General features: G+C 65.7%; 100 protein-coding genes and 1 pseudogene (1 of these 101 only partly in view). 59 read left to right on the top strand and 42 right to left on the bottom strand.

Annotation, left to right across the window (positions count from 1 at the left end):
- A protein-coding gene (gene murJ / locus XH79_RS36570; protein ID WP_271584825.1) for a murein biosynthesis integral membrane protein MurJ crosses the window boundary here: on the top strand, positions 1-892 show its 3' portion. The gene continues 638 nt to the left of window position 1, outside the view; the window shows 892 of its 1,530 coding nt (coding positions 639-1,530); its start codon lies off the left edge, out of view; it ends in the stop codon at positions 890-892.
- A 310-nt stretch (positions 893-1,202) separates the two neighbouring features.
- On the opposite strand, the gene XH79_RS36565 is transcribed toward murJ, so the two are convergent.
- Complete coding sequence (locus XH79_RS36565) at positions 1,203-1,436, bottom strand: DUF3551 domain-containing protein (protein WP_271584824.1); 234 nt, start codon at positions 1,434-1,436, stop codon at positions 1,203-1,205.
- Between XH79_RS36565 and XH79_RS36560 the strand changes: the two genes are divergently transcribed.
- From XH79_RS36560 to XH79_RS36540, 5 genes are all read left to right on the top strand, one after another.
- Positions 1,387-1,644: a hypothetical protein gene (locus XH79_RS36560; RefSeq protein WP_271585192.1), complete on the top strand. Its 258-nt coding sequence runs from the start codon at positions 1,387-1,389 to the stop codon at positions 1,642-1,644. The genes XH79_RS36565 and XH79_RS36560 overlap by 50 nt on opposite strands.
- A gap of 296 nt (positions 1,645-1,940) precedes the next feature.
- On the top strand, positions 1,941-2,216 hold the full coding sequence (locus tag XH79_RS36555) for a DUF1127 domain-containing protein (RefSeq protein ID WP_271584823.1): 276 nt from the start codon (positions 1,941-1,943) through the stop codon (positions 2,214-2,216).
- 231 nt (positions 2,217-2,447) lie between these two features.
- On the top strand, positions 2,448-4,757 hold the full coding sequence (locus tag XH79_RS36550; RefSeq protein ID WP_271584822.1) for a xanthine dehydrogenase family protein molybdopterin-binding subunit: 2,310 nt from the start codon (positions 2,448-2,450) through the stop codon (positions 4,755-4,757).
- A gap of 228 nt (positions 4,758-4,985) precedes the next feature.
- Positions 4,986-5,435: a cytochrome c gene (locus XH79_RS36545; RefSeq protein WP_271584821.1), complete on the top strand. Its 450-nt coding sequence runs from the start codon at positions 4,986-4,988 to the stop codon at positions 5,433-5,435.
- A 241-nt stretch (positions 5,436-5,676) separates the two neighbouring features.
- Positions 5,677-6,960, top strand: coding sequence for a cystathionine gamma-synthase family protein (locus XH79_RS36540; RefSeq protein ID WP_212342861.1), 1,284 nt, complete (start codon positions 5,677-5,679; stop codon positions 6,958-6,960).
- Between the two features lie 9 nt (positions 6,961-6,969).
- Here the strand turns inward: XH79_RS36540 and XH79_RS36535 are convergent, their stop codons facing one another.
- Entirely contained in the window at positions 6,970-7,341 is a 372-nt protein-coding gene (locus tag XH79_RS36535; RefSeq protein ID WP_271584820.1) for a VF_A0006 family four-cysteine protein, read from the bottom strand.
- A gap of 202 nt (positions 7,342-7,543) precedes the next feature.
- Positions 7,544-7,963 (bottom strand): CHRD domain-containing protein, encoded by a 420-nt coding sequence (locus XH79_RS36530; RefSeq protein WP_271584819.1) that lies wholly within the window; start codon positions 7,961-7,963, stop codon positions 7,544-7,546.
- A gap of 154 nt (positions 7,964-8,117) precedes the next feature.
- Between XH79_RS36530 and XH79_RS36525 the strand changes: the two genes are divergently transcribed.
- Positions 8,118-9,041, top strand: a complete 924-nt coding sequence (locus tag XH79_RS36525; RefSeq protein WP_271584818.1) for a c-type cytochrome — start codon at positions 8,118-8,120, stop codon at positions 9,039-9,041.
- A gap of 10 nt (positions 9,042-9,051) precedes the next feature.
- On the opposite strand, the gene XH79_RS36520 is transcribed toward XH79_RS36525, so the two are convergent.
- A complete protein-coding gene (locus tag XH79_RS36520; RefSeq protein WP_018642903.1) occupies positions 9,052-9,297 on the bottom strand; it encodes an Lrp/AsnC ligand binding domain-containing protein in 246 nt (81 codons plus the stop codon).
- A 197-nt stretch (positions 9,298-9,494) separates the two neighbouring features.
- Entirely contained in the window at positions 9,495-11,471 is a 1,977-nt protein-coding gene (locus tag XH79_RS36515; protein WP_271584817.1) for an ATP-binding protein, read from the bottom strand.
- 283 nt (positions 11,472-11,754) lie between these two features.
- Between XH79_RS36515 and thiD the strand changes: the two genes are divergently transcribed.
- The 4 genes from thiD to XH79_RS36495 all read left to right on the top strand — a co-directional run bounded on the left by thiD (position 11,755) and on the right by XH79_RS36495 (position 15,882).
- Complete coding sequence (thiD, locus tag XH79_RS36510) at positions 11,755-12,552, top strand: bifunctional hydroxymethylpyrimidine kinase/phosphomethylpyrimidine kinase (protein WP_271585177.1); 798 nt, start codon at positions 11,755-11,757, stop codon at positions 12,550-12,552.
- Positions 12,553-12,949: 397 nt separating this feature from the next.
- Entirely contained in the window at positions 12,950-13,762 is an 813-nt protein-coding gene (locus XH79_RS36505; RefSeq protein ID WP_212342873.1) for a UDP-2,3-diacylglucosamine diphosphatase, read from the top strand.
- 13 nt (positions 13,763-13,775) lie between these two features.
- Positions 13,776-14,834 (top strand): glycosyltransferase family 4 protein, encoded by a 1,059-nt coding sequence (locus tag XH79_RS36500; protein WP_271584816.1) that lies wholly within the window; start codon positions 13,776-13,778, stop codon positions 14,832-14,834.
- A gap of 64 nt (positions 14,835-14,898) precedes the next feature.
- Positions 14,899-15,882, top strand: a complete 984-nt coding sequence (locus XH79_RS36495) for a threonine/serine dehydratase (RefSeq protein WP_271584815.1) — start codon at positions 14,899-14,901, stop codon at positions 15,880-15,882.
- 236 nt (positions 15,883-16,118) lie between these two features.
- On the opposite strand, the gene XH79_RS36490 is transcribed toward XH79_RS36495, so the two are convergent.
- Positions 16,119-17,915, bottom strand: a complete 1,797-nt coding sequence (locus tag XH79_RS36490) for a caspase family protein (protein ID WP_271584814.1) — start codon at positions 17,913-17,915, stop codon at positions 16,119-16,121.
- 187 nt (positions 17,916-18,102) lie between these two features.
- Between XH79_RS36490 and XH79_RS36485 the strand changes: the two genes are divergently transcribed.
- On the top strand, positions 18,103-18,543 hold the full coding sequence (locus XH79_RS36485) for an RbsD/FucU family protein (RefSeq protein WP_271584813.1): 441 nt from the start codon (positions 18,103-18,105) through the stop codon (positions 18,541-18,543).
- Positions 18,544-18,606: 63 nt separating this feature from the next.
- Here the strand turns inward: XH79_RS36485 and XH79_RS36480 are convergent, their stop codons facing one another.
- Entirely contained in the window at positions 18,607-20,295 is a 1,689-nt protein-coding gene (locus tag XH79_RS36480) for a Na/Pi cotransporter family protein (RefSeq protein WP_271584812.1), read from the bottom strand.
- A 292-nt stretch (positions 20,296-20,587) separates the two neighbouring features.
- Between XH79_RS36480 and XH79_RS36475 the strand changes: the two genes are divergently transcribed.
- Positions 20,588-20,947, top strand: coding sequence for a hypothetical protein (locus XH79_RS36475; RefSeq protein ID WP_026311971.1), 360 nt, complete (start codon positions 20,588-20,590; stop codon positions 20,945-20,947).
- A 273-nt stretch (positions 20,948-21,220) separates the two neighbouring features.
- Complete coding sequence (locus XH79_RS36470) at positions 21,221-22,093, top strand: SDR family NAD(P)-dependent oxidoreductase (protein WP_271584811.1); 873 nt, start codon at positions 21,221-21,223, stop codon at positions 22,091-22,093.
- A 23-nt stretch (positions 22,094-22,116) separates the two neighbouring features.
- Here XH79_RS36470 and XH79_RS36465 read toward each other — a convergent pair whose 3' ends face one another.
- Complete coding sequence (locus tag XH79_RS36465; RefSeq protein ID WP_271584810.1) at positions 22,117-23,535, bottom strand: hypothetical protein; 1,419 nt, start codon at positions 23,533-23,535, stop codon at positions 22,117-22,119.
- Between the two features lie 75 nt (positions 23,536-23,610).
- Between XH79_RS36465 and XH79_RS36460 the strand changes: the two genes are divergently transcribed.
- Positions 23,611-24,807: an MFS transporter gene (locus tag XH79_RS36460; protein WP_271584809.1), complete on the top strand. Its 1,197-nt coding sequence runs from the start codon at positions 23,611-23,613 to the stop codon at positions 24,805-24,807.
- On the opposite strand, the gene dgcA is transcribed toward XH79_RS36460, so the two are convergent.
- Positions 24,777-25,772 carry an N-acetyl-D-Glu racemase DgcA gene (dgcA, locus tag XH79_RS36455; protein WP_271584808.1) on the bottom strand — a complete coding sequence of 332 codons (996 nt, stop codon included), beginning with the start codon at positions 25,770-25,772 and terminating at the stop codon, positions 24,777-24,779. The genes XH79_RS36460 and dgcA overlap by 31 nt on opposite strands.
- Positions 25,773-25,915: 143 nt before the next feature.
- Here dgcA and XH79_RS36450 point away from each other — a divergent pair, with 143 nt between their 5' ends.
- The 7 genes from XH79_RS36450 (at position 25,916) to XH79_RS36420 (ending at position 34,986) form a co-directional block, all read left to right on the top strand.
- A complete protein-coding gene (locus XH79_RS36450) occupies positions 25,916-27,049 on the top strand; it encodes an MlaE family ABC transporter permease (RefSeq protein ID WP_212342890.1) in 1,134 nt (377 codons plus the stop codon).
- 2 nt (positions 27,050-27,051) lie between these two features.
- Positions 27,052-27,822, top strand: a complete 771-nt coding sequence (locus tag XH79_RS36445; RefSeq protein WP_212342891.1) for an ABC transporter ATP-binding protein — start codon at positions 27,052-27,054, stop codon at positions 27,820-27,822.
- Positions 27,823-27,838: 16 nt separating this feature from the next.
- Positions 27,839-28,714, top strand: coding sequence for an MlaD family protein (locus XH79_RS36440; protein ID WP_271584807.1), 876 nt, complete (start codon positions 27,839-27,841; stop codon positions 28,712-28,714).
- A gap of 224 nt (positions 28,715-28,938) precedes the next feature.
- Positions 28,939-29,115: a DUF3311 domain-containing protein gene (locus XH79_RS36435; RefSeq protein ID WP_212342893.1), complete on the top strand. Its 177-nt coding sequence runs from the start codon at positions 28,939-28,941 to the stop codon at positions 29,113-29,115.
- Positions 29,105-30,595 (top strand): monocarboxylate uptake permease MctP, encoded by a 1,491-nt coding sequence (gene mctP, locus XH79_RS36430; RefSeq protein ID WP_271584806.1) that lies wholly within the window; start codon positions 29,105-29,107, stop codon positions 30,593-30,595. Before XH79_RS36435 ends, mctP begins: the two co-directional genes overlap by 11 nt.
- Positions 30,596-30,790: 195 nt before the next feature.
- Positions 30,791-34,336, top strand: coding sequence for a hybrid sensor histidine kinase/response regulator (locus XH79_RS36425; RefSeq protein WP_271584805.1), 3,546 nt, complete (start codon positions 30,791-30,793; stop codon positions 34,334-34,336).
- The gene (locus XH79_RS36420) at positions 34,333-34,986 is read left to right on the top strand and encodes a response regulator (protein WP_212343300.1); all 654 of its coding nucleotides are present in this window, start codon (positions 34,333-34,335) and stop codon (positions 34,984-34,986) included. Before XH79_RS36425 ends, XH79_RS36420 begins: the two co-directional genes overlap by 4 nt.
- Before the next feature lie 72 nt (positions 34,987-35,058).
- On the opposite strand, the gene XH79_RS36415 is transcribed toward XH79_RS36420, so the two are convergent.
- Positions 35,059-40,842, bottom strand: a complete 5,784-nt coding sequence (locus XH79_RS36415; protein WP_212342895.1) for a negative regulator of septation ring formation — start codon at positions 40,840-40,842, stop codon at positions 35,059-35,061.
- Positions 40,843-41,239: 397 nt separating this feature from the next.
- Between XH79_RS36415 and XH79_RS36410 the strand changes: the two genes are divergently transcribed.
- Positions 41,240-41,614, top strand: a complete 375-nt coding sequence (locus tag XH79_RS36410; RefSeq protein ID WP_212342896.1) for an Hpt domain-containing protein — start codon at positions 41,240-41,242, stop codon at positions 41,612-41,614.
- 173 nt (positions 41,615-41,787) lie between these two features.
- Positions 41,788-42,108, top strand: coding sequence for a 2Fe-2S iron-sulfur cluster-binding protein (locus XH79_RS36405; protein ID WP_018642875.1), 321 nt, complete (start codon positions 41,788-41,790; stop codon positions 42,106-42,108).
- Positions 42,109-42,124: 16 nt separating this feature from the next.
- Here the strand turns inward: XH79_RS36405 and XH79_RS36400 are convergent, their stop codons facing one another.
- Complete coding sequence (locus XH79_RS36400; protein ID WP_271584804.1) at positions 42,125-42,592, bottom strand: acyl-CoA thioesterase; 468 nt, start codon at positions 42,590-42,592, stop codon at positions 42,125-42,127.
- 182 nt (positions 42,593-42,774) lie between these two features.
- Here XH79_RS36400 and XH79_RS36395 point away from each other — a divergent pair, with 182 nt between their 5' ends.
- Both XH79_RS36395 and XH79_RS36390 read left to right on the top strand, forming a co-directional pair.
- Positions 42,775-43,803, top strand: coding sequence for an NAD(P)/FAD-dependent oxidoreductase (locus XH79_RS36395; RefSeq protein ID WP_271584803.1), 1,029 nt, complete (start codon positions 42,775-42,777; stop codon positions 43,801-43,803).
- A gap of 156 nt (positions 43,804-43,959) precedes the next feature.
- A complete protein-coding gene (locus XH79_RS36390; RefSeq protein WP_212342899.1) occupies positions 43,960-44,559 on the top strand; it encodes a DUF2147 domain-containing protein in 600 nt (199 codons plus the stop codon).
- 200 nt (positions 44,560-44,759) lie between these two features.
- Here XH79_RS36390 and XH79_RS36385 read toward each other — a convergent pair whose 3' ends face one another.
- Positions 44,760-45,884, bottom strand: coding sequence for a hypothetical protein (locus XH79_RS36385; protein WP_271584802.1), 1,125 nt, complete (start codon positions 45,882-45,884; stop codon positions 44,760-44,762).
- A gap of 370 nt (positions 45,885-46,254) precedes the next feature.
- Here XH79_RS36385 and XH79_RS36380 point away from each other — a divergent pair, with 370 nt between their 5' ends.
- A complete protein-coding gene (locus XH79_RS36380; RefSeq protein WP_212342901.1) occupies positions 46,255-46,611 on the top strand; it encodes a hypothetical protein in 357 nt (118 codons plus the stop codon).
- Between the two features lie 9 nt (positions 46,612-46,620).
- Here XH79_RS36380 and XH79_RS36375 read toward each other — a convergent pair whose 3' ends face one another.
- The 4 genes from XH79_RS36375 to XH79_RS36360 all read right to left on the bottom strand — a co-directional run bounded on the left by XH79_RS36375 (position 46,621) and on the right by XH79_RS36360 (position 51,857).
- Complete coding sequence (locus tag XH79_RS36375) at positions 46,621-48,876, bottom strand: TonB-dependent siderophore receptor (protein ID WP_271584801.1); 2,256 nt, start codon at positions 48,874-48,876, stop codon at positions 46,621-46,623.
- Between the two features lie 191 nt (positions 48,877-49,067).
- Complete coding sequence (locus XH79_RS36370) at positions 49,068-49,337, bottom strand: hypothetical protein (RefSeq protein ID WP_271584800.1); 270 nt, start codon at positions 49,335-49,337, stop codon at positions 49,068-49,070.
- Positions 49,338-49,530: 193 nt separating this feature from the next.
- Positions 49,531-50,895: a sensor histidine kinase gene (locus tag XH79_RS36365; RefSeq protein ID WP_271584799.1), complete on the bottom strand. Its 1,365-nt coding sequence runs from the start codon at positions 50,893-50,895 to the stop codon at positions 49,531-49,533.
- Positions 50,892-51,857, bottom strand: coding sequence for a response regulator transcription factor (locus XH79_RS36360; protein WP_271584798.1), 966 nt, complete (start codon positions 51,855-51,857; stop codon positions 50,892-50,894). The genes XH79_RS36365 and XH79_RS36360 overlap by 4 nt, the downstream gene beginning before the upstream one ends.
- A 57-nt stretch (positions 51,858-51,914) precedes the next feature.
- Here XH79_RS36360 and XH79_RS36355 point away from each other — a divergent pair, with 57 nt between their 5' ends.
- Both XH79_RS36355 and XH79_RS36350 read left to right on the top strand, forming a co-directional pair.
- The gene (locus tag XH79_RS36355) at positions 51,915-52,802 is read left to right on the top strand and encodes a MipA/OmpV family protein (protein WP_271584797.1); all 888 of its coding nucleotides are present in this window, start codon (positions 51,915-51,917) and stop codon (positions 52,800-52,802) included.
- 6 nt (positions 52,803-52,808) lie between these two features.
- On the top strand, positions 52,809-53,549 hold the full coding sequence (locus XH79_RS36350; RefSeq protein ID WP_212342911.1) for a hypothetical protein: 741 nt from the start codon (positions 52,809-52,811) through the stop codon (positions 53,547-53,549).
- 4 nt (positions 53,550-53,553) lie between these two features.
- Here the strand turns inward: XH79_RS36350 and garD are convergent, their stop codons facing one another.
- The 8 genes from garD to XH79_RS36310 all read right to left on the bottom strand — a co-directional run bounded on the left by garD (position 53,554) and on the right by XH79_RS36310 (position 64,950).
- Positions 53,554-55,095 carry a galactarate dehydratase gene (gene garD / locus XH79_RS36345; RefSeq protein WP_271584796.1) on the bottom strand — a complete coding sequence of 514 codons (1,542 nt, stop codon included), beginning with the start codon at positions 55,093-55,095 and terminating at the stop codon, positions 53,554-53,556.
- A 120-nt stretch (positions 55,096-55,215) separates the two neighbouring features.
- Positions 55,216-56,664 (bottom strand): aldehyde dehydrogenase family protein, encoded by a 1,449-nt coding sequence (locus tag XH79_RS36340; protein ID WP_271584795.1) that lies wholly within the window; start codon positions 56,662-56,664, stop codon positions 55,216-55,218.
- 24 nt (positions 56,665-56,688) lie between these two features.
- Positions 56,689-58,032, bottom strand: coding sequence for a glucarate dehydratase (gene gudD / locus XH79_RS36335; RefSeq protein WP_271584794.1), 1,344 nt, complete (start codon positions 58,030-58,032; stop codon positions 56,689-56,691).
- Between the two features lie 26 nt (positions 58,033-58,058).
- Entirely contained in the window at positions 58,059-59,003 is a 945-nt protein-coding gene (gene kdgD / locus XH79_RS36330) for a 5-dehydro-4-deoxyglucarate dehydratase (protein WP_212342918.1), read from the bottom strand.
- A gap of 129 nt (positions 59,004-59,132) precedes the next feature.
- Positions 59,133-60,038 (bottom strand): LysR substrate-binding domain-containing protein, encoded by a 906-nt coding sequence (locus tag XH79_RS36325; RefSeq protein WP_212342919.1) that lies wholly within the window; start codon positions 60,036-60,038, stop codon positions 59,133-59,135.
- A gap of 122 nt (positions 60,039-60,160) precedes the next feature.
- Positions 60,161-61,513, bottom strand: coding sequence for an MFS transporter (locus XH79_RS36320; protein WP_212342920.1), 1,353 nt, complete (start codon positions 61,511-61,513; stop codon positions 60,161-60,163).
- A gap of 315 nt (positions 61,514-61,828) precedes the next feature.
- Positions 61,829-63,781 (bottom strand): hypothetical protein, encoded by a 1,953-nt coding sequence (locus XH79_RS36315; protein WP_271584793.1) that lies wholly within the window; start codon positions 63,779-63,781, stop codon positions 61,829-61,831.
- A gap of 86 nt (positions 63,782-63,867) precedes the next feature.
- Positions 63,868-64,950, bottom strand: coding sequence for a lysylphosphatidylglycerol synthase transmembrane domain-containing protein (locus XH79_RS36310; RefSeq protein WP_212342922.1), 1,083 nt, complete (start codon positions 64,948-64,950; stop codon positions 63,868-63,870).
- Between the two features lie 428 nt (positions 64,951-65,378).
- On the opposite strand from XH79_RS36310, the gene XH79_RS36305 reads away from it, so the two are divergent.
- From XH79_RS36305 to XH79_RS36295, 3 genes are all read left to right on the top strand, one after another.
- Positions 65,379-65,885: a YciE/YciF ferroxidase family protein gene (locus tag XH79_RS36305; protein ID WP_271584792.1), complete on the top strand. Its 507-nt coding sequence runs from the start codon at positions 65,379-65,381 to the stop codon at positions 65,883-65,885.
- A 289-nt stretch (positions 65,886-66,174) separates the two neighbouring features.
- Entirely contained in the window at positions 66,175-67,584 is a 1,410-nt protein-coding gene (locus XH79_RS36300; RefSeq protein ID WP_271584791.1) for an MFS transporter, read from the top strand.
- Positions 67,585-67,690: 106 nt separating this feature from the next.
- The gene (locus tag XH79_RS36295; RefSeq protein WP_271584790.1) at positions 67,691-70,090 is read left to right on the top strand and encodes a bifunctional diguanylate cyclase/phosphodiesterase; all 2,400 of its coding nucleotides are present in this window, start codon (positions 67,691-67,693) and stop codon (positions 70,088-70,090) included.
- A 4-nt stretch (positions 70,091-70,094) separates the two neighbouring features.
- On the opposite strand, the gene XH79_RS36290 is transcribed toward XH79_RS36295, so the two are convergent.
- Positions 70,095-70,529: a hypothetical protein gene (locus XH79_RS36290; RefSeq protein WP_018642849.1), complete on the bottom strand. Its 435-nt coding sequence runs from the start codon at positions 70,527-70,529 to the stop codon at positions 70,095-70,097.
- Positions 70,530-70,593: 64 nt separating this feature from the next.
- On the opposite strand from XH79_RS36290, the gene XH79_RS36285 reads away from it, so the two are divergent.
- The gene (locus XH79_RS36285; protein WP_271584789.1) at positions 70,594-71,175 is read left to right on the top strand and encodes a hypothetical protein; all 582 of its coding nucleotides are present in this window, start codon (positions 70,594-70,596) and stop codon (positions 71,173-71,175) included.
- Between the two features lie 13 nt (positions 71,176-71,188).
- Here the strand turns inward: XH79_RS36285 and XH79_RS36280 are convergent, their stop codons facing one another.
- Positions 71,189-72,532 carry an aminotransferase-like domain-containing protein gene (locus tag XH79_RS36280; protein WP_271584788.1) on the bottom strand — a complete coding sequence of 448 codons (1,344 nt, stop codon included), beginning with the start codon at positions 72,530-72,532 and terminating at the stop codon, positions 71,189-71,191.
- A gap of 186 nt (positions 72,533-72,718) precedes the next feature.
- Here XH79_RS36280 and XH79_RS36275 point away from each other — a divergent pair, with 186 nt between their 5' ends.
- Entirely contained in the window at positions 72,719-72,955 is a 237-nt protein-coding gene (locus XH79_RS36275) for a DUF1127 domain-containing protein (RefSeq protein WP_212342935.1), read from the top strand.
- A gap of 13 nt (positions 72,956-72,968) precedes the next feature.
- Here the strand turns inward: XH79_RS36275 and XH79_RS36270 are convergent, their stop codons facing one another.
- Genes XH79_RS36270 through XH79_RS36260 form a run of 3 tightly spaced genes read right to left on the bottom strand, consistent with a single transcriptional unit; the run spans position 72,969 to position 74,462 of the window.
- The gene (locus XH79_RS36270; protein WP_271584787.1) at positions 72,969-73,427 is read right to left on the bottom strand and encodes a hypothetical protein; all 459 of its coding nucleotides are present in this window, start codon (positions 73,425-73,427) and stop codon (positions 72,969-72,971) included.
- 15 nt (positions 73,428-73,442) lie between these two features.
- Complete coding sequence (locus XH79_RS36265; protein ID WP_018642845.1) at positions 73,443-73,868, bottom strand: universal stress protein; 426 nt, start codon at positions 73,866-73,868, stop codon at positions 73,443-73,445.
- Between the two features lie 57 nt (positions 73,869-73,925).
- Positions 73,926-74,462, bottom strand: a complete 537-nt coding sequence (locus XH79_RS36260) for a SixA phosphatase family protein (RefSeq protein WP_212342937.1) — start codon at positions 74,460-74,462, stop codon at positions 73,926-73,928.
- Between the two features lie 94 nt (positions 74,463-74,556).
- Between XH79_RS36260 and XH79_RS36255 the strand changes: the two genes are divergently transcribed.
- The 9 genes from XH79_RS36255 (at position 74,557) to XH79_RS36215 (ending at position 88,227) form a co-directional block, all read left to right on the top strand.
- Positions 74,557-76,026 (top strand): NAD(P)/FAD-dependent oxidoreductase, encoded by a 1,470-nt coding sequence (locus XH79_RS36255; protein WP_271584786.1) that lies wholly within the window; start codon positions 74,557-74,559, stop codon positions 76,024-76,026.
- 86 nt (positions 76,027-76,112) lie between these two features.
- Positions 76,113-76,625, top strand: a complete 513-nt coding sequence (gene msrB / locus XH79_RS36250) for a peptide-methionine (R)-S-oxide reductase MsrB (RefSeq protein WP_212342940.1) — start codon at positions 76,113-76,115, stop codon at positions 76,623-76,625.
- Positions 76,626-76,917: 292 nt separating this feature from the next.
- Positions 76,918-79,182, top strand: a complete 2,265-nt coding sequence (locus XH79_RS36245) for a flagellar hook-basal body complex protein (protein WP_212342942.1) — start codon at positions 76,918-76,920, stop codon at positions 79,180-79,182.
- 35 nt (positions 79,183-79,217) lie between these two features.
- Complete coding sequence (flgK, locus tag XH79_RS36240; protein WP_271584785.1) at positions 79,218-81,101, top strand: flagellar hook-associated protein FlgK; 1,884 nt, start codon at positions 79,218-79,220, stop codon at positions 81,099-81,101.
- Positions 81,102-81,122: 21 nt separating this feature from the next.
- Positions 81,123-82,997: a flagellar protein gene (locus XH79_RS36235; protein WP_271584784.1), complete on the top strand. Its 1,875-nt coding sequence runs from the start codon at positions 81,123-81,125 to the stop codon at positions 82,995-82,997.
- 72 nt (positions 82,998-83,069) lie between these two features.
- A complete protein-coding gene (locus XH79_RS36230; RefSeq protein WP_271584783.1) occupies positions 83,070-83,852 on the top strand; it encodes a hypothetical protein in 783 nt (260 codons plus the stop codon).
- Between the two features lie 10 nt (positions 83,853-83,862).
- A complete protein-coding gene (locus XH79_RS36225) occupies positions 83,863-85,488 on the top strand; it encodes a hypothetical protein (RefSeq protein ID WP_271584782.1) in 1,626 nt (541 codons plus the stop codon).
- Position 85,489: 1 nt separating this feature from the next.
- A complete protein-coding gene (locus tag XH79_RS36220; protein ID WP_271584781.1) occupies positions 85,490-86,734 on the top strand; it encodes an ATP-grasp domain-containing protein in 1,245 nt (414 codons plus the stop codon).
- The gene (locus XH79_RS36215; protein WP_271584780.1) at positions 86,731-88,227 is read left to right on the top strand and encodes a pyridoxal phosphate-dependent decarboxylase family protein; all 1,497 of its coding nucleotides are present in this window, start codon (positions 86,731-86,733) and stop codon (positions 88,225-88,227) included. Before XH79_RS36220 ends, XH79_RS36215 begins: the two co-directional genes overlap by 4 nt.
- 92 nt (positions 88,228-88,319) lie before the next feature.
- On the opposite strand, the gene flbT is transcribed toward XH79_RS36215, so the two are convergent.
- Complete coding sequence (gene flbT, locus XH79_RS36210; protein WP_212342958.1) at positions 88,320-88,760, bottom strand: flagellar biosynthesis repressor FlbT; 441 nt, start codon at positions 88,758-88,760, stop codon at positions 88,320-88,322.
- Between the two features lie 325 nt (positions 88,761-89,085).
- Here flbT and XH79_RS36205 point away from each other — a divergent pair, with 325 nt between their 5' ends.
- From XH79_RS36205 to XH79_RS36190, 4 genes are all read left to right on the top strand, one after another.
- On the top strand, positions 89,086-90,690 hold the full coding sequence (locus XH79_RS36205; RefSeq protein ID WP_212342959.1) for a flagellin N-terminal helical domain-containing protein: 1,605 nt from the start codon (positions 89,086-89,088) through the stop codon (positions 90,688-90,690).
- Between the two features lie 235 nt (positions 90,691-90,925).
- A complete protein-coding gene (locus XH79_RS36200; protein WP_271584779.1) occupies positions 90,926-92,536 on the top strand; it encodes a flagellin N-terminal helical domain-containing protein in 1,611 nt (536 codons plus the stop codon).
- 288 nt (positions 92,537-92,824) lie between these two features.
- Entirely contained in the window at positions 92,825-93,193 is a 369-nt protein-coding gene (gene flaF / locus XH79_RS36195) for a flagellar biosynthesis regulator FlaF (protein ID WP_183240137.1), read from the top strand.
- 13 nt (positions 93,194-93,206) lie between these two features.
- The gene (locus XH79_RS36190; RefSeq protein ID WP_271584778.1) at positions 93,207-93,572 is read left to right on the top strand and encodes a hypothetical protein; all 366 of its coding nucleotides are present in this window, start codon (positions 93,207-93,209) and stop codon (positions 93,570-93,572) included.
- Here the strand turns inward: XH79_RS36190 and XH79_RS36185 are convergent, their stop codons facing one another.
- The 4 genes from XH79_RS36185 to XH79_RS36170 form a co-directional block, all read right to left on the bottom strand.
- The gene (locus XH79_RS36185) at positions 93,573-93,932 is read right to left on the bottom strand and encodes a hypothetical protein (RefSeq protein WP_212342962.1); all 360 of its coding nucleotides are present in this window, start codon (positions 93,930-93,932) and stop codon (positions 93,573-93,575) included.
- Between the two features lie 159 nt (positions 93,933-94,091).
- The gene (locus tag XH79_RS36180) at positions 94,092-94,589 is read right to left on the bottom strand and encodes a hypothetical protein (RefSeq protein WP_212342964.1); all 498 of its coding nucleotides are present in this window, start codon (positions 94,587-94,589) and stop codon (positions 94,092-94,094) included.
- Positions 94,590-94,600: 11 nt separating this feature from the next.
- The gene (flgJ, locus tag XH79_RS36175; RefSeq protein ID WP_271584777.1) at positions 94,601-94,975 is read right to left on the bottom strand and encodes a flagellar assembly peptidoglycan hydrolase FlgJ; all 375 of its coding nucleotides are present in this window, start codon (positions 94,973-94,975) and stop codon (positions 94,601-94,603) included.
- Complete coding sequence (locus tag XH79_RS36170) at positions 94,975-96,099, bottom strand: flagellar basal body P-ring protein FlgI (protein ID WP_271584776.1); 1,125 nt, start codon at positions 96,097-96,099, stop codon at positions 94,975-94,977. The genes flgJ and XH79_RS36170 overlap by 1 nt, the downstream gene beginning before the upstream one ends.
- Positions 96,100-96,370: 271 nt before the next feature.
- Between XH79_RS36170 and XH79_RS36165 the strand changes: the two genes are divergently transcribed.
- Entirely contained in the window at positions 96,371-96,784 is a 414-nt protein-coding gene (locus tag XH79_RS36165; RefSeq protein WP_018642825.1) for a flagellar assembly protein FliX, read from the top strand.
- A 178-nt stretch (positions 96,785-96,962) separates the two neighbouring features.
- Here XH79_RS36165 and XH79_RS36160 read toward each other — a convergent pair whose 3' ends face one another.
- A complete protein-coding gene (locus XH79_RS36160; RefSeq protein ID WP_025037390.1) occupies positions 96,963-97,334 on the bottom strand; it encodes a winged helix-turn-helix transcriptional regulator in 372 nt (123 codons plus the stop codon).
- 157 nt (positions 97,335-97,491) lie between these two features.
- Between XH79_RS36160 and XH79_RS36155 the strand changes: the two genes are divergently transcribed.
- Both XH79_RS36155 and dksA read left to right on the top strand, forming a co-directional pair.
- On the top strand, positions 97,492-98,103 hold the full coding sequence (locus XH79_RS36155; RefSeq protein ID WP_271584775.1) for an NAD(P)-dependent oxidoreductase: 612 nt from the start codon (positions 97,492-97,494) through the stop codon (positions 98,101-98,103).
- A gap of 216 nt (positions 98,104-98,319) precedes the next feature.
- Entirely contained in the window at positions 98,320-98,685 is a 366-nt protein-coding gene (gene dksA, locus XH79_RS36150; protein ID WP_008554760.1) for an RNA polymerase-binding protein DksA, read from the top strand.
- A 282-nt stretch (positions 98,686-98,967) separates the two neighbouring features.
- Here the strand turns inward: dksA and XH79_RS36145 are convergent, their stop codons facing one another.
- A complete protein-coding gene (locus tag XH79_RS36145; protein WP_271584774.1) occupies positions 98,968-99,366 on the bottom strand; it encodes a winged helix-turn-helix transcriptional regulator in 399 nt (132 codons plus the stop codon).
- Between the two features lie 93 nt (positions 99,367-99,459).
- On the opposite strand from XH79_RS36145, the gene XH79_RS36140 reads away from it, so the two are divergent.
- From XH79_RS36140 to XH79_RS36130, 3 genes are all read left to right on the top strand, one after another.
- Positions 99,460-100,488: an SDR family oxidoreductase gene (locus XH79_RS36140; RefSeq protein ID WP_271584773.1), complete on the top strand. Its 1,029-nt coding sequence runs from the start codon at positions 99,460-99,462 to the stop codon at positions 100,486-100,488.
- A gap of 81 nt (positions 100,489-100,569) precedes the next feature.
- Positions 100,570-101,349 carry a 2-keto-4-pentenoate hydratase gene (locus XH79_RS36135; protein ID WP_212342977.1) on the top strand — a complete coding sequence of 260 codons (780 nt, stop codon included), beginning with the start codon at positions 100,570-100,572 and terminating at the stop codon, positions 101,347-101,349.
- Positions 101,350-101,725: 376 nt separating this feature from the next.
- Positions 101,726-102,886, top strand: a complete 1,161-nt coding sequence (locus XH79_RS36130; protein ID WP_271584772.1) for a PcfJ domain-containing protein — start codon at positions 101,726-101,728, stop codon at positions 102,884-102,886.
- A gap of 133 nt (positions 102,887-103,019) precedes the next feature.
- Here XH79_RS36130 and flgH read toward each other — a convergent pair whose 3' ends face one another.
- Genes flgH through flgF form a run of 4 tightly spaced genes read right to left on the bottom strand, consistent with a single transcriptional unit; the run spans position 103,020 to position 106,516 of the window.
- The gene (gene flgH / locus XH79_RS36125; protein WP_212342986.1) at positions 103,020-103,781 is read right to left on the bottom strand and encodes a flagellar basal body L-ring protein FlgH; all 762 of its coding nucleotides are present in this window, start codon (positions 103,779-103,781) and stop codon (positions 103,020-103,022) included.
- Positions 103,782-103,784: 3 nt separating this feature from the next.
- On the bottom strand, positions 103,785-104,939 hold the full coding sequence (gene flgA, locus XH79_RS36120; RefSeq protein ID WP_271584771.1) for a flagellar basal body P-ring formation chaperone FlgA: 1,155 nt from the start codon (positions 104,937-104,939) through the stop codon (positions 103,785-103,787).
- 10 nt (positions 104,940-104,949) lie between these two features.
- On the bottom strand, positions 104,950-105,738 hold the full coding sequence (gene flgG, locus XH79_RS36115; protein WP_212342989.1) for a flagellar basal-body rod protein FlgG: 789 nt from the start codon (positions 105,736-105,738) through the stop codon (positions 104,950-104,952).
- Positions 105,739-105,754: 16 nt separating this feature from the next.
- Positions 105,755-106,516 (bottom strand): flagellar basal-body rod protein FlgF, encoded by a 762-nt coding sequence (flgF, locus tag XH79_RS36110; RefSeq protein ID WP_271584770.1) that lies wholly within the window; start codon positions 106,514-106,516, stop codon positions 105,755-105,757.
- Positions 106,517-106,900: 384 nt separating this feature from the next.
- Between flgF and fliL the strand changes: the two genes are divergently transcribed.
- From fliL to XH79_RS36080, 6 genes are all read left to right on the top strand, one after another.
- Entirely contained in the window at positions 106,901-107,401 is a 501-nt protein-coding gene (gene fliL / locus XH79_RS36105; RefSeq protein ID WP_212342991.1) for a flagellar basal body-associated protein FliL, read from the top strand.
- A gap of 30 nt (positions 107,402-107,431) precedes the next feature.
- Entirely contained in the window at positions 107,432-108,634 is a 1,203-nt protein-coding gene (gene fliM, locus XH79_RS36100) for a flagellar motor switch protein FliM (protein ID WP_212342992.1), read from the top strand.
- Positions 108,631-109,077 (top strand): DUF6468 domain-containing protein, encoded by a 447-nt coding sequence (locus XH79_RS36095; RefSeq protein ID WP_212342993.1) that lies wholly within the window; start codon positions 108,631-108,633, stop codon positions 109,075-109,077. Before fliM ends, XH79_RS36095 begins: the two co-directional genes overlap by 4 nt.
- 9 nt (positions 109,078-109,086) lie before the next feature.
- Positions 109,087-109,848: a MotE family protein gene (locus XH79_RS36090; RefSeq protein ID WP_271584769.1), complete on the top strand. Its 762-nt coding sequence runs from the start codon at positions 109,087-109,089 to the stop codon at positions 109,846-109,848.
- 103 nt (positions 109,849-109,951) lie between these two features.
- Positions 109,952-113,614, top strand: coding sequence for a tetratricopeptide repeat protein (locus XH79_RS36085; RefSeq protein WP_271584768.1), 3,663 nt, complete (start codon positions 109,952-109,954; stop codon positions 113,612-113,614).
- A gap of 82 nt (positions 113,615-113,696) precedes the next feature.
- Complete coding sequence (locus tag XH79_RS36080) at positions 113,697-113,933, top strand: hypothetical protein (RefSeq protein ID WP_212342998.1); 237 nt, start codon at positions 113,697-113,699, stop codon at positions 113,931-113,933.
- Positions 113,934-113,955: 22 nt separating this feature from the next.
- Here the strand turns inward: XH79_RS36080 and fliP are convergent, their stop codons facing one another.
- The gene (fliP, locus tag XH79_RS36075) at positions 113,956-114,708 is read right to left on the bottom strand and encodes a flagellar type III secretion system pore protein FliP (RefSeq protein WP_271584767.1); all 753 of its coding nucleotides are present in this window, start codon (positions 114,706-114,708) and stop codon (positions 113,956-113,958) included.
- Positions 114,705-114,942: pseudogene (locus XH79_RS36070) on the bottom strand (flagellar biosynthetic protein FliO); the annotation flags it as partial. The pseudogene XH79_RS36070 and the gene fliP, both read right to left, overlap by 4 nt.

Below are 114,942 nucleotides of genomic sequence, written 5' to 3'. Positions count from 1 at the left end.
CTTTGCGCCGCTCAAGCTCGACGAGGATGTCCGCGGTTTCTTCAAGGCACTCGGGCCGGCGACGCTGGGTTCGATGGGCACGCAGGTCGCGCTGTTCGCCGACACGATCATCGCGACGTTTCTTCCGGCCGGTGCGCTGTCGGCGCTGTATTATGCCGACCGACTCAACCAGCTCCCGATCGGCGTCATCGGCATCGCCATCGGCACGGTGCTGCTGCCGGAGATGTCGCGGCGGATCACGGCCAACGACCATGACGGCGCAATGAGGGCGCAGCGCCGCGCCTTCGATTTCACGCTGCTGTTCTCGGTGCCGTTCGTCGCGGCCTTCCTCACCGTGCCCGATGCGATCATGCGCGCGCTGTTCGCCCGCGGCGCGTTCTCGAAGGCCGATGCCGCCGCGGCCGGCGCCACGCTCGCGGCCTACGCCATCGGCCTGATCCCCTTCGTGCTGATCCGCAGCGCGGTCGCGACCTTCTATGCCCGCAAGGACACCGCAACGCCGGTCCGGGCGTCGCTGACCGGCATCGCCGTCAACGTCGCGCTGAAGCTCGCCTTGATGGGATCGCTCGCCCAGATCGGCCTCGCGCTGGCAACCGCCGTCGGCGTCTGGACCAATCTCTTGCTGGTGCTGTTCTTCGCCGTGCGGCGCGGCTTTCTCGTGCCGGACCGCGCCTGGCTGATGTCGCTAGCCAAATTCCTGCTGACCGGAATCATCCTGGCCGCAGCCTTCTGGCTGATCGCGCGTTTCAGCCCGGCCGCTCTTGCCTCCGTGCACACCTTCCGGGACGAAGCGACGTTGGTCCTGCTCGCCGTTGGCGGCACGATCGTCTACGCGTTCGCGATCCTCGTGCTGTTCGGACGCAAGTGGCTGGTCTCGCTGGTGCGCGGCTAGGCGCGTATCAATGAGCTCGTCATGTCCGCTCGACCCGCGAAGAGCGGACTTGCAGCGGCCTCGCGGCGGCCCGAGCTAGGGTCAGCCACGGGCCAACAGACGACACCACGCCCTTCGTCGATCACAGGAGCAGCGCGTCGCGCATCAAGTTCGTTATGAGTCAGCCCAGGCTCATCCACCTCGCGCGTCGCGCACCGTCTGCGCGACTTTCGTGCAAGAGAAGTACCTCAGCCGAAACTGACGCAAGTCCATCAAGTACCACGAGCCGAACTCAAGCGAGAGCCTCGCCCGGTGCGCCCGCGGCGCTCAATTACTGTCTGCCCTGCCGCGAGCGTCCGAATGCATAGCGCGGATTGACCCCGCAGGACGCATGGGTGCCGGAGGCAGCCGCCCTGCATTGCTGGAGAGTCGAGAACTGGCAGTTGCCGGGATGGCCCCAGCGGCGGCCTTGCAGGCAGTAGCGATCTGCGAATGCGGGCGAGAGCGATCCGACCGTGACCAAGATCAAAATGGCGGAGACCGCAGCAAACAGAATACGGCACATCGGAGTCCTCCTGTACTACTCGTTGGGTGAGTGCTCACCCGTGCTCCAATTGGGTTGGAAAGGCACCGGGACGGAGGTCGACTATAACTTCAGCTTTCCGAATGATGATCCGATCATACCCTTAGGAGTTCGCAGTGAATTTCCCGAGATCTGCTATTTGATCATCTCGTCGGCGCTTGCACTCGACATCTGCGTCGCAGGAAAATGAAAGCAGCCGAGTCCGCATTGAGTCAAAAGCGAACGCGCCGGATTGGGGTTCGCCTCCAGGGTGCAACTGACGTCGGTACATCTCTTGATTTTGCGCAATTACCGTGGTACGGGTGCCCCATGATCAAATCCGTGCGCAACGTTAACCTCAAGCACATGACCCGCTTCGGCTGGGCCGTGGGAGGAGTCGCGCGCTAGGAATTCGACGACGACATCTTTTCCACCAGGCCCCGCCGGCATCGGACGGGGCCTTTTCATTGGCCACGCTCCCTGCCGGCACAACAGCAGGAGCGTGCGATGCCACCTCAACTGACGAACGACACATGCGAGCCGGAGGCCGACGCCGCGCGGCTTCGTCTCGACTTTTCCATCGCCTTGAGCCTGCTCGGGCGATACTGGCGCGCGTTCCAGGGCTGGCGCCAGCGCTCACGAGTCAGCTTGCACGACCTGAGCGACAGGGAGCTGATGGATATCGGCTTGACGCGTGGCGAGATCGGCTACTTCACGTCTGCAAGGGCTCTCGACAGGCTGAGAGATCGCGCGACGTATCTGTGGGGGCGCGGAGGGATGTAACTTGTCAAGAGGTTTGGTGAGCTGCGTCTTCGCGGCCGACCCTTCGAGACGCCCGCTTTTTGACGGGCTCCTCAGGATGAGGTCTTGTTTCGCGGTGCAATCTGGACGCCATGGTGACGAGTGCGCGGCGCTTTCACGGCCCGCGACCCTTGCGCCTGGCTAAAGCCGTTTGCCTTGCCACTTTTTCCACGGCAATATGCCGGCAAAACAACCATAGGACGGGTCAAGACAATGGCGGCTCCCATCAAGTTCGGCGTTGGCCAAAGCGTGCTGCGCAAGGAGGATGACGCGCTCATCCGCGGCAAGGGTCGCTATACCGACGATTATGCGCCGCAGGCCGCGCTCCGCTGCTTGATGCTGCGTTCGCCGCATGCGCATGCCAAATACACCATCGATGCGAGCCGCGCCCGCAGCCTGCCCGGCGTCGCGCTGATCCTGACCGCCGACGACGTCAAGGATCTCGGCAATCTGCCCTGCCTGTTCAATCTCGAGACCGATCCGTTCACCGGCCCGCCTTACCCGATCCTCGCCAAGGACGAGGTGCGCCATGTCGGCGATTCCATCGCCTTCGTGGTCGCCGAGACCATCGACCAGGCCCGCGACGCGATCGAGGCGATCGAGGTCAAATGGTCGCCGCTGCCGGCGGTGACCGGCGTCGTCAATGCCGTGAAGAAGGGCGCGCCGCAGGTCTGGCCGGACAAGGCCGGCAACGTGCTGTTCGACGTCTCGATCGGCGACAAGGCCGCGACGGAAGCCGCCTTTGCCAAGGCGCATGCGGTGGCCGAAATCTCCATCGTCAATCCGCGCGTGGTCGCAAGCTTCATGGAGACGCGGGCGGCGGTCTGCGAATACGACGCCAAGCGCGACCATCTGACGCTGACGGTCGGCAGCCAGGGCAGCCATCGCCTGCGCGACATCCTCTGCCAGAACGTGCTCAACATCCCCACCGACAAGATGCGGGTGATCTGCCCCGACGTCGGCGGCGGTTTTGGTACGAAGCTGTTTCCGTACCGCGAATACGCCCTGATGGCGGTCGCGGCGCGCAAGCTGAAGAAGGCGGTGAAATGGGCGGCCGACCGGTCCGAGCATTTCATGGGCGACGCGCAGGGCCGCGACAACGTCACCACCGCGAAGATGGCGCTGGCCGAGGACGGCAAATTCCTCGCGATGGATTGCGACCTGATGGGCGACATGGGCGCGTATCTCTCGACCTTCGGGCCCTACATCCCGCATGGCGGCGCCGGCATGCTGCCGGGTCTCTACGACATCCAGGCCTTCCACTGCCGGGTGCGCACCATCTTCACCCACAGCGTGCCGGTCGATGCCTATCGTGGTGCGGGCCGGCCCGAGGCGGCCTACGTGATCGAGCGCCTGGTCGATGCCTGCGCGCGAAAACTCGACATGACGCCGGACGCCATCCGCCGCAAGAATTTCATCCAGCCCAAGGCGCTGCCCTACAAGACCGCCACCGGCAAGGTCTACGATTCCGGCGACTTCGCCGCGCATCTCAAGCGCGCGATGGAGATCGCGGAATGGAAGGAATTTCCCAAGCGCGCCAAGGTGGCCAAGAAGGGCGGCCTGATCCGCGGCATCGGGCTCGCGAGCTATGTCGAGATCTGCGGCGTGATGGGTGAGGAGACGGCCAATGTCCGCCTCGATCCCAATGGCGACGTTACCGTCCTGATCGGCACGCAGTCGAGCGGGCAGGGCCACCAGACCGCCTATGCGCAAATCGTCGCAGAACAGTTCGGCCTGGCGCCGGAGCGCGTGCACGTCCGCCAGGGCGATACCGACGAGATCGCGACCGGCCTCGGCACCGGCGGCTCGGCCTCGATTCCCTCGGGCGGCGTCAGCGTCGAGCGCGCCACGCGCGAACTCGGGCAAAAGCTGAAGGAGATCGCGGCGCAGGCGCTGGAAGCCAGCGCCGGCGATATCGAGATCACCGATGGCATCGTGCGCATCGCCGGCACCGACCGCTCGATCTCCTTCGCCGATCTCGCCAAGCGGCCCGGCGCCGATCCATCGAAGCTGAATGGCAGCGCGACCTTCGCCAGTGCCGACGGCACCTATCCGAACGGCACGCATCTGGCGGAGGTCGAAATCGATCCGGCCACCGGCATCATCAAGATCGTCAATTACGTGATCGTCGACGATTTCGGCAAGACGCTCAATCCGCTGCTGCTGGCGGGCCAGGTCCATGGCGGCGCCATGCAGGGCATCGGCCAGGCGCTGATGGAGCAGGTGGTCTATGGGCCGACCGACGGCCAGCTCATCACCGCCACCTACATGGACTACGCGCTGCCGCGCGCGGCCGATGGTCCCGCCTTCGTGTTCGAGACCCACAACATCCCCTGCAAGACCAATCCGCTGGGGGTGAAGGGGGCGGGCGAGGCCGGCGCGATCGGTTCCTGTCCGGCGATCGTCAACGCCATCGTCGACGCCCTCTGGCGCGAATACAAGATCGACCACATCGACATGCCGGCAACCCCGGAGCGGGTGTGGATCGCCATCAGCGAGCACCATCGCCGCCACAGCCTCTAAAGCACGATGAGATTTGGACGAATCGTCATCGCGCTTTAGGTTGTTGTTTACGCATGATCTTTCCGGAAAACCGCTTCGCACTTTTCCGGATCATGCTTTAGACCCGATCTCCGCGCGCACGGGAATAAACGCGCCGCGCGGGGTTCTACCCTTGATGGGGCCCGGCTTCCCGTGAAGCCGGTGCAGTCTCATTTCCCTGAACGTCTCGAAAGCCGGAGAAACGGACCAATGAAACGGACGATGATTGTCGCGGGCGCGCTCCTGCTGGGCGCGGGCGCCGTGATGGCGCAACAGGAGATTGCCGTCCAGCAGGACAATCTGATGCGCGCGATCGCCAAGAACCAGTATGGCGTCATCCAGAAGATGACGAAGGGCGATATCCCCTTCGACAAGAAAGCCGCCGATCAGGCCATCGCCAACATCGAGGCCGATGTTGCCAAAATCGCCAAGACCTTCGAGGTCAATCCCAAGCAGGATGTCGTCGACGCGACCTATGGCGCCTCACCGAAGGTCTGGCAGAACAAGGCCGATTTCGACTCCAAGATCCCGCCGGTGCAGAAGGCGATCGCCGACGTCAAAGGCAAGATCACCGATCTCGCGAGCCTGAAGGCCGCCTATACCGCGATCAACGACCGCTGCAGCGATTGTCACGAAACCTATCGCGTGAAGTTGAAGTAACCGGGCGGAGAGGAATCAGTCGGGGGGGCGGTTGCGAAAGCAGCCGCCTTTTTTTGCGCGACCGCGAGTCGCAGCGCGGCAGAAATTCTGTCCGCAAGGCCTGACGGATCGCCGGCGAAGCGGCTATCTTTGCACCAACGGCCGTGGCGTTGATGCAAGTGACGCATCCTCCTCCCGACAGCCTCGTGACGTCGGGAGTTCCAACGCGCGGCGGGCAGCTGAAGCAACAGCGAGACAGGCCATGGTAAAACCGTTCCCGTCGAAGACCCATATCGGCAACCATATGCTGCATCCGGAAACCCTGATGCTGACCTATGGCTATGATCCGCAATTGTCGGAAGGCGCCATCAAGCCGCCGGTGTTCCTGACCTCGACCTTCGTGTTCAAGACCGCCGAAGACGGCCAGGACTTCTTCGATTATGTCGCCGGCCGGCGCGAGCCGCCGGAGGGCATGGGCGCGGGCCTCGTCTATTCGCGCTTCAACCACCCCAACAGCGAAATCGTCGAGGACAGGCTCGCGGTCTACGAACGCACCGAGAGCTGCGCGCTGTTCTCGTCGGGCATGGCGGCGATCGCGACCACGATTCTCGCCTTCGTCCGCCCCGGCGACGTCATCCTGCACTCCCAACCGCTCTATGGTGGGACGGAGACCCTGCTGACGAACACGCTGGCGCGCCTGTCGATCGGCGCGGTGGGCTTTGCCGACGGCATCGATGAAGCATCGGTCAGGCAGGCCTCGGAGCAGGCGATGGGCAAGGGCCGGGTGTCGATGATCCTGATCGAGACCCCGGCCAACCCGACCAATGGCCTCGTCGACATCGCGATGATCCGCCGCATCGCCGATTCCGTCGGCAAGGCCCAGGGGCACACGCCGATCATCGCCTGCGACAACACGCTGCTCGGTCCGGTGTTTCAGCGGCCGATCGAGCACGGCGCGGACCTGTCGCTGTATTCGCTGACGAAATATGTCGGCGGCCATTCCGACCTGATCGCGGGCGCCGCGCTCGGATCGAAGGCGATCATGAAGGGCATCAAGGCGCTGCGCGGTGCCATCGGCACCCAGCTCGATCCGCATTCCTGCTGGATGATCAACCGTTCGCTGGAGACGCTGAGCCTGCGCATGGAAAAGGCCGATGCGAATGCGCGCCTGGTGGCGAGCTATCTGCGCGATCATCCGAAGGTCGCCAAGGTCCACTATCTCGGCCATCACGAGCAGGACTCAGCCCTGGGGCGCGTGTTCGCACAGCAATGCCTGGGGGCGGGATCGACCTTCTCGTTCGACATCGTCGGCGGCAAGGAGGCGGCGGCGAAATTCCTCAACGCGCTGCAGATCCTCAAGCTGGCGGTGAGCCTTGGCGGTACCGAGTCGCTTGCGAGCCTGCCGGCGACGATGACCCATTCCGGCGTTCCCGCCGAGATCCGCCGGAAGATCGGCGTGCTGGATTCCACGATCCGATTGTCGATCGGGATCGAGAACCCGTCGGATCTGATCGCCGATCTCGCGCAGGCGCTGAACGCGGCTTGAGCGAGGAGCTCAAAGCGGATTGGACGCGCGGCACGCCGACATGATCGCCGCGGCAGCCTCGTTGCTCTGCGCGCCCGAGAGCTGCCGCACGAGGCAGACGTAATAGCCCTTGCTGGATGCGTTCAGCAGGGAATCGCCGTTGACGACGAGCCAGTTGCAGGCGGAGCGGATGTACTGCACGGCGAGGGGCGACCGCGTATCGCGGATGGCGGACAGCTCGCATTGCGCCTGCCTTTCCATGTCGCTCTGTGCGAGGACAGGTGCGGAGAACGAAAGCAGCGTTGCCGCAGCGACGAGGCCTGCCAGAACATGCGAGGACCCGCGCGCCCTTCCTGGACTGGCGTTGTCGGGCCGATCGAGAACGCTGGAAACAAGCCGCACGGTGCCACTTCCCGAGATGGATGGTGCCGAAGTTTACGGCGGAACGCGCGAGGCTGGCAAGGCACGAGCGCGGACGTTGCCGGATCGTCCTCCGCCACGAATCGAAAAGGCCGGACGCTCCCTCCTTGCGTCCGGCCTTTCCGCGACGAAGCCGCGTTGTCGCTTACTTCGTCAACCTATTTCGTCACTCTATTTCGTTACCCTATTTTGTCACTTGGCCGCGGATCTCGCCGCCCGGGTTCGCCGCCGTATGGATGTTGATGTAGTACTTGCCGGCGAGCAGGTCGGCGGCCTGCGCGTCGGTGAGCGTCGCCTCGCCCTTGACCGGGCTCGCGCCCGCATTGGCGATCGGGACCGCAACGCCGGCGTTCTTGCCGGCCTCGGCGGGGCCGTGGAAATGCGCGGCGGTGGCAGCACCGGAGAGACCGGAATAGGTGACGGTCCACGACAGCTTCTTGCTGGCGGCGTCATAGTCGAGCTCGGCCGTTCCGGTGCCGCTGCTGGTGTTGGCGGGCACTTCGGCTTTGCTGTCCAGCGTCGCCTTCAGTTTCTCCGCGCTTGCCGGGGCGGCGAACGCAACGGCAGCTCCGAGTGCCAGTGTGGCAAAAACGGCTTTGGTCATGGGTCTCTCCCTGTTGACGCCTGATTGCTGTCAATCTCCAAACAGTACGTCCTGCAGTTTATTCCCGTATTACAGCCGGACCATTTAAAATATTCGTGGCTGGATCGGGCCGGGCATGACCCTTAAGTTCGCGCGCTCACGATGGAATGATTGAATGCTGCGACGAACTATACTTGCCGCCCTGATCGCCGCCGTCGCGGCGTTCGGCCTCTATTGGTGGTTGACCGCCCCGGCGGCGCTGGCCGTGCCGGCGCCGACACGCGCCCCCGATCTCGCCAACGGGCAGGAGCTGTTCAACGCCGGCGGCTGCTCGTCCTGTCACGCCGTGCCCAACCAGCCCGATCGCCTGCGGCTCGGCGGCGGCCTCGCGCTCGGCTCGCCGTTCGGGACGTTCTACGCCCCCAATATTTCCCCCGATCCGACCGACGGGATCGGCCGGTGGAGCGAGGCTGATTTCGTCAACGCCGTGATGCGCGGCATCTCGCCCGCGGGCACGCACTACTTCCCGGCGTTTCCCTACACGTCCTATCATCTGGCTGACATCGACGACGTCCGCGATCTCTTCGCCTATCTGAAGACGCTGCCGCCGGTATCAGGCAGAGTGCGCGACCACGCGCTGCCGTTTCCGTTCAACATCCGCCGCAATGTCGGCATCTGGAAACGGCTGTTCATGGACACCGGGCCGTTCGTCGCGGACGCTTCACGCTCGCCGCAATGGAATCGCGGGGCCTATCTCGTGAACGGCTTCGGCCATTGCGCCGAATGCCACAGCCCGCGCAATCTGCTCGGCGGCGTCATCACGGCGCAGCGCTTCGCCGGCGGCCCCAATCCGGAAGGAAAGGGCTGGGTGCCGAACATCACGCAGCAGGGCATCGGTAGCTGGAGCGAGAAGGATATCGCCGATTTCCTCGAGACCGGCGACATGCCCGAGGGCGACAGCGCCTCGGGCGCGATGCGGCCGGTGATCAAGAATCTGGCGCAACTGACGGCGGAAGATCGCGCCGCGATGGCCGCTTATCTGAAGTCGCTGCCACCGGTGCAGGGACCGACGCCGCCCAAGCGCAAGGAGGGCGGCTAGCCAGCGAGCTCTAGCCCGTGCCGAACGCCTTGAAGGTGATGATGGTGAGGGTGTCCTGGATGCCCGGCAGCACCTGCACCTTCTCGTTGACGAAGTGGCCGATGTCGGTGTCCTTGTCGACGTAGAACTTGACCAGCAAATCATATTGACCGGCGGTCGAGTAGATTTCGGAGGCGATCTCGGCTTCGGCGAGCGCATTGGCGACAGTATAGGACTGGCCGAGCTTGCATTTGATCTGGACGAAAAAGGGAACCATTGCAGTCACTCCGAAAGCGCATCTGGCGGCTAATAGGCCAAAACCGGGGTGGCTTGGCAAGCGAACTTGCCGCCTGGCGGCTGCCCGGGACCGTCTCTAAAGCGCGATGAGATTTGGATAAATCGTCATCGCGCTTTAGGTTGTTGTTTACGCATGATCTTTTCGGAAAACCGCTTCGCACTTTTCCGGATCATGCTCTAGGACGGCAGCGGCGCGGCGGCGAACGCTTCCCTGAGCCGGCGGGCCAGCTCGGCATTGCGATAGGGCTTGGTCAGGACGATCGACTGGGCGTGCGCGCGGCCCTGCTCGACCAGGGTCTCCAGGGCGTAGCCGGACGAGAACAGGACCGGCAGGCCGGGGCGGATGCGCCGGGCTTGGTCGGCGAGCTCCCAGCCGCTCATTCCGCCGGGCATCACGATGTCGGTGAACAGGAGGTCGATGGCCGGGTTGGTGCGAAGCAGCTGCAGCGCCTCCTTGCCGTTGACGGCCGAGATCACGCGATATCCGAGCGCCTCCACGCGCAGCGTGACGGAGGAGCGGACGAACGGATCGTCCTCGGCGATCAGGATCGTCTCGTGGCCGCGGGGCGCGGCTTCCTTGCGCGCCGCGATGTCGGCGAGCGATTGCTCGCCGCCGGCATGCGGCAGGTAGATGCGGACGGTCGTGCCGAGGCCGGGCTCGCTGTAGATCGAGACATGTCCGCCCGACTGCTTGGCGAAGCCGTAGACCATGCTCAGCCCGAGGCCGGACCCCTTGCCGACCTCCTTGGTGGTGAAGAACGGCTCGAAGGCGCGCTCGATGACGTCAGGGGCCATGCCTTCGCCGTCATCGGTGACCGCGATCAGGGCGTAGCTGCCGGATGCCACTTCCGGATGCTGCATGCGATAGTGTTCGTCGATCGCCGTGAGCTCGGTGCTGAGGGTGAGATGCCCGCCCGACGGCATGGCATCCTGCGCGTTCAGCGCGAGATTGAGCACGGCGGATTCCAGCTGGGCGCGGTCGGCGAAGGCCAGGATGGAGCCGGCGCCGAACGCCGTGCTGATCTCGATGTTCTCGCGCAAGGTGCGCTTGAGCAGCTTGTGCATGGAGGTCAGGAGCTCGCGGCACTCGATCGCACGGGGCTGCAGCAATTGGCGCCGGCTGAACGCCAGCAGTCGCTGCGTCAGCTCAGCGCCGCGCTCGCCCGACTGGCAGATGTCGTCGGCGAAGCGACGGAGGTCGGGACGCTCGCGGAGCTGCTCGCTGAGATATTCCGCATTGCCGATGATGACGGTGAGCAAGTTGTTGAAGTCGTGGGCGATGCCGCCGGAGAGCTGGCCGACCGTCTCCATCTTCTGGGCCTGCTGCAGCTGCTGCTCGGTCAGCTTGCGCCTGGTCAGGTCGTGGACGATGGCGACATAGATCAGCTCGCCGTCCTGCCACGCCTGGCCGACCGACAGATTCATCGGAAAGCTCGATCCGTCCTTGCGCAGGCCGACCGCTTCCCCGGTTGCGAAACGCTGCGCGTGAGCGGGGGATGAGGGCCTCTCCTTGGACATCAGCACGCCGATGTCGCGATTCATGACTTCGTCGGCGCGATAGCCGAACAGGCGTTCGCAGGCGGGATTGAACAGGAGAATGCAGGCTTGCGCGTCGAACAGGATGACGCCGTCGACCGCGGTCTCGACCACGGCGGTGAGGCGCGTCATGCTCTCGCGCAGCGCGCGCTGGGTTTCACTGACCTGGCCGAGCAGCTGCGCCGCATCCCGGTTCTTGGTCTCCTGCTCCTCGAGCGCGGCCTGGACCTGCCGGAGCTCGAACGGCGAGGGGATGCTCAGGATTTTCGGCAGCAGCGGCCAGAGCGCGCCCGCGGTGACGACCGACGCCACGGCGGTGAGCGCCTTGACGATGCCCTCGATGCCGTAGACCGGCACCCAGAGCGTGTAGATCGACAGCACATGTGTCAGGCCGCAGGCCATGATGAAGACGGCGAACGCCCAGAACACCCATCCGAACTTGAGGTCGCGCCGTTTGGTGACGAGGATCGCAAGCGCGAACGGGATCGAGAAATACGCCAGCGCAATGCTGGCGTCCGAGACCACGTGCAGCCATATCAATTCGGGTTCCCAGAGCAGGCAGATGCCGTGCGGGGAGAACATCGAGGAGTCGAGGAGACGTTCGAAATAGGCCCACATGATTGGGTTCCCGAGAGGATTGCGCGCCGGGGCTGGCCCGCAACATGGCGTTGTGGACGAATCCACGGGCCAACCTCTCATTCATCGGAATCGATGCCAAGGCCGGACGATGCCGAGGTCCTATGTTGGCGGAATGTGCACGGTTGCGGGAAGACACGCGGTCCGGTCGAGGTCGCTCTGTGCTTGATTCGCTGGCCCATCCCACGGCCCGGCTTGCTGACCCATCGGTGGCGCGCTAGGACAGGGCATGGCGGTGTCCTTCTCAAACGAAAGTCATCCGGCGATGACGCCGGTCGCGCTCACCATTGCCGGCTCGGATTCCAGCGGCGGCGCCGGCATCCAGGCCGATCTGAAGACCTTTGCGGCGTTCGGCGTCTACGGCGCCTCCGTGATCGCGGCGCTGACGGCGCAGAATACGCGCGGCGTCACCGGCATTCACGCCGTGCCGGCCGAGTTCGTCACCGCGCAGATCGATGCGGTCTTCTCCGATCTCGACATCGGCGCAGTGAAGATCGGCATGGTCGGCCAGGCCGACAGCATCGATGCGATCGCGGCCGCGCTGTCGCGCTGGAAGCCGCGCCACATCGTGCTCGATCCCGTGATGGTGGCGACGTCGGGCGACCGCCTGCTGGCGTCCGAAGCCGTTGACGCCTTGCACACGAGACTGCTGCCGCTGGCCTCGGTGATCACGCCGAACCTGCCGGAGGCCGCGGCTCTGCTCGGCGAGCACATTGCGGCGAGCGAGGCCGAGATCGAAGCCCAGGGGCGCCGGCTGCTGGCGCTCGGCTGCAGCGCGGTCCTGATCAAGGGCGGGCACGGCGAGGGCGCCGAGAGCATCGACTATCTCGTCACCTCCGGACGCACGACCGCGCTCGCGGCGCCGCGCGTTGCAACCCGCAACACCCATGGCACCGGCTGCTCTCTGTCCTCGGCGGTCGCCGCGGGGCTCGCCAAGGGTGAGAACCTTGAAAACGCCGTGCGCAACGCCAAGGCCTGGATCAGCGCGGCGATCGCAGCCGCTGACCGCTTCAGCGTCGGCCACGGCCACGGGCCGATCCATCATTTCCACAAATTTTACTGACGGCGTCCCGCTCTTACCCTCCCCTGGAGGGGGAGGGTCGCTGCGCATGCAGCGAAGCGGAATGCGCAGCGGGGTGGGGTGACGGTCTCTCCACCTCGAACAGTGCCCGCGTGGAGAGATCACCCCACCCCGCTCGCGCTGCGCGCGATCGACCACGGGCGAGCTACGCTCGTCCCGGACCCCTCCAGGGGAGGTAAGAGCCGACCGAGCCAAATTTCATCATCCTCGCTGCGGTTCCGTGGTCTTGCGGGCACCGCTGCGGCGCCATGTCGCCTGATTGTCGCATGCGACTGATATTCGCGGGGGAGGGCGAGGCAAGGCGTGATTCGTATTTGAAGGTGCCTCAAGGGTTCAATCGGTCATCCCCCTGTCACGGGACATTGTTACAGGCTGGCGCATGGGAAGTTACGATGTGAGTGACGAGAGCCCGGAGCGGCGCTTTCGCACGTTGTTCATCTCCGACGTTCATCTCGGAGCCCGCGGTTCTCAAGCCGACCTTCTGCTCGACTTCCTGCGTTACCATGATGCCGACACGATCTACCTCGTCGGCGACATCGTCGACGGCTGGGCGCTGAAATCGAGCTGGCACTGGCCGCAATCGCATAACGACCTCGTCCAGAAGCTTTTGCGCAAGGCGCGCAAGGGCGCCAAGATCGTCTACATCCCCGGCAATCACGACGAGTTCCTGCGCAACTATTACGGCACGCATTTCGGCGGCATCGACGTGGTCGAGAACACCGTCCACACCGGCGTGGACGGCAAGCGCTACCTCGTCATCCACGGCGACATCTTCGACCTCGTGGTGCAGAACGCGCGCTGGCTCGCCCATCTCGGCGACAAGGCCTACGACTTCGCGATCCAGATGAATCGCTTCGTCAACTTCTTCCGCCGCATGTTCGGCGTGCCCTATTGGTCGCTGTCGCAATGGGCCAAGCAGAAGGTCAAGAACGCCGTCAACTATATCGGTGCGTTCGAGCAGGCGCTGGCCGCCGAGGCGCGGCGCCACGACGCCGACGGCGTGATCTGCGGCCACATCCACTATGCCGTGATCCGTGACGAGGCCGGCATCCGCTACATGAATTGCGGCGACTGGGTCGAGAGCTGCACGGCCCTCGTCGAGCATGACGACGGCCATTTCGAGATCATCACCTGGGCGGATCATTTGCAGAAGCCGGCGGAAGTCCCGCAGGTCGCAGCCAGAGCTGCATGACAAGGGCCACTTGATGCGCATCCTGGTCGCGACCGACGCCTGGCACCCGCAAGTCAACGGTGTGGTTCGGACGCTGACCAAGCTGGCTGATGCCGCCAAGGGGCTTAGCGTTGAAGGTCTTGGCGTCGAGTTCACGTTCCTGACGCCGCAATCGTTCCGCACCTTCGCGATGCCGAGCTATCGCGACGTGCGCCTCGCGATGCCGCGGCCGGCGCGGATCGCGAGACTGATCGAGGAGGCGCGCCCCGACAGCATCCACATCGCGACCGAAGGGCCGATCGGCCTGATGGTCCGCCGCTATTGCCGCCAGCGCAAGCTGCCGTTCACGACCAGCTTCCACACCCGCTTTCCCGAATATGTCCGCGCACGCGTGCCGGTCCCGGGCTCGCTGATCTGGCGGGCGCTGCGCCGTTTCCATGCGCCCAGCCGCGCCGTCATGGCGGCGACGCCGGCGCTCGCCCACGAACTGACCGAGCGCGGCTTCGACAATGTCGTGCTGTGGCCGCGCGGCGTCGACACCGGCCTGTTCCACCCTCGCGCTGTCGATCTCTGCCTGCCGGCGCCGGTGTTCCTGTCGGTCGGCCGCGTCGCGGTGGAGAAGAATCTCGAGGCCTTCCTTGCCCTCGATTTGCCCGGTACCAAGGTGGTTGTCGGCGACGGCCCGGCGCGCGCCGCGCTCGAAGAGGCCTATCCCGATGCGATCTTCCTCGGTGAGAAGCACGGCGAGGCGCTGGCGGAAATCTATGCCGCGGCCGACGTGTTCGTGTTCCCAAGCAAGACCGACACGTTCGGCCTGGTCCTGCTGGAGGCGCTGGCGAGCGGCCTGCCGGTCGCGGCCTTCCCCGTGAAGGGTCCCCGCGACGTCATCGGCGATGCACCGGTCGGCGCTCTCGACCACGATCTGCGCAGTGCCTGCTTCGCCGCGCTCGGTGTCTCCCGGCAGGATTGCGTCGAATTCGCCGCCAACTACACCTGGGAGGCCTCGGCGCGGGTCTTCATCGACAGCATCCAGGCGGTCGGGGCGGTGATATCGGGCAGGAATGGGGCGGAGCCGGTTAGTTTCGTAGCCTGAAAACCAGGACGCATCGCGCGGAGGTGTCTTGCCCGGGCCTCACTGGCCGCGATAACATTCCGCCATGACCGAACAGCTCCTTCCGGTCGGCCCCGCCGACATCGATGCCGCAGCGCGCGTGATCGCGCCCTACGCCATCCGCACCCCGCTGTTGTCCTTTCCCGTGCTCAACGAGCGTGTCGGTGCCAAAGTGTTCCTGAAGCCGGAGATGCTCCAGCGCACCGGCTCCTTCAAGTTCCGCGGCGCCTTCAACAAGGTGTTCTCGATCCCGCAGGACAAGCGCGCCGGCGGTGTCGTCGCGTTCTCCTCCGGCAACCATGCCCAGGGCGTGGCGGCCGCCGCAAAGATCCTCGACATGCAGGCGACCATCGTGATGCCCGCGGACGCGCCGCTGTCCAAGCGCGAGCGCACCAAGTCCTACGGTGCCGAAGTGGTGCTGTATGATCGCTACAACGACGACCGCGAGGCGATCTCGCGCGGCATCGCGGAGAAGCGCGGCGCGACGCTTGTCAAACCCTATGACGATCCCTTCGTGATCGCAGGGCAGGGCACCGCCGGCCGCGAGATCGCGGAGGACATGGCAACGCTCGGCCTCAGCCCCGACATCGTGGTGGCGCCGGCCTCCGGCGGCGGCCTGATCGCGGGTGTCGCGACGGCCGTGAAGGCGCGCTATCCGCAAGCCGAGATCGTGGTGGCCGAGCCCGAGGCGTTCGACGATCACGGCATTTCCCTGACCGCCGGCCATCGCGAGCCGCATCCGCCGGCAGGCCGGACCATCTGCGATGCGCTGATGGCGCTGATGCCTGGCGAGATGACCTTTGCGATCAACAGCAAGCTGCTCGCGCGCGGTGTCACCGCGTCGGACAAGGAAGTCGGCGCGGCCGTGGCGTTCGCCTATCGCGAGCTGAAGCTGGTGGTCGAGCCGGGCGGTGCGGTGGGCCTTGCCGCGCTGCTCGCCGGACGCCTTGATGTGGCCGACAAGAACGTGGTCATCGTGTTGTCAGGCGGCAATGTGGATGCGGACCTGTTCGCCGAGCTGGTGGCCTGAGAGCGGTTTCCCTGCCGCCATCCTTCGAGACGCCCGCTTTGCGGGCTCCTCAGGATGAGGACGGAGTGTGTGGCAACAGTTCAACCGGCACCGATGCTCATTAGCCTCATCCCGAGGAGACCGCGAAGCGGTCGTCTCGAAGGACGAGGCGTGCGCACAGGCCCATGTCTATTCCCAGACATGAAGAAGGGGCAGAGCGTTTCCGCTCTGCCCCTTTGTCGTTTCGCTCGCCGCGATCAGTGCATGAAGCCGCGGTGGTTGTTGCCGCCGCCCATGCTCGGGGCCTGGTTCATCGACTGGCGGAAGTTGTTGTTGCTGTTGACCATGCGGTTCGGCGTCGTGTTGAGCTGCGGACGGTTGGTCTGCGGGTTGTTCTGGACCTGCACCTTGTTCACCGGATTGTTGTTGAGCTTCACGATGCCGGTGTTGCCGTTGTTGACGCGGATCGGGTTGTTCTGCGTCTGAACAGGCTTCACGTCGACAGTCGTGCCACCCTTGCCGACATTCACCGGCATGCTCACGATCTTGCCCGGATTGCCGTTTGCGTTGCCGGCGTTCGGCTTGGTGTTGGTCACGGGCAGCGTCACGATCTTGCCGGTGCCGCCAGTGTTGGTCGTGTTGGTGGGCGCAGGCAGGGTGACGATCTTGCCCGGGGTCTGCGACGGCGTGCCGTTCGGCTGGTTGTTGCCGGCCGGCAGGCCCCCGACCTGGCCGCCGTTGCCGAGCTTGCCGATGACGTTGCCGTCGACCGGCTTCTGCACGACGGGCAGGTTGCCATTGAGCTGTGCACCACCATTGCCCTGCATCAGCGGCATGTATTTGGGCTGGCCGAGATTGCCCATCTTGAAGACCGGGGCAATGTTCTGCGGCGCCAGGAACTTGGTCGGCTGCATCAGGGGGATCACCTTGGGCTGGGCTGCGAGCTTCAGTGCGGACACGGCATAGGGGCTGGTGCCGTAGCTGTCGTAGAAGGTCTGGTAGCCGAGCGGCGAATTCGCGAGCACGGCCTTATGCCAGGCCTGCGAGATCAAGAGGTTCGAGAGCAGCCAGCGGATGTGGTCGCACAGCGGGTCGTGCGGATACATCCGGATGAACTCCTGATAGTACTCCGGCCGTCCCTCGGACACGACGTAGTCATAGGCCTGACGCGTCGAGCGGCTCGGCAAATTGGAAGCCATCTGCACCACGGGCGCATTCACCGGCGCGCGGTTGGCGGCCACCGCGGTGTCGCCGAAGAAGGTGAAGTCGGACGTGAGCGAGGAGCTCTCCCACGGAATCTGTGCGCCGCTGGTAGTCTGGTTCACCTGGAGACGCACGCGCTTGAACAGCTGCTCGATCGGCACGTTGGGCTCGCGCGCGACGTTCAGGAAGGCCTGCGTGTAGGGGCTGTGGCCGCCGGTGCCGTCCTGTGCCTCGGCGCCCGGCGCGGTCGAATAGCCGACGATCGAGCCGTTCGGCGCATCGACGATGGCAAGGCCGCGGCCGGCGTCGTTGACGGACGGGAAGGGGTTGTTGCGGCAGGCATCGAGGATGACGATGCGCATGCGGCTCGGGATCGTCTCCAGCGTCGACATCACGTCGACGAGGCGCACCGAATTGTTGACGAGCTCGGTCGGGCTGGACACCTTCGCGTCGACCGGAACGAGATAGTTCTCGCCGGCGAGCTGCACGCCGTGGCCGGCGTAGTAGACCATCGCGACCGTGTTCGGACCGCGCGCGGACACTTTTGCGGAGAAGTCCTGCACCACGCGGAGCATGTCGTTCTGGCCGAGGTCGGTTGCCGAGACCACCTCGAAGCCGGCGGAGTTCAGGAACTGCGCCATCGACTGGGCGTCATTGTCGGGATTAGCGAGCTGCGGCGCGTTCTGGTAGTTCGAGTTGCCGATCACCAGCGCCACGCGCTGCTCCGGCCCTTGCAATGCGGTTGGCGCTGGCTGGATCGGGGCGACTTGCGCGGACACAGGGCCGCAGGCAAAGCCGAACAGGCTTCCCACGAGGCTGGCCGTCATCAGGAAAGGTCTTAGGCGGAACATGGCGTGCTCCTCTGGCACTGATCTCGATGCGAGATTGGTTGCGAGGCAGACTGGCCGCGTTCGAGTTCGGGGTCCGTGATCCCTGTCACCATGGTAGGCTACGTGATCTGAATCACGCTTGGAACCTGCTATGGTGAATGGCCGGTTGCCGGCCAATGACATTGCTTGCCTGAGGAAATGCCGTCACATGCTGAAATCGATCGATCCGATCCTGACGCCCGACCTGCTTTGGCTGCTCGCCTCCATGGGCCATGGCGACGACCTCGTTTTCGTCGATGCCAATCATCCCGCGACCCGTATCGCGCAAGATACGACGTCGCAGCGCCTGATCCAGCTGCCGGGCATGAGCATGGAGACCGCCATCCGCGCCATCATGTCGGTCTATCCGCTCGACGATTTCGATCCGGATCCGGTGCGCGTGATGATGCCGGTCGACGATCCCGATCGCGTCCCCGACGTGCAGCGCGCCGTGCTCGCGGAGATCGAGCGCGCTGTTGGCCGCACTGTCACCCCCGGCAAGCTCTCGCGTCCGGATTTTTATCGCGCGGCGGCAGCGGGCTTCGGCGTGGTGCAGGTGGGGGACAGCAGGGGGTATGGGTGCTTCCTGATCCGCAAAGGCGTGATCTGAATCGCGATGAGATTGGGCGAACGGTCATCGTGCTTCAGGCTGCTGTTTGAACATATCTCCGCGCTAGCCCCGCCCCACCAGATGAGCTGCCGAGCGCCATGCGTGCTGCGACAGGGCTTCGAGGTTTCGCACCGCCTCGACGCGAAGCAGGGCGGCGTCGGCGGTCAGGGTTCCATTGGCGACCGCGCCTAGCGTCGCACTGCGATGGGTGCGCAGCATTTCGGCGAGCTGTGTCGTACAACGCTCGAGCTCGGCGATCGCCTCGTCGGGCGGGGCGGCGCGCGGACCGGCCATGGCGTCGCCGGCACGCGAGGCAGCTACGGAATGCGGCGATCCGTCGGCGCGGGGCGGCGCCGCCACGCCGCGCGCAATCGCAGCCGCGCTTCGCATGATTTCGGCACATAGCTCTCCGGCGCGGATGTCCTCCGGCCCGCCTGCCACCGAAGCGAAATTGTTTACTCCACTTGCGAGGTCCGTCAGCCGGGACGCGTGGTCGAGGGTGTGCAGCGTGCGCGTCAGACGCTGTTGCTCGTCGTCGGTCTCAGGCGGTCCAGCTACATCCGACAGGAATATTTGGGCCTGGCGCACGGCATCGGCCGCCTCCTCTACGGATACAGCGTCCTTCCCCAGGCGTATCGATCCAGCGCGGCCGGCCAGTTTCGCCTCGACCGAACTGCACACCGTCAAGAGCACGCGCGCGATCGTGCGCCGTACCGCTTCCACCGCCACGATCGGGGTCTCAAGCGCCGAAGGATCGAGACATCGCGTCAGCGGCGAGCCGCGCTCGGGCAGAATCCGTTCGACCAGTCGCGTGAACGGATGGATCAGGGGCAGCAGGACCGCGACGCCGACGACGTTGAAGGCCGTGTGGTAGCCGGCGAGCAGCGTGACGCCGTCGATCGTGTCAGAGGCGCGCAGCAGCATGGGCGTTACGATGGGAAAAGCCACCAAAGCGATGAGTGCGGCAATCAGCTTGAAAAGAACATAGGCGATGGCCAGCCGCTTCGCGGTCGGGCTCGCGCCGATCGCGGCCAGGGCGGAACTCGTCGCTGTTCCGATGTTCTGGCCGATGATCAGGGCGCAGGCCTGGTCCAGCCCGATCGCGCCCGCGAAATAGGCGGACAGGGTCACCGCGATCGCGGCCGTCGACGATTGCATCAGCGCGGTCATGACCAATCCGATCACGACCAGCGCCAGCACGCCGAAGAGGCCCGACCACCATGACACCCCGGAACTGCCGAGGACTGCGGGCAGGTCCGCCGGGTGCAATCGTTCAGCCAGGCCGCCCATGCCCTGCTGCAGGGTCGTCAAGCCGAACAGCACAAGTCCGAAGCCGGCGAGCGCGGCGCCGACCCCGGAGATTCGTCCTTTGCCGAGAAGCTTGGTCAACGCGCCGACGAAGATCATCGGCAGCGCCGCGGCTGTGAGCGAGACGCGGACGCCGATCAGCGCGACCAGCCAGCCGGTCCCGGTGGTGCCGATATTCGCGCCGAAGACGAGGCTCAACCCTTGCTGGAAGGTCAAGAGGCCGGCGCTGACGAGACCGATTGTCGTCATGGTCGTTGCGCTGGAGGACTGCACCAGCAGCGTGACCACGGCCCCCCAAAACGAGCCAAGCAGCGGCGTCGACGCAGCCATGCCGAGCACCGTGCGTAGCGCAGAGCCGGCCAGCGTCTTCAGGCCCTCCGTCATCACGGTCATGCCGAGCAGGAAGAGACCTACCCCGCCGAGCGTCGAGATCGCCGTGGACATGTGTGCTCCTTCCGACAGGGCACCACGAATAGTGAAGCAGACAGTACAGCAACGGAGTGCCGATAGGTCGGATCAATTATTGCACGATGGTCGGGCTTCCCGCGTTTCGGATGGGCGTGATCAGCCGGGGGACGTCATCAGATCGGTCAGCCACCCGATCGCCGCGAGCCAACGCACAACGATTCCGCGAAAGCCGGCATGGCTGCGTGTGCGGGATATTGACCGAGGCGGCGAAAAGCCTCGCACTCGAATTTGAGTGGCCTGCCTGCATTTGATTGTCTATGGTCGATCCATGTCTCGTCTTGTGTGTCTATTCGTTGCTGTCATCCTGTCGCTGCTGCCCGCTGTCGCGCCCGCTGAGCCCGTGCAAAAGCGTCCCAAGCCGGTCTGGAAGGGCTACGGCTTCCTGCCGGGCTATCGTCAGCCGCTGAGCAACAGCATTCCGCTCTACAAGCAAAAGGACGCGATGCGTCGCCTCGCGCGGAGTGAGCGCCGTCATTGGTACATCGACCCGGTGCCGCAGTATTACCGCTGGGATGGCGAGTGGCACTATTTCGGCCGGCCCGGCTTCGGCGGCGGCCGCTACAACGGCGGCAGCTTTGGGCCGTGCTGGACGCGCACGCCGATCGGTGCGGTGTGGAATTGCGGGTGATCGCGAGCGGCTAGGGGAAACGCCTGACCACCTCGATCAATCCGACGATTGCGGCATTGAACGGTTGATCCTTCGAGGCTCCCCGCACGATGCTGCGCATCGTGCGCCTCGCACCTCAGGATGCCGGAATTGGTACTGTCGTCATTGCGAGCGCAGCGAAGCGACGAGGCAATCCAGAGTCTGTCCGCGGAGGGATTCTGGATTGCTTCGCTGCGCTCGCAATGACGATGTGGAGGGAGCATCGCTTGACGCGGTCCACACGAAAAGCATCGCGTGGCGGTTTCAACCGTAACCAAATTGAGCCCAGCTGAAACGCAGCTGTCGTCTGCGTGCACTAACTCACCGGCACCTCGGGTTTCGGATGGAGTTGCCGGCATGCTGTCTCGGTTCAAGGACAAGATCGTCATCGTCACGGGGGCCGGCAGCGGCATTGGTGCGGCCACCGCGAGGCGCTTCCACGCTGAAGGGGCCGTCGTCGTGCTGAACGGGCGCCGGGAGTTCAAGCTCGCCGAAGTCGCCGCCGAGCTCGGTGCGGACCGTTGCTTGATCCGGCCCGGCGACGTCTCGGTCGCCGCCGATGTCGAGAGCCTGGTCGCCGACGTGGTGCGGCGCTTCGGCCGGATCGACATCCTCGTCAACAATGCGGGGAAGGGAGGAATCGGGGATTTCCTCGATATGCCGATCCAACATTGGCGCGATGTTTTCGCGGTCAATGTCGACGGCCTCCTCAACATGACGCGGGCCACGCTTGTGCATCTGATCGATAGCCGCGGCACGATCGTGAACGTATCGTCCCTGTGCGGGCTCGGTGGCGATCGGGGCCTGAGTTTCTATAATGCAGCGAAAGGCGCCGTCAGCAATCTCACGCGCAGCCTGGCCATCGAGTTCGCTGCAAAGGGGGTGCGCATCAATGCGGTCTGCCCGACGACCACGCTCACCGACATGACAACTCCGGCGTTCGAAAAGCATCCCGAACTGCTCACGCGGCTGGTCGAACGCATTCCGATGGGACGTGCAGCGCGGGCCGACGAAGTCGCAAGTGTGATCGCATTCCTCGCGAGCGAGGATGCAAGCTTTGTGAACGGGGTGAATCTGCCGGTTGACGGCGGCGTCGATGCCTCGACCGGCCAGGCTTTCTTCAAATAGGGCTAATGCGGGCGCCCGCCCGCTTACGAGAAGAACGCGATCTTCTCGGCCTGGGTCATGCGGCGGATCGGCGCGAGCGGGTCGTTGGCGGGCGCGCGGGGTTTTTGCAGGATGCCGCTGGCGAGGATGGTGGCGCCGAGCGAGGGCTCGGGCGAGGGAGAAGGTAAGGGCGAGGGCATCGGCAGCGTTGCGGCCGGTGCTGCGGCGAGTGATGCCGTGGCGGCCATGGCGGGGGCCTGCTGCTCCATCACCTCGGCCGCAGCTTCCGCGATGGCGTCGGTGAGGCGCGCGAGCGAGTCCATCGCGATCGGTGCATGGGCCGCGGGCTCTTCCGCGATCGCTGTGGCGACGGGCTGTGGTGCGACCGGCTCGGGAAGCTCGGCGGCGATCGGAGCTGCGGCCTCAGCAGCCATCGGCTCCGGACTCGCGACGGCCATCTCGACCGGCTCGATGATCTCGTCGAACTCCGGATCGGGCGCGGCCATCTCCAGCGCGATGGCCTCGAGGATGGCTTCGTCCTCGGCTTCCGCGGCGGCATCGAGCGAAAGCGCGTCGGTGACCTCGGCGGCCGCGCTGGGCTCTGTGGTCGGCTCTTCGAGAGCGACGTCTTCAACCGCGGCGTTTTCGAGCGCGGCGTTGTCGGGCGCGATCTCGCTGTCGGCAGCGGCCTCCGGCGCGACGGTCGCATCCATGGCTTGCTCGGCCATCGCGAATGCTTCAGCGCTGCCGGCTTCCTCAACCGCTGCTTCGGGTTCGGGAGCCGCGGTGATGTCCTGCGGCGTCTCCGTAAAAGCCACGGGAGCTTCGCTCGCCATCTCGGCGGGTGCGACCTGCGCAGCTTCCGCCACCGCGGAGGGCGCCTCCTGCACCGGAGCCGGCGAGGGATGCTCTGCCTGCGGCGTTGCGCCGCCTTCGGTCTGCTCGATCCGGTCCCTGAGCAGATCGAATGCGGCCTTGAGCTCGACGCGGGGGTCGATGGTCGAGATCTGTCCGCAGGCGGCCTCGATCGAGGCGAGCTGCGAATCAATGAGGTCGCAGATTCGCCCGTCGGCGCCGATCTCGCGCCAGCGCCAGGAGATCTCCTTGATGATGCGCACGCCGCGCGGGATCGGCGCGAGACTTGCCTCGATCGCGGCGGGATCGAACGCCGCGATCGCGATCGTCTCGGCCTCGCGGATGGCGCGGCGGATCTCGACCAGCGCCTCCGGCAGACGGTCCTCGACGACGGGTTGTCGCTGTGCCGCAAGGGTTTCTTCGATTTTCGCGACCGCATCCAGCACCATGCGGGTATCCGCATTGCGGTTGCGCTTGGCATATTCGCCGAGGAACCAGCGGCCGCGCGCGGTCTCCATGAAGGCTTCGCGGATCGCGTCGTAATCCTGCTCGTTCGGCTCGGCCGCGCGGGCAGACATGGGCGAAAGGGCGAATGCTTCGTTGGCCATGACAATCTCGTCGCGCAAATCAGTGCGCGTTACAGTAACGATCACCACGATATCGACCGAATCGCAATTGGTTTGATGCAGACCGAATCACAAATCCCCACGCCAGCGGCCGTAAAGCGGCGATTCGCCGTGAGCCTCGCCCTGTTCTATTCAGCGCTGTTCGCGGTGGCGGGCACGCAGCTGCCGTTCTTCCCGGTCTGGCTGAAGGCGATCGGCATCGACGCGGCCTGGATCGGCCTCATCAATGCGCTGCCGGCGATCACGCGCTTCACCACGCTGCCGCAGATCACCGCCTTTGCCGAAAAGCGGCATGCCATTCGCGCCGGCATGATGCTGTCGGTGCTGGCGACCGCGATCGGCTTTGCGGCCGTCGGCTTGCAACAGCAGCCGCTGGCGCTGTTCCTGATCTACGCGCTCACCTGCATGATGTGGACGCCGTCGACTCCGCTGACCGATGCCTACGCGCTGCGCGGCGTCGCCCGTTACGGTCTCGACTACGGACCCCTCAGGCTGTGGGGCTCGGCGGCGTTCGCCGCCAGCTCGCTCGCCTGCGGCTATCTCGTCGACATCATCGCGGCGCGCGATCTGATCTGGGTGATCGTGGCCTGGGCCGTCGTTGCGGTGCTCGCCAGCCTGCGGCTGCAGCCGCTCGACGACATCAGGCGCAAGAGCGCCGAGACGCGCCCCGACACGGCGCTGCTGCGCGATGTCGGCTTCTGGGCGCTGATCGCCTCGGCGGCGCTGATCCAGGGCAGCCACGTCGCCTATTACACGTTCTCCGCCATCAACTGGCAGCTCCATGGGATCAGTGGGCTGACGATCGCGGGGCTGTGGACGCTGGGCGTGATCGCCGAGATCGTGGTGTTCGCGTTGTCGCCGCGCTTCGTGCTGCATCCATCCTCGATGATGGCGATCGGCGGCTTGAGCGCCGTGGTGCGCTGGATCGTCACCGCCAACGAGCCGCCGCTGGCGCTGCTCGCGATCGTGCAGCTCGGCCATGGCCTGACCTTCGGCATGACCATCGTCGGCACCATGAGCTTGCTGGTGCAGCGCGTGCCGTCGCATCAGCTCGCGCGGGGGCAGGGCTATTACGCCGCATGCAGCGGGCTATTGGGCGCGATCACCTCGATCGCGTCAGGCGCGATCTACGCCCGCATCGGTGATGGCCTGTACTACGTCATGGCCGCGATGGCCGCGGCCGGCGCGCTCGTGATCTGGTCGGCGCGGCACCGGCTCAAGGCTCAGCCCCAGAGCGAGGAGTCCGGCGGATAGACCAGGCTGCCGTCATAACGCAGGCCGTGATCGCGGTCGCGCGCCAGCAGCAAGGGGCCGTCGAGATCGACGAAGCGCGCCTGCGGCGTCACCAGCATGGCGGGGGCCATCGACAGCGAGGTCGCGACCATGCAGCCGATCATGATCTCGAAGCCGAGCGCCTGCGCGGCGTCGGCCATCGCGAGCGCCTCGGTGAGGCCGCCGGACTTGTCGAGCTTGATGTTCACGGCGTCGTAGCGCTCGCGCAAGGAGGCGAGCGAGGCGCGGTCATGCACGCTCTCGTCGGCGCAGACCACGAGCGGCCGCCGGATCCGCGCCAGCGCCTCGTCCTTGCCTGATGGCAGCGGCTGCTCGACCAGGGTGACGCCGACAGCGGCGCAGGCGGCGAGGTTGGGCTCCAGATTGGCCTCGGTCCAGGACTCGTTGGCATCGACGATCAGCTCGGACTCCGGAGCCGCCTTGCGCACGGCCGCGATGCGCTCCGGGTCGCCGTCGCCGCCGAGCTTGATCTTGAGCAGCGGCCGGTGCGCCGCTTTGGCGGTGGCTGCCGCCATGGCCTCGGGCGTGCCTAACGAAATCGTGTAGGCCGTGGTGCGCTCACCGGGGATCGGGCGGTCGAGCAGGCTCCAGGCCCGCCGGCCGGCCGCCTTGGCCTCCAGGTCGATCAGGGCGCAATCCAGCGCGTTGCGGGCCGCACCAGGCGGCATGGCGGCCTGCAAGGCCTGCCGGGTCAGGCCGCCGGCTACGGCGTCCTGCATCGCCTGGATGGACGCAAGGGTCGCCTCGGGGGTCTCGCCATAACGGGGATAGGGCACGCATTCGCCGCGGCCGGTGAGGCCATTATGGCTTACTTCGGCCACAACGGTGACGGCCTCGGTCTTGGCGCCCCGGCTGATCGTGAAGCTGCCGGCGATGGGAAAGCGCTCGATTCGTGCCCGAAGTGCCGGAACTTTGCTGGAAGTCATTTTGAACTCTGGCGAAATCTGAACCTGCTAGTTACCTGTAGCAACTAACATTAACCACTTGGGGATACCTTCTCTGGGTAAGGGCGCGTGCGCAACTATCTGAATTCATCTGTTTCTTGCGCCCCGGCGCGGGAGCGGACATCTTGAATAGCGATCCGAAGCTGGAACGGATTGCGAAGGGCAACGCGCTGGCACTCTGCGCCACCGGAACCTGGACCGCGAGCTTCGCGCCGGTCCTGGAACGGATGGTGGCGGATGCCGAGAAGCTCGCCGGCGGTCCGCAAAGCATCTTCATCGACGTCTCCGAGGTCGCCAAGCTCGACACGTTCGGCGCCTGGCTGATCGAGCGGCTGCGCCGCAGCCTGACCCAAGGCGCGGTCGAGGCGCAGATCGCGGGGCTGTCCGCCAATTATTCGAGCCTCGTCGACGAGGTGCGGCGGGTCCGGGCGACGCCCGTGGTCGAGACCTCGACGATCACCATCACCGGCATGCTGGAGCAGATCGGCCGCACTGTCGCCGGTGTCGGCGGCACCGTGGCAGGCCTGATCGACATGCTCGGTGCGGTGCTGGCGGCGGGCTTTCGTGTGCTGATCCACCCGCGCTCGTTCCGCCTGACCTCGACCGTGCACCACATGGAGCAGGTCTGCTGGCGCGCGGTGCCGATCATCGTGCTGATCACCTTCCTGATCGGCTGCATCATCGCGCAACAAGGCATCTTCCACTTCCGCCGCTTCGGCGCCGACATCTTCGTCGTCGACATGCTCGGCGTTCTGGTCTTGCGCGAGATCGGCGTGCTCCTGGTCGCGATCATGGTCGCGGGCCGCTCGGGCAGCGCCTACACCGCCGAGCTCGGCTCGATGAAGATGCGGGAAGAAATCGACGCGCTGCGCACGATGGGGTTCGACCCGATCGAGGTGCTGGTGCTGCCGCGCATGCTGGCCCTGGTGCTGGCGCTGCCGATCCTCGCCTTCCTCGGCGCCATGGCCGCGCTCTATGGCGGCGGTCTCGTCGCCTGGCTCTATGGCGGGGTCGACCCCGAAGCTTTCCTGCTGCGCCTGCGCGACGCCATCTCGATCGACCATTTCATCGTCGGCATCGTGAAGGCACCTGTCATGGCCGCGGTGATCGGCATCGTCGCCTGCGTCGAGGGCCTCGCGGTGCAGGGCAGCGCGGAATCGCTGGGGCAGCACACCACGGCGTCGGTGGTGAAGGGCATCTTCTTCGTCATCGTCATGGACGGCGTGTTCGCCATCTTCTTCGCCTCGATCGGAATGTGACGATGGCTGGCGAGATTCAAGATCCCATCATCCGCGTCCGCGATATCACCGTGCAGTTCGGCACGACGCGCGTGCTCGACGGGCTCAACCTCGACGTCAAGCGCGGCGAGATTTTGGGCTTTGTCGGTCCTTCCGGCGCGGGCAAGTCGGTCTTGACGCGCACCATCATCGGTCTCGTGCCGAAGGTCGCCGGCAGCATTGAAGTGTTCGGCGTCGACCTCGATTCCTCCAGCACGTCGCAGCGGCGTAATGTCGAGCGGCGCTGGGGCGTGCTGTTCCAGCAGGGCGCGCTGTTCTCCTCGCTGACCGTGCGGCAGAACATCCAGTTTCCGATGCGCGAATATCTTCGCGTCTCTCAGCGGCTGATGGACGAGATCACCATGGCCAAGCTCGCCATGGTCGGGCTCAAGCCGGAAGTTGCCGAGCGTTTCCCGTCGGAACTCTCGGGCGGCATGATCAAGCGCGTCGCGCTCGCACGTGCGCTGTCGCTCGATCCGGACCTCGTGTTCCTGGACGAGCCGACCTCGGGTCTCGATCCGATTGGCGCCGGCGATTTCGACGAGCTGGTGCGGACGCTCCAGCGCACTTTGGGTCTGACCGTTTTCATGGTAACCCACGATCTCGACAGCCTTTACACCGCGTGTGACCGCATCGCCGTTTTAGGGAACGGTAAGATCATTGCGGCAGGGTCGATCGCCGACATGCAGGCCTCGCAGCATCCCTGGCTGAGGCAGTATTTCCATGGCAAGCGCGCCCGCGCGGTCATGAGTTGAGTAGCCGGAGTACTTCATGGAAACGCGGGCGAATTACGTCCTGATCGGATCGTTCACGCTGGCGGTGATCGCCGCGGCGATCGGCTTCGTGCTCTGGTTCCAGTCGCTGCACACCACCAAGCAGCGCAGCCCCTTACGCGTCGTGTTCGAGGGCCCGGCGGCGGGCCTGCGCAACGGCGGCAGCGTCAATTTCAACGGTATCAGGGTAGGTGAGGTGGTCTCGGTGAAGCTCGACAACCCGCGGCGGGTTGTCGCACTCGCCATGGTCGAGAACAACGCCCCGATCCGCAAGGACACCCTGGTCGGCCTCGAATTCCAGGGCCTCACGGGCGTTGCCGCGATCTCGCTCAAGGGCGGCGAGGAGGCGGCACCGCCGCCGCCGCTCGACGAGGACGGCATCCCGACGCTCACGGCCGACCCCAACAAGCTCCAGGACGTCACCGAGGCGATCCGCGGCACGCTGCAGAACATCAACAAGATCGTCGCCGACAATCAGGAATCGGTGAAGAACTCGCTGAAGAATCTGGAGACCTTCACCAACTCGCTGGCGCGCAATTCCGAGAAGATCGACGGCGTGATGGCCAAGGTCGACGGCGTCATGCTCAAGGCCGACAACCTCATGCTCGGCCTCAACACGCTGGCCGGCGGCAAGGACGGCGGCGAGCTGTTCCAGGCGGTGAAGTCGATCCGCGAACTCGCCGACGATTTCGACAAGCGCTCCGGTGCGTTGATCAGCGATGGCCGCCGTACGCTGGGCGACATCAGCCGCGCCGTGAACAATTTCGACCGCAATCCGACCCGCGTGCTGTTCGGGGCCAGCAACTCATCGCAAGCCGCCCCGCCGCCCGAGCCGCCGAAGCCGGCGCCGTCGAACGAGCGCAGACGGCAGTAGCGGTCCCTCCGTCCATCATTCGTCTCACGCGCGATACGCGGCATCGCGCGACGACCGCGGCATGCGCGCTGATCAGGGCGGCGAGAGTCCAATGACGATACGAAAGTATGGGGGTCTGGCCGAGCCAAGGTAGGGGAGGGGCTGGCCGTCGTTGTCAGCTATATCGCGCTCAAGTCGCGCCCACGAAAAGGCGCGTCGACTTCACTCACAGGGGAGGAGAGCGCGTGGTACGCCTGTTGCTGTTGTTGCCGTTCATCGGCCTGATGATCGTGCCGTTCTACAATACAAGGGAGCCGCAGCTGTTCGGCTTCCCGTTCTTCTACTGGTACCAGCTCGCCTGGGTGCCGCTGACCTCGCTGCTCACCTGGATCGTCTACAGGAGCGTGCGCCGTGCTGACTGATGTCGATAGCGCGGCGTTCGCCGTCTTCCTCGCATTGTTCATCCTCGTCACCGGCATGGGCTTCGTCGCCTCGCGCTGGCGCAAGCCGGAGACGCTCGCCCATCTCGACGAGTGGGGCCTCGGCGGCCGCAAGTTCGGGACCTGGATCACCTGGTTCCTGGTCGGCGGCGACTTCTACACCGCCTACACCGTGATCGCCGTTCCGGCGCTGGTCTATGCGGTCGGCGCCTACGGCTTCTTCGCGCTGCCCTACACCATCATTGTCTATCCCTTCGTGTTCGCGGTGATGCCGGTGCTGTGGAAGGTCGCCAAGGAGCGCGGCTACGTCACCGCGGGCGACGTGGTGCGCGGTGCCTACGGCTCGCGCGGGCTCGAGCTCGCCGTTGCGGCGACGGGCGTGCTTGCGACGATGCCCTACATCGCGCTCCAGCTCATCGGCATGGAGGTGGCGATCAAGGCGCTTGGCCTTCACGGCGAGGTGCCGCTCGTCCTCGCCTTCCTGGTGCTGGCGCTCTACACCTATTCGTCGGGCCTGCGCGCACCGGCGCTGATCGCCTTCGTCAAGGACATTATGATCTACATCGTGGTGATCGCCGCGATCGCGATCGTGCCGTCCAAGCTCGGCGGATACGGCGCGATCTTCACCGCGGCGGATGCGGCATTCGCGGCGAAGGGCTCGGGCGGCATCCTGCTGTCGCCGGCGCAGATTGTGCCCTACGCTTCGCTGGCGCTCGGCTCGGCGCTCGCCGCCTTCATGTACCCGCACACGCTGACCGGCATCTTCGCCTCGTCCGGCGGCAACACCATTCGCAAGAATGCGATGCTGCTGCCGGCCTATACGCTGCTGCTCGGTCTGCTTGCGCTGCTGGGTTACATGGGTCATGCGGCGGGGCTCAAGCTCGCCAGCAACAACGACGTCGTGCCCGAGCTGTTCAAGACGCTGTTCCCGAGCTGGTTCGCGGGCTTCGCCTTCGCGGCGATCGCCATCGGCGCGCTGGTGCCGGCGGCGGTGATGAGCATCGGCGCGGCCAACCTGTTCACCCGCAACTTCTGGAAGGTGTGGGTCGATCCGAAGGTGACGCCGGCCGGTGAAGCGAAGGTCGCCAAGATCACCTCCATGCTGGTGAAGGTCGGCGCGCTGGTTGCCATCCTGTTGATGCCGACGCAGTTCGCGCTCGACCTGCAGCTGCTCGGAGGCCTCTGGATCCTGCAGACGCTGCCGGCGCTTGTGTTCGGTCTCTATCTGAACTGGTTCTCGAGCACCGCGCTCCTGGCCGGCTGGGCCGTCGGCCTCGCAGGCGGATCGTGGCTGGCCTGGTCGGACGGGTTGAAGCCGCTGCACGGTATCGATTTCGGAGCCGGCAAGGTCGCGATCTACACCGGCGTGCTGGCACTGGCGCTCAACATCGTGGTCGCCGTCGTGGTCAACCTCGTGCTCAAGGGCCTGCCGCAGGCGCGGGTGTCGCGCGAGGCGGCCTGACGTCAAGCTTCGATCGGCGGCCGGGCTCCCGGCCGCCGATCCCGAAAGTGCCTTCCACGCGATTGAAAGCTCTAGATTCTTGTTTTGACGCGTTTTCTTTACGCGAACCGATGTCCACTTCGCTGGAAAACGCTCTAGTATCCGCCCGCGTCCCGCTTGTTGCGGGCGGATCGGACGGTCTCGGGTGAGGATCTCTTGCAGGCGTGGTTCGTTCTCACTGTCGCTGTCGGCTATGTGACCACGCTGTTCCTGGTTGCCTGGTGGGGCGACCGGCGGAGCGCCGGCGGGCCGCTGGTTTCGCCGAACTCCTGGGCGGCCGCGATCAGCTATTGCCTGACGCTTGCGGTCTACAACACCTCATGGAGCTTCTACGGATCGGTCGGGCGCGCCGCCACCAGCGGTCTGGACTTCGCCACGATCTATGTCGGTCCGACCCTGGTGCTGCTGTTCGGGCAGCGGCTGCTGTCCAAGGTGATCGCGATCGCGAAGGCGCAGAACGTCACCTCGATCGCGGACTTCATCGCCGCGCGCTACGGCAAGAGCCAGGTGCTGGCGGCCTTCGTGACGCTCGCCTCGCTGCTCGGGGTGCTTCCCTACATCGCGCTTCAGCTCAAGGCGGTCGGCAAGAGTTTTGACTATCTGATCCTGCAGCCCGAGCGGGCCGGCGGCGAGGCGCTGCGGTTCTGGCAGGACTCCGCGTTCGGCGTGGCGGCATCGATGGCGCTGTTCGCGATCGTGTTCGGCGTCCGGCATGTTCACGCCAGCGAGCATCATCGCGGACTGATGCTCGCGATCGCCTTCGAAAGCGTCGTCAAGCTGGTGGCATTCCTGATCGTGGCGCTGTTCGTGCTGTTCGGACTATCCGGCGGGCCGGCCGCACTGCTGTCGCAGTTCCAGTCGGATCCGCAATTGGCGGGAATCCTGAGCTTCGACCCGACACTGCCGGTCTGGCCTTCGACGATCATCATCTCCGCCATCGCCTTCCTGTGCCTGCCGCAGGCATTCCATGTCGCTGTCGTCGAGAATGAGAGCCCGAACCACACGCGCACCGCGGCCTGGCTCTACCCGACTTACCTTGCGCTGTTCAGCCTGCTGATCCTGCCGATCGCCGCGGCTGGGCTCACGAGGTTCGGCGCCATGATGGATCCCGACACCTACGTCATTTCACTGCCGATCGCGGCGGATGCCGGCGCCGTCAGTCTGGTGGCGTTCCTGGGCGGGCTGTCGGCCGCCACCGGCATGGTGATCATGACGTCCGTCGCGCTGAGCACGATGCTCTGCAACGACGTCATCATGCCGCTGCTGCTGCGCTCGCGCTTCTTCGGCCTGCGGGCGCAGAGCCGGCCGGTGACCTCGGTGCTGGTGGCGGTGCGCCGGTTCTCGATCCTCGGCATCCTGTTGCTCGCCTATCTGATGCACCGCTTGGTCAACCAGTCCTATCCGCTCACCGTGATCGGTCTGTTGTCGTTCGTTGCGGTCGCGCAGTTCGGGCCGGCCTTCGTCGGAGGCTTGTTCTGGCCGCGCGCCAACAAGGTCGGCGCGTCGGTCGGGATCGCGGCCGGATTCTGCATCTGGGCCTACACGCTGCTGCTTCCCTCGGCCGCGCCGCTCTGGCCTGGGGGCGAGGAGATCGTGCGCCATGGCCCCTGGCAGCTCGCCTGGCTCAAGCCGAACGCGCTGTTCGGACTGGAGGGGCTCGATCCGATTTCGCATGCCACGCTGTGGAGCCTTGCCGCCAACCTCGTCTGTTTCCTGGCATTCTCCGCGCTCGGACGACAATCGACCGTCGAGCGCAACCAGGCCGCCGCGTTTGCCGACGGCGTCGTCCGCGAGATGGTTCCAAAACTGTCATCGCGCGTGGTGGTCCGTCTCGACGATCTCCGCGCGCTGACGCTGCGCTTTGTCGGCGTGGAGCGGGGCGCGGCGGCATTCGACGGTTATCTGGCTGCCCGCACGACCGGTGCCGGGCCGCGTCTCGATCCATCGGGCCTCGTCGATCTCGACTCGATCCGCTTCACGGAGAACCTTCTCGCCGGTGCGATCGGCGCGGCGTCGGCGCGCGTGGTGATCGCGGCGTCGCTGGAAGGGCACTCGCTGTCGCGGCGGGAGGCGATGGCGATGTTGGACGAGGCCTCCGAGGCGTTGCGCTTCAACCGCACGCTTCTGCAGAGCACGCTTGAAAGCGTGCCGCAGGGCATCTGCGCGTTCGACGCCGATTTCAACATCACCGCCTGGAACGGCCGCTTCATCGCGCTTCTGGACCTGCCGCCGGACTTCGTGCGCGTCGGCCTTCCGCTGGCGGAGCTGATCGCCTTCAACGTCGAGCGGGGCGAATATGCCGCCTCCGAATTCGCAGCACTCCTGGTCAATCGCGATGTCGCGACGCAGAGCTGGCCCTACCGGTACGAGCGCAAGCGGCCCGACGGCACCGTGCTCGAGATCGTCTATGATCGCATTGCGGAGGGCGGCTACGTCTCGACCTATACCGACGTCACCGAGCGCCATCGCGCCGCGGAAGCGCTGCGGCGGGCCAATGAGGGTCTCGAGCTGCGCGTCCGCGAGCGCACCGAGGCGCTCGAGCAGGCCAAGGCGGAGGCCGAGCAGGCCAATCTCGGCAAGACCCGTTTCCTGGCGGCGGCCAGCCACGATCTGCTGCAACCCCTGAACGCGGCGCGGTTGTTCCTGTCCGCGCTCGACGAGAGCCTGCACGCCGCGACGCCATCCGGCGGAGCAGAGAAGGAGCGCAATCTGGCGAGCAGCGCGATCACGGCGCTGCGCTCGACCGAGCATGTGCTCGACCGGCTGCTCGACATCTCCTCCTATGATGCCGGCGCCGTTCGCGCCGAGCCGTTCGACTTCCCGATCGCCGATCTGCTCGTGCAGTTGAAGGTGGAGTTCTCGGCGATGGCGCGCGAGCGCGGGCTCGTCCTGCGCGTCGTCGATTGCGGGCTGGCGGTGCGCAGCGATCCGAATTTCCTGCGGCGGATCCTGCAGAACCTGCTGTCGAACGCGCTGCGCTATACGCCGAAGGGCCGTATCCTGCTCGGCTGCCGGCGGCGCGGCGGTGATCTGCGCATCGAGGTCTGGGATACCGGCGTCGGGATCGCGGCGGAGGATCAGAAGCGGATCTTCGAGGAGTTCCAGCGTCTGGCGCCAGGTTCGGAGAAAGGCCTGGGCCTCGGCCTTGCGATCGTGGATCGCGTCTCGTGGTTGCTGGGCCATCCCGTCGACGTCCGATCGCGGCCCGGACAGGGCTCGTGCTTTGCCGTCACCGTGCCGCTGGTGCGCGGAGCGGGAACGCCGCTTCAGCGCAAGCCGGCAAATGCGCCGCCCGCGGTCGCCGAGCGGGCGCTGGCGATCCTGTGCCTCGACAATGAGGCGGCCATTCTCGACGGCCTTGCGGCGTTGCTCGGCGGATGGGGGCACCATGTGCTGGTCGCCGCGGACGCCGACGCGGCGATGGCGGCCGCCGCAGCCGATCCGCCGGACCTCGTGCTGCTCGATTATCACCTCGACGGCGGTCGCAGCGGCTTGGACTTTCTCGACGATCTCAGGCAGAAGTCGGGGCGCGACGTCCGCGCGCTGATCGTCACGGCCGATCGCAGCGAGGCGGTGCGCCAGGAGGCGAGGGCGCGCGGCTGCGAGATCCTGTCGAAGCCGGTCAAGCCGGCGGCGCTGCGGCGCTTCCTCGGCAGCGAGGCCTTGAGCCGGCAGCTCGCGACGAAACAGGAGACCCCCTGACAATGCGCATCCTGATCGGCGACGATCATCCGCTGGTGCAGGCTGCGTTGCGCAGCGCGCTTTCGACCGTGCTGCCCGATCTCGACATCGTCGCCTGCCAGTCGCTCGACGAGGCGCTGGGCGTGCTGTCGGCCCAGTCCGACGAGATCGACCTGATCCTGTGGGACCTTACGATGCCGGGCATCCAGGGATTTGCCGCGCTGTTCATCCTGTCGGCGCAATTCCCGACCGTGCCGGTGGCGATCATCTCGGCACGGCAGGACGCCGCCACGATCCGCCGCGCCATTGCCTATGGCGCGTCCGGTTACATCCCGAAATCGCTCAGCCTGCCCGAGATGGCGGATGCGATCACGAAAATCCTCGCCGGTGAAATCTGGATGCCGCCCAACGTCGGCGGTCGCGGCTCGATCCAGAGCGCCGATGTCGAGCTGGCCGCGCGAATGGCGACGCTGTCGGCGCAGCAATTGCGCATTCTCGCGATGATCGTCGAGGGCAAGCTCAACAAGCAGATCGCGGGCGAGCTCGATATCGCCGAGCAGACCGTGAAGGGCCATGTCTCGACCATCCTGCGCAAGCTCGGCGTCGGCTCACGGACGCAGGCCGCCGTCCTGGCCGAGCGGCTGTCGTTCGCCCAGCCCGGGGGCAATTGAGCTTTCCACGCCCAAACGAAAACGGAGGCCGCGAGGCCTCCGTTTCCCTGTTCGTCAGTCGCTATTGCCGTCTCATCCCAGCCGGCCCGCCGCGTGGGCGAGCAGGGTGTACACCAGACCCGTCTCCGAGGTCAGGTGGCCGCGCAGCTCCTGCGGGCCGCGGCCGTCGCGGGCGACTTCGTCGAGCAGGCGCTCGAACTCGGCGACGTAGCGGTCGACCGTGCCCTTGAAGTTGCGGTCGGCGCGGTACTTGCGGGCGACCTCGTCAAAGGCCTTCTGGCCGGCGGGCGTGTAGAGGCGCTTGGTGAAGGCCTTGTTCTCGCCGCGCTGGTAGCGGTCCCACATCTCGGCGGCGAGGTTGCGATCCATCAGCCGGCCGATGTCGAGCGACAGCGATTCCAGCGGATTGCCGCTGCTCTGCGCGGCCTGCGGCTGCGGTGCAGGGGCAGCAGCACGGCCACGGGCAGCCTCACGGCCGTTCGGAGCGCCCTGATTGGCGTCCGTGCGGTTGAGCAGGTCCGACAGCCAGCCGTCACGGCCCTGGTCGTTGCTGGAAGGCGCGACCGGCGGCGCTTCGGTACGGCGCGAGGGAGCGGGCATGCCGAGGTCCGGCGGCGGCAGCGTCGAGGCGCTGCCGGTGTCGCGCATGCGGGTCTCGGTCGCCCGGACGCCGACGGTCGCCATGATCGGCTCTTCCTGACGCTGGACGGCGACAGAAGCGCGGCCCGCCGTCGATACGTCGAGGCCGCGGCCATGCTGGGCCACGATGCGGTTGAGCTCGGCGAGGGCCTCGATCTGGTCGACGATCACCTTGCGCATCTGCGCAGTGCTCTCGGCGGCCTCCTGCGGCATCTCGAGCACGCCGCGACGCAGCTCGTTGCGGGTGGCCTCCAGCTCGTTGTGCATCTCGAACGCCATCTGCTTCATGCTGGCGACGAGGTTGCCGAACTTCTCGGCCGACTGCTTGAACATCGTATCCGCCTCGTCGGTGGTCTGGCGGTAGATGTCGTGCATGGCGTCGATAGTCTGGCGGTGCTCCTCTTCGGAAGCCACACGCACCGCCTCGAACTGGCGGGTGATCGCGGCCGAGCCTGCGCCGGCGGTCTCGGCGACGACCCGGGCGATGTCGCGGGCACGCTCTTCGGCCGCGGCCAGCGATTCATCGAGCAGGCCGGTGAAGCGCGACAGCCGCTGGTCGAGATCGGCCGTGCGCAGGTCGATCGTGGTGACGAGCGATTCCAGCGCCTGCTTGCGCTCGGCGAGCGAGGCGGTGGTGTTCTTGTTGCTCTGCTCCACGACCTGCGCGGCATCGACCAGCGCCTTGCCGTGCTTGTCGAACTGAACCGACAGCTCGCCGAGATCCTGGAGCGCCTTCGTGGTCTTGCTGTTGAACACGTTGAGCTGGTCTTCCAGGTTCTGCGTCGCCGCGCCGTTGCGCGAGGTGACGTCGTTCATCGCCGAGACGAAATCGGCAACGCGCGTCACCAGCGCCCGCTCCAGCGAGTTGAGGTTGTCGTGCGCACCGGTCAGCACCTCCTGGAGCAGGATGTTGCCTTCGCGCAGACGCTCGAACAGGGCGACCGTATCGGTGCGCAGGATCTTGCTGGTCTCCTGCATCTCGGTGACGGCCGCGATCGAGACCTGGCGCGACTGGTCGATCGCGGAACGCGAGGCCTGCTCGAGGTCCTTGAGCGACTTGCCGACCGCGCTCGTGGCGATCTCGCTCGCCGCATTGATGGTGCGGGCGACTTCCGAGCCGTTGCCCATCATGGTCTGCGAGAACGCATGGCCGCGCGTCTCGATCGACTTCAGCGCGTCTGAGGTGACGCGGTCGATGTCGAGCGTGAGCTGGCTGGTCTTGGAGCCGATCGCATCGACCAGCGAGCCGCGCTTGGCGTCGATCATGTTCGACAGACGGTCGGCCTGCTGCTGCACGTAGGTGACGATCTCGTCGGTCTTGCCGGTCATGGCCTGGCCGAAGCTGGAGCTGGCGGCGAGCACCGAGCGCTCGACGTCGGCCGAGCTCGACTTGACCCGCGAGCTCGCCTCGTTGGAGGCGGAGATCAGCGCGTTCTGGGCGTTGAGCGCGCTGGCCTGGATGTCGCTGGTCGCATTGGCCGTCGCCGTGCTCAGGGCGCGCTCGATCTCGGTCGAGATCGTGCGGATCTGGCTCGCGGCATCCGCCGAGGTCGAGGTCAGCGAGGTCTGGGCCTCACGCGCGCTGTTGAGGATGGTCGAGGCGGTGTCGGCGCCGACCGAAGTCAGCGTGCGCTCGATATCCGTGGTCAGCGACTTGATCTGGCTGGCCGCATCGGTCGACGCGGAGATCAGAGTGCCCTGGGCTTCGCGCACGCCGCTGGTGAGCGCCTCGATGGTGGCGCCGCCGGCGGTCGCCAGCGCGCGCTGCATCTCGGCCGCGAGCGAACGGACCTGGCCGGTCTGTTCTGCGGAGACAGCAAGAAGGGTGCTCTGGGCGTCGCGGGCGCTGATCGTAATGGTCTCGGCGGTCGTTTGGCCAGCCTGCGAGAGCGAACGATGCACCTCGGCCGCGAGCGACTTGACCTGGCTTGCCGCATCCGAGGACGCCGTGACCAGCGTGCTCTGGGCTTCGCGGGCGCCGGTCATGATGGTCTCGGCCGTCGCGGTGCCCGCCATCGTGAGCGAGCGCTGCACGTCCGAGGACAGCGCCTTGATCTGGTTGGCGGTCTCGCTCGAGGCCGCGATCAGCGCGCTCTGCGCATCGCGGGCGCCGGCGGTGATCGATTCCGCCGTGGTGGCGCCGGCCATCGAGAGCGAACGCTGCACGTCGGCGGTGAGCGTCTTGACGTGGTTGGCCGCGTCCGAGGACGCCGTGACGAGCGAGGTCTGCACCTCGCGCGCGCCAGCCAGGATCGAGGCCGCGGTGGCAGAACCCGCCGCCGACAGCGTGCGCTCGACGTCGGCCGCGAGCCCCTTGATCTGGCTGGAGGCATCGCCCGAGGCCGCGACCAGGGTCGACTGCGCTTCGCGGGCGCTGGACAGGATCGAGTTGGCGGCGCCGGTGCCGACCGCGGTCAGCGCGCGCTCGACCTCGACGGAGGTCATCTTGAGCTGGGCGTTGACGTCGGAGGAGACCGTCATCAGCGACTGCTGGGCGGTACGCGCACCGGTCTGGATCGTCTCGCTGGTGTTGACGACGAGGTTGGTGAGCGAGCGCTCGGCGTCCTCGACGTGCGAACGGATCGCGGTCGAGATCATCTCCGCGCGGGACATCATGTCCTCGCTGGCCTGGCGGCCGCTGCTCTCGATGCGGCCGGCGACGGCCTCGACGCGCGAGCCGAGCAGGTCCTCGAACTGCGCCACGCGCACGTCGATGTCGTTGGCGACCGAGCCGACCTTGGTCTCGATGGCCTGGTGGATGTCCTGGAAGCGCGCCGTGACCGTGTCGGTCAGGTGCGTGCTGCGGCCGTCGATGATCTCGGTGACGCCGGTGATGCGGCGGTCGACCGCCTCGATCGCCTGCGCGGTGCCGTCGGTAAGCGTCGAGGTCAGCAGCGTGAGGCGCGTGTCGATCGACTGCACGGCCTGCGAGGCGCCGTTGGTCACGGCGGTGGTGAGGTAGGTGAGGCGGGAGTCGATGGATTCGAGCGCCTGCGTCGCGCCGCCCGTCAGCGTCGTCGTGAGGTGCGTCAGGCGGGTGTCGATCGACTGGATGGTCTGCGACGCGCCATCGGTCAGCGAACTCGTGAGGTGGTTGAGGCGCCCGTCGATCGTATCGATGGTCTGCGCTGCGCCGTCGGTGAGCGACGTCGTGAGGTGAGCGAGGCGGGACTCGATGGATTCGAGCGCCTGCGTCGCGCCACCCGTCAGCGTTGTCGTAAGGTGGGTCAGGCGGGTATCGATCGACTGGATCGCCTGCGCGGCACCGTCGGTGAGCGACGTCGACAGCGTGTTGAGGCGGCCGTCGATGGTCTCCGTCACCGACCTGGCGCGGGTGTCGAACGACTGCTCGAGCGCGGCGACGCGGCCGATGAGCTGGTCGTCGAAGGTCTTGATATGGCCTTCGATCGTGCCGTCGAGGCCGGCGATCTTGCCGTTCAGCGAGCTATCGAGGTGGTTGACGCGTTCGCCGATCGTGGTCTCGAACTGCACCAGGCGCTGGTCGAGCAGGGCCGTGATCTCGCCGCCGTTGGAGGTGAAGCGGGTGTCGAAATTGTCGACATAGGTCTTCAGCGACTCATGGATATCCTGGGTGCGCTGGCCCATGCGCTCGACGATCTCGCCGCCGAACGTCTTCACGGTACGGTCGAACTCGGAGATGTGGCGGGTGATCAGCGCGCCCAGCGTGCCGGAGTCGCGGGCGAACTTCTCGACCAGCTCGGTGCCCTGGTTCTTCACCAGCTCGTCGAAGGCGCTCATCTGCAGCGACAGCGAGTCGTGCGCGGTCTCGGTCTGGCTCACGACCTTGGCGACGAGGGTGTTGACGGTGGCGTCGAGCGCCTCGCTGGCCTTGTCGCCGCTCGTCATGATGTGGTTGGCGAGGCGGCTGCCGGCGTCGTCGATCTTGGCGGAGAGGTCGTTGGAGCGCAGCTCGAGCTCGAGCAGCAGCGAATCCGACGAGTTCTTCAAGGAGTCGTGCACCTGCTCGGTGCGCTCGGAGATGCCGTCGACGATCGCGGCGGAGCGCTGCTCGAACTCGCCGGTGATGCGGTCGATGCGCTCGTTCAGCATCTCGTGGACGCGGTCGGCGAGGTCGACGAACTCGTCGTGGACGTGGCCGGTCTTGAAGTTGAGGCTGGTGGTCAGCCGCTCGCTGGCGTCGAGCACGGCGCGCGTGGTCTCGTTGCTGGCTTCCTCGAGGCGGTCGAGCAGGTCGCCGCCGCGCTCGCCGAGCGCCAGGATCATGTTGTCGCCGGCATTGCTCAAGGCGCTGGTGATGTGGGCGCCGCGCTCTTCGAGCGCGCCGGTGATGGACTTGGCGACCTCGTCGACGCGCGAGGCGATCGCGTCCGAGATCAACGCGATGTCGTGGCGCAGATCGATCTGCACGCCGGAGATGGCGCTGCGGACCTGCTCGGCCTGGCCGACCAGGTTGTCGCGCTGATGGGCGATGTCCTGGAGCAGGGCGCGGATGCGCACCTCGTTGTCGCTATAGGCGCGCTCGAGCGCGGCGACCTCGTTGGCGACCAACGTCTCCAGCTCGCCGGCGCGTGCAATCGCGCGCTCGATGCCGTCGCCCATCGCCGCGACCTCGCGGCGGATGGCCTGGCCGACGGTGACCATGGAATCGGAGGCCGAGCCTTCGGGCTCGGAGAAGCGGATCGCGACCTGCGCCATCGCCTGCGCGATCATGCGCATTTCCTGGCCGCGCCAGACGAGGCTCGCCAGGAAGTAGAACAGCATGATCGGCGCGAAGAACATCGCGATCAGGCCGGCGATGACGAGCACGCCGCCGCTCTGGCCCATGGCGGCCTGGATCGAGGGCAGGAAGCCGACCGTCAGCGCGGCGCAGGCGGCGAGCCAGACGCCGGCGAAGATGGTGGCGAAGGTGTAGACGCTGCGGGCAGGGCGGCCCCTCTGAAGCGCCTGGAGCAGCTGGCCGATGGTCTCGCGGTCGTCATTGGCAGCGCGGCGTGTGGTGCGCGGCTCCTCGACCGGGTCGAACACGGTCGACCGTTCGTTGGCAGCGGGGCGCGGCTCGAAGCTCGGATCGTCGAAGACCGGGGGCGCCGGAGGCTCCACCGCAGGCGCCGTTTCGCTCCGCATCGAGGCGTTGCGGCTGGTGTCCGTAGCGGTGTCGCTGATGTTCAGGGCTTCCTGGATCGCAGAAAGCGCAACTTCTGTGGGGTCTTTGACCTTCTTGGGAGTGTTCGCCATGTTCAGTCCGAGCCCTCGTTACTTGTACACGCCCCCCGCGAGCCCTGCGCGCTACGCAAGCCCACAGACCGGATCATGCCGCTTATGCGGATCTCCGAGCCGTCCCCACCCGGACGGCTTGTCCGCCAATTTCCGCAACATCCTATTGGCAGAGCGTGGCGAATGAAATGCCCGCGATTAAGACAATCTTAATCATCGTTAACAGGATCGCGCCGTAACGCCTTAGCAATAAATGAAATTCTCCACGGAACTCGGCCAATTGCGGCGACTTTTCGTCAATAAACCGGCAGAATTACGTAAACCAGCCCAAACATTTCGTTAACCATTTTCGTGCTTGGCTGGGGCGAACCGTACCGCCGGACCGGCGGAACCATCGCGCGATGCCGGGGCCTTCGCCATGACGCCTGAACTGCAACGGATGGACTGGATGCCCTCGCCCCCGCTTGCGCCCATCGACAGCCCGCTCGATCTCGATCACCTCTCCCGGATGACGCTCGGCGACGCTGAACTGGAACAGGAAGTGCTCGCGATGTTCGCCGAGCAGGCTGTCCGCCTGCTCGCCGCGATGGCGGCCCTGCCGGCCGACACCGGCGCGCTCGCACACAAGCTCAAGGGCTCGGCCCGCGGGATCGGCGCCTTTGCGGTGGCCGACGCTGCCGCCAGCCTCGAGACGGCGGTCCGGACCGGCCACGACCGGCTCCATGCGCTTGCCGCGCTGAAAGAGGCGGTGGCCGAGGTCCGTGCCGCGATCGCGGCGATCCTGAAGCATTAGGCGGGCGCCCCACAAATATGGGGCCTGCGCACTAGCCGTTTGATTTGACGCGTTTTCTGCGCGCGAACCGGGATCCACGCCTCTCGAAAACGCTATGGCGCCGGGCTAACCGACCCGTTATAGGACAGCCCAGACCCTCCTTCATTCCCAACATCGCGGCAGCACGAGCACACATGGCCAAGATTCACTTTGTCGACCACAAGGGCGAAACCCGCACGGTGGAAATCGAGAACGGCGCGACCGTGATGGAAGCCGCCATCCGCAACAGCATTCCCGGCATCGAAGCCGAATGCGGCGGCGCCTGTGCCTGCGCGACCTGCCATGTCTATGTCGACGAAGCCTGGCGCGAGAAGGTCGGCAGCCCGACGCCGATGGAAGAGGACATGCTGGATTTCGGCTTCGACGTGCGCCCGAACTCGCGCCTGTCCTGCCAGATCAAGGTCTCCGACGACCTCGACGGGCTGGTCGTGGCGACGCCGGAACGCCAGGCCTGATCGTCCCTCGATATTACTAGGTGCTCGGCGGCGCGACCACGACGCCGCGCTTGTGCCAGGGTCTGAACTTCTCGATCACCTCTGCGGTCAGCGGTGTCGGCCGGCGCGTTGCCTCGTCGAGCAGGACGCCGACGGAGGTCGCTGACGCAATGCACGTCCCGTTCGAGAACACGACCTGCTCGAAGGTCACGGAGGTTCGTCCGAGCCTCACGACGCCGAGGCCGAGCTCGATCGTGTTCGGCCAGTGCAGCTCGGCGCGAAAATGCATGTCGAGCCGCACCATGATCCAGGCGAGGCCCGGCGGGGTCAGCCCGTATTCGGGAAGCTTCATCAGCGTGACACGGCCGGTCTCGAAATAGGTGGCGTAGACCGCGTTGTTGACGTGCTGGTTCGGATCAAGGTCGCCGAACCGGACATTGTCACTGAGGCGGAACGGAAAGTCCTCAAGGCGCGGCGTCGTGTCGAGGCGGGCTGGTGCGTTCACCGATTGATCTCCGTCATATCCGTCCTCGTTACAGCCCAGTTATTTTGGCCCGGCAAGTGGGTGCGGCTGCGGGGCGATCCCGCTTTTATGCCTTCCCTGTTCCATCCCCGTTGGCTAGACAGGCAGGGTCACCTCTGCCCAACGGGCGCCGTCCAACCGATAACGACCGATAAAGAGACGACATGAGCGACGTGATCAAAACCGATGTGCTGATTATTGGCGCCGGCCCCTGCGGTCTGTTCGCCGCCTTCGAGCTCGGCCTTCTCGACATGAAGGCGCATTTCGTCGACATCCTCGACAAGGTCGGCGGCCAGTGCGCCGAGCTCTATCCGGAAAAGCCGATCTACGACATTCCCGGCATCCCGCACGTTTCGGGGCAGGGGCTCACCGACGCGCTGATGGAGCAGATCAAGCCGTTCCACCCGACCTTCCATCTCGGCGAGATGATCGAGACCGTGGAGAAGATCGGCGATCCCGCGTTCCGCTGCACCACGGACGCCGGCAAGGTGTTCGAATGCAAGGTGGTGGTGATCGCCGCCGGCGGCGGCTCGTTCCAGCCCAAGCGCCCGCCGGTGCCGGGGATCGAGGCCTATGAAGGCACCTCGGTGCACTACGCCGTGCGCAAGATGGAGACATTCCGCGACAAGAACGTGCTGATCGTCGGCGGCGGCGATTCCGCGCTGGACTGGACGCTCAACCTGCATCCGCTCGCCAAGCGCATCACGCTGCTGCACCGGCGCGACGAGTTTCGCGCAGCCCCGCACAGCGTCGAGCAGATGCGCGCGCTGGTGGCCGGCGGCAAGATGGATCTGCGGCTCGGCCAGGTCACCGCGCTCTCCGGCGCCGACGGCAAGCTCACCGGTGCAACCGTGAAGGGCAACGACAACAGCATCACGGAGGTCGCCTGCGACACCATGCTGCCGTTCTTCGGGCTGACCATGAAGCTCGGCCCGGTCGCGAACTGGGGCATTGCGCTCGAGAACAACCTCGTGCCGGTCGAGACGTCGGCGTTCGAAACCAACGTGTCAGGCATCTTCGCCATCGGCGACATCAACACCTATCCCGGCAAGATCAAGCTGATCCTGTGCGGCTTCCACGAGGGCGCGCTGATGTCGCAAAAAGCCCATCGTTATGTCTATCCGGATAAGCGGCTCGTGTTCCAGTACACGACCTCGTCGTCCAGCCTGCAAAAGAAGCTCGGAGTCAACTGACGCCGAGGGGGCGGCAAGGCGATGCCCCATGTTTCTGGTGCTGGAACCGTTCGCGAAATCGCCGTAGTGTGCGGCCATTCCGGTCTTGGCTTAGGATAGTCTTGGCTTGACAAAGTCTTGGCACAGCAAGGCGATTGGCTCAGCAAGGTGATGATAATGCGGACTCTCATTTCCAGCTTTCGGCTGCTCCCCTTCCTCGCGCTTGCGCTGTTGCTCGGCGCATCGAACCCGTCCGCGGCGCAGACCGCGGAGCCGACGGCCGCGGGCCTCTGGCAGAAGGTCGAGGACGGCAAGACGGTGGGATGGTTCCTCTTCATCGATCGCAGCGGCATCTTCGAAGGCGTGATCGCAAAAACCTTCCCGCGGCCCGGCGACGATCCGAACGAGGTCTGCAGCAAGTGCACCGACGATCGCAAGAATGCGCCGGTGCTCGGCATCTCCTTCGTCCGCAACATGAAGCGCGAGGGATTGAAGTACGAAGGCGGCAACGTGCTCAATCCGCGCGACGGCCAGATCTGGAAGGCCAACATGAAGGTCAGTCCCGATGGACAGACGCTGACGCTGCGCGGCTATCTCGGCTTCTCGCTGCTCGGCAAGGACGAGACCTGGACGCGCCTGCCCGACACCAACATCGCCCAGGTCGATCCCGCCATCGTCGCGAAATATTTGCCGGCGCAGGCCGCCGCGACCAAGCCCGCACCCGCGCCTGCGGCCAAGAAGGGCGGCGCGATGATGGCGCCGGCGCCGAAGCAGTAGGGATTTTCGCGCGACCGTTGTCGTCGCAGCCGTCGCTCCACCCACCAGTGTCATTCCCCGCGAAAGCGGGGAATCCAGTACGCCGCGGCTTCTCCGTATCCTCGCACTGTCTCTGGAATACTGGATCGCCCGATCAAGTCGGGCGATGACAGCTGAGTGTGTGGCTCGCGCGTGCCTTGATCTCGCGGGCTACCAGACCGTCAATATGTCCGCGCCTTCTTGCACGGCGCGTAGAAGGTGCCGTTGCCGGCGACGACACGCTCGAGGCACTGCCGGGGATCGGTGATCTCGCCGTCGACCTGGAAATAATAGGCCTGCGATCCCAGGCTCAGGACGTAATGCCCCGGCGCCAGATCGAGCCCCGAATCTCCGGCGTGGAGTTCATGCATCTCGGCCTTCCCCGGAATCGGCGAGACCCGGAACGGATAGGAGAAGTTGCGGATCACCCCGACATCCTCTCCGCCACCGAGCGCCTTGCCGGCGGCGTCGCTGGAAAACTCCCTGGCGATCTTCGCCACCACCCGAACCTCGACGCGTTCGGGAATGGCGTTCGCGACATCGCGGCGGAAGACGATGAACTTGACGCGGCCGTTCGGCAGATGCGGCCGATCGGGCTTCCTGAACTCCGGTGAAATCGCAATCCGCATGTCCGGCGCCATCACGCCGGTCGCGGTCAACTCCGTCAGCGACTTGTCGTCGATCAGGGCGTAGATGCCGTAGTCGGTCGGAAGCACGCGCGTCGGGGCGGGGGCGGCGGGCGTCACCATCTCCGGCTTGGCGACCGCGATCGTCGTCTCCGGCTTGGGTGCGACCAGCGCGACCTCCGGGGGCTGGGAGGCGATCTGCCGGCGCAGCGCTGCGATATTGTCCCGCTGCGAAACGATCAGGATGACTGCGCTGACGGCAAGCAGGATGGCTGCCGTGCGCTTGATCACCGGCAGCAGCGGGCCCGAGATCGCAGGCAGCTTGCTGCGCGGCCTGCCGACGCCCGATGGCAAGACGGTCGCATCGCCGGACACGAGAAGACCGGCCGCCTCCTTTGACGAGGTGAGTTGCTGCGACGGCAGGCGCTCCAGCGGCGCCTCATCACGCGAGAATTTTTCGACCTCCTCGATGGCGATCTCGAGCGCCCGCTTCATCTGGTCGATGTTTCTGGCGTCGGCGTAGGTGAACTGCTCCTGGAGCTTGTAGCGGGCGAGGTCGTAGACCATCTGCCGCCTGGCGTCCGCGTCGTCCTTCACCGTCTCCAGCATGCGCGAAATCACCAGCGCAAACTGCACCTGGTTTGCGGGCAGATCGGTCGCGTCCTGTGGGCCAGGGAGCAACTCTCTCGAATTCATAGCGCTGCCGGTCCAATGCCAGTCACGCCGTCACCTGATTCTCTAATCGAAACAGCCGGTTAAACAAATGCGATAAGTTTCGCGGCCACGTTCGTACACGTTGAGGTGCAACAAGGAAAGCCTCGAAAATAGCCGCGTCAAATCGCCGGCGCGTCACGCCTGCAGGCATACGCAAGCGTGGGCAACTGTGTGCAGCAGTAGTTCTCCGGAATGCGCGCTGGCGCCGGATTTGCATAGCTTGTCGCAAAGCTGCTGGGGGAGCGAGTCGCCGTCTCACTGCCTGCCGCCAACGTGCGGGAGGCGGGCGGTGGCGCCTGTCCCTCGCGGCGCTGACTTCGATCCGCGGGAAGACGACATGACACTTGCAAGACCGTGTGCGGCCATGATGCTCGGCCTGACCGTGCTGCTGGCGACATCGGCGCTGGCGCGCGACGACGGGCGCTACGCCAATTCGCCGCTCAAACCCTGGTTCGAGAGCCTGCACAGCGCGTACGGGCAGTGCTGCTCGGATGCCGACGGCTATGTGGTCGCCGACGTCGACTGGGAATCCGACCAAGGGCGCTATCGCGTCCATCTCGACGGCGAATGGGTCGTGGTGCCGGAGGGAGCCGTGATCACCGAGCCCAACAAGATCGGCCGCACCATGGTGTGGAAGCACTATGTCGACGGCCACCCGCGCGTGCGCTGCTTCATGCCGGGCAGCATGACGTAGAGGTTGCAGCTAGAATCTGTAGGTCACGCTGCCGAGCACGGTGCGGCCGATACCGAGGAAGCAATCGCCGCGCGCCAGGCAGGTGGTGAGGTGGCGCTTGTCGAAGAGATTGCTGGCATTGACCTGCAGCCGCCAGGGACCGGTCTCGTAACGGACCAGGGCGTCGAACAGCGTGTAGTCGGGCGTGCGGATGGTGTCGGTGCCGTCCCAGGAGGCGCCGATATAGCGCACGCCGCCGCCGAGCGTGACGCCGGGCAGGCCGAGCTGGGACAGGCGGTACTTCGCCCAGAGCGAGGCCTGGTGATCCGGCACGGTCTCGACATGCTTGCCGGCATTGTCGCCGCTTTCCACGCGGGCATCGAGATAGGTGTAAGCGGCGATCAGGTCGAGGTCCGGCGTGATGCGCGCCAGCACCTCGAGCTCGGCACCGCGGATGCGCACCTTGCCGGTCTGGATCGAGAGCATCGGATTGTCGGGATCGCTGGCGAGCCGGTTTCGCTCGGTGGTGTCGAAAATCGCGCCGTTGATCGCATTGCCGGGCGCCGGATTGTACTTGAAGCCGAGCTCCACCATCTCGCCGCGCTGCGGCGCGCAGGCCCCCGTCGCGCAGACACCGCTGCCGAACACCGGATTGAACGACTGCGCATAGGTCACGTAAGGCGTGACGCCGAACGGCAGTTCGTACATCAGCGCGGCGCGGCCAGTGGTCGCCTGGTAATGCTCGACCGGAGAACCCTGCGTGTCGCTGGTGACGTAGTCGTGGCGCAGGCCCAGCACGGCCAGCCATGGTCCGAGCCGCAACTGGTCCTGAGCGTAGAGGCCGAGCTGGCTCTGGCGGAGATCGGGCTCGGCCGACATGTCCGGCGGCGTGACGCCGGTGTAGACCGGCGCGTAGAGATCGAACGGCGTCGCGTCGTAGCCTGCACCGGACGAAGCGCGCTCCTTGTAGCCGCGGTAGTCGACGCCGAACAGCGTCTTGTGCTGGACGGCGCCGGTTGCAAACTTCAACTCGGCATTGCTGTCCGAGGTGAAGTTGTCCTTGACGCTGTCACGAGCCCAGACATAGCGCGCCACCGTGCGCCGGCTCGCGTCGAGGAACGGATTGTCCGGCGTGGAGTACACGTCCGGATACAGGCCATGATAGATGCCCTCGACATGCGCATAGCGCATGTTCTGCCGGACCGTCAGCGCATCGCTGAAGCGATGCTCGAACAGGCTGGAGACCGCGCCGGTCTCGGTCTGGTAGCGATCCCAGCCCGGCTCGCTGGTGAAACGATTGACCGGAATGAAGCCGTTGGGACCGGGATAGAGCGTGCCTTCGTGGGGCAGAAAGGCCGTGGACGAGCCGGTGGTGTCCTTCTGGTAGGTGCCGAGCACCGTCCAGCTCGTGTTGTTGGTCGGCCGCCAGGTCAGCGACGGCGCCAGCACGATGCGGTCGTCCTTGACGTAGTCGGTCTGCATGTTGCTGTCGCGGAAGACTCCGACGAAACGGTAGAGCCACTCGTCGTCCTTGGTCAGCTTTCCCGTGGAGTCGAGCTGCACCTGCTTGCGGTTGAAGCTCCCGTACTGAACGCCGATTTCGCTGGCGGATTCGGCCTGCGGACGCTTCGAGATCAGGTTCAACAAGCCTGCAGTCGAGGTGTCGCCGTAAAGCACGGAGGAAGGACCGCGCAAGACCTCGATGCGCTCGAGCGTATAGGGCTCGGGCCGCCATTCGTTGAAGTTGAAGGTGTTCACCATACGGGTGCCGTCGAGATAGATGTTCGGGTCCTGGCCGCGAATGCGCGGATAGTCGCCGCGCGAATCCGCGCCGTAGGCGTCGGCGAATACGCCGGGGACGTAGCGCAGCGCCTCCTGCACGGTGGTCGCGCCCTGATCGGTGACGCGGTCCGCGGTCACCACGCTGATCGATTGCGGTGTCTCGCGCAGCGGGGTGTCGGTCTTGGTGCCGGTGCCGCTGCGGGTGGCGACGTAGCCGCGGACGGGCCCTGTCGCGGTCTCCGCGCCGGCGTTAATGCCGGCCGCCTGCGTATTGGCATTGGAGGGCGCCCGTTCGGCCTGACGACGCCGGCTCGCCGCCTGCGCGGCCTGACGGGAACGAGGCGAACGTGAACGCGCTGCCGGCCGCGACGACTGCTCGACCACGACGGCCGGCACCTCCTGCGGCGACGATTGCGCCTCGGCCGGCGCCGCGTCCATCAGGCTTGCCAGCAGCGGCAGCGCTCCTCCGATCAATCCCGCCGTCGTTCTCAGATATGTTGTCATTCGCGACCCCATCATTTGCGGGGCGGACGACTAGCAAGCGCACTCGCGGGCTTGAAGTGCAGGAGGGACGCAATGGTCCTTCAATCATCCGATTTGGAATTAGTATTCATATAAATCGAGCGCGCGCCGGTTGATGTCGGCGCGCGGATGCGTGAATGAGAGAATGGCACGGTGCGCCTGGATGCGACCGCTCAGCGCGCTTCGCTCTGCGCACTCGCGCTCGCAAGCTGCTTGACGCGCGGCGACAGCACCGACACCTGCGCGGGCGAGGCGGGCATGCCGGCGACGATCATCGCGGGCGCGGTCGACTGCTCTTCGACGCCGGCGCCGCCGAGCACCTGGACCTGTGTCGTCGAGATCGGAAACGATTTCACTTCGTAGGAGGGAAGCTCGCTGGCGAATGCAGCGGCCGAGCTGGCAATCATGGCACCGGCAATGGCAATCATCGAGAGAACGCGCATTGGAAAATCTCCGTGAAAGATGTCAATCGGAGGTTTGGTCGCGTTGATGCCGAGGCAGGTTCGCTCGCGTGCGAACATTCCTGTTGCCGTCGGCGCACATATTGGTTGCTTGGTGCGAAAGGATGAAACGAGGAAGAAGTTTTTCGCGCCAATGTTTCCGGACGGTTTCGCGCGCGAAGCCGATGCGCCTCGCTCAGCGCTCTTGCAGATCGAGCTGCGGAGATCTCGCTGCCGTGGTCGCCTCGGGAAAGCACAGGCGCATTGTCGTGCCGCAACCGGGTGCGGAAGAGATGACGAGCTCGCCGCCATGGGCGGCCATGATCTCGCGGACGATCGACAGGCCGAGACCGGCGCCGCCGCCTGCGCTGTTGCCGGTCTGAAACGGCTCCAGCAGCTTGTGCTCCGCGCCGTCGGGCAGGCCTGCGCCGTCATCTTCGACCGATATGCTGCCGCGGCCGAGCGTGGCGACAATGCGTCGCGCGCCACGGGCGTGGATGAGCGCGTTGCCGACGAGATTGGCGAGCGCGCTGCGGATGGCGGCGTCCACGCCCTGCACCAAGAACGGCCCTTCGTCGTCACGTTCCAGCGCAAGCTCGATGCCGGCGTCCAGCGCCGACGGCCCGAAATCGGCCAGCACGTCCAGCGTGATCTCGGCAAGATCGATCGGTCGTTTCTCGATCGCGTGATTTTGCAGGCGCGCGAGGTCGAGCATCGCGGATACCAGCGAGGTGAGGCGGCGAACGTCCCGCACCAGCTCGACCTTCAGGCCCGGATCGGGCACGTCGTCGATCTTCGCGCGCAGCAGCGTGAGCGGCGTGCGGAGCTGATGGGCGGCATTGCCGAGAAAACGGCGCTGCATCCGGATGTAGGCGTCGATCTCGCCGAAGGCGCGGTTGAGCGCCTCGACCAGCGGCTTCAGTTCGCGGGGGACCTCGGACAGCGATATCAGGCCTTGCGGTGCTGCAGGGTCGATCGCGAGCGCGCGATGCGCGACCCGTTCGATGCCGCGTGAGACGAAACGCGCGGCCAGCGCCGCGCCGACGGCAACGGTCGCGGCGAAGGCCAGCGCCAGCAGCATGATTGAGAAGACACTGCGGATGAGAAAATTTCTTGCGATCCGGCCGAACCGGACTTGAGGCTCGCCGACCATCATCGTGAGCTGCAACGAACCTCGTTGCACGACGGCGAGGCAGAAGGTGCTCTTCTGGTCGAGCGTGTTGAAGACCGAGGAGCCGATTGGTCCGTGATAGGGAAATGCGAAGGGGAGGGCGGGGCGGCGTTCGCTGCCGTACTCGCTGACCATGTCGCCTGCGGACACGACGTACCAGAGGTTCGGGCTGTCCGCCTTCAGCTCTTCGAGGGCGCGCGTCGGGCGCACCGTGAGGTTCTGCCCTCCGATATCGGTGGCGCGGTCGAGAACGGCAACCACGACCCGGCAAGCCCTGAACTCGCGCTCCTCCATCGGATAGCGCCACATGAAGAGGCCGAGCATGATCAGGAAAATCGTCGTCGCGGCGATGCCGAGCGACAGCGCAAAGGTCCGTGCGATCGAGGTCATCGCGGCGCTGCCAGCCGCAGGATATAACCGATGCCGCGCATGCTGCGGATCTCGACGTCGCCGCCGAAGGCCGCCAGCTTCTTCCTCAGGCGCGACACCTGCGCTTCGAGCGTGTTGGATTCGATCTCGTCGTCGAAACCGTAGATTTCCTCGATCAGGGCGGCGCGGGTGATGACGCGGTCGCGCCGCATCAGCAGCGCGCCCAGGATCAGCGCCTCGCGCCGCCGCAGCAGTATCTTCCTGTCGGCGACCACGACTTCATTGCTGCCGAGATGCAGCTCGACATTGCCGAGCGACAGCACGGCAGGCGCGAGCAGGCGGGGCCGCCGCAACACGGCGCGCACACGTGCAAGCAGCTCCTGTGGCTCGAACGGCTTGCCGAGATAGTCGTCGGCGCCGCCATTGAGGCCGTCGACGACGTCTTCTTTGGTGTCCTTGGACGTCAGCATGATGATCGCAGGGCGATCCGGTGACTGGCTCAGCGCGGTGACAACCTCGAGTGCATCGCCGTCGGGAAGCATCCGATCGACGATCGCGAGATCATATTTGAAATTGTCCAGCGCCTGACGGGCGTCGGCAACCGAGCCGACGAGATCGACGACGCCGTGCAATTGTCCGAGCAGGCGGCTGATATAGGCGCCGATCTGCGGTTCGTCTTCGATCACGAGCGAGCGCACGCGGGTCGTCCCTGACTCTCCTGGGGCCACAATGCCCCCAACGTTGACGCTCTCTGCCCGAAGTCCGGCGGTTCGGTTCGTGCGCGAGTTCCGTTTAAGGCAGCGAGCTTGGCGAATAAAAGGCAGGAACGAACGGGCTGAGCGGCAGGCGCGGTCAAAACTTGTGGGCGTGAACGCGTCCCGGGCAATGTTCGGGCAATGTTGATCCGGCGGCGCACCCCGCGCGCGGAATGTCGCGGGCACGGTTGCCCGTTGCAATCTTGGGGCAATTTTGCCGGACCACATGCTGGGCTCCTGATCACACAGTCGACTCGGCCTGGAAGGCCGGTCCGGGGCCCTGAAATGAAGCATATTGACGAAGCCGCTCTCCGCCTCACGGTGAAGGCGCGGCGGACGACCGCCTGTCTTGTCGCGCTCGCTGCGATCACGGCGACCGCGCAATCGGCATCGGCGCAGACCGCGTTCACGCTGCCGGCCCCGCCATTCGAGCTGCCGATGCTGCCGTCGCCGTCCGGAAACTGGACCGTCATGGTCGGTATCGGCGGCGAATACACACCTGACTTCGTCGGGTCGAAGAACAGCAAGTTTCTCCCGATTCCGATCTTCACCATTCGTCGCGCCGGATCGATCGACCAGTTTCGCGGTCCGCGCGACAGCGCCAGCATTGCGCTGCTCGACGTCGGCAATTTTCGCGCGGGCCCTGCGTTCAAATATGTCTCCTCGCGCAAGAGCGACAAATATGCCGAGCTGACCGGCCTCGGCGACGTCAAGGCCGCCTACGAGCTCGGCGGCTTCGTCGAATATTATCCGGTGGATTGGCTGCGCCTGCGCAGCGAGTTGCGCCAGGGTTTCGGCGGCCACACCGGCGCAGTGGCCGACGTCTCGGCCGACGTCATCGTGCCGCTAATTCAACGGCTGACGATCTCGGCCGGCCCGCGCTTCACCTGGAGGAGCACCAAGGCGACCGCGCCCTATTTCGGCGTCGACGCCGTGCAAGCGCTGGCATCGGGGTTGCCGATGTACAATGCCAGAGGCGGCGCGCACTCGGTCGGCTTCGGCAGCCAGATCTCCTATCGCATCAATCCGCAGTGGGAGGTCCATGCCTATGTCGAATACGAGAAGCTGCTGGGCGATGCCGCGGACAGCCCGCTGGTGAAGCAGCGGGGATCGTCGAACCAGACCACCGTCGGCCTGGGTGCGTCCTATTCGTTCGATTTCAGGATTCGATGAGCCGCCATGCGTCGCATTGCTGTTCTATGGATTGGCCTCGCGGTCGCGTCCGCCATCCTCGGTGCCGCCGCCGCGTTCGAGACGCGCGCGAGCCGGCTGCAGGCGATCAAGACCGTCGGTATCGTCTCGGCCATCGGCGAGGAGATGAGCCTGACGCGCGCCGGCCTGACCGGGCTCGGCAACACCGCGCAAAGCCTCTCGATCAGCGCATGGGGACTGGACGAGTTGATCGTCCAGCAGGCGACGAAGCTCTTGAGCGGACGCTTTCGCGTGCAGCCGGTGACTTACAGGCGCGCCGCGTTCGCAGCCATCAGGGATTCGGCGGTCGCGCCCGTCAATCTCCTGCGCAGCGATCCGTTCAAGGAATTGGTTCGCAGCGATGTCGCGCCGCAGGGGATGGATGCGTACATCGTCGTCACCCGGGCAAGATCGAAGCTTGGCAACGGCCGCAACGTCGAGGGCGTTGGGCTCGCCGAATACCGGACGCTGCTTGCGGATTACGGCCTCATCCACGCGCTCTACGAAGTCCGCGTCATCGACGGCAAGTCGTTCGACGTGATCGAGAAGCGGGTGGCTGCGCCGCTCGACAATACCGGGACCGTGCGGATTGCCGGCCCGAGCGGACCGGTCGACGAGACGTTTGGCGGTCCGGCTTCAGGGGAGCGGTTGCGTACCGCAATTGCCGATCTCATCACGCGCAGCCTGCCCGTCACGCTGGGCGATATGCACCTGATCGACAGCCAGTGACCCCTCAGGTCACCGGCGCCGGATTGAACAGCGTGAGATCATTGTGGATGCCCCAGCGGTCCGACCACGGCTTGGTGCGGCCGGAGGCGACGTCGAGGATCAGGCGGAACAGGTCCCAGCCGCACTCCTCGATGGTCTTCTCGCCGGTGGCGATGCTGCCGGAATCGAAATCGATCAGGTCCTTCCAGCGCCGTGCCAGCTCGCTGCGGGTCGCGACCTTGATCACGGGCGCGGCGGCAAGGCCGTAGGGCGTGCCGCGACCGGTGGTGAACACCTGCAACGTCATGCCGGAGGCGAGCTGCAGCGTGCCGCAGATGAAGTCGGACGCCGGCGTTGCCGCAAACAGCATGCCCTTCTGCGTCGCCTTCTCGCCGGGCGAGAGCACGCCGGTAATGGCTGATGATCCGGACTTCACGATCGAGCCGAGCGACTTCTCGACGATGTTGGCGAGGCCGCCCTTCTTGTTGCCGGGCGTGGTGTTCGCGCTGCGGTCGGCGCCGCCGCGGGCGAGATAGGAATCGTACCAGGCCATCTCCCGCACCAGCGCGCGGCCGACGTCTTCGTTGATGGCGCGGCGGGTGAGCAGCTGGATGGCGTCGCGCACTTCGGTCACTTCAGAGAACATCACGGTGGCGCCGGCGCGCACCAGGAGGTCCGCGGCAAAGCCGACGGCGGGGTTCGCGGTGACGCCGGAGAAGGCGTCGCTGCCGCCGCATTGCAGGCCGATGACGAGATCGGAAGCCGGGCAGGTCTCGCGCTTGCGCGTGTTGAGCACCTTCAGCCGCGCCTCGGCCTGGGTCATGATCGCATCGACGATGGCGCCAAAGCCGTCGAAGGCCTCGTCCTGCATGCGCACGATGGCATCGCTGACACCTTCCGGCACCAGGCGCTCGGGCGCGAGCTTCTCGCAGCCGAGGCCGACGACCAGAATCTCGCCGCCGAAATTCGGGTTGAGCGCGAGGTTCTGCAGGGTGCGGATCGGCACCACTGCGTCGGGCGCGGTGATGGCGACGCCGCAGCCATAGGCGTGCGTGAGCGGCACGACGTCGTCGACGTTCGGATATTTCGGCAGCAGCTCGGTGCGGATGCGCTTCACCGCATATTCCATCGTGCCCTTGACGCATTGCACGGAGGAGGAGATGCCGAGGATGTTCTTGGTGCCGACCGAGCCGTCAGGATTGCGGTAGCCCTCGAAGGTGAAACCTTCGAGCGGCGGCAGCGGAGCCGGGACGGCGGTGGAGATTTCCAGCTTGTCGAGGGCAGGAGCCTCCGGCATGCGGATGCGCGCCTCGTCCACCCATTCGCCGGCCAGGATCGGCGAGAGGGCGTAGCCGATGATCTCGCCATAGCGGATGATCGGCGCGTCTTGCGCGATGTCGACCAGCGCCGTCTTGTGTCCCTGCGGCACGAAGGCGCGCAGCGTCAGGCCGCTGGCGAAGCGGGAGCCGGCGGGAAGGCCGAAATCATTGACCACGATCGCGACGTTGTCGCGCTCGTTGAGCTTGATGTAGCGGGGCTGCTCTTTCGCTGCGACGTCCTGGTCCATCTGCTCTCGCCTCGAAAACTGAAGTCGTAGGGTGGGCAAAGGCGCAACGCGCCGTGCCCACCATTCTTCACGTCAGACGCAGGTGGTGGGCACGCTTCGCTTTGCCCACCCTACGATGTCTCAACCCGGATAGGTATAAGCCGTCTTCACCGTCGTATAGAACTCGCGGGCATAGGAGCCCTGCTCGCGGGCGCCGTAGCTCGAACCCTTCCGGCCGCCGAACGGCACGTGATAGTCGACGCCGGCGGTCGGCAAATTGACCATCACCATGCCGGACTCGCTGTTGCGCTTGTAGTGCGAGGCGTATTTCAGGCTGGTGGTGCAGATGCCGGAGGCGAGGCCGAACTCGGTGTCGTTGGAGATCGCCAGCGCCTCCTCGTAGTTCTTGGCGCGGATGACGGCGGCGACCGGGCCGAAGATTTCCTCACGCGCGATGCGCATGTTGTTGTTGGCCTCGGTGAACAGCGCCGGCGCGAGGTAGTGGCCGGGGTTCTCGCGCTTGAGCAGCTCGCCGCCGAAGGCGAGCTTGGCGCCTTCGTCCTGGCCGATCTTGATGTAGCGCAGGTCCTGGTCGAGCTGGCTCTGATCGACCACGGGGCCGATATGCACGCCGGCCTTGAGCGCGTCGTCCACCGACAGGCCCTTCAGGCGCTCGGCCACCGCCGCGACGAAGCGGTCATGGATGCCTTCGGTGACGATCAGGCGCGAGGACGCCGTGCAGCGCTGGCCGGTCGAGAAATAGGCGCCGTTGACGGCGACCTCGACGGCGGTCTTGAGGTCGGCGTCGTCAAGCACGACCAGTGGGTTCTTGCCGCCCATCTCGAGCTGGAACTTCTTCATCGGGTTCGAGAGCACGCAGGCCTGCGCGATCTTGCGACCGGTCTGCACCGAGCCGGTGAAGGAGATCGCGGCTACATCAGGATGATCGAGCAGGGTCTGGCCGACGACGGAGCCGGAGCCGACGACGAGGTTGAACACGCCGGCGGGAATGCCGGAGCGGGTGATGATCTCGGACAGCGCGTGCCCCGAGCCGGGCACCAGCTCGGCCGGCTTGAACACCACGGTGTTGCCGTAGCAGAGCGCCGGCGCGATCTTCCAGGCGGGGATCGCGATCGGGAAGTTCCAGGGCGTGATCATGCCGATGACGCCGACCGGCTCGCGGGTGAGCTCGACGTCGAGGCCGGGGCGGACCGAGGCGCCCTTCTCGCCGATCAGGCGCAGCGCTTCACCGGCGAAGAACGCAAAGATCTGGCCGGCGCGGGCGACCTCGCCGATGCCTTCCGGCAGCGTCTTGCCTTCCTCGCGGGCGAGCAGGCGGCCAAGCTCTTCCTTGCGGGCGAGGATTTCAGTCGAGATCTTGTTGAGCGCGTCGTAGCGCACCTGCGGGGTTGACTGCGCCCAGGCGGGGAAGGCGGCCTTGGCGGCTGCGATCGCCTTCTCGGTCTGCGCCTTGTCGGCCTTGGCGTATTCGCCGACGAGATCGTTGGTGTTGGAGGGGTTGATGTTCTTGGTGACGCCGGAGCCGTCGACCCATTCGCCGCCGATGAAGTTTTTAAGGATCGCAGTCATCTTTTTCCTCCAGGGGAACGCTTTTTAACGGACGAGGCAGGGACGCTTGTCGTCAAACGTCCAGCCGGGGATCAAGTCCTGCATGGCCATAGCGTCATCCCGGGCGCCAAGTCCATGCTTCTTGTAGAGCTCATGCGCGGCCTCGATGGCGGCACGGTCGATCTCGATGCCGAGCCCCGGGCGGTCCGGGACGGCGATCTTGCCGCCCTTGATCTGGAGCGGCTCTTTGGTCAGGGCCTGGCCGTCCTGCCAGATCCAGTGGGTGTCGATCGCGGTGACCTTGCCGGGGGCGGCGGCGCCGACATGGGTGAACATGGCGAGCGAAATGTCGAAATGGTTGTTGGAGTGCGAGCCCCAGGTCAGGCCGTTGTCACGGCAGGTCTGGGCCACGCGGACCGAGCCTTGCATTGTCCAGAAATGGGGGTCGGCCAGCGGAATGTCCACCGCGCCCAGGCGCAGCGCATGGGAGAGCTGCCGCCAGTCGGTGGCGATCATGTTGGTCGCGGTCGGCAGGCCCGTGGCGCGGCGGAACTCGGCCATGATCTCGCGGCCGGAGAAGCCGGCCTCGGCGCCGCAGGGGTCCTCGGCATAAGCGAGGATGCCGTGCATGTCCTTGCAGAGGTTGATCGCCTCATCCAGCGACCAGGCGCCGTTGGGGTCGAGCGTGACGCGCGCGTTCGGGAAGCGTTTCGCAATCGCGGTGACGGCCTCGATCTCCTGCTCGCCGCGCAGCACGCCACCCTTCAGCTTGAAGTCGGCGAAGCCGTAATGGTCGTGGGTGGCCTCGGCGAGCCGCACCACGGTCTCGGGCGTCATCGCCTCCTGGTGGCGGAGGTTGAACCATTCCGCCTTGCCGGTCTCGCCCGTGACGTAGTCGAGCTTGCTCTTGCTGATATCGCCGACGAAGAAGAGATAGCCGAGCGTCTCGACGCTCTTGCGCTGCTGGCCTTCGCCGAGCAGGGCGGCGACCGGCAGGTTGAGATGCTGGCCGAGCAGGTCGAGGAGGGCGGATTCGATCGCGGTGACCGCGTGGATCATCACCCGCAGGTCGAAGGTCTGCTTGCCGCGGCCGCCGGCGTCGCGGTCGGCGAAGGTGGTGCGGATGTCGGCGAGGATGTTGTTCATCGCGCCGACGGTCTTGCCGATCACGAGGTCGCGGGCGTCCTGCAGCGTCTGCCAGATCTTCTGCCCGCCCGGCACCTCGCCGACGCCGGTGTGGCCGGCATTGTCGGTGAGGATGACGATGTTGCGGGTGAAGAACGGCGCATGCGCGCCACTGAGGTTGAGGAGCATGCTGTCGCGCCCCGCAACCGGGATCACCTGCATCGCCGTGACGACCGGTGCGCCAGAAATCTTGGTCTCGGCCATCGCACGCTCCTCCCTGTTGTCGGCTGCTATTCTGCAGCCTGTTGTGACGATCGTGCGGCGGGCAGCTTCTTCACCAGCGCGGCCAATTCCGCGATCTCCTGCTCGGTGAGATCGGTCAGCGGCGGGCGGACCGGGCCGGAATCGCGGCCGATCACCTTCATGCCGGCCTTGATGATCGAGACCGCATAACCCTTCTTGCGGTTGCGGATCGCGATCAGCGGCAGGATGAAATCCTTCAGGCCGGCGTGGATCGCCGCATGGTCGCGCTTGCGCACGGCGGCATAGAAGTTGGTGGCGAATTCCGGCACGAAGTTGAACACGGCCGAGGAGTACGTCGTCACGCCCATGTCGAGATAGGGCAGCGCGAAGGTTTCCGCGGTCGGCAGGCCGCCGACATAGGTGAGGCGGTCGCCGAGCTTGGTGTAGACGCGGGTCATCAACTCGATGTCGCCGATGCCGTCCTTGTAGCCGACGAGGTTCGGGCAGCGCTCGGCGAGGCGCGCGAGCGTATCGGGCTGCAGGATGGCGTTGTCGCGGTTGTAGACGATGACGCCGATCTTCACGGAAGCGCAGACCGCCTCGACATGGGCGGCAAGGCCTTCCTGCTCGGAATGGGTGAGATAGGGCGGCAGCAGCAAGAGGCCGTCGGCACCGGCCTTTTCCGCTCCGATCGCGATCTCGCGGGCGATCGCGGTGCCATACCCGGTGCCGGCGAGCACGGGCACGCGGCCCTTGGTCTCGTCGACGGCGACCTTGACGACCTCAGGAACCTCGGTCGGGGTCAGTGAAAAGAACTCGCCGGTGCCGCCGGCGGCGAAGAGACCTGCGACATCATAGCCGCACAGCCAATCCATGTTGGCGCGGTAGGTGGCCTCGTCGAAGGAATAGTCAGCCTTGAACGGCGTGACGGGGAATGACAGGAGGCCCGATCCGATCTTCTGGGCCATTTCCTGCGGGGTCATCTTGCTCATGGGCGCGGCTCCCTTATTGCGTGTTGTGGAGGACGCAAGCAGAAGGCTGCGCGTCCATGCGCCGTGGTTTAGGCAACCGTTCGATGCGCGTCCAAGCCAAAGCCTATATCGATCGATGCGAATTCAGCATCAATCGTCCACGGCATCCGCGGAGGACAATTCACCGGCGATTTTGACCAGTGCCGACAGCAACGGGTTCTCGTCCTCGCGGCGCCAGACCATGAACAGCTCGACCGGGACGCGGGTGCGCAGCTTCAGGGGACGCAGCCGCACGTCGGAGATCTTCAGGCTCGCGGCCGCCGCCGGCACGATGGCAAGGCCGAGGCCGGCGCGGACCATGGCGAGGATGGAGTGGATCTGGCTGAGATGCTGCACGTAGCGCGGCAGCACGTCGGCGCGGGTGAAGAGGGCCACCAAGAGATCATGGAAGTAGCGGCTCTCATAGGGCGAATACATCACGAAGGGCTGGTCATCGAAGTCCTTGATGGTGATGCTCTCGGCATTGGCGAGCGGATGCTTCTTCGGGATCGCGGCGAGCAGGGGTTCGGCGACGACGCGGCGGCTGGTGAGCTCGGGGCGGGCGATCGGCGGCCGGAGCAGGCCGGCGTCGATCTGGCCTGATGTCAGCGCCTCGAACTGGTCGCCCGACACCATCTCCTTCAGCGAGAAGTCCACCTCGGGCAGCTTGGCGCGGCAGGCGGCGACGAGCTCGGGCAGGAAGCCGTAGGCGGCGGCCGCGGTGAAGCCGATCTTCAGCGAGCCGGTCTTGCCGAGCGCGATGCGCCGGGCGACCTGCGAGGCGCTTTCCGCCAGCTTGAGGATGCGCCGCGCCTCCGGCAGGAAGCTGCGCCCTGCCGGCGTCAGGCGCACCGAGCGGCTGGTGCGCTCCAGCAGCGGCGCATCGATGATGTGCTCGAGCACCTGGATCTGCCGGGACAGCGGCGGCTGGGTCATGTTGAGCCGTGCGGCGGCGCGGCCGAAATGCAATTCCTCCGCCACCGTGACGAAACAGCGGAGCTGGTTGAGGTCGAACATCGATACATGCCTTAGATGGATAAGGCGTTTCCCCGGCACTTCTAGCATCGATCATCCCCAAAACAAAGACGGCGGCCGTGAAGCCGCCGTTGAGTTGCCTGGTCAAGCTCCCATGGGAGCCCTCAGGAGGAACGTTTGAGCGTCACCCGCTCGATCTTGCCGACGATGACGAGATAGGCGAAGGCGGCCACCAGCGCGTTGGCCCCGACGAACACCAGCGCGCCGTTGAACGAGCCGGTCGCGGCCAGGATGTAGCCGATCACGATCGGGGTGGTGATCGAGGAGAGGTTGCCGAAGGTGTTGAACAGGCCGCCGGAGACGCCGCCGGCTTCCTTCGGCGAGGTATCGGAGACGACCGCCCAGCCGAGTGCGCCGATGCCCTTGCCGAAGAAGGCGAGCGCCATGAAGCCGACCACCATCGCCTGTCCGTCGACATAGTTGCAGGCGATGATCGACATCGACAGCAGCATGCCGCCGACGATCGGAATCTTGCGCGCCATGGTGAGCGAGCCGGTCCTGCGCAGGATGGCGTCGGAGATGATGCCGCCCAGCACGCCGCCGATGAAGCCGCACAGCGCGGGCAGGGTCGCCACGAAGCCGGCTTGCAGGATCGACAGGCCGCGCTCCTTGACGAGGTAGACCGGAAACCAGGTCAGGAAGAAATAGGTCAGCGTGTTGATGCAGTACTGGCCGAGATAGACGCCGAGCATCATGCGGTTGGAGAGCAGCTGGCGGATGTGATCCCAGCCGGAGCCGGCCTCGGGCGCGCGCTCGCGCAGCTGATCGTCCTTGGGCGCGTCGAGATCGACCAGCGCGCCGCCCTCCTTGATGTAGTCGAACTCCGCCTCGTTGATCGAGGGGTGCTCCTTCGGGCCGTAGATGGTCTTGAGCCAGACGAGGCCCATGACGACACCGAGCGCGCCCATCACGAAGAACACGAAGCGCCAGCCGTAAGAATGGGCGATCCAGCCCATCAGCGGCGCGAAGATCACGGTGGCGAAATACTGCCCGGAATTGAAGAAGGCCGACGCGGTGCCGCGCTCATTGCCCGGAAACCAGGCCGCGACGATGCGGGCATTGGCAGGGAAGGAGGGCGCTTCCGCGACGCCGACAAGGAGGCGGAGCGCGAACAGCACGATGATGGCAGCGCCGGCGCTGAGGAAACCGACCCAGCCCTGCATCAGCGTGAACAGCGACCAGATGATGATGCTGAAGGCATAAACGAGGCGCGAACCGTAGCGGTCGAGCAGCCAGCCGCCCGGCACCTGCGCCGCGACATAGGACCAGCCGAAAGCCGAAAAGATCCAGCCCATGGCGACGGGATCGAGATGCAGCTCCTTGGAGAGTGCGGGACCGGCGATCGACAGCGTGGCGCGGTCGGCATAATTCACGGTGGTGACCAGGAACAACATGGTCACGATGAACAGCCTGACGCGAGACCTCCTCACGTCCGCTGCGGACACCACTGCGCTCATTGCGCCTCCTTAGAACTCGAAATGTTTCCTCAAGGCGAGTCCTAGAGGCGCGTGCGGCAAGGTGTCCAAGTTCAAGGGAGTATCGATCGATGCCGTTTTTGGATTGATGGAACGGCAGGTTGGGGGGAACGATCGTGAAATCGTGAGAATGCGCAAGCGAGCTAGCGCCAACACTCAACTGTCATTCCCCGCGAAAGCGGGGAATCCAGTACGCCGCGGCGTCTCGATTCAATCACGTCTGCCGCGGAGTACTGGATCGCCCGCCTGCGCGGGCGATGACACCGAGGGTGTGGCGGGCTACGACGGCCGCGCGACCTACTGCTGCGCGCTCGGCAGCAATTGCGGCAGAAACCCGCGCGTCACGTTGGGCGGCACGGCATCGAGGCCGAGCACGGTGCTCGCGGCGGGCAGTGCCGCATCCGCCATTGCGGCGTGGCCTTCGGCGCTCGGATGCACGGCGCCGCCGTAGACGGCGGAGAGCACGCCCCAGGTGGCGTCGTGGATGTCGGTCGGCTGGCTCGCGGCCGGCAGGCCCTGCGGATAGGTCATCGCGGCGAAATAGCTGTCATTGGCGTCGCGGATCCAGCGCGCGCGCGGCAGGTAGGCGCGGTATTCCGAGGCGCCGCGCCCGCACATCATCGGCTGGCTCGCCGCGCTGACGATGTCGGGGTTGAAGCTCTGGCCGTTCTCGGCAAAGCAGCTGCGGTCGAATTCGGGATCGTTGCCGGAATGGGCGCAGAAGCCGTGGTCGGCGAAGGCGGCCTGATGCGTGTCGACGAAGGTCATGCGGTCGGATTCGGGATCGCGGCACAGCGCACCGCGGGTGCAGGTGGCGAGCCCCTTCAGCTGCGGCAGGAACTCGGTGTCGACGAAGGTCGAGACGCGCGCGAGGCGCTGCGGATCTGCGTTGAAGGAAGGATGGATGTCGAAGCCGGCGCGGCCGCCGCGGCAGGGCACGCCGCCGTCGGCGAGCGCGGGATTGGCGTAGGACACATAGACCACATGTGAGAGGTCGCCGCCGACCAGCGGCTTCAAGGCCTCGCGCAGCTTGACGAAATTCTGCGGCAGCTCGCGCGCCAGGGCGTCGCGGGAATCGTCGACGCTCGCCATCACGCCGGAGCGGCGGAACAGCGCGCCCTCGGTCGCGGTCTCGACGATGACGTCGGCGACGAGGCCGGAGAAATAAACGTCGTTGGCGCCGACCGACAGCAGCACGAGATCGAGCGTGCGGTCCGGCTGGCGTTTTTTGGCCGCGGTGAGCGCCTCGCGCAGCTCGGCGACCTGCGCGTTCACGCTGGTGTTGCAGACGCCGGTCTTGCCGGGTGGGCATTCGCGGGCGCGCTGCGAGCCCAGGAGACCGTCGCCGATGCTGGCGCCGGTGCAGGCGAGCGGCAGATAGGTCACGGCGATGTGAGTGTAGCGCACGGCGAGCGCCAGCGCGGTGCGGGCCTGATAGCTGTAGAGCGAGCGGTGGCAGGGTGCATTGAACCACAGCGCGCTGTAGTGCTGCCAGTTGGCGAGGGTGTCCGGCGCCTCGCAGGCGCGGCCGCCCTTGTAGCCGGCGCGGCTTGGCCGGTAGTACTGCGCACCGGCGGTGCCGAGATAGGAGCGGAAGCAGAAGCCTTCGTCCGACAGCGCCAGCGGCCGGTCCGGATTGCCTTCGCCGGAGGCGATGCTGTCGCCGAGTCCGGCGACGAAGATGTCTCGCACCTGGATCTCGGTCTGGACCCGCTGGGTCGGGTCGGAGCCGGCGGAGACGTCGACGGTCGCAACCGTCTGCTTGCCGTAGCGGACGCGCAAATTGACCGGCTCGGCGCAGTCGAAGGTCGAGGTCTGCGGTCCGTCGCCATCGTCGAACGACCAGGCGCAGGTGGCCCCGACCGGCACCGCGCCGACGAGGCGCACGGTCACCGGATGGTCGATCGGTGTGAGGTAGTTCTCTTTGACGTTGTCGCGGGTGCAGGGCTGGTTGACCCGGCCCTGCAGGTCGATGCAGAGCCGGTTGACCATGTTGCGGGCCCAGCCTCGCCCCTCGCTCTGGAGCTCCAGTGACTGCTCGGCGGCCAGAATGCTGCGGTTACGCGCGTTCTCGACATGGAGCAGGAAGTCGCGCTCCTCGCGGAACAGTCGGAAGCGGTTGCGCACCTCCCAGGAGATCTGCATGGCGCCGGCATCCTGCGCCGCTACGCGCGGAAGCGGCAAAGCGGTCAAAATTCCGGCAAGCAGCAGGAGGCTTGCGGAGAGGGTGCGAAGGGATACAGGGATCATGGCCCGCGTTTTCAACGGCAAAGTTGAGGCGGAAATAAGAGAGGATTGCATCCCTGCCGGCAACCCCTCCGGCCCCAGATCGCAGCCTACCGTTTATTCGCCTGCCGCAGCAGCCGTTCGCGCTCCATCGGCGTCACCTGCTTGGGCAGATTGGCCTGGGCGCAGGCTTCCGCCAGCCGCCGCCGCTCCTGCCAGGGCTCGACCACGTTCATCCAGAGCTCGCGCGCGCCCATGATGGAGATAGCGAGCCCGAACGGGATCACGAAATAGAGCAGGCGGAACACCAGCAGCGTTGCCAGAAGCTGCTCACGGCCGAATTCGGGCAGCGCCACCAGCATGGCGGCGTCGAACACGCCGATCGAGCCGGGCGCGTGGCTGGCGAAGCCGAGCAGGGTCGCCAGGATGAACACCACGGCGAGCGAGAGGAAATCGATCGGCGGATTGGCCGGCATCAAGAGGTACATCGCCGTGGCGCAGAAGCCGAGATCGACCACGCCGATCAGGATCTGCACGAGCGTCAGCGGCGCCGAGGGCAGCACCACCTTCCAGCCCTTCTGGCCGAGCTCGCGCCGTTTCTCGCCCATGCAGAGCCAGACCAGATAAGCGCCGATCGAGGCGAGGCCGCCCAGCGCGATCAACCGGTTGAGCGACGAGGGGAGCTGATCCATCGAGGAAGCAGCATCCGGATGGATGGCCATGCCGATCGAGAGCACGAAGATGTTACCGAGCCAGAAGGTCAGGCCCGACAGGAAACAGATTTTCGCGACGTCGATCGCGTTCAGCCCGTAGTCCGAATAGATCCGGAAGCGGATCGCACCGCCGGTAAACACCGTGGCGCCGATGTTGTGGCCGATCGAATAGGACGTGAAGCTGGAGAGCGCTGCGATGCGATAGGGAACATGCTTCTTGCCGATCGTTCGCAGTGCAAAAAAGTCATAGAACGTCAGCGTACAGAACGCGAAGAAGACGCAGATCGCCGCCAGCCCGATGCTGCCGCGGGGAATCTCGGTTAACGCGGTCAGGATGACGCCGGTATCGATGCCCTTGAGGGTCCGCACCAGCGTTGTGATCGCGAAGGCGATGATGAAGACGCTCGCGGCAATTCCGAGCCGTCGCCAGCCAATCCATCTCTTGAAGCCGCGTTTCAGCGCGGGCAGCAGTCCGTGCATTCATCCTCCCGGCGGGGGGCAAGACCGACCCGGCCGGGCATTGGCCAGTCGGGCGCGATCGTTGCCGAAGGCAAGTGTCGATCGCTAGATATGATCCAGCTCATTTAAGGCAAAAACGGTGACTTGTGCAGCCCTTGACAAGGATAGGTTCTGCGCCAGACCAGCTACTTTTGTCATATGCGGTTCACATCGGACCGCGCGTTAAGCATATGAGTCGGCAGATCGGCCCGGATCGTACGTTCACATACCGGCACGATTTCATATCGAGCTACCGCCTGCATTGTTCCAGCTCAAGCGATGCGGGCTTTTATGGAACGTCGATGCCGGGCGCTCGTTAGCGGCCCATCAGCAACCGAACATGGCGGAATAACGGGCTTTTCGTGCAAGCCGCCGCCTCCGTGTTCCCGAAACGCAAGAGGATTGGAACGATGGGACTGTTCACAAAGGACATCAAGACCATGAACGACCTGTTCGTGCACCAGCTCCAGGACATCTACTACGCCGAGCAGCAGCTCACCAAGGCGCTGCCGAAAATGGCCAGCAAGGCCACCGATCCGCAACTGAAACAGGGCTTTTTGACGCACCTCGAAGAAACCAAGCAACATGTCAAGCGGCTCGAGGAAGTGTTCAAGATGCACGGTGTCGCCGTGAAGGCAGTCGACTGCCCGGCGATCGACGGCATCATCGAGGAGGCTGATGAGACCGCCGGCGAAGTCGCCGACAAGGCGGTGCTCGACGCCGCGCTGATCAACGCGGCGCAGGCTGCAGAGCATTACGAGATCGTGCGTTACGGCAGCCTGATCGCCTGGGCCAAGCAGCTCGGCCGCAACGATTGTGCCACCGTGCTGGCCAAGACGCTGGAGGAAGAGAAGGCGACCGACAAGAAGCTGACGGCGCTTGCCGAGAGCAAGGTGAATCTGCGCGCGGCAAGTTAGGGCGAGGTCGCTTGCGGAGTGCGTCGCGGTGATCCGCGGCGCTGCCGCCACATAGACTCTGTCATCGCCCCCTTGTGCGCACTTGCGCGCTCGGGCGGGCAATCCAGTATTCCAGAGACAGCAGTGATTACGCAGAAGCCGCGGCGTACTGGATGCCCCGCCTTCGCGGGGCATGACAATGAATGTCAGGCAAGGGCGTTCGCCACACATCGATCCTTCGTCCATTGTCGAAACATGACAGCGGATCGGCGGCGTATGTTTCGCATGGGGCTGCAACCGAGGTGGCAGCATGCGCGTGAGCACCATCAAATATGAAGCCTTCGGCGACGAAGCCGGCGCACGGCGTGCCGGCTCGCGTCTTGCGACTTCGCTGACGCTTGCCGCAATGAGCCTCGGCTATGGCGTGGTGCAGCTCGACGTCACCATCGTCAACACCGCGCTCGATGCGATGGGCAAGACGCTCGGCGGCGGTGTCGCCGAGCTGCAATGGGTGGTCAGCGCCTACACCATCGCCTTTGCCGCGTTCATCCTGACGGCCGGCGCGCTCGGCGACCGGATCGGCGCCAAGCGCGTCTTCATGGCCGGATTCGCCATCTTCACGGCGGCCTCGCTCGCCTGCGCGCTGTCGCCCAATGCGATCGTGCTGATCGCGGCGCGACTGGTCCAGGGGCTGGCGGCGGCGATCCTGGTGCCGAATTCCCTGGCGCTGCTCAATCATGCCTATACGGACGATCGCGCGCGCGGCCGGGCCGTTGCAATCTGGGCTGCCGGCGCCAGCCTTGCGCTCACCGCGGGTCCCTTCGTCGGCGGCGCGCTGATCACGTTGGTCGGCTGGCGCGCGATCTTCCTCGTCAACCTCCCGATCGGCCTCATGGGCCTTTGGCTGACCTGGCGCCACGCAACCGAGACCACGCAAGCGCGCTCGCGCGAGATCGATCTGCCCGGCCAGCTCGCAGCGATCGGCGCGCTGGGGGCGCTCGCCGGCGCGATCATCGAGGGCGGCGCGCTTGGCTGGGATCATCCGGCCGTGCTCGCGGCCTTCGCTTCGGCCCTGGTCCTAGGCGTGCTGTTCGTCTGGCGGGAAAGCCGCGCGGCGCAGCCGATGCTGCCGCTGGCGCTGTTCGGTCACCGGCTGTTTACCCTGACCGCGCTGGTCGGACTGCTCGTCAACATCGCGATCTACGGACTGATCTTCGTGCTCAGCCTGTACTTCCAGCGGATCAACGGGCTGTCGGCGTGGTGGACCGGGCTCGCCTTCGTGCCGATGATGGCGGCGGTGCTTCCGGTCAATCTGCTGGCGCCGGTTCTCGCCGAGCGTATCGGCGCGTGCCCGACCATCGTGGTCGGCGCCTGCATCTCGGCGCTGGGCTGTCTCGGCCTGCTCTGGATCGCACCTGACACGCGCTATTGGATGATCTGCGCGCAGATGATCGCGATCAGCGGCGGACTCGGGCTGCTGGTGCCGCCGCTGACCTCGACCCTGCTGGGCAGCGTCGACAAGGCGCGCTCGGGCATCGCGGCGGGCGTCCTGAACGCGACGCGACAGACCGGCAGCGTGCTCGGCGTTGCGCTGTTCGGCTCGCTGGTGGCTTCGGAGGGGGGCTTCATGGCCGGGCTGCACGCATCACTGGCCGTATCGGCCTGCGTCCTGCTGCTCGCCGCCGCCGCGATCGGGATCGGCGCGCCCTCGCGAGGATGAACAATCCGAGCGAATGAACACCGTTCACCATCCGCGGAACCAGCACATAGCCGGTTACCGATCGTCCACCTCTGTCGGTTGAAGTGCGGGTCCATAGGGGCCGGCAATGTATCAAGTTCTTTACTGTCTCACCGACGAGCATGATTGGCGACTGGTCGCGCTGGGCGGAGCGGTGTGCCTGCTCGCGAGCGCCGCAGCCATCAGCCTGTTTCACCGGGCGCGCGCGACGCGGGGCCCGGGACGCCTCGCCTGGATCACCCTGGATGCCGCCGTCAGCGGATGCGGCGTCTGGGCGACGCATTTCATCGCGATGCTCGCCTATGGGCCGGGCGGCGCCGGCGCCTACAACATCCCGGTCACGATCCTTTCGCTGATCCTTGCGATCTCCGTGACCTTCGTGGGTCTGAGCATCGCGGTATCGTCCTCACGCGCGGCCTGGGTCGTCGTCGGCGGCGCCATCGTCGGCGGCGGTGTCGCGGCGATGCATTATACCGGCATGGCGGCGCTGGAGATGCCGGCCCGCGTGGACTGGGTCGGAAGCACTGTTGCCATTTCGGTGTTGCTCGGAATTGTCTTTGCTGCACTCGCGCTGTTCGTCGCCGCGCGACGCGACGATCTCTCCCATGCGCTGAGCGCGACCGCCTTGCTGACGCTCGCCATCGTTGCGCATCATTTCACCGCGATGGGCGCCGTGCTGCTGACGCCGGACCCGACGCTGGCGATCAGCGGGCTCGCGGTTCCGCCTGCCTCGATGTCCTTCCTCACCGCCACCGCCGCGGTTGCGATCATCGCGATTGCGCTCGCTTCCGCGCTGCTCGACCGCCGCGCCAAGGGCGAACTGGGACGCCAGCAGCTGGTGCTGGACTCCGCGCTCGAGAACATGTCGCAGGGGCTGTGCATGTTCGACGCGGACGGCAAGATCATCCTCTTCAACGAGCGATATGCGTCGATGCTCCGCCGTACCGACATCGCGCTCACCGGCCGCCTGCTGGTCGACGTGCTCAGGGAAGAGCAGGCCAAGGGCCAGTGGCTGGGCGATGCCGATGAATTCTTCGCGCGGCTCGTCGCCGATGCGCGCGAGGGCCGCACCACGACCGACGTCGTCAACCGGTTCGGCCGCTCCATCCGCGTCGTCAACCAGCCGATGCAGGGCGGCGGCTGGGTCGCGACCTTCGAGGACATCACCGAATGGCTGGAGGCCCAGGCCAAGATCACGCACATGGCACGCCATGACGCGCTGACCGGCCTGCCGAACCGCGTGCTGTTCCACGAGGAGCTCGAGCAGGGACTGCACCGGGCGAAATCGGACGATCAACTCGCGGTGCTCTGTCTCGATCTCGATCATTTCAAGGACATCAACGACTCGCTCGGCCATCCCATCGGCGATGCGCTGCTCAAGGAGGTCGGTCGTAGGCTGAAGGCCACGGTCGGCGAGCACGACACGGTGGCGCGGCTTGGCGGCGACGAATTCGCGGTGGTCCAGATCGGACGGTCGGAGGAAGCCGCTGCGCGGTCGCTCGCCGGCCGCCTCGTCGAGGTGATCTCGGCGCCTTACGAGATCGACGACCATCAGATCGTCATCGGTGTTTCGATCGGCATCTCGCTGTCGCCGCAGGACGGCGACAATCCGGACGAGCTGTTGAAGAACGCCGATCTCGCGCTGTACCGCGCCAAGGCGGACGGCCGCGGCACCTATCGCTTCTTCGAGACCGGCATGGATGCGCGCGCGCAGGCGCGGCGCCTGCTGGAAATGGATCTGCGCGCAGCGCTGCAGCGCGACGAGTTCCAGCCGTACTATCAGCCGATCCGCGACGTCGCCAGCGGCCGGGTCGTCGCCTTCGAGGCGCTGTTGCGCTGGAATCATCCGCAGCGCGGCCTGATCGCTCCCATCAGCTTCATTCCGCTCGCCGAGGAAACCGGACTCATCGTCCAGCTCGGCGAATTCGTGCTGCGCTCCGCCTGCACCGACGCGGCCACCTGGCCCGACGATATCGACGTTGCCGTCAACCTGTCGCCGGTGCAGTTCAAGAGCCCGAACCTGATCGCATCCGTGACCGCGGCACTGGCCGCCTCGGGACTTGAGGCGCACCGCCTCGAGCTCGAGATCACCGAGTCCGTGCTGCTGCAGAACAGCGAGGCGACGCTGACCACGCTGCACGAGCTGCGCGCCATGGGCGTGCGAATCTCGCTCGACGATTTCGGCACCGGCTATTCGTCGCTGAGCTATCTGCGCAGCTTCCCGTTCGACAAGATCAAGATCGACCGCTCCTTCGTGTCGGAGCTGGCGACGCGCGAGGATTCCATGGCGATCATCCGCGCCGTGACCGGCCTTGGCCGCAGTCTCGGGATCGTCACCACGGCGGAAGGCGTCGAGAACGATGCGCAGCTCGAGCTGCTTCGGCGCGAGGGCTGCACCCAGGCGCAGGGCTATCTGTTCAGCAAGCCGCGGCCTGCCTCGGAAGTGGCGATGATGCTGGATCGGCCGCGGCTGCGCGCCTCGGCCTGAAGGATCAGCCGCGGCGCAACGCGAAATGCGCGCCGCAGAACGCCATCACGGCGCCTAGGCACAATGCGGCAAGGCCAGCGAGCACGCCCGAGACGGTCGGGATCGGGCTCGGCGCCGAGGCGACCTGGCCGGCACCCGCAAGCAGGAGCACGCCGACCGCGATCAGGAACTGCCGCATCCGCTGCGGGATCTGGCCGGAGACGGCGCTCTGCATCAGGCTCGCGGTGAAATAGCCGCCGGAGAATCCGACCGTTGCGATCAGCCACCAGGCGATCGCCGCGCCGGCCGGAATGAACTCATGCGTGTCGGAGCGCCAGAGACCGCCGAGGTCGAGACCGTAGCGCGCGCCCAGCATGTGCACCGCGAGCGCGAGCAGCACGCCGGAGATCATTGCGGCGCCGAGAATCAGGCGACGCGGAAAAAAGGTCGTCTCAGCCATGCCTCGCTTGTAGGATGGGCGAGGGCGATCGCGCAAGCACATCGCGGACGGGATTGAATTCGAGATGCAGGTTTCGGGAGCCGAGGCGGCCACGAGCTACGCCTACAAGGCGTCACTGATCGGCTCGGCGCATCGTTTCGAGCTGACGGAGGAGGGATTGTCCTGGCACATCGCGGGACGTTCGGGCCTGTGGCGCTATGACGAGATCTCGGCGATCCGGCTGTCGTTCCGTCCGGTGTCGATGCAGCAGCATCGCTTTCGCGCCGATGTCCGCCGCGCCAAGGGCGGCCGCATCGCCATCCTGTCGACGAGCTGGCAGACCGCGGCCCTGATGGCGCCGCAGGACAACGGTTTTCGCGATTTTCTGATCGAGCTCCACGCGCGGATGGCGAAAGCGGGCAGCCGCGCGGAATTGACCGCAGGTCTCGGCCGCAAGACCTATGCGGCCGTGCTGGCATTCCTGGCGGTGCTCGCCGTGGCGATGACGGGGCTCCTGATCCGCGCCCTCATGATCGGCGAATTCGCCGGCGTGCTGTTCATCCTCGGCTTCGCCGCGCTGTTCGCCTGGCAGGTCGGCGGCTTCGTGCGGCGCAACCAGCCGCAGCGCTACAGTTTCGATCGCGTGCCGAAGGCCCTGCTGCCTTAGTCCCCACGGTGCGCTACTCCGTCGAGTCGAAATCCTCTTCCTTGGTGCCGAGCAGCGAGACGATCGTGCGCAGGCCGGAATCGAGTTGCTCCGGGGTGGGCGGGGCGAGCGCGAGCCGCACCGCGTTCGGTGCATGGCCATGCGCAATCGCGAAGGTCGAGGACGGCGTCAGCGCGATGCCGCGCCTCGCTGCGGCCGCGACGAAGGTCTGCGAGCGCCAGTGCGGCGGCAACGTCAACCACAGATGATATGCGCGTGTGTCGGCCGCAATCTGGTAGCCGGCGAGCAGCCTTGCCGCGGTCTGCTGGCGGCGTGCGGCGTCGATGCGCTTCAGCCGCGTCAGCTCGGCGACGGTGCCGTCGGCCATCAGCCGCTGGCCGGACGCGAGCGCGTGGCCGGAAGCGATCCAGCCGCCGGTGCGGACCGCGCTCATCACGCTCTCGCGCAAGTGAGGCGGGGTGACGAGGATGCCGAGTGCAAGGCCCGGCGCGACCTTCTTGGACAGGCTGTCGATCACGATGCAGCGGTCCGGCCCGAGTGCGGCCAGCGGCGTGTCGTCGGCGAGGAAGCCGTAGACGGCGTCCTCGATGATGGTGAGATCGAGCTTCTCGGCGACGCGCATGATGTCGGCGCGCCGCGTCGCGTTCATGGTGACGCCGAGCGGGTTCTGAATGATCGGCTGGAGGTACAGCGCCGACAGATGCGCCTCGCGATGCGCTTTCTGAATCGCATCGGGACGCGCGCCGAATTCGTCCATCGGAATCGGCACCAGCGTGATGCCGAGCCGCGCGGCGATGCTCTTGACGTAAGGGTAGGTCAGCGCCTCGACGCCGCAGCGCCCGCCGGTGGGGACGAGCGCGGCGAGCGCGGCCGCGAGCGACTGCTTGCCGTTGGCGGTGAAGACGATCTGCTCGGCCTGCGGCGTGAAATCCTTGCGCGCGAGATAGGCCGCGGCCGCATTGCGCGCGCTCTTGGTGCCGGTGCTGGTCGAGACCCGCAGCGCGGATTCGAGCGCGTCGACGCGCTCGAGCCCCGCGAGGCTCTTGGCGATCATGGCCCATTGCTGCGGCAATAACGGATAATTGACCTCGAAATCGATCCGAGCGTCGCGCGGCTCACTCAGCGCCTCGACCTCGCGCCTGATGTCGCCGGAGATGAAGGTGCCGCGGCCGACCTCGCCGACCACGAGGCCGCGGCGGAGCAACTCCGTATAAACCCGGCTCGCGGTCGAGACCGCAATGCCGCGATCATAGGCAAAATTGCGCTGCGGCGGCAGCCGGTCGCCGGGCCTTAACGTGCCGTTAGAGATATCCGCGGCAATGGCATCGGCAAGCTTCACGTACTCGAACTTGGACATTATTGCACCGAGAGCAATGTTTTACTTGCTCCGAGAAGTGTACTGGAGCATTTAAGTTCCATCAAGTTCCGCGATTGAGCCGAGGAGAGCGAGAGCAATCCGACGGCAAATGAGGTGCAGGCGCTGAGTGCGTCCGTGCCAACGGCACCTGCTTCGCCGCGCGGGACGATAGGCCGGAGAAGAAACATGACCACGATCTCGCAAACTGCCGGGCGGAGTTTACGCCCATCCTCCTCGAGCGGATTTTTTGGCACGCTCGTCACCGCCGCCTATGCGCTGTTCGACCGCCTGGAGCGCCGCTCCGCCGTCAAGACCCTGAACGAGCTCGACGACCGCGCCCTGCGCGACATCGGCATCAATCGCAGCCAGATCGAGGACGCCGTCTACGGGCAGTTCAAGGCCGAGCTGTCGCGGTATCTGTGAGCGACTGCGGGGATCAGGCGATCGCGACCTGATCCCACGCTCCGCCAAATGCTCGATCGTCTTCAGTTCTAGCGGGCTTGCGGTGAGGCCTCGAGGCGCTGCGTTGGCGCCGATGCCGGACATCCAGGCGCTGCAAGCGGGAGGCGACGTTGCTCGCGAATGCGGCAATCCCGGCCGCCGCCTGTTTGACGGCGAACAGGATCGTCGCGGCGCGGCTCAGAACGCCGAGCAGGATCAGCACCGAGAAGATGTCGATATAGGCGAGGAAGTCGCCGACCAGGATCAGTTCCGGCGGAATCGGGATCCTGTGGTAGTAGGCGAGTACGATGATCGCGACGGGGATGAAGGCGATCACCTTCCGCACCGTCAGCCTGTCCAGCAGTGCAGCCAGTTGTACGACCAGCACCTCCCATAGCGCACCGCCGATCGCGAGCGGGACCTCGTAAGTCCATCTCCGCCACCATTGCTTCACGACATTGCTCCGAGTTCAGTGCCTGACCACCAGCACGGAGCACTTGGCATAGCGCACGACGTGCCCGGCATTGGAGCCGAGGAAGTAGGTGCGCATCGCAGGCCTGTGCGAGGTCATCACGATCAAATCGGCCTTCATGTGCACGGCTTCTTCCAGGATCTCGTGGTAGATGCCGCCCTGGCGCACCACGCTGGAGATGCGAGCAGGCTCGATGCCGGATTCGCGCGCGACGATGGCGAGGGCTTCCTCGGAGGTCTGGCGCTGCTGTTCGTCGAAATCGGCCGGGACGTATTCGGCGAGCATCACCGGCGTCATCGGCAGGACGTTGAGCAGGCGCACCGTGCCGCTCCAGGTCTGCGACAGCGTTGCCGCGGTCGCGATCGCCGGCTTGGCGAGATCGGTGTCGGCGAGGTCGATGGGCACGAGGATGGACTTGAACATCTGCGCCTCCCTATTGACCAAGCTGATCAACCGGGTCGAGACGGCGTCCGCGCGTCTCTAGCCCGATCGAAGCAGCTTGGGGCTGACGAACAGCACCAGCTTGCCGTGGCGATAGGCCACGTCCCCCCAATCCTTGACGTCAAAGTCGAAGATCGCAAGCCCCGCCGTGGGCAGGTTGTGGGCGAGCGCCTTGGCGCCGGTCTGATCGCCGCCGCCGATCAGCATCAGGGCGATCTCGTGCATGCCGGGATTGTGCCCGACCAGCAGCAACCGCTTCGGATCGGCGGGAATCGTTGCAGTGCGAATGGATTCCAGGAGCTGCGCGGGATCGGCGCCGTAGAGTTCTGGCAGGACCTCGACCTGCGGCGCCGGGACGCGGTCCTTCATCGTATGCCAGGCGATGTCCCAGGTCTGCCGGGCGCGGACGGCATGCGACACCAGCACGGCATTGGGGAAGGGCGGGTGGCTGGCGATCCAGTCGCCCATCTGGGCGGCATCCTTGTGGCCGCGGTCGTCGAGGCGGCGATCCTGGTCACGGCCGCTTGGCGCGTCAGTCTCTGTCTTGGCATGACGCAGCAGCATCAAACGGCGCATTGGCATTCTCGAATCGTTCCACGTCCTGGATAATCTACAGGCGCCGGTTGAGGACAAGGTGACAGGCGCCCGGTTGGTATTTTAAGAAAACGACATGAGCGAGACTTTCACAAGCGTGTCCCAGGAAGAAGCCGGCTTTTGCGAGCGCGCACGGCTGTCGTTCGAACTCGACGCCGACATCTGCGTGATCGGGGCCGGGCTTGCGGGGCTCTCCATTGCGCTGGAGGCGGCCCGACTCGGGGCCAGCGTCGCGGTGCTCGAGGGCCGCCATGTTGGCTGGAATGCCTCAGGCAACCAGCTCGGTACCGTGATGCCGGGTTTTGCGCTGCCGCTCACCGAGCTGATCGAGCGCATCGGTTTCGAGGACGCGCGCGAATTGTGGGCGCTGTCGAAGGAGGGGGCCGAATTCGTCCGCGCCAACGCCACCGAGGAGAACATGCCGGGAATCGCCCCCAGCGACGGCGTGCTGGAGGTCTCCAACGTCGATGCCGGCGACCGGCTGATCAGCCGGTTGCAGATGCTGAACGAGGATTTCGACACCGAGGTCGAGGGCTGGCAGGTCGATCGCGTCCGCGAGGTGCTGAAGACCGATCGTTACTTCCACGGCGTGTACTATCCCCGGGCGTTCCAGGTCGACGGCCGCAAATACGTGCACGGCCTTGCGGCGCTGGCGCGGCGGGCAGGCGCCCGCATCTTCGAGGACACGCCGGTCGTCAGCATCGATCATTCCGGCATCCGCAAGCGCATCGTCACGCCCTCGGCGCGGCTGCGCGCCACCCACATCGTGCTCGCCGGCAACATCCATCTCGGCGCGCCCTTGCGGCGCCTGTCGGAGACGCTGCTGCCGGTCTGGCGTTATGCCGGCATCACTGCGCCGCTCGGCGAGCGCGTGCATGAGATCATCGCCTTCAAGGGATCGGTGATGGATTCCGACGGCGTCGATCATTTCCGCATCGTCGATGGCGACCGCCTGCTGTGGGAAAGCCCGGAGACCACCTGGGCCGCGCGGCCGCAGCGCTTTGCAGGCAGCGTCAGGCGGCGGATCCGGTCGATCTTCCCCGAACTCGGCAATGCCGAGATCGCCGAGACATTCGGCGGCGCCACCGGCCACACCGTGCACGGCATGCCGCAGATCGGCCAGCTGCGCAAAGGCCTGTGGGTGGCGAGCGGGTTCGGCCGCCAGGGCATGAACACATCGGCCATGGCCGGACAGTTGATCGCGCGCAGCATCCTGTGGGGCGATGACCGCTGGAAGCTGTTCTCGCCGTTCGAGCTGGTCTGGGCAGGCGGGGCGACCGGCCGCGTTGCCGGCCAATTGGTCGGCATCTGGGGCAGGGCGAGTTCGGCCGCAGCGGGCTCGCTCGCCCGCTACCGCGAGCGTGCCCGGGCCAAGGACAGGGAGCGCGAGGCCCGTCTGGCCGAGGCCAACCGCGCCGCCGGCACCGGTCCGCGCCGTCTGCCGCCGGGTCTGCGGCCGCAGCCGGCGCTTGCGCCGGAACATGCGGCCCAAGGCGTGAAACAGGCTGCGGAACCGGCTGTCCAGGACCAGAGCGTCTCGCAATAAGTTGAGAAATCCTCCGCCCGGAAGTGTAACGTCGGCCGTTAGAGCCCGTATCTCAGGGCGTGGACGTCCCGCGCACGGAGAATGAGATGTTTGACCGCCGCATCCTGCTAACGACTGTCGCCGGCCTGTTCGGTCTTTCGGCCTTCCGCTGGCTGAGAGGATCACCTGCCGAGGCTGGCGAGAAGGCCGCGGAAAAGTTCGAGATCACGAAGACGGAGGCCGAATGGCGTGCCCAGCTCACGCCGCAGCAATATGAGATCCTGCGCAATCACGGCACCGAGCGGCCGGGCTCCAGCCCGCTGTTGAAGGAGCATCGCAAGGGCATCTTCGCCTGCGCCGGCTGCGACCTGCCGCTGTTCTCGTCCGAGACCAAGTTCGAGAGCGGCACGGGTTGGCCGAGCTTCTACCAGCCGATCGAGGGCAATGTCGGCAAGACCGAGGACCGCACCTACGGCATGGTGCGCACCGAGGTGCACTGCCGGCGCTGCGGCGGCCATCTCGGCCACGTCTTCGATGACGGTCCGAAGCCGACCGGACTGCGCTACTGCATCGACGGTTTCGGGCTGGTTTTCCACCCGGCGGCGGCGTCGGCGACGTAGGCTCTCGCTGGAGTCATTCCGGAGCGATGCGTGAGCATCGAATCCGGAATCTCGAGGTTCTCAGGTGCGCAATCGCGCACCGGAGTTCGGTCCTTTGGACCGCCCCGGAACGACGATATGTCCCGGCAATTGTTGCCGGTCCCGGCAATTGTGCCCTGGTCATCAGACCGGGGCTTTTTCATTAAGCCATTGATTTCTCGAAGATGCCCGCATTGGCATAGCCCTTGCGACTGTCTCCTCCGACTGCGGCCATGGTCGACCGGCCGCCGGGATCGGATTTGGAGACAAAGTTATGGGTATCTTCGATGCAATGAACACCTCGGTGGGTGGCCTGCAGGCGCAGTCCTACGCGCTGCAGAACATCTCCGGGAACATCGCGAACTCATCCACCACCGGTTACAAGGGCATCGGGACCAGCTTCGTCGATCTCATTCCGGACGCCTCGGTGCCGAGCAAGCAGGTCGCGGGCGGCGTGACGGCCAACGCCAAGGCCACCATCACCACGCAGGGCACGATCTCGTCCTCCACCGTCGCCACCAACATGGCGATCACCGGCGACGGCTTCTTCTCGATCCAGAAGGCGACCGGCGTCGTCGACAACGTCCCGGTGTTCAGCGGCGTCACCTATTACACGAGGCGCGGCGACTTCCAGCTCAACGCCAACGGCAACCTGGTCAACGGCGCCGGCTATTATCTGATGGGCACCACGGTCGACCCCAAGACCGGCAACCCGACCGGCAACGTGGCGACGGTCCTGAAATTCCAGAACAACTTCATCCCGGCGCAGGCGACCACCTCGATCCAGTACGCGGCGAACCTGCCGTCCCAGCCGAACACGGCGGCCAGCTCGACCGCGGCGAGCAAGACGCTGCTGGCGGCCGGCGGCCTGAACCCGTCGGACTTCCAGGCCAACCCGCTGCCGGTGGGCACGCCGCCTGCACCCTATACCAACGCGACGGTCTCCGGCGCGGCCGCCACCGGCAACATTCGCTCGGCCTATTCCTCGACGACCGGGACGGGCACGGTTGCGCTCCAGAACAATTCGTCCGCGGTGGCCTCGACCACCACGTCTCTCGACAACACCGTGGGCACGCATCTCGCCTCCAGCATTCTCACCGCGCTGAGCGGCCAGACGCTGACCATCAACGGCAACACGATCACCTTCAACGCCGGCACCACGGTGACGATCGGCACCAACTCCACGATTGGTCTCGGCGCAGGTACCACCGCAACGGTTGCCGACATCCTGAACGCGATTCAGTCGGCGGGCGGTGCCGGTGTCACGGCCTCTCTCTCTGCCAGCGGCAACATCCAGATCTCGAGCGGCACCGGCACCGACGTGGCGGTCAACAGCGGCACGGCAGCGACGGCCCTCGGCATCAGCAGCGTGACGCGCGGCGGCAACGTGCTGTCCTCGCCCGCCATCTCGGGCTCCACGGTGCTGAGCGGCACCGCGACCGCCGGCGGCGCCCAGGTGCTGTCGTCGGGCTTTTCGGCAGGTCCGCCCGCGGACACGATCACCGTTAACGGTCAGACGCTGACTTTCGTGGCTTCGGGCGCGTTGTCGACCGATAACACCCAGATCAACATCACTGACAACATCTCGATGCTGCTCCAAAAGATCGACGCTCTTGCCGGCGCGTCAGGCTCGTCGGTCAGCAGCAGCGGCGTGATCACGCTCAACACCGGCACCGCTTCCAACCTGCAGGTGTCCAGCTCCAACAGCGCAGCGTTCGCCGCGCTCGGCTTCACGTCGACCGTCACCAAGAACCGCGACGGTGGCGGCACTGCGGGCACCGGCGGAGTGATCGGCAACGACATCGCCACGTTCACCAAGGAATCGATCAGCGGCGGTGCGGTCACGGCCTACAACGCCGCCGGCACGCCGGTGAACCTGCAATTGCGCTGGGCCAAGACCGACAGTGCCTCTCTGGGCACGGGTCATAGCGATAGCTGGAACCTGTTCTACCAGACCGACCCGAATGCGACCGGCACGACGGTGGGCTGGGTCAACACCGGACAGACCTTCACCTTTGCTGCCGACGGCTCGCTGACCTCGCCGAGCGGCTCGGGCATCACCATCAACAATGTCAGCGTCAGCGGCCAGTCGCTCGGCTCGGTCGCCTTCAACATCTCCTCGGGCGGGCTGACGCAATATGCCAGCACCAGCGGCGCGGTGACCATCAACACCATCACCCAGAACGGCTACGCCGCCGGTCAGCTCCGCTCGGTCTCCGTCAACAACAACGGCCTCGTGATCGGCACCTTCTCCAACGGCCAGAACCTCGATCTCGCGCAGGTCTCGCTGTCGCACTTCAACGGCACCAACTACCTGAAGGCCCTCGACGGCGGCGCTTACGCCGCGACCGAACAGTCGGGACCTGCGATCGACGGCGCGTCGGGTACCATCAGCGGCTCGTCGCTCGAAGGCTCCAACACCGACATCGCCGACGAGTTCACCAAGCTGATCGTGACCCAGCAGGCCTATTCGGCCAACACCAAGGTGATCACGACGGCCAATTCGATGGTGCAGGACCTCCTGAACGTGTTGCGCTGATCGCGCGTGACGTAACCAAAGGCGGGTAAGTACACATGGGTTTGAGTTCAGCCCTCGCCAGTGCGATGAGCGGTCTGCGTGCCAACCAGGCCGCGCTCTCGATCGTCTCTTCGAACGTCGCCAATTCGCAGACGCCGGGTTACGTCGTCCAGACCCCGAACCAGATCGAGGTCACCACCGGCGATTTCGGCTCGACGGCGATGACGACCGGCGTCAGCCGGGAGCTCGACACTTTTGTGCAGAACCAACTGCGCACCGAGACCGGCGGCAGCGGTTACGCCGACCAGATGGCCAACATCCTGAAGCAGCTTCAGAATGTCTATGGCACGCCCGGCAATAACGGCACGCTCGAAACCGCGCTGAACAATTTCACCACGGCGCTCCAGGCGCTCTCGACGAGCTCGGGGTCGTCGTCGGCGCAGACCGTTGCGCTGGGCGCGGCTCAGGCTCTGGCGCAGCAGCTCAACGTCACCACCAAGGGCATCCAGTCGCTGCGCTCCAACGTCGAGCAGGACCTCGGCACCTCGGCGCAAGCCGCCAACGCGGCGATGCAGCAGATCGCCGACATCAACACCAAGCTCCAGGGCCTGTCAGCCAACGATCCCTCGGCCGCGACGCTGATGGACCAGCGCGACCAGGCCATCAACACGCTGTCGAAATTCGTCGACGTGCGCGTCACCACCGACGGTTCGAACCAGGCTAACATCTACACCACGACCGGCGTCCAGCTGGTCGGCGCCGGGCTCGCCTCGCAGTTCACCTTTGCCTCCGCCGGCGCACTGTCGGCGACCTCGCTCTACAACATCGACCCGGCCAAGTCCGGCGTCGGCGCGCTCAACATCAAGCTGCCGAACGGCTCGCAGCTCGACGTCGTCGCCAACAACGTGGTCTCGTCCGGCCAGATCGCGGCCGACCTGAAGCTGCGCGATCAGACGCTGGTGCAGGCGCAGAACCAGATCGATCAGCTCGCCGCGACGATGTCGAGCGCGCTGTCGGACAAGACCACGGCCGGCAGCACCGTCTCGGGCCCGCCGGCCGGTTTCGACCTGGAGCTCGCCGGCGCGCAGCCGGGCAACACGGTCAACATCACCTACACCGACACGACGACCAACACCCAGCGCCAGATCACGCTCGTCAACGTGACCGATCCGGCGGCGCTGCCGCTTCAGAACGCCACCAATGCCAATCCGATGCGGGTGGGCGTCAATTTCTCCGGCGGCATGAGCGCGATCGCCGCCGCGCTCAACACCGCGCTCTCGGGCTCGCATCTGTCGTTCTCCGCCGCGCCGTCGCCGGCCACCGCCACCACGCTGCGGGTGACCGATGACAACACCGGCCTCGCCAAGGTCAATTCGGCCTCGACCACCAAGACGATCTCGTCGCTGACCTCGGGCAGCCCGCAGCTGGCGGTGTTCACCGACGGCGGGCAGGCGCTCTACACCGGTGCGATCACGGCGTCGGGCTCGCAGATGACCGGCCTTGCCGGGCGGATCGCCGTGAATACGCAGCTCGTCAGCGATCCCACGCGGCTGTCGGTCTACAGCACTTCGCCGGTGACGCCTGCGGGCGACACCACGCGTTCCGACTATCTCTACTCGCAGCTCACCAATGCGGTGTTCTCCTATTCGCCGACGACGGGCCTCGGTTCGGCGAACCAGCCGTTCACAGGCAGCGTCTCGAACTACCTCCAGCAGTTCCTGAGCATTCAGGCCAACGCCTCGACCCAGGCCACCCAGCTCCAGCAGGGCCAGAGCGTCGTGGTCTCGACGCTCCAGGCCAAGTTCAACTCGACCTCCAGCGTCAATCTGGACTCGGAGATGTCGAACTTGATCCAGCTCCAGAATGCCTATGCCGCCAACGCCCACGTCATGTCGGTGGTGCAGGGCATGATGAACACGTTGCTCCAGGCTCAAGCGTAAAAAGTAACAGGGCTCTGAAACATGTCGATCAGCAGCATCAACTACTCATCGTCGGTCCTCGGCGCGCAGATCCGCAACATCAATCAGCAGCTGACCGACCTGTCGACGCAGCTCTCGACCGGCAAGCTGTCGCAGAACTATTCCGGCATGGGCACCAACGAGGGCTTCGCGATCGCCTCGCGCGCGCAGCTCTCCAACATCGCCGCCTATACCGACACGATCACCAACGTCAACGTCAACATCAACCTCGCCAACACCGCGCTGCAGTCGCTGACGACGATCCGCAACACGGTGCAGACCGGCTCCGCCAGCACCGCGCAGGATCTCAACGTCAACGGGCAGACGGTTGCGCAAAACACGGCCGCGGCGCAATTCGGCTCGATGGTCGGCGTGCTCAACACGCAATCGGGCAACCGCTATCTGTTCTCCGGGACGGCCGTCAACACGCAGTCGGTCACTGATGCCGGCGACATCATCAACGGCACGACGACGCAGGCGGGCTTCAAGACCGTGATGGCGGAGCGCCAGGCCGCCGACTTAGGGGCCAACGGCATGGGGCGGCTGGTGCAGACGCAGCCGACGCCGAGCTCGGTCCAGGTGTCGGAAGACGTCGCCGGTTCGCCGTTCGGGCTCAAGATCAAGGCGGTATCCTCGACGCTGACGGGCGCGACGCTGACGGGCCCGAGCGGCTCGCCGGTGTCCTTCTCGGTCGATCTCAACGGCGTCAATCCGAACAATGGCGACAAGCTGAGCGTCCAGTTCACGCTGCCAGATGGTACGACCGAGCAGATCGATCTGACCGCCTCGACCGCCACGCCGACGCCGGCCGGCAGCTTTGCGATCGATACGACCACTCCGGCCAACACCGCGACCAATCTCAACACCGCGCTGAACACCGCGATCCTGAAGCTCGCCAACACCTCGCTGGTCGCGGCGTCGGCCGTGACCGCCGGCGATAATTTCTTCAACACCGCAAGCTCCGCGATCGGCACGCCCGTCAACAACCAGGCGGCACCGCCGGCGCCGGTGACCGGGGCGACGGCGCTGTCCGGTGCGAGCCCCTCGGACTCGATCTCGCCGGGCTTCGTCGCCGGCGACACCATCACCGTCAACGGCACCACGCTCACCTTCGTCAGCTCGGGCGCGACCGGCAACCAGCTCAACGTCACCGACAGCATCCAGACCCTGCTGAGCAAGATCGACGCGATCACGGGGACTTCGAAGCCGTCGACGGTCCATGGCGGCGCGATCACGATCAACACCGACGATGCGGCGAGCCTGAACATCACGAGCTCGAATACGGGTGCGCTGGGCTCGCTCGGTTTCAGTGCGACGCCGGTCACAGCCACGCAGCCGCCGCTGCGCGTCGGCTCCTCGCCGGCGAGCTCGGCGACGACGCTGGTGAACGGCTCGGCCAACACCGTGAAATGGTACCTCGGCAATGACGGGCCCGGCTCGCCGCGCTCCACCGCGATGGCGCGGGTCGACGATTCCGTCACGGTGCAGTATGGCGCGCAGGCCAACGAGGACGCGATCCGCCGCCAGTTGCAGGCGATCGCGGTGTTCGGGACCTTCTCGACCTCGCCGACCGGGCAGTATTCGGGCGGGCAGGTCTCGGCGCTGAGCCTGCGGGTGACCCAGGCGCTGACCCAGCAGCCCGGCCAGCAGCGCATCGAGGACATCCAGACCGACATCGCGATGGCCCAGAACACGATGAAGGACGCGACCACGCGCCAGACCCAGGCCAAGGCGCAGCTCCAGAGCATCGTCGATCAGGCGGAATCGGCTTCGCCCGACCAGGTCGCGAGCGAGATCCTCGCGCTCCAGAACGCGCTCCAGGCGTCCTATCAGGTGACCTCGAACCTCGCGCAGCTCTCGCTCGTCAAGTTCCTGTAAGGTTGCGTTAAGACGCGGTTAACCATGCCTGTTTACCTCTTGGTGAGGATTGCAGCGGGGGCGGAGCGGTCGATGTCTGACAGGATGCAGCTGGTGGTGGCGACGCCGTGCTTCGGCGGGCAGGTGTCGAGCATCTATGCGAGCTCGATCTTCGCGCTGCAGCGCGCCGTCCACGGCATGTCCAATCTCGAGCTCAAGGTGCACTTGCGCGACGGCGATGCGCTGATCACGCGGGCGCGGGCCAACCTGGTCGCGATGTTCCTGGACGATCCCAACGCGACGCATTTCCTGTTCATCGATGCCGATATCGGCTTCAAGCCGGAGCAGGTGTTCCGGCTGATCGAATGCGGCGCGGACGTCGTTGCGGGCTGCTATCCGATCAAGCGGGTCAACTGGGACAAGGCCGCGCGTGCGATCCAGTCAGGTCGGGCCGACGTGCCGGCCGCCTCGCTCGACTACGTGCTCGAGATCGAGGATCCCGACCGCATCGTGGTGGTCAACGGCTTTACCCGCGTGCGCTATGCGGGCACGGGCTTCCTGATGATCCGCCGTCACGTGCTGGAGGCGATGTGCCGCCATCCGGACTACGCCAACCTTCAGTTCTTCCGCGAGCACTCGCATGACACGCTGGCGGCGAGCCAGAACCGGTTCGCGCTGTTCGAATGCATGATCGACCCCGCGACCGGCACCTATCTCTCCGAGGACTTCGCCTTCTGCAAGCGCTGGACCGATATCGGCGGCGAGATCTGGGCCGACGTCCAGAGCTCGCTCGATCACGTCGGGCCGTCGGTCTTCCACGGCGATATCGCCTCGCAATTCGCGCCGGCGCCCGCGGCGGCGGCCGACGCGGCCTGAGCGCTCCGGGATGAGCACCGGCGCATCCCGTCCGGCAGACATCGAGCGAGCGTCCGACGGCGGCTCGCGCTATCGCCTGCGCGATCTCTTCACCCCGCTCGACACGCTGCTGGTCTCCGGCGGCGATCCGCGCCTGACGCTCGATCCGAACGACCGCGTCAACGCCTATGGCTGTGCGTCATCGCCGGAGCCGGAGATCTGGAATTTCGCCTCCTCGACCGCATCCACGATATCGCAAGCAGCTTACGACCGCGCCGCGCTGGCGCGCGAAGAGCTGATGCACCGATGCCTGTTAGACGAGGTCGAGGTCGCCTTCGACGCACGTGGCGAGGGCATGCGCGAGGAGCTGCGCGGGCATCTCCAGCTTTCGCCGCGCGTCGACATCGTGTTCTCGCCGTCAGGCACCGACTCTCAGCTCCACGCCTTGTTCCTGGCGCGCGCGGTGCTCGGCGCACCGCCGGTGACGATTGTGGTCGGCGCCGATCAGACCGGAAGCGGGACGGCCCATACTGCGGGCGGGCGCCATTTCAGCACGCTGACGGCGAGCGGCCTTGCGGTGCGCAAGGACGGCGCGGTGGCCGGCCTTGCCGGCGACCGCATCGCGGTGCCGCTGCTCGACGCCGCCGCGTCCGACATCGCGATGCGCACCGATGCCGACGCTGCAGTAATGCGTGCAATCGAGAACAGCCTCGCGCAAGGCCGGTGCGTTCTTCTGCACATCATGGATTCGTCAAAACTCGGCTGGCGCGCGCCGAGTGCTGCCTGCCTCGATGAGATCGCGCGGCGCTGGCCGCGCAAGGTTCAGGTCGTCGTCGATGCCTGCCAGGCGCGACTCGGCCGCCGCCGGCTGCGTTCCTATCTCGACCGCGGTTACATGGTGCTGATGACCGGCTCGAAATTCTTCGGCGGCCCCGCCTTCAGCGGCGCGTTGCTGGTGCCGAAGGGCCTGTCGCGGTCGATCGACCGCATTGGCGCGATGGCGCCCGGCATCTTCGACTATGCCGGCCGCTGCGACTGGCCGATCGCCTGGACGGCGCTGCGCTCGCGGTTCGAGCGCCGGCCGAATTTCGGTCAATGGCTGCGCTGGGAGGCGGCGCTTGCGGAGATCGGTCGTTACTATGCCGTGCCCGGCGCATTCCGCGCCAGGGCGCTGGCTGAGCTCGCTTCCGGCATCGACAGCATGACCAAGCTGTCGCCGGCGCTTCGCCCCGTTCCGAACGCATCTGAGAACGGCGGCGTCGACGACGAGGAATTCGAACGAGGCACGATCTTTCCGCTCGCGTTGCTGCGCGGCGGAGAGCCGGTCTCCATCGCCGAAACCAGCGCGGTCTATCGCGCTCTGGCCCGCGACATGAGTAGTGAGATCGACGGCAGTGCCGCGGACCAGCAGGTGGCCGCACAGCGCTGTCTCGTCGGCCAGCCGGTGCGGCTGGAGCGGACGGACGGCAAGCCGCAGGGATTGCTGCGGCTGTGCGTCGGCGCGCGGCTCGTCACCGAAGCCTGGTCGGCTGACGCCGCCCAAGCGCAACGCAATTTGCAGCATATGCTCGATCGCATCGCCCACGTGCTGGCGAAGATCGAGCTGCTGCTCGACCGTGCGGCGACTGTGCCGGGAAAGTCTGTGCTCGAGACCTAAGATGCTGCCTCCTGTTTCTGCGCCGAACGGCATGACCACACCGAACTATTCCGACCGCATCGGCTTTGCGCAGTTGACGCGCCGGGCCTTCGAGGGCGGCGACCTGCATCCGTTGCGCGAGCATCTGCTGGCGCGGATCGCAGAGGGGACCGCGGAGGCGGGCGAGGGCCTCGATCTGTCGCTGGTCGCGCAGCTGCTCGGCGAGAAGGAGGCCGGCCTCGTGATCCAGACCGAGGTGCTCGCCTTCCATCAATTGTTCCGCACGCCTTGCGCGGCCACGAAACCGCGCATGCGCGTGCTGGCGCTCGCGGCCGATATCGACATGGGCGGCAACACCCCGATCGAGTTTCTGCTCGAAGGCTCCGACATCGAGCTGCTGACGCTCTACGTGGTCAAGGGCGTCGGTCTGCCCGAGACGTTGCCCGATCACGACGTGGCCATCGTGGTCGCCTCCGATTCGGAGGAATGCCGCGAGGCGCTCGCCGTGATCGAACAGGCTGCGCCGCGCTGGCCGCGGCCGCTGCTCAATCGCCCCGAGCTGATCGGCAATCTCGATCGCGACAAGCTGTATCGGTTGCTGGCTGATATCCCCGGTCTCGATATTCCCGTGACCGCCAACGCGACCCGTGCGCAATTGACGGCTCTCTCAGAAGACCGGATCGCCTGCGCGGAGATTACGAGCGAATTGCACTTTCCAATGATCGCACGGCCGCGCGGCACGCACGCCGGCGTCGGTCTTGCGAAGGTCGACGATGCTGCGGCGCTGAAGGCCTATCTGGTCGAGCGACAGGAGCAGGACTTTTTCGTCGCGCGTTTCGTCAACTACGCGAGCCCCGACGGGCTCTTTCGCAAGATCCGGCTCACCATGGTCGACGGCGAGCCTTATGCGTGTCACATGGCGATCGCCGATCGTTGGGACATCTGGTATCTCAACGCCTACATGGCGTTCAGCGAGGAGAAGCGCGCGGAAGAGGCCATCTTCATGCAAGACTTCGATCATGCCTTCGCTGCGCGCCACAAGAATGCGCTCGACGAGATGAGCCGGCGCGTCGGCCTCGACTATTTCATCGTCGATTGCGCCGAGAACCAGGATGGCGAGCTGCTGGTGTTCGAGGCCGACAACACCGCCGTCGTGCACAACATGGATCCGCCCACCGTGTTTCCGTACAAGCCGCCGCAGATGCGCAAGATATTTGCCGCGTTCACGGCGATGCTGTCGCGGCATGCAAAGGTGGGCGAGGCATGAACGAGATCATCCGCAACACGCAAGGCTCCGTCACGCACACCTCGCTCGATCCGCAGGACTGGAGCGAATTCCGCACGCTCGCCCATCGCATGCTCGACGAGGCGATCGACGGCATCGCCAATGTCCGCGCGCGCCCCGTCTGGCAGCCGATCCCCGATAATGTCCGTGCGGCCATCAAGTCCGACGTGCCGCGTGAGGCAACCGACCTCGCCGATGTCTATCGCGAATTCGCTGAACATGTCGCGCCTTACGCGATCGGCAACGTTCATCCCGGCTTCATGGGCTGGGTGCATGGCGGCGGCACGGCGGTCGGCATGGTCGCGGAGATGCTCGCTGCGGGTCTCAACGCCAATCTCGGCGGGCGCGACCACATGCCGATCGAGGTCGAACGCCAGATCGTCGACTGGATGCGCCGCCTGTTCGCGTTCCCGGAAGAAGCGAGCGGCATCTTCGTCACGGGCACGTCGATGGCCAATCTGATGGCGGTGCTGGTGGCGCGCAACGCTGCGCTCGGCACGCTGGCGCGGCAGCACGGCATCGGCAATGACGGTGCGCTGCTCGCGGCCTACACGTCGCGGGCCGCGCATGGCTGTGTGTCCAGGGCGATGGACATCGCCGGGCTCGGCACCGATGCGCTGCGCAAGATCGGCGTCGACGCCGATCATCGCATCGACGTCGACGCACTGCGAGCGCAGATCGCGGCCGACCGCGAGGTCGGCTTCAAGCCGTTCCTCGTCGTCGCTTCCGCCGGCACGGTCGATGTCGGTGCGATCGACGATCTCAGGGCCGTCGCGAAGCTGTGCCGCGAGGAAGGACTCTGGTTTCACGTCGATGGCGCTTTTGGCGCGCTCGCAATTCTCTCTCCCGAGCTCGCGCCATTGCTCGGCGGCATCGAGCTTGCCGATTCCATTGCGCTCGACTTCCACAAATGGGGGCAGGTGCCCTACGACGCCGGCTTCCTGCTGGTGCGAGACGGCGAACGGCACCGGCAGGCCTTTGCCCAGCCGGCGGCCTATCTGAGCCGCGAGGCGAGGGGGCTGGCGGCCGGTGCGGTCTGGCCCTGCGATCTCGGCCCCGATCTGTCGCGCGGCTTCCGGGCGCTGAAGACCTGGTTCACGCTGAAGACGTTCGGCACCGACCGGCTGGGTGCGGTGATCGCGCGAAGCTGCGCGCTCGCCAAATATCTGGAGGCACGCGTGCTGGCCGAACCGCGGCTGGAATTGCTGGCGCCGGTGAATCTCAACATCGTCTGCTTCCGCTACCGGTGCGGCGACGCTGTCAATCGCGAGATCGTCGCCGACATCCAGGAATCCGGCATCGCCGCGCCCTCGGGCACGACCCTGGACGGCAAGTTCGCGATCCGTGCGGCCATCGTCAATCACCGCACGAACGAGACTGATATCGATGCGCTGGTTGCGGCCGTGCTGGAGTTCGGCGGACGACGGAGCGGCGGAGTGATCGAAGTCGAGGCGCCGCCGCTCGTTGCGCAGTAGCGTCGCTGCATGGCTGAAACGACGACGGCCCCGGAGGCGATCCGGGGCCGTTGTCGTTCGTAAGGTGTGGTCGTCTGCGCGAACGCCTGTGGTCAGGCGGCGCTGCTGACGTCGTTCTTGCCCGCTGCCGCCTTGGGATGCGTGGCCTCGAACTGGCTCCGCAGCTTCTCCTCATAGGCGATCAGCTTGCGGGCATCCTTCAGCGCGCGATAGAGATCGCCGCTCATGATGTTGTTGTTGATGTCTTCGATGATCGGCCAGGCGCTCGGCACCGCGGTAACGATGTCGCGCACCAGGCTGAAATAGGTGCCGTGCTGGGTCTGCGGGTCCGGCGAGATGTACATGAGCTGGACCGCCAGATAGACGAGCTTGGCCGGCGTGTCGGCGGTCTCGGGCGTGAGGATGTCGCGCTCGCGCAGGATCGGCACGTTCTCGCCATCGATCAGGAGGCGGGCACGCTGGTCCGTGTTGGTGATCACGGAGTTACCGACGATGATGCGCTCGTGCGGTTTGAGCTCGACCTTGAGAGCCATGCCTGTTCTCCATCAATCCTTTTGCAGCAAGCGGTCGGTGCGCCCCTTCTATATGGCGACGATCGGCAGCGATTTGGGGCGATCGTCGCGCAACATGGTTAACGGAGAGTAAACGAACACGCTTGTGGCCGAAAACTCAGTGATTCGAGCGTTGTAGCGGTATTCTGGTCGCCTCCGCGGCTGCTCCCGGGAGAGGGCTCGCGTGCTGACGCAGAGAATGCGGGGGTTTCATTTCACGGATTGTTAGAGGCTTGGACGCAGGTTCCGGCGGTCGTCTGACCAATCATGGTCAGATGGGACGCGTAGCTACCAGAAAGGTACCAGTATGTCCGTTGTCCTCTCCGCATCGGTTCGTCAGAACCTGCTCTCTCTCCAGTCCACCGCCGACCTGCTCGCCACCACCCAGTCCCGTCTTTCGACTGGCCGCAAGGTGAACTCGGCTCTCGACAATCCCACTAACTTCTTCACCGCGCAGGGTCTCGACAACCGCGCCAGCGACATCGGCAACCTGCTCGATGGCATCGGCAACGGCGTTCAGGTGCTGCAGGCCGCCAACACTGGTATCACCTCGCTGCAGAAGCTGGTCGACAGCGCCAAGTCGATTGCAAACCAGGTGCTGCAGAGCCCGACGGGCTACTCCGCCAAGTCGAGCGTGACGTCGGCGGCGATCACCGGTGCGACTGCCGACAATCTGCTCGGTACGGGCTACACGAACGCCACGGTCACCGGCGGCACCGTCACCAACGACAACACCACGACTGCCGCCAACATCACGGCTGCCACCAAGCTGGTTGGCACGGCCGGCACTGGTTCCGACAACCTCGGCACCGCCATTACCAACGGTTCGGTTCTGACCGTCAACGGCAAGACCATCACCTTCTCGACTGCGCAGACCACCTCGACCACCGACGCTTCCGGCAATGTCACGATCGGCATCGGCTCGGGCAGCACCTTGGCGGTGAGCGATGTCCTCTCGGCCATCGACGGCATCACGGGAGCCGGCACGGCTTCGACCGTCACCAGTGGCCAGCTTGTGCTGAGCACCGGCACGGCCTCGGACCTGACGATCTCGGGAAGCGGTAACGTGCTCACCGCGCTCGGTTTGACGGCTGGCACCACCGCCCGTGTCCCGCCCGCCATCTCGGGCAAAACGTTGACGATCGGCGCAACCGCTGGCGGCACTGCGACCAACATCACGTTCGGCACCGGCGCCGGTCAGATCTCGACCTTGAACGGGCTGAATACGGCGCTCGCAGCCAACAACCTGCAGGCCTCGATCGACTCGAACGGCAAGATCACCATCACGACGACGAACGATGCGGCTTCCGCGACGATCGGCACGATCGGCGGCACTGCGGCTGGCTCCAGCCAGGCATTCAACGGCCTGACTGCGGCGGCTCCGGTTGCCGACCCGACCTCGCAGGCCCAGCGTGCGAGCTTGGTCGCGCAGTACAACAACGTGCTCGCGCAGATCAACACGACCGCGCAGGATGCCTCGTTCAACGGTGTCAACCTGCTGAACGGCGACACCCTGAAGCTGACGTTCAACGAAACCGGCAAGTCGACGCTGAGCATCACCGGTGTGACGTTCAACACCGCTGGTCTCGGCATCTCGTCCCTGACTTCGGGCACCGACTTCCTGGACAACGCTTCGGCCAACAAGGTTCTGACCACGCTCAACGCCGCCAGCAGCACGCTGCGGTCGGAAGCGTCGACGCTGGGTTCGAACCTCTCGGTCGTGCAGATCCGCCAGGACTTCAACAAGAACCTGATCAACGTTCTGCAGACCGGCTCGTCCAACCTGACGCTGGCCGACACCAACGAGGAAGCGGCCAACAGCCAGGCGCTGTCGACCCGCCAGTCGATCGCGGTCTCGGCGCTGTCGCTGGCCAACCAGTCGCAGCAGAGCGTGTTGCAGCTTCTGCGCTGATACGCGACGAAAATCGTCACTCAAGACATCGCGGCGGGGCTTTTGCCCCGCCGCTTTTTTGTTGCGCGCTCGCGCGAGGCCGGGGGAACCGGGCCGCGTTAACGCCTCGTTAACCTTGCTGCTTAAGCCGCCATTAACCTTAATTTAAAGGAGACCCCCTAAGACTGGACGAAAGTGCATTCCCCGATCGGCGAGCACCGATTCGTACAGCGTCGCGCAAGAGGAAGATCCGCCAATGTCCAACATCGTTCTCTCGGCATCAGTTCGCCAGAACCTGTTGTCGCTGCAGTCGACAGCCGACCTGCTCGCCACCACGCAGCAGCGTCTTGCGAGCGGCAAGAAGGTCAATACGGCGCTGGACAACCCGACCAACTTCTTTACCGCCCAGGGGCTCGACAATCGCGCCAACGATATCAGCAACCTCCTCGACGGCATCAGCAATGGCGTCCAGGTTCTGCAGGCCGCCAATACCGGCATCACCTCGTTGCAGAAGCTGGTCGACAGCGCAAAGTCGATCGCCAGCCAGGTGCTGCAAAGCCCGACGGGTTATTCGCCCAAGTCCAACGTGACGGCGGCCGCGATCACCGGTGCAACCGCCAACAACCTGCTGGGCACGGCCTACACCAACAACACCGTCACCGGCGGCACCGTTACCAACGACAATACCACCACTGCCGCCAACATCACCGCTGCGACCAAGTTGGTCGGCACGGCGGGCACGTCGTCCGACAACCTCGGCGCGACCATCACCAACGGTTCGGTTCTGACCGTCAACGGCAAGACGATTACGTTCTCGACCGCGCAAACCACCTCGACCACGGACTCATTCGGCAACGTCACGATCGGCATCGGCACCGGCAGCGCTCTCTCGGTGCAGACCGTGCTGGACGCGATCGACGGCATCACGGGCGCGGGTACGGCGTCGACCGTCAACGGTAGCGGTCAGCTCGTGCTCAGCACCGGCACGGCCCAGGATCTGGCGATCTCCGGTTCAGGCAACGTGCTCACGGCGCTCGGCCTCACCGCCGGCACCACAGCCCGCGTCCCGCCTCCGCTCAGCGGCGAGACTTTGACGATCGGCGCGACCGGCAGCGGCACCCCCGTCAGCATCACCTTCGGTACCGGCACCGGGCAGATTTCCACGCTCAATCAGCTCAATGCCGCGCTGGCGCCGAACAACCTGCAGGCAACGATCGACCCGACCGGGCACATCAACATCGTAACCAGCAACGATGCCGCTTCGTTGACGATCGGCGCAATCGGCGGCACGGCCGCGGCGAGCGGTCAGCCCTTCTACGGCCTGATCGCGCAGCCGCCCGTCGCGGACGCGAATTCGCAGTCTACGCGCGCCAACCTCGTCGCGCAGTACAACAACGTGCTCGCGCAGATCAACACCACCGCGCAAGACTCCTCCTTCAACGGCGTCAACCTGCTGAACGGCGATACGCTCAAGCTCGTGTTCAACGAGACTGGACGTTCGACGTTGACCATTCAGGGCGTGACTCTCAACGACGCCGGCCTCAGCCTTGCGCCCTTGAACCAGGGCGTCGACTTCCTCGACTCGAATTCGGCGAACGCCATTCTGACTTCGCTCAACGCGGCCAGCACCACGCTGCGCGCGGAAGCATCGACGCTCGGTTCGAACCTGTCGATCGTGCAGATCCGGCAGGACTTCAGCAAGAACCTGATCAATGTGCTGCAGACCGGCTCCTCGAGCCTGACTCTTGCCGACACCAACGAGGAAGCGGCCAACAGCCAGGCGCTCTCGACCCGCCAGTCGATCGCCGTGTCCGCGCTGTCGCTCGCCAACCAGTCGCAGCAGAGCGTGCTTCAGCTCCTCCGCTAAAGGCGGCGCCGACGAAGATGACAGATGATGCAACGGCGAAGCTGAAAGCTTCGCCGTTGTTTTGAGTGAGATCGCTAACGCTCGATTAGTCGAGATCGGCGCAGGCTCCGATGCATCGTTTACAGTGCGCGCTCTCGGATTTATTCTTGAAGCGACGATGAGATCCGGGCCCGTAATTGTCCGGAGACTGTCCGCACTCTCACGTAAGCAAATCTTAAACGGTGCTGCCTAGTGTCGGAATGAATCCTTAAGCCTGCATAACGGGCAAGGAAACTTCCAGGGTGATAAATGTCGAGTTCTGCTGCTTCGGCTTATGCGCGCGTCGCAACGACTACTGCGTCTCCCCGCGACATTGAGGCGCAAACGCTGCTGAAGGCCGCCAACAAGCTGCAAGACGCGATCAACAGCGACGACCCCTTCGGGGAGCAGACGATGCAGGCCCTGATGTTCAACCGCAAGCTCTGGACCATTTTCCTGAGCGAGGCGATGCGGGACACCAATCCGCAGCCGATCGACGTGCGGCAGAAGATCGCAAACATCAGCGTGTTCGTGCTGAGTCAGACCGCAGCGCTCCAGGCCAGCCCGCAGCTCGATCATTTCCGCCCGCTGATCGAGATCAACAGGAATATTGCCGCCGGTCTGTCCGGGCGGCCGTAGACGGAGACGGGTCGTGGCCGACGTCATGAGCATCCTGTCGAGCTCGTACAAGTCGGCCGGCATGTCGATTCCAAGCAAGACCAAATACGTTCCGGTCGATTCCTCGCTCTATCAGGGCACGTGGACGGGCAAGTATCCCGACGGAAAGACGTTCTCGCTCAGCATCTCGCAGATCGACGGCTTCCGCGCGCAGGTCCACTATCAAAGCGGCAGCACGTCTCAGTACCAGCAGGTGCTGATCAAGGACTCGGCGTTCCGGTTCGGCAACACCAAGTTCATACTGACGGGCAACGGCACTGCGCAGATCAAGAACGTCGTCACCGACCCCGCGACCGGGTCGACCTACATCGACACCGCCCAAGCGACGCGGAGCACTTGATCAGGCGCTGAGGTCCGTGTTGAGCGGACGCGTCGGTTCGGACTTCAAGTCCAGTGCATGGAAGTAAGCGCGCCGGCGCAGCATGGCTTCGTCGGGGAACTGGTTGACCACCGCGTCCGTCCTGTCATTGACGACCTGAAAGACGAAGGATGCCGCTGCCTGGTCGAACACGACCTGGCGCGAGACGTTGTCGTTGCTGTGCACATCATTGCGCACGATCGCGCTCGCATCGCTCGCGGCGACCGTCTGGCTCACCGGGAGATCAGTTTGCACGGCTTCATTCGCCGCCGCGTTCGACGTCGTTGTGATCTGCACGGGGGCCGGGATCCCCACCGGCCTGATGCTGAAATCTGTACTCATGGCAGCCTCCTGGTTGCCTTACTTGAGTCAAATCCCAACCCCTCTAATAACGCAACATTGGAACACCAGGACTGAAGACCCGGTAAGCAAACGTGCCTAACCACGCGACGATACCGTCGCGCGGTTTTTCGTAAAATTGTCGCTTGTCTTCGACTGCGCTCAGAGCGAGCGGCTGACCGCGAGCGGCGTGATGTGGCGCGGGCCGGGAGCAGCGCGACGCCCGGCGGCGGTATAGGTGTTCGGTACGTTGCGCTTCTGGATCTCGGCATTGACGCCGCGCACGACGCTCTCGGAGACCGCATGCGCGGTTGCGAGCACCGTGAGATTGACCTGGAGCATCGCGCGGAACGCATCGTGGTGGCGATGCAGCGTCGAGAGCAATTCGGGCGCGGATTTCGCGAGCTGGGCCTGGTTCGCCTTCAGCTGGCTGACGGCGCCGACATAGTTGCGCGACAGCTCCTGCTTCCTGCTCTCGAGAGTCATGGCCTCGCGGACTTTTCCGGCGCGCACCAGCTCGGTCTCGCGCTCGATCAGGCCGAGCAGGGCGCTCATGGCGTCCATCAGGTCTTCGGCGAGCTTGCGCGCCTCGGCGCTGCCGGGCGCGGTGTTCGGGCGCTGCGCTTGCATCGGCTGACGTGAGGCGTTGAACTGGTTCATCTCGTTGGACCTTATGCCGTACGAAGCGTGGTTTTCGCCTGCTGGATGATGAGGGTGCGATAGACGTCGCGGGCGACACCGACGCCGCCGGCATTGGCGAAGTTCTTGGAATATTGCTCGGTCAGCATCGAACGCCACACGCCGGTTCCGGGCGTGCTGCCGAACGGGCCATCGCCCTTCAGGCCCGAGGTCATCTGCGAGAACATGCTGTTGAGGAACATCGCCTCGAAATCGGTGGCGGTCTTCTGCGCCTTGGCCTGTTGCTGCGGCGCGACCTTCTGCAGGGCGGCCGCGAGCTCGAAATCGGGGCGGCCGTTGCGGCTCTCGACCGAGAACGCCGGGGCGTACGTCGTGGGGTGCGGGGTATTGATCGTGCTCGTCTGCATCACATCACCTCGATGTCGGCTTCGATCGCACCGGCGGCCTTGATCGCCTGGAGGATGCTGATCATGTCGCGGGGGCCGATGCCGAGGCCGTTGAGGCCGTCGACGAGCTGCTGGAGCGAGACGCCGTTCTTGACGAGGGCCAGCTTCCTGCCGTCCTCGGTGACGGTGACGCTGCTGCGCGGCGCGACCACGGTGCGGCCGCGCGACAGCGGGTTGGGCTGGCTCACCTGCGGGCTCTCGGAGATCGTGACGGTGAGGTTGCCCTGCGCCACCGCGACGGTGGCGACGCGGACGTCGCGGCCCATCACGATGATGCCGCTGCGTTCGTCGATGACGATCTTGGCGGCGAGATCGGGATCGACCTGGAGCTGCTCGATCTCGGTGAGAAAGGCGACGACGTTACCCTTGAACTCCGGCGGGACCGACAGCTGCACCGTCGAGGGATCGATCGGCTCGGCGGTCTTGACGCCGAGATAGTCGTTGACCGCCGCCGCGATGCGCTTGGCGGTGGTGAAGTCGGCGTTGCGCAGCGCCAGGCGGACGTTCGGCAGGCGGTTGAGCGCGAACTCGATCTCGCGCTCGATGATGGCACCGTTGGCGATGCGCCCCACCGTCGGGACGCCGCGCACGATCTTGGCCGCCTCGCCCTCGGCCTGGAAGCCCGAGATCGCGAGCGAGCCCTGCGCCACCGCATAGACATTGCCGTCGGCACCGAGCAGGGGAGTGACGAGCAGGGTGCCGCCCTGCAGGTTCTTGGCATCGCCGAGCGCGGAGACGGTGACGTCCATGCGCGTGCCCTGGGTGGCGAAGGCCGGCAGATTGCCGGTCACCATCACGGCGGCGACGTTGCCGGTGCGGATGGTGGCGCCGCGGATGTTGACGCCCATGCGCTCGAGCATCGCCTGCAGCGACTGCTTGGTGAAGGGGATGTTGTTGAGCGTGTCGCCGGTCCCGTTGAGGCCGACGACGAGGCCGTAGCCGATGAGCTGGTTCTGCCGCACGCCTTCGATATTGGCGAGGTCCTTGATGCGCGAGGTCGCAGCCGCTGACGTGACTGACAACGCCAGCGCCGACAGCGCGGCGCAGGCCACCCCAACAATCCTCACCCAACGAACGCCTGGCATCCTCTGCTCCCCGAGGCTCCTCAAATCGACAAGACCTGCACGACACTCCCATGACGAGCTGGTCCGGCGCTGTCCTTGCGAGCGCTGTGCCAACGTGGGGCAGAGGGGTTAGGCGATTGAATAGGTTGAATAAATCTGTTTCGACCGGTGTCGGCGGGCGTTCGCCTTCAGGAGCGAAACTGCCGCCTGTCGGCAGATTTTGCCGGGCCGTTTACGGGTCGTTAACCATAAAACGGCGAAGGTGAGGCATCGATCACCCGGATTGCTTCCGATGCGCATCTACGGACCGAACGGCACCACGCTTGGAACGCCGGCCAGCCAGGCCAGACGAACCGGCTCTGGCACCTTCGTGCTGCCCGACACCTCCTCGGCGCAGGAGACGCGGAGCGCCGCTGCACCGAAGGCCGCAGCCAACATCGACGCCCTGCTCGCGCTGCAAGGCGTCGAGGAGGATCCGGTCGAGCGCCGCAAGCGCTCGGTCGCCCGCGGCAGGACCGCGCTCGACGTGCTCGACGAGCTCAAGATGGGGCTCCTGTCCGGCAACCTCGACGCATCGACCGTGATGCGGCTGCGCGATGCTGCGGCGAACCTGAAATCGTCCTCGGGCGATCCCGGGCTGGACTCCGTGCTCTCGGAGATCGAGCTGCGTGTCGAGGTCGAACTGGCGAAGGCGGGACAGGCGTAGTCACGTTATCCGTCACCCTGAGGTGCGCGCCCTGCAAAGCAGGGCAAGCCTCGAAGGGCGACGGCCCCGCTGAAGCATCTCGGCCATGCATCCTTCGAGGCTCCCGGCGCGATGCTTTGCATCGCACCACTCGCACCTCAGGATGACGGGACTTCTGTAAGCGATCTTCGCACGCACCCTACGCCGCTTCCTCCTTCAACTGCGCGTCGTAGCGGCGCTGGGCGGCGAGTACGTCTTTCAGATTCTGCTCGGCCCAGTCGCGCAGGGGATCGACGGCGGCGGCGAGCGTCAGCCCGAGCTGCGTGATCGAATATTCCACCGTCACGGGCACGGTTGCGATGGCGCGGCGTCTGATCAGCCCGTCGCGTTCGAGCGATTTCAGAACCTGGCTCAGCATCTTCTGCGAAATGCCTTCAATCGTGCGGCGCAACTGATTGAAGCGCATCGGCTCTTCGCGCAGCAGCAAGAGGATCAGCACCGCCCATTTGTCGCCGACGCGGTCGAGGATCTGGCGCGTGGGGCAGTTGGCTGCATAGACGTCGGGCTTCATCGTCGGGTCCTCGATCGATTTCCGGCCGCCTGTGCGCGCCGGTGAGTTGTGCCGGTTACTCCGGCGTAATCAGGTAAGCACAAAGTGCTCTCTTAACACCAGCATTCTTTGCGATATCTAGTCACCGTTGGTTACTATAGAAGCAAAGGAGCCTTCCATGAAAATCGCAGTCGCCGGCGCCTCGGGCCGGGCCGGGTCGGAGATCACCAAGGAGCTGTCGCGCCGCGGCCACAGCGTTACCGCCATCGCCCGGAACCCGGAGAAGATTGCGGCCCTGCCGAATGTCACGCCGACCAAGGGGGACGTGCTCGACCAGACGGGCTTGACCAAGCTGTGGGCCGGGCACGACGTGGCCGTGAGTTCCGTCCACTTCCTGGCCAGCGACCCGCAGAAGCTGATCGGCGCGGCCAAGGGGTCGGGGGTGGGCCGTTACCTCGTTGTCGGCGGAGCCGGCAGCCTCGAAGTCGCCCCCGGCGTGAAGCTGGTCACAACTCCCGGTTTTCCGGCTCAGTACAAGGCCGAGGCGGAGGCGGGCTCCGCCTTTCTCGACCTGCTGCGGCAGGAAAAGGACCTGAACTGGACCTTCATCTCGCCGTCGGCGCTGTTCATCGAGGGGGAACGCACCGGCAAGTTCCGGCTCGGGACCGACCTGCTTCTCGCAGATGCGAACGGCAAGAGCTGGATCAGTTTCGCCGACTATGCCATCGCGCTCGCCGACGAGGTCGAGAAACCGGCCCATCTGAAGCAGCGTTTCACGGTCGGTTACTAGGCCTTCGGCCGCTCCCGGGCCCTTCAGGATAAACCTTCCTGTGCAAGGGCTTGGGAGCGGTAACCGGACGCTCAGGGAAATATTGTCTGTCACAGGAGGCCGCTATATAACGCCCCGCTCAACGGACCCCGTTCCGTTTGCGAGTCGTTGCTTAGACAGATAGGCCGCCCTTTGGAAAAGTTGAAAAACTACCGACCGACCGAAAAAGAGCCTTTCATGAACGACCGGCAGAAGGAGTACTTCCGTTTGAAGCTCCTCGCCTGGAAGGATGAGATTCTCAAAGAGTCCAAGCTCACCCTGCAAGCCCTGCAGGAGGAGAACGTGAACCACCCCGATCTTGCCGATCGGGCATCGTCCGAAACCGACCGCGCCATCGAACTCCGCGCCCGCGACCGCCAGCGCAAGTTGATCGCCAAGATCGACGCCGCGCTCCAGCGTATCGAGGACAACACCTACGGCTATTGCGAGGACACCGGCGAGCCAATTTCGTTGAAGCGGCTCGAGGCCCGGCCCATCGCGACGCTCTCGGTGGAAGCGCAGGAGCGCCACGAGAAACGCGAGAAGGTTTATCGCGACGAATAAGGTCCGAGCCGCAGCGATGCGGCTCTTTGTTTTTGGACGCAAGGCGCCATTTCGCGCCGTACTCGGCATTTTGCCTGTCGCTTGCCACCGCCCGCATCAACGTGTGAGCGCAATCGCGAAAAGTGAATCGCGATCAATGGGCTAGACTCGAGTCCTCCGAGCTCACGTGAGTTCGGATGAGAAACAGCCTTCACTTCAGGTGCGGGACGTTTTGCGAGTCGCATCAACGAGATCGGCTCGGATGCTCGGTGGCTGATCCAGCTGCATCAAGCAGCGCTGCAATCAGGCCTCGCGCGACGCCAGGAGGCGTGCGTCCCCATAAAGCCGCGACCAGCTCAATATTTCCTTAAACGCCGGGAGCAGGCCGTAGGCCGCATCCGTCAGCTCGTACTCGACCCTTAGGGGTTTCCCCGCAAAGGCCGTTCGGGACACCAGCCCGTCCTGCTCGAGTTCGCGCAGTTGCATGGTCAACATGTGCTGGGTGATGCCGCCGATCGACCGCCGCAAGGCGCCGAAGCGAACCGCGCCGTTCATCAGGGCGAACAGGATCTCCAGCTTCCACTTGCCGCCGAGGGCATGGATGGCCCGCTTGAAGTCGGCGAGCAAAGCGGGATCGGGGCTGCAATCGCAGTCGCCGTCGCAAGAGTTGGTCAGGTTTTCCATACCGGTCTCGAAATCCATTCTACTTGTCCGCAAGCACATAGTGACCAGATGCGGCCTTGAGCAGGGCGTTGGTGGAACCAATTTACCGGCCCGCAACGAGGGAATTTGGCAATGAGCATTGTTCTGGTCACCGGCGGGTCGGGCTTCGTCGGCATCCATGTCGTCCTGCAACTTCTGGCCGCCGGTCACGCGGTGCGGACGACGGTGCGCCGGCCGGAGCGTCAAGCCGACGTGCTGGCCATGTTGCGCGAGGGTGGGGCGGCTTCGCCGGAGAGCGTATCCTTTGTCACGGCCGACCTCGTCCGGGACGAGGGGTGGCGCGAGGCGGCTGCGGGTTGCGACTACGTGCTCCATGTCGCCTCGCCGCTGTCGACCAGTGTTCCCAAGGACGAGAACGAGATGATCATCCCGGCCCGCGACGGCACGCTGCGGGTGCTGCGCGCCGCGCGCGAGGCCGGCGTCAAACGCGTCGTCATCACCTCGTCGCTGGGTGCGGTCGGCTACGGCCATCCGCCGCGCGAGAAACCCTTCGACGAGACCGACTGGACCAATCTCGGCGGCGCCGACGTGCGGCCCTACATCAAGTCCAAGACGCTGGCCGAACGGGCGGCCTGGGATTTCATTGTGCAGGAGGGCGGTGGGCTGGAACTGTCGGTCGTCAATCCCGCCGGTATCTTCGGTCCCGTGCTGGGGCCGGATTTCTCCGGCTCGATCGAGATCGTCAAATCGCTGCTCGACGGCGCCATGCCGGCGGTGCCACGGGTCTATTTCGGCGTGGTCGACGTGCGCGACGTCGCCGATCTGCATCTGCGGGCAATGACGGCGCCGCAGGCCAAAAGCGAGCGCTTCATCGCCGTCTCCGGGGAGACGATGTCGATCCTCGACATCGGCAAGGTGCTGCGGCGGGAACTCGGGCCGGCCGCTCGCCGGGTTCCGCGACTCCAGGCCCCGGACTGGCTGGTGCGGCTGGCCGCGAACCGGATTCCGTTGCTGCGCGCGGTCGTGCCGATGCTCGGAAAGGTCAGGCATTCCACCAGCGCCAAGGCGCGGTCGCTGCTCGGCTGGCAGCCCCGCTCCAACGATGAGGCAATCCTTGCGACCGCCGAGAGCCTGATCCGGCTTGGCCTCATCAAGCCGTGAGACCGCCGCCCGCGCTTGTCAGGCCGGAGCGGGGATGCTGAACTGCCGTCCCTTGATTGGGTAACGTGGGAGGCGGCGCCGATGGACAAAATTCTCGAAGCCGCAAAGGCGATCGCGCTGGCGCGCCGCAACCATGCGCCGCTTGCGGTCCTCGAGGCTCCGCCGGCTGACGAGGACGAGGGCTACCAGGTCCAGCGCGCGCTGCACGATCTGCTGCTGCCGAATGTCGGCCCGCTCGTCGGCTACAAGATCGGCTGCACCAGCCAGGTGATGCAGGACTATATCGGCATCCCGCACCCCTGCGGCGGCGGCGTGTTCCAGAAGGGCGTGCATGAGAGCGGTGCGAAGCTCCAGGCCTCCAAATATGTTCGCGTCGGCGTCGAATGCGAGATCGCGGTGCGGCTCAAGCGTGACCTCGCCGCCGGCGAGGCGCCGTTCACGGCCGAATGGGTCGGCGAGGCGGTCGAGTCCTACCATCCCGCGATCGAGATCGTCGACGACCGCTACGTGAAATGGGAGACGATGGGCGCACCGACGCTGATCGCCGACGACTTCTTCGCCGCCGGTTGCGTGCTGGGTCCCTCGGTGCCGCGCTCGTCGGTGCCGGACCTGAATGCGGTCAAGGGCCGTGCCATCATCAACGGCGAGGAGGTCAGCCACGGCACCGGTGCCGACGTGCTCGGCCATCCCCACAACGCACTCGCCTGGCTCGCCAATCATCTCGCCGCGGAAGGCAAGGGGCTGCATGCGGGGCAGCTGGTTCTCACCGGCAGCCTGGTGAAGACGCTGTGGCTGAAGGCCGGCGACAAGGTGCGGATGGAGCTCGACGGGCTCGGCGTGGTGGAGGCGGAGTTCAAGTAGTGCTCCCTCCGCGTCATTGCGAAGAGCTCTTCGCGAGGAAGCAATCCAGAATCCCTCCGCGGAAAGATTCTGGATTGCTTCGCGGAGCCTGTCATCGGGCCGCGCTTCGCGCGGACCCGTTGGCTCGCAATGACGGAGTGTGAGGCAACAGCGTTGCTAAAATGTCGCGAGCCTCGCTCGCTATGTGTAGTTTTCTGAATTTCAGACGGAGCGCACCTTGCGCCCGCCGGCGATCGGGTATATGAGCCCCGTCCCATTCAACCTGCGCGTTCAACAATGAGGAGACCAGCTGTGAGTACTTTGTGGCGATCGACACATTCCGTGCCGACGCTCTCAGTGCGTCCGGCTGACAGTCATCCAATCATGTTGAACGACAATGGCACATTCATTGATTCAGCGCCGGCGGGAGGCCGAGCGCGCGCGGGTTGAAGCCTACGAGCTGTCGCTGCGGCATGTGTCGCAGCGGACGCGTCCTCCACCGGATTTCGAGACCGCGATCTACGAGGCCAAGCGTGGCTTCGAGGCCGACATCGTGCGCGATGCCGAAGCCTGGAAGCCGCGGATGAAGACTCGCGATGCCGCGCGTCTTCGTCTTGCCGCGGCCCGCTATCTCTTCGCGCGCTATCCCGTCGCAGAACATCTGGAGCAGATCTGGATCGACGGCGCGGGCCTGGGCGCGGACGAGATCCGTTTGCGCAAGCGCTGGTACATCGCGGCGGCCGGTGGCGGTTCGCTGTACGCTGCCGGTGCGGCCGACTGGCTGTCTCGCAAGGAGGTCCATGCGTTCCTCAATCCCTTGGGGAAGGTCGGCTTCGAGGCTGCGATCTGGCAGGCTATTGCGCGCTCCTATGCGGGCGATCCCGGCATTGTGCTGCGGATCGCGCGTACCAGGATCACGCAGACGCCCCGTGCCGAGCACGGCTTCTGGCGCGAGGTGGTGCGCTTCTTCTGCGCACATCCCACCACGGTCGAGGAGATGGACGATCTCTACGATTACCTCGCCGCTTGCTACCGGCGTAATCGTAAGTTCAGCCTCAAGGGACGCTCGCTGGTCTCGCTCGGTCGCCAGATGCGCGAATGGCATCGCGATCTCGATGCGATCGCTCGCATCGAGGCCGCGCGCCGTCGCGCCGAGGCTGCGCGGAACCGTGCGCGTGGGCTGGCGGCGGAGCCCGTCGACGAGGCCTGGCGAGGTGCGGCGATCGCGGACTGGTCCTGGACGAATTCGTCCAAGGATCGGAGCAAGCGCGAGGAGTATGTCGTGGTCCAGCTCCGGACCGCGGCCGATCTCGTTGCCGAAACGCGCGGCATGCGTCACTGCGTCGCCACTTACGCGACGAAGTGCATTGCCGGGCAGGCGTCGATCTGGTCGCTCCGCCGCCGTGCCTCGGGGAGTGTCCAGCGGCTGCTGACCATCGAACTGGATCCCCGTTCCCGGGCGGTTCAGGTTCGCGGGTTTGCAAACCGGCCGCCGCTCGCCGAGGAGAGCAAGATCCTCGAGCGGTGGGCGCAAGCACGCGGGATCATGCTCCTGTGAGAGTTGCCTGCGCCGCTACGGCGGCGCAGGCGAAATACATGCGGCCCTCGCCAGGGGAGCTAGCGAGGGCCGCGTAGTACACCGTCGTTCGCGCCTAGGTTCGCGAACACGATGTGGGAGCTCTTGAAGAGGCTTAGAAGGGCAGCAGCACGTCCATGACCTGCTGACCGTAGCGCGGCTGCTGCACGTCCATGATCTGGCCGCGGCCGCCATAGGCGATGCGGGCCTGGGCGATCTTGCTGGAGTCGATGGTGTTGTCGCTCTGGATGTCCTCGGGACGGACGATGCCGGCCACGATCAGCTCGCGGATCTCGTAGTTGACGCGGATCTCCTGCTTGCCTTCGACCACGAGGTTGCCGTTCGGCAGTACCTGGGTGACGACCGCGGCGACGTTGGTCTGCAGGGCTTCCGTGCGGTTGACCGAGCCCTTGCCGTCGGCAGAGGATGTCGAGTCGGTGGTGAGAAGGCGGCCGGGCAGGATCTTGAGCGGCTGCGTCACCGTCTGGCTGCCGATAAAATCGGTAATTCCCGAATCTTCCTTGGCGGTGCGGCTGCGCTGGGTCTCGTTGGCGATGTTGGCCTTGTCGGTGATGTTCACGGTCACGGTGAGGAGGTCGCCCACCTGGTGGGCGCGCTGGTCCTTGAAGAAGGCGCGGCTGCCGTTACGCCACAGCGAGTTCGGATTGTAGGAGGCGACTTCCGGCTTCGGCATCGGCATCTGCACCGGCTTGTAGCCGGGCTGCGTCGTCGGATTGTCGATCGCGGACAATTTCGGCTGCTCGCCGATCTGCGACAGGCGGTCGATCGAGGAGCAGCCGCCCAGCGCGCAAGAGGCCAGCAGCAGGGCAGAGATCGCGATGCGACGAAGACGGGAAGCCGAACTGAACGGGGACATGACTTACTCTGACTTGGCTGGAGCTTGCGAGACGCGGGCTTGCGGGATCTGGGCTTGTGCGATGTGAGCTTGAGCGGCTTGGGCCGGCGCCGCGGGGGCCTGGACCAGGCTCCGGACGAGGGCTGCAGTGTCGACGGGGGCGGGCGCTTCGTCGCGCTTGAGCGAGGAGGTCTGCTCGACCGCCGGCGCCATCGGCGCGGACTGGCTGGCGCCCTGCACGGTGACCTGGCCGCGGCCGGTGACGACACCAGTCAGCGTGCGCTTGGATTGCAGGTTGAGCACGGAGACGGTGTCGCCTTCGGCGCCGCTCTCGATCGCCTTGCCGCGCGTGGTGAGGTAGAGGCCCGGCACCTCGTAGATGATGGTGACGCTCTGGTCGCGCTGCACGAAGTCGGGCTTGACGATGTCGGCGACGCGGATCGGCGTGCCCGCCCGCATCGGCCGGCGCAGCTGCATGCCGATGGTGCGATCGCGCGAGGCGGGCTCGCCAGCGACCTCGGCCTTCGGCCGGCGCTCCAGCGAGATGTCCGAGGCTTTCAGCATGTCGGAGCGGTCGATGTCGCGGGTTAGCACGGCCACTTCCACGGTCTCGATCGCGGTGCCGGTGAAGCGCAGCTTGGTCGGCGTCGGGTTGTTGTCGTTGTTGATCTCGAAGGCGATGTCGAAACGGCCGCTGCGCGCATCGTAGCGGGTTGCGACCGGCTGCAGCGTGCCGGTGTTGGAGGCGTCGAGCCGCATGTCGGAGACGCCGCGGTCGAAGGTGACGGTGATGTTGGCGGCATCGCCGAGGCCGAAGCGGCGCTCGAGCGCGGACGCCACCGCGTTTTCGAGGTCCTTGTTGGCGAGGGTGCGGGCGAGGCGGGTGACCTGCACCTCCTTGATGTCGCCGGTCATCACGCCGATCACCTGCTTTGCGCGCAGCACGCCCAGGACCTGCGCGACCGGCAGCGCACCGGTGGTGCCGAGGTCGGGCGAGCGATAGACCGGGACCAGCGCGGCCGAGCCGGCGTTGTCGATGAGGTCGCCGACCCGAACCACGTCCGAGGTCACGGTGACGTTCGCGCGCAGCGTCGGCGCGGCGATGCCGTCGTCGGCGGCCTCTGCCGGCAGTGCCAGCAGCAGGAGAGCTGAGATCGTGGCGAGGGCGGTGCGGATCATCGTCATCACCTCAGCGGAACAGCGCCGTGGTCGACTGCATCATCTGGTCGGCGGCGCTGATGACCTTGGCGTTCATCTCGTAGGCGCGCTGGGCGGCGATCAGGTCGCTCATCTCCGAGACGACGTCGACATTGGCCTGCTCCAGGCTTCCTTGCGTGATCTTGCCGTAGCCTTCGGAGTTCGCCGTGCCGTCCTGCGGCGGGCCCGAGGACGGCGTCTCGGTGAACTGGTTGCTGCCGACCGGCTGCAGCCCCGCCTTGTTGATGAAGCGGGTCACGTTGATCGTGCCGACGATCGAGGAGGTCGACGATCCCGGCAGTGTCACCGAGACCTGGCCCTGTTCGCTCACCGTGATGCCCGAGGCATTGTTCGGGATGGTGATGGTCGGCTGCACCGGATTGCCCTGCGCGGTGACGACGCGGCCCTGATTGTCCATCTGGAAGGTGCCGTCGCGGGTGTACTGATAGGTGCCGTCGGGCATCAGGATCTTGAAGAAACCTTCGCCCGAGATCGCGAGGTCGAGGTCGTTGCCGGTCTGAGACAACGTGCCTTGCGTCATGCTGCGCGGCGTGCCGACGGTCTTGACGCCGCCGCCGATGTCGACGCCGACAGGCAGGATGGTGCCCTGGTCCGAGGCCTGCGCGCCGACGCGGCGCACGTGCTCGTAGATCAGGTCCTGGAACGCCGCGGTCTGTTTCTTGAAACCGGTGGTGCGGAGGTTGGCGATGTTGTTGGAGATCACCTGAACGTTGAGTTCCTGTGCCGCCATTCCGGTCGCCGCGGTGTGAAGCGCCTGCATGTCAGTTCTCCCCTAATCAGGCCGGAACGTCGGCGAGCTTCTCGATCGCCGATTTGTGGAGGTCGCTCTGCTGCTGCAGCAGATTGGCGATGGCGGTGTAGCTGCGCATGACTTCGACCATGCGGGTCATCTCGCCGACCGAGTTGACGTTCGACTTCTCGATGTAGCCCTGCCGCACGCTGGACTTGGTGTCGGCCTGCTGGGCGGCCGAGCCGGTGTCATAGAGGTTGGCGCCGAGCTTGGTCAGCTTGGTCGGATCGTCGAACGAGACCATGCGGATCTTGCCGCGGATCGAGTCGGTTCTGGCCGTGCCCTCGAGCACCGTGACGGTGCCGTCGGGGGCGATGTTGATGTCATGGTCGGTCGGCTGGAAGGTGATCGGGCCGCCGGTGCCGAGCACGAGGTTGCCGTCGGAGGTGACCAGCTGGCCGGTGCTGTTGAGCGAGAACTTGCCGTCGCGCGTGTAGCGCTCGCCGCCGTTGGCCTGCACCGCGAAGAACGCGTTGCCGTCGATCGCCATGTCGAGCGGGTTGTTGGTCGGCTCCATCGGCCCCTGGCCGACGTCGCGGAAGGTGCCGCGGTCCTGCACATAGGAGACCCGGCGGTCGGAGCCGATGAAATTGTCCTCACGCGCGTTCGAGTTGAGGTACTCCTCGAACAGCGAATGGTCGGCCTTGAAGCCGTTGGTGTTGGCATTGGCGACGTTGTTGGCGATGACATCCATCTGCCGTTCCAACGTCATCTGCCGTGACAAGCCGATCAGAAGCGCGTTCTGCATCGGAGGATCTCCCCTGAGTGAGATCTGCCTCCTCGCTCTCCCAAGCGCCTTGGCGGACCCCGTGAAGAGACCGCCTGGTTCTCCCAAACCGTTCGGTCTCGGTCCTCTCTCAGCGAAAGCCGTGCCAACCTGAAAAGCTATGAAACTTCAATGTGTTGTGGATTTTTCGAGGGCGTGGGAGGGCGGCAGAAAGGTTCTGTTAGCCATGTTTGCCCGGCAGATTTTTCCTAGCTGAGCCCCAATCGAAAGAAACCGTTAACCATTATTACCGTAGCGTTTGCGTGCAAGAGGAGCGCATTGCGCTGGGACATTCGTATCGCGTCACTGTCTGCCAGGGGGCTTCGCTCTTTCGATTCCTTTAAGAGATGAGCGAGCCCGGCGACCATGGCAGAGAATGAAGCGGAAGGCGGCGCAGCCGCCGAGGGCGCCGAAGCCGCTCCCCCCAAGAACAAGCTCAAGCTCATCATCATGGCCGTCGGCCTGCTCGCCATCCTCGGCGGCGGTGCTGCGACCTGGTTCTTCTTCTTCCGTCACGGGGACGACGAGCATCATGCCGAGGTGGCGCCCCCGCCGAAGCCGCCGGCCTTCGTCGACGTCCCTGACATCATGGTCAACCTCGCCGGCGCGCCGGGCGAGCGCGTGCAATATCTGAAGCTGAAGATCGTGCTGGAGCTGAAGGAAGAGAAGCAGATCGAGGCGATCAAGCCGACCATGCCGCGCGTCACCGACATCTTCCAGACCTATGTGCGCGAACTGCGCTCCTCCGACCTCAACGGCTCCGCCGGCATCTTCCGTCTCAAGGAGGAGCTGACCAAGCGCGTCAACGCGGCGGTCTCGCCGATCCAGGTCAGCGCGGTGCTGTTCAAGGAAGTCGTGATCCAGTGATGATGCTGCGGAAGGCAACGGGCTAGCGTCATGGCCGGCAACGAGCAAATGGACCAGGATGCGATTGCCGCCCAATGGGAGGCGTCGCTCGATTCCGAGGATCCCGCGGAGGCCGCGAAGGCCGCTGCCGAAAACGAGCTGTCGGAGACCATGGCCCTGCAATGGGCGGCCATGGTCGAGGACGGCAGCCGCGATCTCGGCAGCGGCAAGAATTCCGGCGAGCGGGTGCTGTCGCAGGAGGAGATCGACAATCTCCTCGGCTTCACCGTCGGCGACGTCACGCTCGACGACCACAGCGGCATTCGCGCGATCATCGATTCGGCGATGGTCTCCTACGAGCGCCTGCCGATGCTCGAAATCGTCTTCGACCGCCTGGTGCGGTTGCTGACGACCTCCTTGCGCAATTTCACCTCCGACAACGTCGAAGTCTCGCTCGACCGCATCACCTCGGTACGCTTCGGCGACTACATGAATTCGATCCCGCTGCCCGCCGTGCTCTCGGTGTTCAAGGCCGAGGAGTGGGACAATTTCGGCATGGCGACGGTCGATTCCAGCCTGATCTACTCGATGATCGACGTGCTGCTCGGCGGCCGCCGCGGCACCAGCCAGCTTCGCATCGAGGGCCGGCCCTACACCACGATCGAGACCGAGCTGGTCAAGCGCCTGGTCGAGGTGGTTTTGATCGACGCCGAGCAGGCGTTCCGGCCGCTGTCGCCGGTGACCTTCACAATCGACCGGCTCGAGACCAATCCGCGTTTCGCCGCGATCAGCCGTCCCGCCAACGCCGCGATCCTGGTGCGACTGCGCATCGACATGGAAGACCGCGGCGGCAACATCGAGCTGCTGCTGCCTTACGCGACCATCGAGCCCATCCGGGGCGTCCTGCTCCAGATGTTCATGGGCGAAAAGTTCGGCCGCGACCCGGTCTGGGAAGGCCATTTCGCTACCGAGATCAACCAGGCCGAGATCGCGGTCGATGCCGTGCTCTACGAGGCCGACATCCCTCTCAAGCAGCTGATGCGGCTCAAGGTCGGCGACACGCTGCCGCTCGACATGCGCGCCGATGCCAACGTCACCGTGCGCTGCGGCGACGTCACGCTGACCGAGGGGCGGATGGGCCGGGTCGGCGACCGCGTCGCGATCCGCGTGACGAAACCCCTGCGCAAGCCAAGTACGACACTTGCGATGTTCGAGAAGGTGGACGAGCAGAACAAGATGATGGAGGCCCCATGAACCACTCCCTGGGAATGGCGATCGAGACGTTGGTGGCTATCTTGCTGATGCTCACGATCGGCTACTGTATCCTACTGAACAAGCGGCTGACGCGGCTGAAGGCGGACGAGCATTCGCTGAAGGCGGTCATCGCCGAGCTGATCACCGCGACCGAGATCGCCGAGCGCGCGATCGGCGGGCTGAAGCTCGCCGTGCGCGACGTCAACGAGAACCTCGGCAGCCAGCTCGCGGCGGCGACCCAGATGTCGGACCAGCTCTACAAGCAGCTCGGCGAAGCCGACAACGTGGTGCGGCGTCTGTCCAAGATCGCGATCGCCGCGCGTCCCGTGACCAGTCCGGAAGCGGTTGCCGCGCCCGTGGCAAAACCCTCGTCGGCGAAGGCGGTGGCGGCCGCGGCCGAAGCCTTCTCCGAGCGCCGGCGATCCAACGGCATCGCCGCATAAAGCCATGGTATGAAGTCCTTCCGTAACATCCGCGTCATTCCGGTCGTCCTGGTCGCCGTCGCAGGTCTCGCGACGCTCAAGGTCGCGGGCCTCGTGGTCAATGGCGGCTATGTCTTCGACTACAAGCCGAACCAGGCGAAGAAGTCCTGGGCACAGGAGAATCTGAACTTCCCGACCGGCCGTGAGGATCCTGACATCACCGGCTCGACCCATGGCGCGCCGAAGGAGGCGCCGAAGCCCGCCGCGCCCGAGACCAAGCCCGAAGGCACCGTGGTGAAGGTGGAGGAAGGCCAGCCGCAGGTCTCGGCCTCCGAGCGCGCGATCCTCGAACGCCTGCAGGCGCGCCGCCAGGAGATAGAGGCGCGCCAGCGCGAGATCGACATCCGCGAGAGCCTGCTCAAATCCGCCGAGAAGCGCATCGAGAACAAGGTCGAGGAGATGAAGGCGGTGGAAACCCGCATCTCCGCGACCCAGGCCGAGCAGAAGGCCGCCGAAGCCCAGCGCATGAAGGGTCTCGTCACCATGTATGAAGGCATGAAGCCGAAGGACGCCGCGCGGGTGTTCGACCGGCTCGAGATGGGCGTGCTGATCGAGATCGCCTCGGCCATCGCGCCGCGAAAGATGTCGGACATCCTCGGATTGATGTCGCCGGAGGCCGCCGAGCGGCTCACGGTCGAAATGGCCCGCCGTGCCAATGGCGGCGGCGATCAATCCGCCTCGGCCGGCGACCTGCCCAAGATCGACGGCAAGCCGACGCAAAAGCCGAATTGAGGGCTCATACTTAAGAAGTCCTTAATTGGCAAAACCTACATTCGAGGGCATCGGCCGGCGCCAGTTGCCGGCGTGAACCGCCGAACCGGAAGACATGCCGCAAATGGCGCGAGAGGCTGCCGCTGGATTTGTGTCGCGAGCCCGCGCCTTGGCGCTGGGGCTGTGGCGGCATGCCCGCAAGGTGCCGGTGCTGGCAGCCTGCCTCGTGATCGGCCTCGCGGCGCCCGGCCTAGCGGCGGATGCCGTCAGGGGCGAGGCGACCTTCTCGGCCGGCGGCGGCTTTGCCCGTCTCGTCATCAAGCTCGGCGAGGATGTTCCGTCCGAGGTGACGACGGCCGGCTCCATTCTCATTATCCGCTTCGACCGTCCCGTCGAGGTTCCCGTCGACCGCGTCCCGGAAGGCGCGCCCGACTACGTCAACTCCGCCCGCCGCGATCCCGATGGCGGCGCCATCCGCCTGTCGCTGGCGCGGCGCGTCACCGTCAACACCATGAATGCCGGTGAGCGCACCTTCATCGATCTCCTGCCGGAGGGCTGGAAGGGGCCGCCGCCGAGCCTGCCGATGGACGTGGTCAAGGAACTCGCCGAGCGTGCGCGTATCGCGGAGCGGGCGCTGCGCGCCCAGCGCGCCGCGGCCGAGACCAAGAAGCGACCGCAGATCCGCGTCCGCGCCTCGATGCAGCCGACCTTCGTGCGCTTCGTGTTCGAGATGCCTGACGGCGTCGGCGTGTCCTCGGTGCTCAATGAGCAGAAGCTCACGCTGATGTTCAACGCCAATCTCAATTTCGATCTTGCGGACGCCGTCGTCGCCGCGCCGCCGAACGTCGCCTCGATCAAGCAGAAGGCCGACATCGACCAGACCAGTGTCGAGATCGCGCTGATCGGCGATTCCGACGTGCACTCCTTCCGCGACGACAAGAACTACGTCGTCGACGTCTCCTTCCAGCCCGACAAGGGCAAGACGGCCATGACGCCGGAGGCGGCGATCGCGCAGGCCAGGCCTGCTGGCCACGCACCGGCGCCTCCGCCGGAAAAGCCGGCGCCCGAGAAGCCGAAGGAGGTCCGCCGCGAGGTTACGCCGCCGACATCGGAGACGATCGCGCGCGAAGCCAAGATCGAAGTGAAGCCGGAAGCTCCCGCCGCGATGCCAGCCGCCGAAGCGCCGAAACCGGTACCGGCGCCTGTTGCCGAAGCTCCGGCTGCACCCGCCAAGCCCGCGACGGCCGAGGCGCCCAAAGAGGTCGTGACGGAAGCTGCGAAGGAGCCGGTCAAGGAAGCCGTCATGGCTCCGCCTGTCGAGGCGCCGGCAGTGCCGCAGCCCGCCGTTGCCGGCGTCGAAGCGCGCCGCGACAGCGACGGCCTGCGCGTCACGTTTCCGCTTCAGGTCTCAATCCCCGCGGCGGCGTTCCGCCGCGGCGACACCATCTGGCTGGTGTTCGATACACCGAAGCCGATCGACGTCGAGGCGATCCGCACCAAGGGCGGCGCGATGGTCGGAGAGGTCGGCCGCATCCCGCTCGACAAGGGACAGGCGGTGCGCATCCGTCTCACCCGGCCGCTGGTCTACTCGCTGACGACCGAGGAGGTCGGTAAGGAGACCAACTGGCTGCTGACCCTTGCCGACAAGATCCAGGCGACGCCGCTGCCGCTGATGATGTCGCGCAACATCACCGATCCTGCGCTCGCCAACATCGCGATCCCCTTTGCCAACCCGGGCCAGCTGCACAAGCTGACCGATCCCGATGCCGGCGACACGCTCTATGTCGTCACCGGGCAGCGGCCGGTCCGCGGCTTCATCAAGCGGCAGGATCTCGTCGATCTCTCGCTGCTGGAATCCGCGCACGGCATCGCGATCCGGCCGAACTCGGACGAGGTCGGCGTCGAGGTCGGGGCCGACAAGGTCATTCTCGGCAAGAAGGGCGGGCTGACGCTGTCGCCGGTCGACATCTCCGCCGAGCGGGCACCGACCGCGGTGCGCCCGATCTTCAGCCCGGAAGCCTGGCGCAAGGGGCAGTCGGAGAATTTCTGGACGCGGCAGAGCGATCTGGTCATGGCGATCTCCACCGTCGATCCGGCGCAGCGCTCGCTGCCGCGGCTCGACCTCGCGCAGTTCTACATGTCGCGCGCCATGTATCACGAAGCCAAGGCCGTGACCGAATTGATGCTGGCCGATCCGCTCAACAAGGAGGAGAGCGGCGCGCTGATCCTGCACGCGATCGCGAGCATCCTGATCGGCCGGCCGGCACAGGGCCTGAAGGACCTCGCCAATCCCGTGATCGGCAACAGCCACGATTCCCAGCTCTGGAAGGCGCTCGCCTATGCGCGCCAGGGCAAATGGACGGACGCGCGCGAGAAGTTCAAGAACGTCGAGTTCGCCATAGCCTCGCTGCCGCTCGACATCCAGCGCATCGTGACCATGGACGCGATGCGGGCTTCGCTCGAAGTGAAGGACTATGCCGGCGCCTCCAAGCGCCGCAGCGAGCTCGAGGTCGTCGGCGTCTCGCCCGAGGCCTCGCCCGGCTTTGCGGTGTTGCGCGGCCGGCTCGCCGAAGCGCTCGGCCACGACAAGGACGCGCTCGACGACTACAAGTTCGCGGTCGGCTCTAACGATCGCCTGGCTGCGGCAGAGGCCAAGCAGCTCGAGGTCGCGCTGCGCCAGAAGCGCGACGAGATCGGCAAGGAAGACGCGCTGCGCGAGCTCGAGACGCTGTCGATGACCTGGCGGGGCGATGCGATCGAGGTCAAGACGTTGCAGATGCTGTCGCAGCTGTATGCCGCGAATGGGCGCTACCGTGACGCGCTCACAGCGGCGCGCACCGCGACGAGGCTGCAGCCGAACGCCGAAGCCTCGCGCCAGGCGCAGGACCTCGCCTCCGAGCTGTTCACGCAGATCTTCTTAGGCCCGAAGGGCGACGAGCTGCCGGTGGTCGAAGCGCTCGGCATGTTCTACGAGTTTCGCGAGCTGACGCCGATCGGCCGCCGCGGCGACGAACTGATCCGGCGCCTTGCCGACCGTCTCGCCTCGATCGACCTGCTCGACCAGGCCGCCGAGCTCCTGCAATACCAGGTCGACCATCGCCTCGAAGGCGCCGCCCGCGCCCAGGTTGCCGCGCGCTTGTCCATGATCTATCTCGCCAACCGCAGGCCCGACAAGGCGATCTCGGCGCTGCGCGCGAGCCGCATCAGCGATCTCTCCGGCGAGCTCAGGCAGCAGCGCCTGTTGCTGGAAGCGCGTGCGCAGAGCGACGTCGGCCGTCACGATCTCGCGCTCGACATCGTCTCCAACGTGTCCGGACGCGAGGTGCTCCGCCTGCGCTCCGACATCTTCTGGGCGGCGCGGCGCTGGCGCGAGTCCGCCGAGCAGATCGAGCTGTACTACGGCGAGCGCTTCCGCGACTTCAAGCCGCTCAACGCGGTAGAGAAGAGCGACATTATCCGCGCCGCCGTTGGCTATGCGCTCGCCGACGACTCGATCGGCCTGTCGCGCTTCCGCGAGAAATACGCGCCGTTGATGAGCGAGAGCGCCGACCGTCTCGCCTTCGACATCGCCAGCAAGCCGGCCGCGGCCTCCAGCGCCGAATTCGCCGAGATCGCGAAGCTCGCCGCCAGTGTCGACACGCTCGACGGCTTCCTGCGCGAGATGAAGCAGCGCTTCCCCGACGCCACCGCCCGCGCGCCGGCCTCGCCGCAGGCCAAGGACGAGAGCGACCACACCGGCTCGCTGCCCACGATCCCCGTCGTGCGGCAGATCAAGATGACGCGCTAGGAACCCTGCTACCTCTGGCCCACTCGACAGGTGCTGCGCGAGACGGCAACCTGCAGTATCTTCATGCCGGAAGAGGAACGATATGAGCAAGCCTGCCAAGACCGAAGCCGAACTCATCGCCATGGCGCGGGCCGAATTGAAGGCCCATGTCGATGGCCCCGACGGCTTCGCCATCTCCATCGTTCGCGACGGCGACAGCTGGGAGTTCCGCGTCGATGCCGATCAGGCCACGCGGGACAAGCCGGGCTTCCCCGAAAGCGTCGCCATGCTGGTCCAGATCGGCGACCATCTCAGCAAGCAGTATGACGTGAAGGGGTAGGGGGCGCGCGAACCCAAGCGCCTCATCCCCCGTAGCTCTGCACCAAACTTCCCGCCACCAGCGACCAGCCGTCGACCAGCACGAAGAAGATCAGCTTGAACGGCAACGAGATCGTCGCCGGCGGCAGCATCATCATGCCCATCGACATCAGCACCGAGGCGACGACGAGGTCGATGATCAGGAATGGCAGGAACAGCAGGAAGCCGATCTCGAAGGCGCGCTTCAGCTCGGAGATCATGAAGGCGGGGACGAGGATACGTAGCGCGAGGTCGTCGGGGGTAGCGGGCGGCGGCTCGCCGGAGAGGTCGAGGAACAGCTTGAGGTCCTTCTCGCGCACGTTCTTCTGCATGAAGCCGCGCAAGGGGACGGAGGCGCGCTGCAGCGCGTCCTCGACGCTGATCTGGTTGGCGACGAGCGGACGGATGCCCTCGTCGTAGGACTTCTGCAGCACCGGCCCCATCACGAAGAAGGTGAGGAACATCGCCAGCGCGATGATCACCGAGTTCGGCGGCGCGGTCGCCGTGCCCATCGCGGTGCGCAGCAGCGACAGCACGACCACGATGCGCGTGAACGAGGTCATCATGATCAGGATCGACGGCGCGATCGACAGCACCGTGAGCAGCGCGATCAGCTGGATCGCGCGCTCGGTGACGCCGCCGCCCTGGCCGCCGAGATTGATGCTGATGTCCTGCGCGTGCGCGGGCATCGCGAGCGAAGCCGCGCCGACCAGGACAGAAAGGAAAAGAACTCTACGCGGGAGGGCCGGCAGCCTCACGAAGACGGCTTCGGACGGCCGAGCAACGAGGCCATCTCGTCTTCGAGATTTTCAAAGCTGGTCTTCTCCGCGGCGGGTTTTGCGGGCGGGGCCGGGGGCGCCGGCGACTCGCTGCGTGCGACGCGCGGCGGACCGGCGGGCGGCTCCGGTGCAACCGGGGGCGCGACCGGTTCGCCGGCCGGGCGCCGCAGGGCGGCCTCTAACCGCTGCGCCATTTCGGCAAGATTCTGCTCG

Origin of the sequence: Bradyrhizobium sp. CCBAU 45389 (assembly GCF_028128625.1) — a bacterium.
Classification (GTDB): Bacteria; Pseudomonadota; Alphaproteobacteria; order Rhizobiales; family Xanthobacteraceae; genus Bradyrhizobium; species Bradyrhizobium liaoningense_B.
This window is presented reverse-complemented; position numbering and strand designations above follow the sequence as displayed.

Bases quoted from the DNA above. Each gene is read 5' to 3' on its own strand.
- XH79_RS36525 (WP_271584818.1), top strand. From the start codon at position 8,118: ATGCTGCGACGAACTATACTTGCCGCCCTGATCGCCGCCGTCGCGGCG.
- XH79_RS36405 (WP_018642875.1), top strand. From the start codon at position 41,788: ATGGCCAAGATTCACTTTGTCGACCACAAGGGCGAAACCCGCACGGTG.
- XH79_RS36540 (WP_212342861.1), top strand. From the start codon at position 5,677: ATGGTAAAACCGTTCCCGTCGAAGACCCATATCGGCAACCATATGCTG.
- XH79_RS36165 (WP_018642825.1), top strand. From the start codon at position 96,371: ATGCGCATCTACGGACCGAACGGCACCACGCTTGGAACGCCGGCCAGC.
- flgA (WP_271584771.1), bottom strand. From the start codon at position 104,939: ATGATCCGCACCGCCCTCGCCACGATCTCAGCTCTCCTGCTGCTGGCA.
- XH79_RS36370 (WP_271584800.1), bottom strand. From the start codon at position 49,337: ATGCGCGTTCTCTCGATGATTGCCATTGCCGGTGCCATGATTGCCAGC.
- XH79_RS36260 (WP_212342937.1), bottom strand. From the start codon at position 74,462: ATGCGCCGTTTGATGCTGCTGCGTCATGCCAAGACAGAGACTGACGCG.
- XH79_RS36205 (WP_212342959.1), top strand. From the start codon at position 89,086: ATGTCCGTTGTCCTCTCCGCATCGGTTCGTCAGAACCTGCTCTCTCTC.
- fliL (WP_212342991.1), top strand. From the start codon at position 106,901: ATGGCAGAGAATGAAGCGGAAGGCGGCGCAGCCGCCGAGGGCGCCGAA.
- XH79_RS36350 (WP_212342911.1), top strand. From the start codon at position 52,809: ATGCGTCGCATTGCTGTTCTATGGATTGGCCTCGCGGTCGCGTCCGCC.
- XH79_RS36460 (WP_271584809.1), top strand. From the start codon at position 23,611: ATGCAGACCGAATCACAAATCCCCACGCCAGCGGCCGTAAAGCGGCGA.
- XH79_RS36320 (WP_212342920.1), bottom strand. From the start codon at position 61,513: ATGAGCGCAGTGGTGTCCGCAGCGGACGTGAGGAGGTCTCGCGTCAGG.
- XH79_RS36395 (WP_271584803.1), top strand. From the start codon at position 42,775: ATGAGCGACGTGATCAAAACCGATGTGCTGATTATTGGCGCCGGCCCC.
- XH79_RS36245 (WP_212342942.1), top strand. From the start codon at position 76,918: ATGGGTATCTTCGATGCAATGAACACCTCGGTGGGTGGCCTGCAGGCG.
- XH79_RS36280 (WP_271584788.1), bottom strand. From the start codon at position 72,532: ATGTCCAAGTTCGAGTACGTGAAGCTTGCCGATGCCATTGCCGCGGAT.
- XH79_RS36315 (WP_271584793.1), bottom strand. From the start codon at position 63,781: ATGATCCCTGTATCCCTTCGCACCCTCTCCGCAAGCCTCCTGCTGCTT.
- XH79_RS36220 (WP_271584781.1), top strand. From the start codon at position 85,490: ATGCTGCCTCCTGTTTCTGCGCCGAACGGCATGACCACACCGAACTAT.
- XH79_RS36410 (WP_212342896.1), top strand. From the start codon at position 41,240: ATGACGCCTGAACTGCAACGGATGGACTGGATGCCCTCGCCCCCGCTT.
- XH79_RS36080 (WP_212342998.1), top strand. From the start codon at position 113,697: ATGAGCAAGCCTGCCAAGACCGAAGCCGAACTCATCGCCATGGCGCGG.
- XH79_RS36200 (WP_271584779.1), top strand. From the start codon at position 90,926: ATGTCCAACATCGTTCTCTCGGCATCAGTTCGCCAGAACCTGTTGTCG.
- XH79_RS36340 (WP_271584795.1), bottom strand. From the start codon at position 56,664: ATGACTGCGATCCTTAAAAACTTCATCGGCGGCGAATGGGTCGACGGC.
- XH79_RS36310 (WP_212342922.1), bottom strand. From the start codon at position 64,950: ATGCACGGACTGCTGCCCGCGCTGAAACGCGGCTTCAAGAGATGGATT.
- XH79_RS36180 (WP_212342964.1), bottom strand. From the start codon at position 94,589: ATGAACCAGTTCAACGCCTCACGTCAGCCGATGCAAGCGCAGCGCCCG.
- XH79_RS36480 (WP_271584812.1), bottom strand. From the start codon at position 20,295: ATGTCCACGGCGATCTCGACGCTCGGCGGGGTAGGTCTCTTCCTGCTC.
- flgK (WP_271584785.1), top strand. From the start codon at position 79,218: ATGGGTTTGAGTTCAGCCCTCGCCAGTGCGATGAGCGGTCTGCGTGCC.
- XH79_RS36155 (WP_271584775.1), top strand. From the start codon at position 97,492: ATGAAAATCGCAGTCGCCGGCGCCTCGGGCCGGGCCGGGTCGGAGATC.
- flgJ (WP_271584777.1), bottom strand. From the start codon at position 94,975: ATGCAGACGAGCACGATCAATACCCCGCACCCCACGACGTACGCCCCG.
- gudD (WP_271584794.1), bottom strand. From the start codon at position 58,032: ATGGCCGAGACCAAGATTTCTGGCGCACCGGTCGTCACGGCGATGCAG.
- XH79_RS36440 (WP_271584807.1), top strand. From the start codon at position 27,839: ATGGAAACGCGGGCGAATTACGTCCTGATCGGATCGTTCACGCTGGCG.
- XH79_RS36375 (WP_271584801.1), bottom strand. From the start codon at position 48,876: ATGACAACATATCTGAGAACGACGGCGGGATTGATCGGAGGAGCGCTG.
- XH79_RS36500 (WP_271584816.1), top strand. From the start codon at position 13,776: ATGCGCATCCTGGTCGCGACCGACGCCTGGCACCCGCAAGTCAACGGT.
- thiD (WP_271585177.1), top strand. From the start codon at position 11,755: ATGACGCCGGTCGCGCTCACCATTGCCGGCTCGGATTCCAGCGGCGGC.
- garD (WP_271584796.1), bottom strand. From the start codon at position 55,095: ATGGACCAGGACGTCGCAGCGAAAGAGCAGCCCCGCTACATCAAGCTC.
- XH79_RS36365 (WP_271584799.1), bottom strand. From the start codon at position 50,895: ATGACCTCGATCGCACGGACCTTTGCGCTGTCGCTCGGCATCGCCGCG.
- XH79_RS36565 (WP_271584824.1), bottom strand. From the start codon at position 1,436: ATGTGCCGTATTCTGTTTGCTGCGGTCTCCGCCATTTTGATCTTGGTC.
- XH79_RS36300 (WP_271584791.1), top strand. From the start codon at position 66,175: ATGCGCGTGAGCACCATCAAATATGAAGCCTTCGGCGACGAAGCCGGC.
- XH79_RS36160 (WP_025037390.1), bottom strand. From the start codon at position 97,334: ATGAAGCCCGACGTCTATGCAGCCAACTGCCCCACGCGCCAGATCCTC.
- msrB (WP_212342940.1), top strand. From the start codon at position 76,113: ATGTTTGACCGCCGCATCCTGCTAACGACTGTCGCCGGCCTGTTCGGT.
- XH79_RS36530 (WP_271584819.1), bottom strand. From the start codon at position 7,963: ATGACCAAAGCCGTTTTTGCCACACTGGCACTCGGAGCTGCCGTTGCG.
- XH79_RS36215 (WP_271584780.1), top strand. From the start codon at position 86,731: ATGAACGAGATCATCCGCAACACGCAAGGCTCCGTCACGCACACCTCG.
- XH79_RS36305 (WP_271584792.1), top strand. From the start codon at position 65,379: ATGGGACTGTTCACAAAGGACATCAAGACCATGAACGACCTGTTCGTG.
- XH79_RS36505 (WP_212342873.1), top strand. From the start codon at position 12,950: ATGGGAAGTTACGATGTGAGTGACGAGAGCCCGGAGCGGCGCTTTCGC.
- XH79_RS36265 (WP_018642845.1), bottom strand. From the start codon at position 73,868: ATGTTCAAGTCCATCCTCGTGCCCATCGACCTCGCCGACACCGATCTC.
- XH79_RS36230 (WP_271584783.1), top strand. From the start codon at position 83,070: ATGTCTGACAGGATGCAGCTGGTGGTGGCGACGCCGTGCTTCGGCGGG.
- XH79_RS36465 (WP_271584810.1), bottom strand. From the start codon at position 23,535: ATGGCCAACGAAGCATTCGCCCTTTCGCCCATGTCTGCCCGCGCGGCC.
- XH79_RS36390 (WP_212342899.1), top strand. From the start codon at position 43,960: ATGCGGACTCTCATTTCCAGCTTTCGGCTGCTCCCCTTCCTCGCGCTT.
- XH79_RS36140 (WP_271584773.1), top strand. From the start codon at position 99,460: ATGAGCATTGTTCTGGTCACCGGCGGGTCGGGCTTCGTCGGCATCCAT.
- XH79_RS36515 (WP_271584817.1), bottom strand. From the start codon at position 11,471: ATGTGGGCCTATTTCGAACGTCTCCTCGACTCCTCGATGTTCTCCCCG.
- XH79_RS36185 (WP_212342962.1), bottom strand. From the start codon at position 93,932: ATGAGTACAGATTTCAGCATCAGGCCGGTGGGGATCCCGGCCCCCGTG.
- XH79_RS36380 (WP_212342901.1), top strand. From the start codon at position 46,255: ATGACACTTGCAAGACCGTGTGCGGCCATGATGCTCGGCCTGACCGTG.
- kdgD (WP_212342918.1), bottom strand. From the start codon at position 59,003: ATGAGCAAGATGACCCCGCAGGAAATGGCCCAGAAGATCGGATCGGGC.
- flgH (WP_212342986.1), bottom strand. From the start codon at position 103,781: ATGTCCCCGTTCAGTTCGGCTTCCCGTCTTCGTCGCATCGCGATCTCT.
- XH79_RS36085 (WP_271584768.1), top strand. From the start codon at position 109,952: ATGGCGCGAGAGGCTGCCGCTGGATTTGTGTCGCGAGCCCGCGCCTTG.
- XH79_RS36095 (WP_212342993.1), top strand. From the start codon at position 108,631: ATGAACCACTCCCTGGGAATGGCGATCGAGACGTTGGTGGCTATCTTG.
- XH79_RS36360 (WP_271584798.1), bottom strand. From the start codon at position 51,857: ATGTGGTCCGGCAAAATTGCCCCAAGATTGCAACGGGCAACCGTGCCC.
- flaF (WP_183240137.1), top strand. From the start codon at position 92,825: ATGTCGAGTTCTGCTGCTTCGGCTTATGCGCGCGTCGCAACGACTACT.
- XH79_RS36090 (WP_271584769.1), top strand. From the start codon at position 109,087: ATGAAGTCCTTCCGTAACATCCGCGTCATTCCGGTCGTCCTGGTCGCC.
- flbT (WP_212342958.1), bottom strand. From the start codon at position 88,760: ATGGCTCTCAAGGTCGAGCTCAAACCGCACGAGCGCATCATCGTCGGT.
- XH79_RS36285 (WP_271584789.1), top strand. From the start codon at position 70,594: ATGCAGGTTTCGGGAGCCGAGGCGGCCACGAGCTACGCCTACAAGGCG.
- XH79_RS36170 (WP_271584776.1), bottom strand. From the start codon at position 96,099: ATGCCAGGCGTTCGTTGGGTGAGGATTGTTGGGGTGGCCTGCGCCGCG.
- XH79_RS36235 (WP_271584784.1), top strand. From the start codon at position 81,123: ATGTCGATCAGCAGCATCAACTACTCATCGTCGGTCCTCGGCGCGCAG.
- flgG (WP_212342989.1), bottom strand. From the start codon at position 105,738: ATGCAGGCGCTTCACACCGCGGCGACCGGAATGGCGGCACAGGAACTC.
- XH79_RS36225 (WP_271584782.1), top strand. From the start codon at position 83,863: ATGAGCACCGGCGCATCCCGTCCGGCAGACATCGAGCGAGCGTCCGAC.
- XH79_RS36130 (WP_271584772.1), top strand. From the start codon at position 101,726: ATGGCACATTCATTGATTCAGCGCCGGCGGGAGGCCGAGCGCGCGCGG.
- fliM (WP_212342992.1), top strand. From the start codon at position 107,432: ATGGCCGGCAACGAGCAAATGGACCAGGATGCGATTGCCGCCCAATGG.
- XH79_RS36475 (WP_026311971.1), top strand. From the start codon at position 20,588: ATGTCTCGTCTTGTGTGTCTATTCGTTGCTGTCATCCTGTCGCTGCTG.
- XH79_RS36445 (WP_212342891.1), top strand. From the start codon at position 27,052: ATGGCTGGCGAGATTCAAGATCCCATCATCCGCGTCCGCGATATCACC.
- XH79_RS36290 (WP_018642849.1), bottom strand. From the start codon at position 70,529: ATGGCTGAGACGACCTTTTTTCCGCGTCGCCTGATTCTCGGCGCCGCA.
- XH79_RS36545 (WP_271584821.1), top strand. From the start codon at position 4,986: ATGAAACGGACGATGATTGTCGCGGGCGCGCTCCTGCTGGGCGCGGGC.
- XH79_RS36555 (WP_271584823.1), top strand. From the start codon at position 1,941: ATGCCACCTCAACTGACGAACGACACATGCGAGCCGGAGGCCGACGCC.
- dgcA (WP_271584808.1), bottom strand. From the start codon at position 25,772: ATGACTTCCAGCAAAGTTCCGGCACTTCGGGCACGAATCGAGCGCTTT.
- XH79_RS36145 (WP_271584774.1), bottom strand. From the start codon at position 99,366: ATGGATTTCGAGACCGGTATGGAAAACCTGACCAACTCTTGCGACGGC.
- XH79_RS36485 (WP_271584813.1), top strand. From the start codon at position 18,103: ATGCTGAAATCGATCGATCCGATCCTGACGCCCGACCTGCTTTGGCTG.
- XH79_RS36415 (WP_212342895.1), bottom strand. From the start codon at position 40,842: ATGGCGAACACTCCCAAGAAGGTCAAAGACCCCACAGAAGTTGCGCTT.
- XH79_RS36295 (WP_271584790.1), top strand. From the start codon at position 67,691: ATGTATCAAGTTCTTTACTGTCTCACCGACGAGCATGATTGGCGACTG.
- flgF (WP_271584770.1), bottom strand. From the start codon at position 106,516: ATGCAGAACGCGCTTCTGATCGGCTTGTCACGGCAGATGACGTTGGAA.
- XH79_RS36495 (WP_271584815.1), top strand. From the start codon at position 14,899: ATGACCGAACAGCTCCTTCCGGTCGGCCCCGCCGACATCGATGCCGCA.
- XH79_RS36275 (WP_212342935.1), top strand. From the start codon at position 72,719: ATGACCACGATCTCGCAAACTGCCGGGCGGAGTTTACGCCCATCCTCC.
- XH79_RS36520 (WP_018642903.1), bottom strand. From the start codon at position 9,297: ATGGTTCCCTTTTTCGTCCAGATCAAATGCAAGCTCGGCCAGTCCTAT.
- XH79_RS36355 (WP_271584797.1), top strand. From the start codon at position 51,915: ATGAAGCATATTGACGAAGCCGCTCTCCGCCTCACGGTGAAGGCGCGG.
- dksA (WP_008554760.1), top strand. From the start codon at position 98,320: ATGAACGACCGGCAGAAGGAGTACTTCCGTTTGAAGCTCCTCGCCTGG.
- XH79_RS36325 (WP_212342919.1), bottom strand. From the start codon at position 60,038: ATGTTCGACCTCAACCAGCTCCGCTGTTTCGTCACGGTGGCGGAGGAA.
- XH79_RS36490 (WP_271584814.1), bottom strand. From the start codon at position 17,915: ATGTTCCGCCTAAGACCTTTCCTGATGACGGCCAGCCTCGTGGGAAGC.
- XH79_RS36550 (WP_271584822.1), top strand. From the start codon at position 2,448: ATGGCGGCTCCCATCAAGTTCGGCGTTGGCCAAAGCGTGCTGCGCAAG.
- XH79_RS36255 (WP_271584786.1), top strand. From the start codon at position 74,557: ATGAGCGAGACTTTCACAAGCGTGTCCCAGGAAGAAGCCGGCTTTTGC.
- XH79_RS36135 (WP_212342977.1), top strand. From the start codon at position 100,570: ATGGACAAAATTCTCGAAGCCGCAAAGGCGATCGCGCTGGCGCGCCGC.